This window comes from Pantoea sp. Cy-640 (assembly GCF_011752635.1).
GTDB classification, from domain to species: domain Bacteria; phylum Pseudomonadota; class Gammaproteobacteria; order Enterobacterales; family Enterobacteriaceae; genus Pantoea; species Pantoea dispersa.
Map to the genome: position 1 here is coordinate 1 of NZ_VWXB01000006.1, position 110,526 is coordinate 110,526.

The window sequence follows — 110,526 nt, forward strand, 5'->3', positions numbered from 1 at the left end:
CTGTGAATTAAACTTCGTAATGAATTACGTGTTCACTCAGCAAAGACTTGATATTTTTTACGTCCGGAGACGCTGATATCAATCCTGCGAGTGCCCACACAGATTGTCTGATAAATTGTTAAAGAGCGGTGCGACGCGGCGCTCGGCCTGCTGTCGCGAGGTGGCGTATATTACGCTTTCCTCCTTCAGAGTCAAACACTTTTTTCAGCGCTTTTCTCCGGCGGGGTGAATCACTTCACGCCCTGCTGAGCCGCCTGCGTTGCCGCTTTGCCGTCTCAGTGGTGGCGCATTATAGGGATCCGGATTTTTTGCACAACCCCTTTTTTCGATCTTTTTTATCGACTGGCGAGTTTTCACTCTTTTCGCTGCGATCGCGAGCGATCCGCGCAAAAATCAGCTTGTTTACCCGCACCGGAAGCCGCAGGCTAGCGGGAAACATCAGAAAAGGAGAAATAGAATGTCTGTAGCCCTGCGCCCTTATAAGCAACATATTCCCCACACCGGCGAGCGCGTGATGGTGGATAGCAGCAGCGTGGTCGTTGGCGAAGTCGAGCTGGCTGATGATGTCAGCATCTGGCCACTGGTAGCAATTCGCGGTGACGTGAATAAAGTGGTGATTGGTAAACGCAGCAATATCCAGGATGGCAGCGTGCTGCACGTTACGCATAAATCCAGCAGTAATCCCGATGGCTTTCCATTGATCATCGGTGAAGACGTAACAGTAGGACACAAAGCAATGCTGCACGGCTGCACCATTGGCAACCGCGTACTGGTGGGTATGGGCTCGATCCTGCTGGATGGCGCGATCGTCGAAGATGAGGTGATGATTGGCGCCGGCAGCCTGGTGCCACCCGGTAAACGCCTGCAAAGCGGCTATCTCTATTTAGGCAGCCCGGTGAAGCAGATCCGACCGCTAAGCGAAGCGGAAATAGCCGGACTGCTTTATTCGGCCAGCAATTATGTCGGCTGGAAAGATGAATATCTGGCTCAGGGCAGCCACAGCCAGCCCTGATCGTCGGCCTGTTCCGCCCGGAGCAACTGCTCGGCCTCTTCCTCCAGATCCCAGCGATGCGCGCTAAACAGCGCCATCGCCTCTCCGGCACCAAAACGTTGCTGCAGCGCCGGCAGCGATATTGCGCAGGTCAGTCCCATACCATTAACTAAGACCGGGAACAGCACCGCCTGCCGGACTGCGTCCCAGCTTTCCCGATCGGGAAACTGGATAGCCTGATTCATGCCTGCATCGCCTGTTTAAGTTGATCGATGACCGGCGCGATCTCCGGCATAACACCATGCCACAGCTGAAACGCATGCGCCGCCTGGCCCACCAGCATGCCGAGTCCATCCGCCAGCTGCTGTGTGCCGTGCTGCTGGCACCACGCCAGAAATGGCGTCAGCCCCTGCTGATAAAACATGTCGTAACAGCGCACCTGCGCATCAATCAGCGTAACCGGCAGCGGCGGCACGTCGCCCGCTACGCCGCTGGAGGTGGCATTGATGATCAGATCAAAACGTTCGCCGGCCAGTTGATCAAAACTCATCGCCTGGATCGCCCCACTGTGCTGGAAAAGCTCAGCCAGCTGTTGCGCGCGTTCTGCCGTGCGGTTAACCACCACCAGCGCGCAGCCCGTCGAGAGCAGCGGCAGGATCACCCCACGCGCCGCGCCGCCCGCACCCACCAGCAGAATGCGATCGCCCGGCCGGATCAGCTGCAGCCGTTGCAGATCGCTCAGCAGGCCGATGCCGTCCGTGTTATCACCCAGAATCGAACCATCGGCTCGCTTCTTTAAGGTATTTACCGCGCCGGATAATGCCGCGCGTTCGCTGAGCTCATCCGCGAATTCCCATGCCTGCTGTTTAAACGGCAGCGTAACATTGGCGCCTTTGCCACCAGCCGCAAAAAACGCCTCTATCGCCTGCGGGAACCCTTCCAGCGGTGCGCAGATGCGTCCGTAAGGATGTTCAATACCGGTCTGCTCAGCAAAAGCGGCGTGAATAAACGGAGATTTGCTGTGGGCGATGGGATGACCAAAAACGGCAAACTTTTCCATAATCAGCCCTGACGAATGAGTTCACCGCTGATGGCATCGCGGATTTCAGAAGGATTCAGGCGACCGCCGGTGGCCGCCTGCAACACCGGGAACTGCGAGCCAAACTGCTCTGCCACTTCGGCGGCGCTGCGGCACGGCGGCTGACCGGTTAAATTCGCGCTGGTTGAGACCAGCGGCTTGCCAAACCCGCGACACAGCGCCTGAACCTGCGGATGATCGCTGACGCGAATCGCCAGCGAATCAAAGCGGCCGGTTAACCAGCGCGGCGTATGCGGCGAAGCAGGCACCACATAGGTGACCGGACCCGGCCAGCTGGCAAACATACGTTCGCGCTGCAGCACGGTGAGTTCGCGATCGGCAATATAAGGCTCAAGCTGCGTATAATCAGCGGCGATCAGAATCAGACCCTTTTCTACCGGGCGCTGTTTCAGTGCCAGCAGGGCCATCACCGCGCTTTCGCTGTCCGGATCGCAGCCAAGGCCGAATACGGCTTCGGTAGGGTAAGCAATCACTTGCTGTTGCTGAAGTTGTTCGATGCAGAAGTCGAGGCTTCCGGGTGCATGCTGGCTCTGGTTCATGATCACTCTTCATCCTGGGCGATGGGCTTGCCGCAGCGTTTGCTGGCGCAGAAGCGCTTCATGCCCTGTGCGGTTTTCTTTTCTATTAATAACGGGAACTGGCAATGGGGGCAGACACCTTCCAGCGGCGTGGCGTTGATCGCGAACTGGCAGTCAGGATAACGATCGCAAGCGTGGAAGGTTTTGCCATAGCGTGAACGGCGCTGCACCAGCTTGCCGCTGGCGCACTGCGGGCAGGCAATTGCGGTTTCGTCCGGCTTATCGATGGTTTCCGTGTAATCACACTCCGGATAGTGGCTACAGCCGACAAACATGCCGAATCGCCCCTGGCGCAGCACTTTGTCCGCACCACACTGCGGGCAGGCATGGCCTTCCAGCACTTTGACAATATGGCCATCACCCTGACTTTTCAGCGGGCGGATATAGTCGCAGGTTGGATAATTAACACAGCCGAGAAAAGGCCCGTGTTTGCCGGCACGTATCACTAATTCTGCCCCGCAGGCGGGGCAGGGATCGTGTTTACGCACGGTAAATAGTGCTGGTTTACTCATATTACCGAATGCATTAATCGCAAATTAATGCAGCATACCTTCATTGACGTCGAATAACAGTTCTTCCATCTGCTGATAGGCATTTTCACACCCGGGGATGTTAAACAGCACCATCAGCACCACCCATTTGAGATCTTCCAGATCGAATTCCAGCGTATCAAGCGCCATAACCCGTTCGATGACCATTTCGCGCGTTTCCATATTCAGCACCTGGATTTGCTCCAGGAACAGAATAAAACCACGACACTCGGCATCTAAACGCTGGCTCTCTTCTTCCGTGTAGATTCGCATGGAGAGCGGATCGTTAGCCAGCAACACTGGCGCAACCAGACCATCCTGATAATCCGCTAACCGCTCAAGCCAATTCAACGCATTGTAGATATCTTCGCGATGAAAACCGGCATCGGTTAAGTCATCGGTCAATTTATCCTGGTCAACGCGCATTTCAGCCTCGTTGTGGATATACGTCTCAAACAAGTACATAAGTACGTCGAACATGGCATGCCCTCCTCAATCGGACATAGCCGCCGGGTACAGCTGCGATCCATCCTGCTAACTCCAGCTCCAGCAATTGCGCTGCGATGACTGGCACAGGTTGGCCGGCACGTTCAGCGACGACGTCAACAGGTGTAACCTCATCACCTACGTTAGCCAACACGCTGGGAAATGGCAATGGCACATCATCACTGAGTTGTGAATATATTGTTTCAGAGATGCTGGCCGGCAACCATTGCAGGGCAGAATGCAAATCCTCAAGGATATTGTTGGGATGCGCCACCAGCAGCGCCCCCTGCTGAATCAGCCAGTGCGTGCCTTCACAGCCAGGGTTACCCAGTGCGCCAGGCAGCGCATACACGTTACGGTTTTGTTCCAGCGCATACCGCGCCGTTACCAGCGAGCCACTCTTCAGTGACGCTTCAACCACCAGCACGCCATGGCTCAGGCCGCTGATAATACGATTACGCCGCGGGAAATTTACCGCATGGGGCGCCATCGACAGCGGCAGTTCTGAAACCAGCGCGCCGCCGCTGGCGATGATCTCCTGTGCCAGCGGCTGATGGCTTTTCGGATAGAGATGATTCAGCCCGCTGCCCAGCACGGCCAGAGTTTTGCCCTGCACTTCCAGCGCGGCACGATGCGCCACGCCATCAATACCGCGCGCCAGCCCGCTGGTGATGGTCAAACCGCTTAGCGCCAGCTGCTGGGTAAACCAGCTGCCCCATTCTCTGCCATACGGCGAACAGTGACGACTGCCGACCACCGCCAGTTGCGGTGTCGCGAGTGCAGTGAGGTCGCCCGCTATATAAAGGGCAGCCGGATAGCGGCTGATTTCCCGCAGCCGGGCGGGATATTGTGCATCGGTGCAGGTAATCAGATGATGTTGCGCCTGTTGCAGCCAGCGCTGCGTTTTTTCCAGCTGGCGTGGACAGAGGGCGAGAAACTGCTGCCGCTGCGTGTCGTCCAGCCCGTGCTGCTGCAGCCATGCGTCGTCAACGTGGCTGGCGGCCAGAAGCGCCATGATGAACTGACGGGCGCGCTCACCGCTTAAACCCCAGACGTAAGTCAGCCTGATAATCCTTTCACTGCGTTCCATGCTGCGCTCCCTGTCAGCCGTGCTCCGATGCGGCACAATGCTGTCAATCAGGCCCTAAAAAGTCTACAATATGAGGCAGTAATCTTTTCTTTAACGCATACAGATCTGGATATTTATGTCAGTTTTGCAGGTATTACATTTCCCTGACGATCGCCTTCGCAAAATTGCTGCACCCGTTGCGGCTGTGAATGCTGACGTTCAGCGTATTGTCGACGATATGTTTGAGACCATGTACGCCGAAGAAGGCATTGGTCTGGCGGCGACGCAGGTGGATATTCACCAGCGCATCATCGTGATTGATGTTTCTGAAAGCCGCGAAGAGCGCCTGGTGCTGATTAACCCGGAGCTGCTGGAAAAAAGCGGCGAAACCGGTATCGAAGAGGGTTGCCTGTCGATCCCGGAACAGCGGGCGTTTGTGCCGCGTGCCGAGCGGGTCAAAGTGCGCGCGCTGGATCGCGACGGTAACAGTTTCGAGCTGGAAACCGACGGTCTGCTGGCGATCTGCATCCAGCATGAGATCGACCATCTCGACGGTAAACTGTTTATTGATTATCTGTCGCCGCTGAAGCGTCAGCGTATTAAACAGAAACTGGAAAAACTGGCCCGCCAGAATGCGCGAGCATCCTGAGAGCGAACAGAAGGTTGAACTGTGTCTGCACCGTTAAAAATCATTTTTGCCGGTACTCCTGACTTCGCAGCGCGTCATCTCGACGCGCTGCTTGCTTCTGAGCATCAGGTAGTTGGCGTCTTTACTCAGCCCGACCGCCCAGCCGGACGTGGCAACAAACTCACGCCGGGCCCGGTAAAAGTGCTGGCTCAGGCGCATGATATTCCCGTGTTTCAGCCAAAGTCCCTGAAGCCGGAAGAGAATCAGCAGCTGGTTGCCGGGCTACAGGCCGATGTGATGGTGGTCGTCGCTTATGGTCTGATCCTGCCTCAGGCGGTGCTGACAATGCCGCGCCTTGGCTGCATCAACGTACACGGCTCGCTGCTGCCGCGCTGGCGCGGTGCGGCACCGATTCAGCGCTCACTGTGGGCCGGCGATAACGAAACCGGTGTGACCATCATGCAGATGGACGTGGGTCTGGATACCGGCGATATGCTGCACAAAATAACCTGCCCGATTAATGCCGACGATACCAGCGCATCGCTGTACGACAAGCTGGCGCAGCTGGGCCCGCAGGGGATGCTGACCACGCTCAGTCTGCTGGCCGCCGGCAGCGCGCAGCCCGAAGTGCAGGATGAGGCCCTGGTAACTTACGCGGAAAAGCTCAGCAAAGAAGAGGCACGTCTTGACTGGTCGCTCTCTGCTGTTCAGCTGGAACGGTGCATTCGCGCCTTCAATCCATGGCCGGTGAGTTATTTCCTCATCGACGATCAGCCGGTCAAAGTCTGGCAGGCCAGCGTATTACCGCACCGCAGCGCCCAGCCGGGAGAAATTCTGCAGGCTGACAAACACGGCATCCAGATCGCGACTGCTGACGGCGTGCTGAATCTGCTCTCACTGCAGCCTGCCGGCAAAAAAGCCATGGCGGCGCAGGATCTGCTCAATTCGCGTCGTGAATGGTTTACACCTGGCACCGTTCTGGCCTGATTCTCCAGCCCGGTCTCAGCCGGGCTTTTTGTTTGATGAATGAATATGAAAAAAGCGACCAACCTGCGCAGCCTTGCCGCGCAACTGATTGAACGCGTGGTGGATAAAGGGGAATCGCTGAGCGCGATTCTGCCCGCTGCGCAAAAAACGCTGGCAAACAACGATGGCGCGCTGCTGCAGGAGTTGTGTTTTGGCGTGACGCGCACGCTGCCGCAGCTGGAAGCGTTGATTAATAAGCTGATGGCGCGGCCGTTAACCGGCAAACAGCGCGTGCTGCACTATCTGATCATGGTGGGCCTGTATCAGCTGCTGTATACCCGCGTTCCGCCGCATGCCGCGCTGGCCGAAACCGTGGCCGGGGCTGAAGCACTGAAGCGGGCAAATCTGAAAGGCTTGCTTAACGGCGTGCTGCGTCAGTTCCAGCGTCAGCAGGACGCACTGCTGGCAGAGGTCAATCAGGGCCCGCAGCGCTACTGGCATCCGGGCTGGCTGCTGAAACGGTTGCAGACCGCGTGGCCGGAGCAGTGGCAGCAGATTGTGGAAGCAAACAATCAGCGACCGCCAATGTGGCTGCGCGTGAATCGTCAGCATCACAGCCGTGACGCCTGGCTGGCGTTATTAACCCAGCAGAATCAAAATGCGTTTAGTGCTGACGCGCCGGATGCGCTGCGTCTTGAAGCACCGGCTCCGGTCAGTCAGCTGCCAGGCTTTGAGCAGGGCTGGGTGACGGTGCAGGATCTCTCTGCTCAGCGTTGTGCCCTGCTGCTGGCGCCGGAAAACGGCGAAACCATTCTCGACCTGTGCGCTGCGCCCGGCGGCAAAACCACCCATATTCTCGAAATTGCGCCGCAGGCCCGCGTAATGGCGGTGGATATCGATGCGCAGCGCCTGTCGCGCGTGACGGAAAACCTGCAGCGTCTGGGGATGCAGGCTGACGTGCGTCAGGGCGATGGCCGCACGCCAGCAGCCTGGTGCGGCGAGCAGCAATTTGACCGCATCCTGCTGGATGCGCCCTGCTCGGCCACCGGCGTTATTCGACGCCATCCGGATATCAAATGGCTACGCCGCGATCGCGATATCGACGAACTCGCCGCGCTACAGCGTGAGATTCTGGCGGCCATCTGGCCACGCCTGAAATCGGGCGGTACGCTGCTTTATGCCACCTGCTCAGTGCTGCCGCAGGAGAACCAGCAGCAGATCGAGGCTTTCCTCGCGACGCATGACGATGCGGTGCCGCAGGCACTGCCACAGGGGCAACTTAACGGCTGGCAGGTTTTCCCTGCCATCGATGGCGGCGACGGTTTCTTCTACGCTAAGCTGATGAAAAAATAGTGCAGCGCACAGTGACAAGAGCAACGTATCCATGAAAATTATTATCCTCGGCGCCGGCCAGGTGGGCGGCACGCTCGCCGAAAACCTGGTGGGCGAAAACAATGACATCACCGTGGTTGATAGCGATCCCTCACGCTTACGCGTGCTGCAGGATAAGTTTGACCTGCGCGTGGTGCAGGGCCATGGTTCGCACCCGCGCGTGTTGCGTGAAGCCGGCGCCGAAGATGCGGATATGCTGGTGGCGGTCACCAGCTCTGACGAAACCAACATGATTGCCTGTCAGATTGCTTACTCGCTGTTTAACACGCCAAATCGCATTGCCCGTATCCGCGCCGCCGATTATCTGCGCGATGCGGAAAAGCTGTTTGTGCCGGAAGCGGTGCCCATCGACCATTTGATCTCGCCCGAGCAGCTGGTGATCGACAACATCTATCGGCTGATTCAGTACCCTGGCGCGTTACAGGTGGTGAATTTTGCCGAGGGCAAAGTCAGCCTGGCAGTGGTCAAAGCCTATTACGGCGGACCACTGGTGGGCAATCCGCTGTCGATCCTGCGTGAACACATGCCGCATATCGATACCCGCGTGGCCGCGATTTTCCGTCAGGATCGCCCGATCCGCCCGCAGGGATCGACGATCGTCGAAGCTGGCGATGAAGTATTTTTTATTGCCGCCAGTCAGCATATTCGTGCGGTGATGAGCGAGATGCAGCGCCTCGAAAAGCCCTATAAACGCATTATGCTGGTCGGCGGCGGTAATATCGGCTTTGGCCTGGCGCAACGGCTGGAGAAGCAGTACAGCGTTAAGCTGATTGAACGTAATCAGCAGCGCGCGGCTGAACTGGCTGAACATCTGCAGGATACCATCGTGTTCTATGGCGATGCCTCGGATCAGGAACTGCTGGCAGAAGAGCATGTCGATCAGGTCGATCTGTTTATCGCCGTCACTAACGACGATGAAGCCAATATCATGTCAGCGATGCTGGCCAAAAAGATGGGCGCGAAAAAGGTGATGGTGCTGATCCAGCGTCGCGCCTATGTCGATCTGGTGCAGGGCAGCGTGATCGATATTGCGATCTCACCGCAGCAGGCCACGATTTCTGCGCTGCTTGGCCACGTGCGCAAAGCCGATATTGTCGGCGTCTCTTCACTGCGCCGCGGTATTGCAGAAGCCATCGAGGCCATCGCCCACGGTGATGAAACCACTTCGCGCGTGGTCGGCCGCCTGATTGAAGATATTAAACTGCCGCCGGGCACCATTATCGGCGCAGTGGTGCGTGGTGACGACGTGATCATCGCCAATGATAATGTGCGTATTGAGCAAGGCGACCACGTGATCATGTTCCTCACCGACAAAAAGTTTGTGCCGGACGTGGAGCGTCTGTTCCAGCCGAGCCCGTTCTTCCTGTAACGGGTTGTGATTGGGCTGCAGTGAGAGTGGTGTTTAATCCATTGTTATAATGGCAATTACACGAAGGTTTGTTAGACTTTAGCCATTGGCCAAGGCAAGGAGATAACAATGAGTTTATTCAAAGAGTTTCGTGATTTCGCGATGCGCGGCAACGTAGTGGACCTGGCGGTCGGTGTGATCATCGGTGCTGCGTTCGGTAAGATCGTATCGTCACTGGTTGCGAACATCATTATGCCACCGCTCGGTTTACTGATTGGCGGCGTCGACTTTAAGCAGTTTAAATGGGTACTCAAGCCAGCAGAAGGCGATATCCCCGCGGTGGTGATGGAATACGGTAACTTTATTCAGACGGTATTTGATTTCATCATCGTGGCGTTTGCTATCTTCATTGCCATCAAAGTAATGAATAAACTGTATAAAAAGAAAGAAGTGGAAAAACCAGCGCCTAAACCGACTAATGAAGAAGTGCTGCTGACCGAGATTCGCGACCTGCTTAAGCAACAAAATAATAAAGTGTGATGAATAAAAGCCGCCTGTTCAGGCGGCTTTTTTGTCACTAAAGCAGAAGGCCAGAGGTAAACACTGTTGCTTACCGCTGGCCTCCTGATTCGCTCCTTTCGCGTGTTTATCTTTACGCCGGTAGCTGCCTTTCCCCTTCTGATTGCGCTCAACTCGCTGGCGATACAGCGGATCGTGTAACAGGGCTTCCAGGGCGTTATCGTTAATTTTGCCTTTTCGATGCTGATAGTGACTCATATCGTCCTCCGGTTAGTGATGGCGCAACTATAGTCCCTGCGCGCCAGAATTCAATCCTTGCTACAACAAATTTCAGGATGCGGATCTTCACCGGTTTCAAGTGCCTCGAGGATCGAACAGCAGGCGCTACTGTGGCGGTCGCCACAACAGGTTTCCGCCAGCCGTTGCAGTGAGCGCTGAATGGTTTGCAGTTCGCCAATCATACTGTTCACCTCATCCAGCCGTTTCGCCACGATCGCTTTTGACTCTTCACAGGTGTGATGCTCTGGATCGATGCGGATCGACAGCAGGTCGCGGATCGATTCCAGGCTGAAACCAAGCTGCCGGCCGTAACGGATAAAACGCAGGCGCTGCAGATCGTGATCGCTGTACAGGCGGAAGCCGCCCTCGGTGCGTACCTCATGATCCATCATCTGCTGCTTTTCATAAAAGCGGATGGTGTCCGGCGTCACGTCCGCCAGTTTTGCCAGCTGGCCAATGCGATACATACTATTTCTCCTGCCGTAGCCGCTGACCGATCGCCGGACGGTATTCGCCACGCAGAAAATCGGTGCTCATGCCGGCCTGCTGCAGCTTCATTTCCAGCAATGTCAGCCGTTTGGCCAGTTCACGCGCCTCGCTGTCATCAGGATCGAGTTCGCGAAGCAGATCGCTCAGTGCCAGTGCGTCGCGGCGCATCTCCAGTTCCGGTGGGAGATAACCGGCGTTTTTCAGCAGTCGCCAGGCACTGCGCAATTCCGCCGGCACACCACTGTCATCGTCCAGCGTGAGCGGCGCACCTTCACCAGGCAGATTGCTCAGCTCGCCCTTTTCCTGAGCGGCGCGGATGTGTTGCTCAGCCAGCTGATCGATAAGCCACATAGAAACCTCCTGCAGGCATGTCTGCCAACAGCATAGCGAATGGAGGGGAAATGGGAAGAAATGACAGGCAATAAAAAACCCGCCGAAGCGGGTTTTTTACGTTACTGCAAATTACTCTGCAGCAGCTTCTGCTTGAGCTTCTGGACGATCAACCAGCTCGATGTATGCCATCGGAGCGTTGTCACCAGCACGGAAGCCACACTTCAGAATGCGAGTGTAACCACCGGCACGGCTCGCGAAACGCGGGCCCAGCTCGTTAAACAGTTTTGCCACGATCTCGTTATCACGAGTACGGGCGAATGCCAGACGACGATTAGCTACGCTGTCGGTCTTGGCAAGAGTAATCAGCGGCTCAACTACGCGACGCAGCTCTTTGGCTTTCGGCAGAGTCGTCTTAATGATCTCATGACGAACCAGAGAACCAGCCATGTTGCGGAACATAGCCTGACGATGGCTGCTGTTGCGGTTCAGTTGACGACCACTCTTACGATGGCGCATGACCTTATCCTTCTCAGTGAAACCTTAACCTGCGATCCGGTTATTCATCAGCAATGCTTGCCGGTGGCCAGTTTTCCAGGCGCATGCCCAGAGACAGACCACGTGATGCGAGCACGTCTTTAATCTCGGTAAGAGATTTTTTACCCAGGTTAGGCGTTTTAAGCAGCTCAACCTCGGTACGCTGTACCAGATCACCGATGTAGTGGATAGCTTCTGCCTTGAGGCAGTTAGCAGAGCGGACAGTCAATTCCAGATCGTCAACAGGGCGCAGCAGGATCGGATCGAATTCTGGTTTCTCTTCTTTGACTTCCGGCTGACGTACATCACGTAAGTCAACGAAAGCTTCCAGTTGTTCTGCCAGGATGGTTGCCGCACGACGAATCGCCTCTTCAGGATCGATTGTGCCGTTGGTTTCCATTTCGATGACCAGCTTGTCCAGGTCGGTGCGCTGTTCTACACGCGCTGCTTCAACATTGTAGGCGATACGGTCTACAGGGCTGTAGCAAGCGTCAACCAACAGACGGCCGATTGGGCGCTCATCTTCTTCCGAATGAATTCGGGCAGAAGCCGGCACATAACCACGACCACGCTGAACTTTGATACGCATGCTAATAGACGCGTTTTCATCGGTCAGATGGCAGATCACATGCTGCGGCTTGACGATTTCGACATCACCGTCGTGGGTAATGTCGGCTGCAGTCACAGGGCCAATGCCAGATTTATTCAGCGTAAGGATGACTTCATCTTTACCCTGAACTCTTACCGCCAGCCCTTTCAGATTGAGCAGGATTTCCAGGATATCTTCCTGTACGCCCTCTTTGGTGGAGTACTCGTGCAGCACGCCATCAATCTCAACCTCGGTCACCGCGCAACCCGGCATGGAAGAAAGCAGAATACGGCGCAGTGCGTTACCAAGAGTATGGCCAAAGCCACGCTCTAACGGCTCAAGGGTCACCTTGGCGTGCGTCGAACTCACTTGCTCGATATCTACCAGGCGCGGTTTTAGAAACTCTGTCACAGAACCCTGCATTGTGTCCTCTCTTTGGTACTAAGCTTTACTTAGAGTAAAGCTCGACGATCAGGTGTTCGTTAATGTCCGCAGACAGATCGGTACGCTCAGGAATACGCTTGAACACACCTTCCATCTTAGTCGCATCAACTTCCAGCCAGGTTGGCTTTTCACGCTGCTCAGCCAGCTCCAGAGCGGCCTTCACGCGAGATTGCTTTTTGGCTTTCTCACGGATGCTTACGACATCATTCGGAGATACCTGATAAGAAGCGATGTTAACAACGCGACCGTTTACCATTACAGATTTGTGGCTAACCAGCTGACGTGCTTCTGCACGAGTGGCACCAAAGCCCATACGATAAACTACGTTATCCAGACGACCTTCCAGCAGAGCTAACAGGTTTTCACCGGTGTTGCCTTTCAGACGCGCTGCTTCTTTATAGTAGTTACGGAACTGACGCTCCAGCACGCCGTAGATACGACGAACTTTTTGCTTTTCACGTAACTGGCCGCCGTAATCAGACAGACGCGGTTTACGCGCACCATGCTGACCAGGGGCTTGTTCAATTTTGCACTTGGAATCAATCGCGCGAACGCCAGACTTAAGGAATAAGTCGGTGCCCTCACGACGGCTCAGCTTGAGCTTAGGACCCAAATATCTTGCCATTTTCTTTCTCCAACTAACCTAAAAAACGGAACGTTAAACGCGACGTTTTTTCGGCGGACGACAACCGTTGTGAGGGATCGGAGTCACATCAGTAATATTAGTGATGCGGAAACCAGCGGCGTTCAGAGCACGAATAGTAGATTCGCGGCCTGGACCCGGACCCTTAACCATAACTTCCAGGTTCTTAATACCGTAATCTTTCACGGCTTCTGCACAGCGCTCTGCAGCGACCTGAGCAGCAAACGGAGTAGACTTACGTGAACCGCGGAAACCGGAACCACCGGCGGTTGCCCAACCCAGTGCGTTACCCTGACGATCAGTAATAGTAACGATGGTGTTGTTAAAAGACGCATGGACATGAGCCACGCCATCTGAGACTTGTTTTCTTACACGCTTACGTGCACGAACTGGTGCCTTTGCCATTATTTACTCACCCCGATTATTTCTTGATCGGTTTACGCGGACCCTTACGGGTACGTGCGTTGGTCTTAGTACGCTGACCGCGCACCGGCAGACCACGACGATGGCGTAAACCACGGTAGCAACCAAGGTCCATCAGACGCTTGATGCTCAGGGTGATTTCACGGCGCAGATCACCTTCAACAACGAATTTACCAACTGCTTCACGCAGCTGATCAATTTGTTCTTCAGACAGCTCACTGATCTTAACATTTTCAGCGATGCCCGTTTCAGCACAGATGGCTTTAGAACGGGTTTTGCCGATACCGAAGATCGAAGTTAATGCGATAACGGTATGTTTTTGATCAGGAATGTTAATGCCTGCTATACGGGCCACTATGCACTCCTATAATTAAATAAATGCGTACCATGCTGAAAAGCCCGTTTTCAGGATACTCAAATGGAAACGCATCGACATACAAAAGATTGGCTGGCTAATCTAGCCAGCTCAACCCGACTTTGCAAGAAAAATATGTGACTTAATCAGCCCTGGCGCTGTTTATGCTTAGGCTCGGAGCTGCAGATCACACGTACGACACCGTCGCGACGAATGATTTTGCAGTTACGACATAATTTCTTGACGGAAGCACGAACTTTCATTTTTACTCTCCGTAACTTCTCAAGCTACTGAATTAACGGCCATAGCCTTTCAGGTTAGCTTTCTTCAATGCAGACTCGTACTGACTGGACATCATCAGAGTTTGCACTTGAGCCATAAAGTCCATGATGACAACCACTACAATCAGCAGCGAGGTGCCGCCAAAGTAGAAGGGAACCTTCATGGCATCACGCATGAACTCCGGGATCAGGCAGATAAAAGTAATATACAGTGCGCCGATTAAGGTCAGACGTGTCATTACTTTATCGATGTACTTCGCCGTTTGCTCTCCCGGACGAATTCCCGGTACGAATGCACCAGACTTCTTCAGGTTATCTGCTGTTTCACGCGGGTTGAAAACCAACGCCGTGTAGAAGAAACAGAAGAAGATGATTGCAGTCGCATAGAGTAGCACATAAAGCGGCTGTCCTGGCTGCAAATACAGCGAAATTGTTGTCAGCCAGTTCCAACCGGTACCGCCCCCGAACCAGGATGCTATCGTCGCCGGGAACAGGATAATGCTGGAAGCAAAGATGGCTGGGATTACGCCCGCCATGTTCACTTTCAACGGTAAATGTGTGCTCTGTGCAGCATATACACGACGACCTTGCTGACGTTTAGCGTAGTTGACCACAATGCGGCGCTGGCCACGCTCAACGAAAATAACAAAGAACGTCACTGCAAATACAAGAACTGCAACCAACAGCAACAGAAGGAAGTGCAGGTCGCCTTGCCGCGCTTGCTCGATGGTATGGCCAATGGCCGGCGGTAAACCCGCAACAATACCCGCGAAGATAATGATCGAAATACCGTTACCGATACCTCGTTCAGTAATCTGTTCGCCCAGCCACATCAGGAACATGGTTCCGGTAACCAGACTTACAACAGCGGTAAAGTAGAAAGCAAAGCCTGGATTTAATACCAGGCCCTGCATTCCAGGCATATTCGGCAGACCGGTAGCAATACCGATCGACTGGAATATAGCCAGAACCAGTGTGCCGTAGCGAGTGTACTGGCTGATCTTACGACGACCAGCTTCACCCTCTTTCTTAATCTCGGCCAACGCGGGATGAACCACCGTCAGCAGCTGGATAATAATAGAGGCCGAAATATACGGCATAATACCCAGCGCGAAGATTGAGGCACGACTGAGAGCACCACCAGAGAACATGTTAAACATTTCAATGATGGTGCCACGCTGTTGCTCAAGCAGTTTGGCAAGTACAGTGGCATCGATACCGGGGATTGGAATAAAAGAGCCAATACGGAAGACAATCAGTGCACCGATTACAAACAACAGTCTGCGCTTCAGTTCACCAAAGCCACCTTTGGCACTTTGAAAATCTAATCCCGGTTGCTTTGCCATCTGCTACTTATTCCTCGATTTTACCGCCAGCAGCTTCGATTGCAGCACGAGCACCTTTGGTGACACGCAGACCACGAATCGTAACAGGTGCAGATACTTCACCAGACAGGATCACTTTCGCGAACTCAATCTGTACACCGATGATGTTAGCTGCTTTCAGCGTGTTCAGGTCGACGATACCGCCTTCCACTTTCGCCAGATCAGACAGACGCACTTCTGCAGTCACGAATGATTTGCGCGAGGTGAAGCCGAACTTCGGCAGACGACGGTACAGAGGCATCTGACCACCCTCGAAACCACGACGTACGCCACCGCCAGAACGAGACTTCTGACCTTTGTGACCACGACCGCCGGTTTTACCGAGGCCAGAACCGATACCACGGCCCAGACGCTTGGAAGCGTGTTTAGACCCTTCGGCCGGAGACAGAGTGTTTAAACGCATCTCTTACTCCTCCACTTTCAGCATGTAAGAAATCGCGTTGATCATACCGCGTACAGCTGGCGTGTCTTCACGCTCAACGGTGTGACCAATACGACGCAGACCCAGACCAACCAGAGTGGCTTTGTGCTTAGGCAGGCGGCCGATTGAGCTACGGGTTTGTGTAATTTTGATTGTCTTAGCCATCGTGATTACCCCAGAATTTCTTCAACGGATTTACCACGCTTGGCAGCAACCATATCCGGAGACTTCATATTGCCCAGGCCGTCGATAGTTGCACGAACCACGTTGATCGGGTTGGTGGAACCATAGGCTTTAGCCAGAACGTTATGAACTCCAGCGACTTCCAGAACGGCGCGCATTGCACCGCCGGCGATGATACCGGTACCTTCAGAAGCCGGCTGCATGAACACACGAGAACCCGTGTGCGCACCTTTAACCGGGTGCTGCAGGGTGCCGTGAGTCAGCGCGACATTAACCATATTGCGACGAGCTTTTTCCATCGCTTTCTGGATCGCTGCTGGAACTTCACGCGCTTTACCGTAACCAAAACCAACGCGGCCGTTACCATCACCCACTACAGTCAGAGCGGTGAAGGAGAAAATACGACCACCTTTCACAGTTTTAGAGACACGGTTTACCGCGATCAGTTTTTCCTGCAGGTCGCCAGCTTGTTTCTCGATGTGTGCCATCTTAGACCTCTACCTTAGAACTGAAGGCCAGCTTCACGAGCAGCATCTGCAAGTGCCTGGACGCGACCATGATATTGGAAACCGGAACGGTCGAAAGAAACATCTTTGATGCCTTTTTCGATAGCGCGCTCAGCCAGAGCTTTACCTACAGCTGCAGCGGCGTCTTTGTTACCGGTATACTTCAGTTGTTCAGCGATAGCTTTTTCTACAGTAGAAGCAGCAACCAGAACTTCGGAACCGTTCGGGGCGATTACCTGTGCGTAAATGTGACGCGGGGTACGATGTACCACCAGGCGAGTAGCACCCAGCTCTTTGAGCTTGCGACGTGCACGGGTCGCACGACGGATACGAGCAGATTTCTTATCCATAGTGTTACCTTACTTCTTCTTAGCCTCTTTGGTACGCACGACTTCGTCGGCGTAACGAACACCCTTGCCTTTGTAAGGCTCAGGACGACGGTAGGCGCGCAGATCAGCTGCAACCTGACCAATCAGCTGTTTATCAGCGCCTTTCAGCACGATCTCAGTCTGAGTTGGACATTCAGCAGTGATGCCGGCCGGCAGTGCATGGTCAACCGGGTGAGAGAAGCCCAGGGCCAGACTCACAGAGTTGCCTTTAACAGCTGCACGATAACCAACACCAACCAGTTGCAGCTTCTTGGTGAAGCCTTCGGTAACACCGATAACCATGCCGTTCAGCAGCGCACGGGCAGTACCTGCCTGTGCCCAACCATCCGCATAACCTTCGCGTGGAGCGAAAGTCAGGGCGTTGTCTGCATGCTTAACTTCTACAGCACTGTTGATAGTACGAGTCAGCTCGCCGTTTTTGCCTTTGATCGAAACTTCCTGACCGTTGAGTTTTACCTCTACGCCGGCAGGAACAACGACAGGTGCTTTTGCAACACGAGACATTTTATCCTCCGATTACGCTACGTAGCAGATAATTTCGCCACCAAGACCAGCCTGGCGCGCTGCACGATCAGTCATGACACCTTTAGAGGTAGAAATTACAGCAATGCCCAGACCGGCCATAACTTTTGGCAGCTCATCTTTTTTCTTATAGATGCGCAGACCTGGACGGCTAACACGCTGAATGCTTTCTACAACAGCTTTACCCTGGAAGTACTTAAGAGTCAGTTCCAGTTCCGGCTTGATGTCGCCTTCGATTTTAAAATCTTGAATATAGCCTTCTTCCTTCAGCACGTTGGCAATTGCCACTTTCAGCTTGGAGGAAGGCATAGAGACCGCAACTTTGTTCGCGGCCTGACCGTTACGGATACGGGTCAGCATATCCGCGATCGGATCTTGCATGCTCATCTGTGTTACTCCCGTGATTCAAATGGTGACAATTACCAGCTAGCCTTTTTCAGACCCGGGATTTCACCGCGCATTGCGGCTTCACGGACCTTGATACGGCTCAACCCAAACTTCCGCAGGAAACCGTGCGGACGACCTGTCTGACGGCAGCGGTTACGCTGACGTGAAGGGCTGGAATCACGCGGCAGACTCTGCAGCTTGAGAACGGCGTTCCAACGGTCTTCGTCGGATGCGTTCACATCAGAAATGATCGCTTTCAGTTCAGCGCGTTTTGCGAAGAACTTGTCTGCTAATTTCACACGCTTAACTTCGCGTGCTTTCATAGATTGCTTAGCCATTAAGTAACCCTACCTTACTTGCGGAACGGGAAGTCAAAGGCAGCCAGCAGAGCACGGCCTTCATCATCAGATTTCGCAGTAGTGGTAATGGTGATATCCAAACCACGAACGCGATCGACTTTGTCGTAGTCGATTTCTGGGAAGATGATCTGCTCACGAACGCCCATGCTGTAGTTACCACGACCGTCGAAAGACTTCGCGGACAGACCACGGAAGTCACGGATACGCGGTACAGCAATAGTGATCAGACGCTCAAAGAACTCCCACATGCGCTCGCCACGCAGAGTTACTTTACAGCCGATCGGATAGCCCTGACGGATTTTGAAGCCTGCAACTGATTTGCGTGCTTTGGTGATCAGCGGTTTTTGACCGGAGATTGCTGCCAGGTCAGCTGCTGCGTTATCCAGCAGTTTCTTGTCAGCGATCGCTTCACCAACACCCATGTTCAGGGTGATCTTCTCGACCCGAGGGACTTGCATGACAGAATTGTAGCCAAACTCTGTCATGAGTTTCTGGACTACTTCGTCTTTGTAGTAATCATGCAGTTTCGCCATCGTACTACTCCAAATTACTTGATAGTTTCGCTGTTAGACTTGAAGAAACGGACTTTTTTACCGTCTTCGAATCTAAAGCCTACACGGTCAGCCTTGCCGGTTGCCGCATTGAAGATTGCAACGTTAGAAACCTGAATAGCAGCTTCTTTTTCAACGATGCCGCCTGGTTGGTTCAGAGCCGGAACCGGCTTCTGGTGTTTCTTAACCAGGTTGATACCTTCAACGATGACCTTACCAGAAGTCAGGACATTCTTTACTTTACCGCGTTTACCTTTGTCTTTACCGGTAAGCACGATAACTTCGTCGTTACGACGGATTTTCGCTGCCATTGTTCGCTCCTTAGAGTACTTCTGGTGCCAGAGAGATAATTTTCATGAACTTTTCAGTACGAAGTTCACGAGTTACCGGCCCAAAAATACGCGTTCCGATAGGCTGCTCGCTGTTATTGTTCAGAATAACGCATGCATTACCATCGAAGCGAATGACAGAACCGTCCGGGCGACGAACACCCTTCCTGGTGCGCACCACTACCGCTTTCAGGACATCACCTTTTTTCACCTTGCCACGCGGAATTGCTTCCTTGATGGTCACTTTGATGATATCGCCGACGCCTGCGTAGCGACGGTGCGAGCCACCCAGAACCTTGATACACATTACGCGACGTGCACCGGAGTTGTCGGCGACGTTCAGCATAGTCTGTTCTTGGATCATTTTAGTGCTCCGCTAATGTCAACTACTACTTCGGGACCCAAACCTCAGGTCGTTAAAAAGCCCCATAATTGAGGGCGCGGCATTATAACACCGGTTCTCGCAGATGGGTAGAAAAAATGAACGGCTCCATAGAGCCGTTCATTTTGTTTTTAGAGGAAGCGGATTCTATTACAGAATCGCTTTCTCTACAACGCGAACCAGAGTCCAGGACTTAGTCTTGGACAGTGGACGGGTTTCGCGGATTTCAACCACGTCACCAATTCCACACTCGTTGTTCTCGTCATGGATGTGCAGCTTAGTCGTACGCTTAATGAATTTACCGTAGATCGGGTGCTTCACGAAACGCTCGATAGCAACAACAGCAGATTTCTGCATTTTGTCACTAACAACACGACCCTGCAGAGTACGGATTTTATCGGTCATTACGCCGCCTTCTCAGTCAGTAAAGTCTTAACGCGTGCAACATCACGGCGAACTTGCTTCAGCAGATGGGTCTGCTGCAGCTGGCCAGATGCTGCCTGCATGCGCAGGTTAAACTGCTCGCGCAGGAGGTTAAGCAGCTCAGTGTTCAGCTCTTCAACGCTTTTTTCACGCAGCTCAGTTGCTTTCATTACATCACCGTCTTAGTTACAAAGGTGGTTTTGATAGGCAGTTTTGCTGCTGCCAGCTTGAATGCTTCACGGGCCAGCTCTTCCGGTACACCGTCCATTTCATACAGGACTTTACCAGGCTGGATCAGGGCAACCCAATACTCCACGTTACCCTTACCTTTACCCATACGCACTTCCAGCGGCTTCTCGGTGATTGGTTTGTCCGGGAATACACGGATCCAAATCTTACCTTGACGCTTAACTGCACGGGTCATAGCACGACGTGCTGCTTCGATCTGACGAGCAGTCAGACGACCACGGCCAACAGCTTTCAGACCGAAAGTACCGAAGCTAACATCCGTACCCTGCGCCAGACCGCGGTTACGGCCTTTGTGCACTTTACGGAATTTCGTACGCTTTGGTTGTAACATCAGCGACTCTCCTTACTTACGGCCTTTACGCTGCTGCTTTTTAGGTTGAGCAGCCGGTTCCGGTTGTTCAACAGCAGCCATACCACCCAGGATCTCACCTTTGAAGATCCATACCTTAACGCCGATTACACCATAAGTGGTGTGCGCTTCAGAGGTGTTGTAGTCAATGTCAGCACGCAGAGTGTGCAGCGGTACACGACCTTCACGGTACCATTCGGTACGTGCGATCTCAGCACCGCCCAGACGGCCGCTAACTTCAACTTTGATACCTTTAGCGCCCAGACGCATTGCGTTCTGTACAGCACGCTTCATCGCACGACGGAACATCACACGACGCTCCAGCTGTGAAGTGATGCTGTCAGCAACCAGTTTTGCGTCCAGTTCCGGTTTACGGACTTCGGCGATATTGATCTGTGCAGGAACGCCAGCGATGTTCGCTACGACCGTGCGCAGTTTTTCAACGTCTTCACCTTTTTTACCGATAACGATACCCGGGCGAGCGGTGTGAATGGTCACACGGATGCTCTTAGCCGGACGCTCGATAACGATGCGAGATACAGACGCTTTTGCCAGTTCTTTGTTCAGGAACTGACGTACTTTAAAGTCGCTGTCCAGGTTGTCAGCGAATTCTTTGGTGTTCGCAAACCAGGTAGAGTTCCATGGTTTTACAATACCCAGGCGAATACCATTAGGATGTACTTTCTGACCCATTGCTAGTCTCCAGAGTCTCAGCGATCGGACACAACCACAGTAATGTGGCTGGTGCGCTTCAGGATGCGATCTGCACGACCTTTAGCACGCGGCATAATGCGCTTCATGCTAGGGCCTTCATCTACGAAAATTTTCGCAACTTTCAGATCGTCGATATCAGCGCCATCGTTGTGTTCGGCGTTAGCAATGGCAGATTCCAGGACTTTCTTAACCAGTACAGCCGCTTTCTTATTGGTGTAAGTCAGAATATCCAGAGCCTGCGACACTTTCTTACCGCGAATCAGGTCAGCAACAAGGCGAACCTTCTGAGCAGAAGAACGAGCATGGCGATGTTGAGCAATAGTTTCCATCTCTTCCTCCTACTTATTTCTTCTTGGCTTTCTTATCAGCAGCGTGGCCGCGATAAGTACGTGTCGGTGCAAATTCACCCAGCTTGTGGCCGACCATTTCGTCGGAAACAAAGACAGGAACGTGCTGACGACCATTATGGACAGCGATGGTCAAACCGATCATGTTAGGGAAGATCGTTGAACGACGGGACCAAGTGCGCAGGGGCTTCTTGTCACCGCTTTCCACCGCTTTCTCTACCTTCTTCAGCAAGTGCAGGTCAATAAAAGGACCTTTCTTGAGAGAACGTGGCATGGCTTATCCTCTAAAATTATTTGCTACGGCGACGTACGATAAATTTATCAGTACGCTTGTTGCTACGGGTCTTCTTACCTTTGGTCTGAACGCCCCACGGAGTTACCGGGTGCTTACCAAAGTTACGACCTTCACCACCACCGTGCGGGTGATCGACTGGGTTCATCGCAGTACCGCGAACGGTAGGACGAACACCACGCCAACGGGTTGCACCGGCTTTACCCAGAACGCGCAGCATGTGCTCAGCGTTACCGACTTCGCCCAGGGTTGCGCGGCAGTCAGCTTCGACTTTACGCATTTCGCCTGAACGCAGACGCAGGGTAACGTAGGAACCTTCACGCGCAACGATCTGCACGTAAGCACCAGCAGAACGGGCAATCTGACCGCCTTTACCTGGTTTCATTTCTACGTTGTGCACGGTTGAACCAACCGGGATGTTACGCATCGGCAGGGTGTTACCTGCTTTGATCGCAGCATCAACGCCAGACTGAATCTGGTCGCCAGCTTTCAGGCCTTTAGGGGCCAGGATGTAACGGCGCTCGCCATCTTTGTACAGAACCAGTGCGATGTTCGCAGAACGGTTCGGATCGTACTCAAGACGCTCAACAACTGCCGGGATACCATCTTTGTTGCGTTTGAAGTCAACAATACGGTAAGCCTGCTTGTGACCACCACCGATATGACGGGTAGTGATACGACCATTGTTGTTACGACCACCGGATTTGCTGTTTTTTTCAACCAGCGCGGCAAAAGGCTTGCCTTTGTGCAGCTCAGGGTTCACCACTTTAACAACGTGACGACGACCCGGAGATGTCGGTTTACATTTAACAACTGCCATTGTCTTTCTCCTCCGACTTACTCAGCGCCGCCGACGAAGTCCAGGTTCTGGCCTTCTTTCAGGGTGACGTAAGCTTTTTTCCAGTCGCTACGACGACCGATACGCTGTCCGTGACGCTTAACTTTACCCTTAACAACCAGGGTGTTTACGTCTTTCACTTCTACTTCGAACAGTTTCTCAACAGCAGCAACGATCTCTGCTTTGGTCGCGTCTTTGGCAACTTTGAGAACGATGGTATTGGTTTTTTCCATCGCGGTTGATGCTTTTTCAGATACGTGCGGCGCGCGCAGTACTTTCAGCAGACGTTCTTCACGGATCATGCCAGCATCTCCTCAACTTGCTTAACTGCTTCTGCAGTCATAACGACTTTGTCGAAGGCGATCAGGCTAACTGGGTCGATACCCGCTGCATCACGCACGTCAACCTTGTACAGGTTACGCGCAGCCAGGAACAGATTCTCATCCAGTTCACCGGTGATGATCAGCACGTCTTCCAGCGCCATGTCTTTCAGTTTCTGTACCAGCAGCTTAGTTTTAGGCGCTTCAACAGAGAACGACTCGACAACGATCAGACGGTCCTGACGTACCAGCTCGGACAGGATGCTTTTCAGCGCGCCGCGGTACATCTTTTTGTTAACTTTTTGACTGTGGTCCTGTGGACGCGCAGCGAAGGTCACGCCACCTGAACGCCAGATCGGGCTCTTGATAGAACCTGAACGCGCACGGCCGGTGCCTTTCTGACGCCATGGCTTTTTGCCTGAACCAGTTACTTCAGCACGAGTTTTCTGCGCGCGAGTACCCTGACGAGCACCTGCAGCGTAAGCAACAACAACCTGGTGAACCAGCGCTTCGTTGAAATCACGACCGAAGGTAGTTTCGGAAACAGTCAGCGCGCTCTGCGCGTCTTTCAGTACTAATTCCATTGCTATCCCCTTACGCCTTCACAGCTGGTTTAACAATCAGGTCGCTGCCGGTTGCACCCGGGACAGCACCTTTGACCAGCAGCAGGTTGCGCTCAGCGTCAACACGTACTACTTCCAGGCTCTGAACGGTTACGCGCTCATTACCCAGCTGACCAGCCATTTTCTTGCCTTTGAACACTTTGCCCGGAGTCTGGTTCTGACCGATAGAACCCGGAACGCGGTGAGACAAGGAGTTACCGTGTGTAGCGTCCTGGGTACGGAAGTTCCAGCGCTTAACGGTACCTGCGAAACCTTTACCTTTAGAGGTACCGGTAACGTCTACTTTTTTAACGTCAGCGAAAATTTCAACACTGATGCTCTGGCCAACAGAGTATTCTTCACCTTCGGTGCGGAATTCCCACAGACCACGGCCAGCTTCAACGCCAGCTTTAGCAAAATGACCTGCTTCCGGCTTACCAACACGGTTTGCTTTTTTCGCACCGGTGGTAACCTGGATCGCCTGGTAACCATCGTTTTCCAGACCTTTGACCTGGGTAACGCGGTTTGCTTCAACTTCGATTACGGTTACTGGGATTGAAACGCCTTCTTCAGTGAAGATGCGCGTCATGCCCACTTTTTTACCGACTAAACCAATCATTGTATCAACCTCTCAATCGCTCGATGACCTGATTAACCCAGGCTGATCTGCACGTCAACACCGGCAGCCAGATCCAGACGCATCAGAGCATCAACGGTTTTTTCAGTTGGCTCAACGATGTCTACCAGACGCTTGTGAGTGCGGATTTCGTACTGATCACGCGCATCTTTGTTAACGTGCGGAGAGATCAGAACGGTGAAGCGCTCTTTGCGAGTCGGCAGCGGGATCGGACCACGTACCTGCGCACCAGTGCGCTTGGCAGTCTCGACGATTTCCGCGGTTGATTGATCGATCAGGCGATGATCAAACGCTTTAAGACGGATACGGATTCTTTGGTTCGACATGAGACCAAGGCTCCAAACATTTTATAAACGAAAAAAATTACTACCCGCACCCATTACGATTGATGGGGGAGTGTAATCGTTCAGCATATAACTCCCCAATCGGGAGTATTGTCAGGCGATACACTAATCGCTATCGCCTGCGATTCTGCTCGAATCGCGCCACACCAATATCGGCAGGCCCGCGCATTATACGCAAATCTGTTCAGGAAGCAACCCATGCTGCGTTTTTAACCGCAAAAGCGCGCGCCGGTAAAAAAGCCCGCACGGGGCGGGCTGCAATCAACAGGTGGAACGGCACGGCAAACGCTACTTATCGCCCTCTTCTTTCAGCTGGGCCTGCAGATAGTTTTGCAGACCCAGTTTCTGAATCAGGTCGAGCTCAGTTTCCAGCCAGTCGATATGGTGCTCTTCATCCGCCAGAATCTCGATCATCATGTCGCGGCTGACGTAATCATGAACTTTATCGGCGTACGCAATCGCCTCGCGTAAGTCTTTCGCCCCTTCCAGTTCGAGCGTCAGGTCCGATTGCAGCATTTCCGGTACGTCTTCACCAATGCGCAGCCGGCCGAGATCTTGCAGATTAGGAATGCCTTCGAGAAACAAAATGCGTTCGATGTACTTATCCGCATGTTTCATTTCATCAATGGATTCATGGTATTCGACATCGTTGAGGCGTATCAGGCCCCAGTTTTTAAACATGCGCGCATGTAGAAAGTACTGGTTGATTGCAACCAGTTCATTTCCCAGCAATTTATTGAGGTGAGTAATGATTTTGCCGTCGCCCTTCATTGTGCTTCCTCCGCTTGCAGATAAATAGAGCGTAGATGCGGATAAAAAGAAGTCAAAAAAACGCGACAGTTTTTGGGGTTATTCAGGGGAAGCGGATGCGTAGTTACGCTATCTCTTTGTAAAGCGGCACGTTTTGCATTTCATCATCCATAATCTCGCGCGCCACGCGAATACACTTGCCGCACTGCTTGCCGATAGGCACCAGCTGACGCAGTTGCTGAATCGATTTGGGTTGATAACGGCGGACAACTTCACGCAGGGTTCGGTCACTTACGGCATTACACAGACAGACGTACATTTACAGCCCACTCCAGTACAATTTCTGATCAAAGTGTAAATGAGAATGGTTTTTATTTCAACGTAGCTTTTGTGTGGATTAGGCGTGCCGGTCAATGCAAAGCAAAAAAAGAGCACCGAAGTGCTCTTTTTCATGCTGCGGTGGCAACCGGAGTTACCACCGTTATTAACGCACTTAAGCGATAACTTCAGCAACAACGCCCGCGCCAACGGTACGGCCGCCTTCGCGGATTGCGAAACGCAGACCCTGGTCCATCGCGATTGGGTGGATCAGCTCAACGGTCATTTTGATGTTGTCGCCTGGCATTACCATCTCAACGCCTTCTGGCAGTTCGATGTTGCCGGTCACATCAGTAGTACGGAAGTAGAACTGTGGACGGTAGCCTTTGAAGAACGGAGTATGACGGCCGCCTTCTTCTTTAGACAGTACGTACACTTCTGATACGAACTTGGTGTGTGGCTTGATGGTGCCTGGCTTAGCCAGAACCTGACCACGCTGGATCTCTTCACGCTTGATACCGCGCAGCAGAACACCACAGTTCTCGCCTGCCTGACCCTGGTCCAGCAGTTTGCGGAACATTTCAACACCGGTACAGGTAGACTTGGCAGTCGCTTTGATACCAACGATTTCTACTTCGTCGCCCACTTTCACGATGCCGCGCTCAACACGACCGGTAACAACGGTACCACGGCCAGAGATTGAGAATACGTCTTCGATTGGCAGCAGGAACGGCAGATCGATAGCACGTACTGGATCTGGAATGTAAGTATCCAGGTGACCAGCCAGCTCAACGACTTTCGCTTCCCACTCAGCGTCGCCTTCCAGCGCTTTCAGCGCAGAACCGCGTACGATTGGGGTATCGTCGCCTGGGAAGTCGTACTGAGACAGCAGATCGCGAACTTCCATCTCAACCAGTTCCAGCAGCTCTTCGTCATCAACCATGTCGCACTTGTTCAGGAACACGATGATGTAAGGAACGCCAACCTGACGACCCAGCAGGATGTGCTCACGGGTCTGAGGCATTGGGCCATCAGTCGCAGCAACAACCAGGATCGCGCCGTCCATCTGCGCAGCACCGGTGATCATGTTTTTCACATAGTCGGCGTGGCCTGGGCAGTCAACGTGTGCGTAGTGACGGGCCGGGGTTTCATATTCAACGTGAGAGGTGTTGATGGTGATACCACGAGCCTTCTCTTCTGGCGCGTTATCGATCTGATCGAATGCACGAGCCTGGCCGCCGTAGGTTTTAGCCAGAACGGTGGTGATGGCTGCAGTCAGGGTGGTTTTACCGTGGTCGACGTGACCGATGGTGCCCACGTTTACGTGCAGTTTGTTACGTTGAAATTGCTCTTTCGCCATGGCGATAATCCTTACGTTATGCCTTCATCAGTGATGAAGGCATCAGTTCACAATTTTTAAACCGTAGCCTTATTTGCTACGAGCTTCAATAACGGCCTGAGCGACGTTGTTCGGCGCATCATCGTACTTCAGGAACTCCATGGAGTAAGAAGCACGGCCTTTGGTCAGAGAACGCAACTGAGTCGCGTATCCGAACATTTCAGACAGCGGAACTTCAGCGTGAATCTGAACGCCAGTCGCGTTAGATTCCTGACCTTTCAGCATACCACGACGGCGGCTCAGGTCACCGATAACGTCACCGGTGTTCTCTTCTGGGGTTTCTACTTCAACCTTCATGATTGGCTCAAGCAGAACCGGCTGTGCTTTCTTAAAGCCATCTTTGAAGGCGATAGAAGCGGCCAGTTTAAACGCCAGCTCAGAGGAGTCAACGTCATGGTAAGAACCGAAGTGCAGGCGCACGCCCAGGTCAACTACCGGGTAACCGGCCAGTGGACCAGACTTCAGCTGCTCCTGGATACCTTTATCAACCGCAGGGATGTATTCACCAGGAATCACACCACCTTTGATATCGTTGACAAATTCGTAGCCTTTCGGATTCGAACCCGGCTCCAGTGGGTACATGTCGATAACAACATGACCGTACTGACCACGACCACCAGACTGCTTGGCGTGTTTACCTTCGATATCGGTAACTTTAGAGCGAATCGCTTCGCGGTAAGCAACCTGAGGTTTACCGACGTTCGCTTCAACGTTGAATTCACGCTTCATGCGGTCAACGATGATGTCGAGGTGCAGCTCACCCATACCAGCGATGATGGTCTGGTTAGACTCTTCGTCAGTCCATACGCGGAATGACGGGTCTTCTTTCGCCAGACGACCCAGAGCCAGACCCATTTTTTCCTGGTCAGCTTTGGTTTTCGGCTCAACGGCGATAGAAATTACCGGCTCAGGGAATTCCATACGCTCCAGAATGATCGGGTTAGATGGATCACACAGGGTATCACCGGTGATCACGTCTTTCAGACCGATTGCTGCAGCGATGTCGCCTGCGCGAACTTCGCTGATCTCTTCACGTTTGTTGGCGTGCATCTGAACGATACGACCGAAACGCTCACGTGCAGATTTCACGGAGTTCAGTACGGTATCGCCCGAGTTAACCACACCCGAGTAAACGCGGAAGAAGGTCAGGTTACCTACGAACGGGTCGTTGGCAATTTTGAACGCCAGCGCAGAGAACGGCTCGTCGTCAGTTGCGTGACGCTCAGCCGGGGTATCTTTACCGTCGTCCAGGATACCGTTGATCGCCGGAACGTCAGTTGGTGCTGGCAGATATTCAACCACCGCATCCAGCATCGCCTGAACACCTTTGTTCTTAAATGCAGAACCACAGGTCACGAGGATGATCTCGTTGTTCAGTACGCGCTTACGCAGAGCAGATTTGATCTCTTCTTCAGACAGTTCTTCACCGCTAAAGAATTTCTCCATCAGCTCTTCAGAAGCTTCAGCAGCTGCTTCAATCAGCTTGCCACGCCACTCTTCAGCCAGTTCCTGCAACTCAGCACGGATATCTTCGTAAACGAAGGTAGTACCCTGATCGGCGTCGTTCCAGTTGATCTCTTTCATCTTGATCAGGTCAACAACACCGGTGAAGTTCTCTTCTGCGCCGATAGCCAGCTGCAGTGGAACCGGAGTTGCGCCCAGACGTGATTCGATCTGACCAACAACTTTCAGGAAGTTCGCACCCATACGGTCCATTTTGTTAACGAACGCGATACGTGGAACTTTATATTTGTTTGCCTGACGCCATACGGTTTCAGACTGCGGCTGCACGCCACCTACTGCACAGTAAACCATTACTGCGCCGTCGAGCACACGCATAGAACGTTCTACTTCGATGGTGAAGTCAACGTGTCCCGGGGTGTCGATGATGTTGATGCGGTGCGGCTCAAACTGCTTCGCCATACCTGACCAGAACGCAGTGGTCGCTGCAGAGGTGATGGTAATACCACGCTCCTGCTCCTGCGCCATCCAGTCCATGGTTGCAGCGCCATCGTGCACTTCACCGATTTTGTGGTTAACACCGGTGTAGAACAGGATACGCTCGGTGGTAGTGGTTTTACCGGCGTCAATGTGTGCGCTGATACCGATGTTACGGTAGCGCGCAATGGGTGTTGTACGAGCCATTTGATTCCTCTGATTCTCGGACGTTCAATGTAAGTCGACCCCAGCGGGTTGGCTGAATGAGCGCCCGCTGGTTTAACAACAACTACGTGGCGATTACCAGCGGTAGTGTGCGAACGCCTTGTTGGCTTCAGCCATACGGTGAACGTCTTCACGTTTCTTCACTGCAGTACCTTTGTTTTCTGCAGCGTCAGAAAGTTCGTTCGCCAGGCGGAGAGCCATCGATTTATCACCGCGTTTACGAGCAGCTTCTACGATCCAACGCATTGCCAGGGCATTACGACGAACCGGACGGACTTCAACTGGAACCTGGTAGGTTGAACCACCAACGCGACGTGACTTAACTTCGACAGTCGGACGTACGTTTTCGAGTGCAACTTCGAAAGCTTCCAGACCATCTTTACCAGCACGTTGAGCCAGGGTATCAAGTGCGGTATAGACGATTGATTCAGCAGTAGATTTTTTACCATCTACCATCAGGATATTTACAAATTTAGCCAGCAGTTCTGATCCGAACTTAGGATCCGGCAGAATTTTACGCTGACCAATGACGCGACGACGTGGCATGGAAATACTCCGTTGTTAATTCAGGATTGTCCAAAACTCTACGAGTTTATTTTGACATTAAAGTTAAAACGTTTGGCCTTACTTAACGGAGAACCATTAAGCCTTTGGCTTCTTCACGCCGTACTTGGAGCGAGCCTGCTTACGGTCTTTAACACCTGAGCAGTCCAGCGCGCCACGAACGGTGTGGTAACGCACACCTGGCAGGTCTTTTACACGACCGCCACGGATCAGGATCACGGAGTGCTCCTGCAGGTTATGACCTTCACCGCCGATGTAGGAGGTGACTTCAAAACCGTTAGTCAAACGCACACGGCAGACTTTACGCAGTGCGGAGTTTGGTTTTTTCGGGGTAGTGGTGTAAACACGAGTACAAACACCACGTTTTTGCGGGCAAGCTTCCAGCGCCGGCACGTTGCTTTTAGCAACCTGACGAACGCGTGGTTTGCGAACCAGCTGGTTAACTGTTGCCATTAAATAGCTCCTGGATTTAGCTTTTGCTTCGTAAACACGTAATAAATCGCCTCGTATTACTACGAGGAGGCAGAATTTTAGGGCTGTGCCCATAGGGTGTCAAGAAATAACCAGGTTTTACCCTTCACCAGGCCACTTGTTGTGGATGCTTCGTCGTCAGCGTAACGAAACCAGTATAGTTCAGACGCGACACATTGGTCGAAATTTGCGCAGTCAGCCCGCGCGCCATCACGTCTTCTTCTAATACCCACAGCGTGGCGGGCGACGCCAGCAGCTGCTGCAGCTTCTCACTGCCTGCCAGCGCGGCCGTCACACCATCCTGTAACAGCAGCACATCATCGCCCTCCTGTAACAGCAGCAGCAGGCTATCGAAATCGCATTGCCAGGGAGAGTGCAGCAGGGTGTAGAGCATGGTCAGTTCTCAGAAACGGAGGATACGGTCATAAGTTGCCAGCGTCTGGCGCAGCGCGGCAGGTTCCAGCAGCTGCGCATCCAGCACGCGCGCTGCCGTGAGACTCTGGCCACGTGCCAGCAGAGACGCCTGACAGATATAGCAGCGATCGATGTCGTATAGCGCCAGCACGCCAAAGGTCGCAATATAGTCACGCGCCAGAATCTGCGCCGGCTGCTGATCGCGGTTGAGCTGCAGCACGCCGTCGCCAATAAAGAACAGGCCGATATCCTCGCTCAGCGCGCCGGTCGCCAGCACGGCATCCAGCCCTTCCCGGCCAGCACTGCTGCCGTGCGGAGCCTGCGTAAACAGAAACGCCACGCGGTTCATCAGAACTGCACCAGGCGATCGCAGCTCAGCGCGGCTTCCGCCAGCGCGCCCAAGCCGCTAAGGGTAAATCCGGGCTGCAGATTGCTGCCCGCCAGCTGCAGGCGCGCCGCCTCCTGCGCATCGGTCACGCCGCGCCGCAACGCGGCTGCCACACAGATATTCAGCGCCGCGCCACTGTCGTCGCGCAGCTGCTGCCAGGCGCGCACCATATCCACTTCATCGCTGGCCGGCGCGCTGAGCTGGTTAGCATTCAGCACTCCCTCGCGGTAAAAGAACACGCTTCCCAGCTGATGTCCCTGTGCCAGCAGCGCACGGGCAAACAGCAGCGCGCTACTGGCGTGCTGTGTGCCGTAAGCCGGCCCGGTCACCAGCAGCGTGTAGCGCATTAGCGATCCTGCCCCTGCAGATCGCCACTCTTAAACTGGCGGATATACAGATACACGGTGTGCTTAGAAATATTGAGGCGATCGGCCACCTGGTTAATGGCGTCCTTGATATCGAAAATGCCCTTCTCGTACAGATTGAGGACGATCTGGCGATTCTTGACGTTATTCGACACGTTGCGGTCGGCGCTCACCTCTTCAATAGTGAACTCCAGCGTCTGGGTGACCAGATCCTCTACCGAGCTGGCAAAGTTGACGTTGGAATCCACCTGCTGCGTCTCCGGCGGCATGAAAGTCGACATAATCTGCGAAAACGGTACGTCCAGGTTCATATTGATGCACAGCAGGCCAATCACCCGCTGCTGCCGGTTACGAATCGCAATGGTTACCGACTTCATCAGCACGCCACTTTTGGCCCGCGTGAAGTAGGCGCGCGACACATTGCTCTCCGCGCCGTGCATATCATGCAGCATGCGCAGCGCCAGATCGGTAATCGGGGAACCCACTTTGCGGCCGGTATGTTCGCCGTTGGCGATACGCACGGCGGAGCATTTAAGATCTTCCAGAGAGTGCAGCACGATTTCGCAGTGCGAGCCAATCAGCATCGCCAGACCGTCGACCACCGCTTCGTAGGATTTAAGAATATCGTAGTCTGCTTGTTCGAACGGACGCTGCTCCAGTAAATCGAAGTCAGTCAGTTCGCCGGGATTGAATGGATTAGACATCGAAGACATTACCCTAAATGGCTGGAGCCTGTCTCGACAGCATTGGGGCAGACTCATCTTATGATCATTGTGCAGGCGCTAGTCTGGCAAATGTCGCCGTTTTTAGCCAGAGCTTTACTCATCGCGCCGCAAATTCAGGATGAGCGAAAACAAAACCGCCGCCCGAAGGCGGCGGTGCAAGTCAGCTTACTGCGCTTTCTTGTCAGCAGCGGCCGGAGCCTGCGCTTTCTCATCGGCTTTCGGCGCCGGCTTGATGTCGAGCAGCTCAACATCGAACACCAGCGTTGAGTTGGCCGGAATACCCGGTACGCCGTTTTTGCCGTAAGCCAGGTTCGGTGGGATCACCAGCTTGATCTTACCGCCTTTCTTCACGTGCTTCAGACCTTCGGTCCAGCCCGGGATTACGCCGTCCAGACGGAACGACAGCGGCTCGCCGCGCGTGTAAGAGTTGTCGAACTCAGTGCCGTCAATCAGCGTGCCTTTGTAGTTAACCACTACGGTATCGCTGTCTTTCGGGGTCTCACCGCTGCCCTCTTTCTCTACCTGATACAGCAGGCCAGATTCGGTTTTCTTCACGCCCTTCTCTTTGGCGAACTTGTCCGCGTAAGCGGTGCCTTTGTCGGCATTCTCTTTCGCGTCTTTTTCCATCTTCGCCTGAGCGGCCCCTTTCACGCGGCCTTCAAACGCCTGCAGCGTCTGCTCGATCTCTTCGTCAGACAGCTTGCTCTTGCCACCAAACGCATCCTGAACACCGGCAATCAGCTGGTCTTTGTCCAGTTTGATACCCAGTTTCTCCTGCTCCTTCAGAGAGTTGTCCATGTAGCGACCCAGGGAAGCGCCCAGCGCATAGGCTGACTGCTGGTCTTCGTTTTTGAAGGCAGCATTTTTCGGCGCCTGTGGCGCAGCCTGCGCTGCGTCAGCCGGTGCCGCAGTGGTTTCTGCTGCCATTGCCAGCGGTGCATTCAGCGCGACGGCCATGGTGGTAGCTAACAATGTGACTTTAAACAGTGATTTCATCCTTTCTCCAAAACCGAAGCTTCAAACCTCGGGAATCATTGCGGACAGTGGCCCACACTATAACTTTACGTGGCAGTGGCGAACACTCCCACAGTGTAATTACCCGGTCAACCTCCGACCTTTTTTGCTTCAGGAAGTTTCATCAGAGATATAGGCGCAACGCGGGAATTCAATGCATACGCCAGACCGAAGGTGAAATATCAGGTGATTCTGACACGAAAGACCGTAGAATCACGCCCGACAAGATCAACGCGCAGCACCGTGACAGGAGGAGTGATGATGCAACAACCAGAATGGGATCAACGCCTTGAGGCGCTGGAGAGCAAGCTGGCTTTCCAGGAACATACCATTGAGCAGCTCAATCAGACGGTGGTTCAGCACGAGCTGGAAATGAGTAAACTGCGTGAGCAGGTGCGTCTGCTGGTGGATAAAGTGAAGGCCGCCGCCCCGTCCATGGTCGCTTCGCAAGCGGAAGAGACCCCGCCGCCGCACTATTAATATCGCGCGCTTTGCTGCCCAATAAAAAGGCCACCCGCAGGTGGCCTTTTTACGCTTAGTGGTTGCAGCCGCAACCACCGTGGCCGCCGCAGCCGCCGTGACCGTGCTCATGATCGTGACCATGGTCGTGGTCATGATCGTGATGATGGCCGTCAGCGCCATGAACGTGGCCGTGAGCGATCTCTTCTTCCGTGGCTTCACGGATAGCAACCACTTCCACATTGAAGTTCAGGTTCTGACCCGCCAGCATGTGGTTACCGTCAACCACCACGTGCTCATCTTCCACTTCGGTGATCTCGACCGGCACCGGGCCCTGGTCGGTTTCTGCCAGGAAGCGCATGCCAACCTGCAGCTCGTCAACGCCCATGAACACGTCTTTCGGTACACGCTGCACCAGGTTGTCATCGTACTGGCCGTACGCATCGTTTGCCGGGATATGCACGTCAAACTTGTCGCCGACCGCGTGATTTTCCAGCGCTTTTTCCAGACCAGAAATCAGGGAACCATGACCGTGCAGATAATCCAACGGCGCACTCACCGGTGACTCGTCAACCAACACACCGTCTTCGGTACGAACCTGATACGCCAGGCTCACCACCAGGTCTTTTGCTACTTTCATGATATCTCCTAACCGTTGAGAACAAAGAATCCCGTCTCATTGGTCTATTCTCGCGTGCAATAACCAACCAGAAAGGTTCAGTACTGAGGATGCCAACAGTGCTGTTGGACCATACTGCTCAGCGTTAATGGCGCCGATTGTAGCGGAATTCAATACCGCTGTAAGGCTAAGCTTAAAAAAAGCTGCGCCATCGCGCTACTCCGGATGAAAAATGCCAATCACTTGCTCAGTGCTGCGAACCTGATCGCGCGCCTGCTTGTCCGCCTCACGCATCTGGTGGCCGCACTTCACGCACTCCACCACATCGACATTGTTTTCACGCCACATCGCCAGCGTGTCTTTCTCCTGACAGTGCGGACAGACCGCACCGGCAATAAAACGTTTACGCATAGTCTTTCCTGCCCGTTATCAGAACGGATACGTTAAGTGTAGCCTTACTCATCATCCCAGCCGTCAAACTGCCGTTTTTCATGCTGCATTTCACGCTGGAAAATGTCCTCCAGCTCGCGTCGCGCCTCACGCACGCGTGAAACCTGCACGCTGTCGTCGTGGCTCGGCACCAGTTCACGCAGCATGCGCATATCCAGCCGGCGGAAGTGCTGCTGCGCGCGCTGCGCCTGATGCGGATGCATGCCCAGCGATATCAGCGCTTTGCGGCCTAACTCCAGCGCGCTGGAGAAGGTTTCACGCGAGAACAGCGTGACGCCCGCCTGCAGCAGCTCATGCGCCTCGACACGACCGCGCGCCCGCGCCAGGATCTCCAGTTGCGGGAAGTGCTGCTGGCACAAGTGCACGATAGTCATCGAATCTTCCGGATCGTTACAGGTGATGACGATCGACTGCGCATTCTCCGCCCCGGCGGCACGCAGCAGCTCGAGCTCGGTGGCATCGCCATAGTAAACCTTGTAGCCATATTTGCGCATCAGGCTGACCGCCGAGATATCGCGCTCCAGCACGGTGATGCGCTTGTTGTTGGCCATCAGCAAACGCCCGACCACCTGACCAAAACGGCCAAAGCCCACCACAATCACCTGGGGCTGATCGTCCTCGACAAACGGCTTTTCGCCGTCCTCTTCCGGTTCGTTGAAGCGGCGCGCCAGAATCTTATCCACGCCCTGCATCAGCAGCGGCGTGGTCATCATCGACAGCGTCACCGTGACCAGCAGCAGCGGCAGCTGATCGCCGCTGAACAGTTTTGCCGACGACGCCGCCGAAAACAGCACGAAGGCGAATTCACCGCCCTGACTCAGCACGCCGGCAAACTGCAGACGCTCCGAACTGCGCAGACCATAAATCCGCGCCAGCACGTAGAGCACCAGCGTTTTCACCGCCACCAGCAGCACCACGCCGATCAGAATTTCAAGGATGTGGGTATAAAGCACGCCGAGGTTGAGCGCCATGCCCACCGAAATAAAGAACAGCCCGAGCAGCAGCCCTTTAAACGGTTCAATGGCGACTTCCAGTTCGTGGCGATACTCACTCTCTGCCAGCAGAATACCGGCGATGAACGTCCCCAGCGCCATCGACAGGCCCAGCGCATCCATAAACAGCGCGGAACCGAGCACCAGCAGCAGCGAGGCGGCGGTAAACACTTCCCGCACGCCGGACGCGGCGATGAAACGGAAAATCGGCCGCAGCAAATAGCGTCCGCCCACCAGCATACCGGCGAATGCCAGCACCTTCATGCCCACCTTGAGCCAGTCGACGTGGCCACTGTCGCTGCCGGCCAGCAGCGGCACCAGCGCCAGCGCAGGGATCACCGTCAGGTCCTGGAACAGCAGCACCGAGAAGCCCAGCTGGCCCGCTTCGCTGCGGTTCATGCCTTTGTCGCGCATCAGCTGCAGCGCCATGGCGGTCGAGGACATCGCCAGGCCGATACCGCCAATCACCGCGGCCTGCCAGCTGAAGTCGGTCAGCCACAGCAGCACGCCGAGGATCGCTGCCGAAACCAGCACCTGCGCGGCACCGACGCCAAAAATAGAGCGCCGCAGCGCCCACAGCTTGGCCGGGTTCAGCTCCAGCCCGATGATGAACATCAGGAACACCACGCCAAGCTCCGAGAAGTGCAGAATCTCGTCCACATCGCTGATGAAGCCCAGCCCCCACGGGCCGATGGCGATACCGGCCAGCAGATAGCCCAGCACCGCACCAATGCCGAGCCGGGCGGCAACCGGCACCACCAGCACCGCCGCCACCAGATAAATCACGCCGGCGGTGAGTAACGTTTCGCCTTGCATCACACTCCTCCGTTCGGCAGCGGTGACGCCAGCCAGTCGCCATAGGCGCGCGCAAAATTGCGCAGCACCTCGGGTGTCTGACGACGCGCCCAGTAAATCACCATCGGCGTCAGCCAGTGCATGCGACACATCTGCGCCGTCAGCTCAAACGGTCGCATAATGTCGCTCATCGGGTAGCGATTGAGGCCGCTGTGGTGATACGCCGTCTCCGGCTCACCGGTGGTTACCACGCTGCGCCAGTATTTACCTTCCAGCGCATTACCGTCCTGGCCGCTGGCAAAGCCGCGCGACAGCACGCGATCCAGCCACTCTTTCAGCAGTGCCGGACAGCTATAGGTATAAAGTGGATGCTGAAACACCACGATTTGATGGTCGCGCAGCAGTTGCTGCTCGTAATGAATATCAATAAAGAAATCCGGATAGTGGGCGTATAAATCGTGCACCGTGACGTGGTCCAGTTCCATAGCCGACTGCAGCAAAACCCGATTAGCAATCGAATCCTGTGATTCCGGATGGGCGTAAAGCAGCAATATTTTGGGCGGCTGCGACATCGTTCCCCTCCAAAGCGTCGTCACCGCGGCGGAATTCCGCTACCATGCTCGACGCAACAAACATTATCGAATTATGTTGCCGATAAATTAACATATTCTGACGATACGGCGCTTATGATTGTCTTTTCCGCATTACAAATCCGTCGCGGCACTAATGTGCTGCTGGATAACGCAACGGCCACCATTAACCCGGGGCAAAAAGTCGGCCTGGTGGGTAAAAACGGCTGCGGTAAATCCACGCTGCTGTCACTGCTGAAGGGTGAAATCAGCAGCGATGCCGGCAACGTCACCTTTCCCGGCAACTGGGCGCTGGCGTGGGTGAATCAGGAAACCCCGGCGCTGAGTAAAGCCGCGCTGGAATATGTTATCGACGGCGACCGCGAATATCGTCAGCTCGAATCCGAATTAGCGGCAGCCAATGCGCGCGACGATGGCAACGCCATTGCGCTGCTGCACGGCAAGCTGGACGCTATCCAGGCGTGGAGCATACACGCACGCGCCGCCAGTCTGCTGCACGGATTGGGCTTCAGCCAGGAACAATTAATGCGGCCGGTGAGCGATTTCTCCGGCGGCTGGCGTATGCGTCTCAACCTTGCTCAGGCGCTGGTATGCCGTTCCGACCTGCTGCTGCTCGATGAACCGACCAACCACCTCGATCTCGACGCGGTGATCTGGCTGGAGCGCTGGCTGAAGAGTTATACCGGCACGCTGATCCTGATCTCGCACGACCGCGACTTCCTCGACCCGGTGGTGGACAAAATCATCCATATCGAACAGCAGACGATGTTCGAATACACCGGCAACTACAGCTCGTTCGAGCGTCAGCGCGTAGCCAAACTGGCGCAGCAGCAGGCGCTGTACCAGAGCCAGCAGGAAAAAGTCACCCACCTGCAAAAGTACATCGATCGCTTCCGCGCGCAGGCCACCAAAGCCAAACAGGCGCAGAGCCGCATCAAGATGCTGGAGCGCATGGAGCTGATTGCCCCGGCGCACGTCGATAACCCGTTCAGCTTCAGCTTCCGCGAGCCAGAAAGCCTGCCTAACCCGATTCTGAAAATGGAGCAGGTTTCGGCGGGGTACGGTGAGCGGGTGATTCTGGATGCCATCAAACTCAACCTGGTGCCGGGTTCGCGCATCGGCCTGCTGGGGCGTAACGGCGCCGGTAAATCCACGCTGATCAAACTGCTGGCGGGCGAGCTGGAGCCGCTGGCGGGCAAAGTGGGTCTGGCGAAAGGGATCAAGCTGGGTTACTTCGCGCAGCATCAGCTTGAGTATCTGCGCGCCGATGAGTCGCCGCTGCGGCATCTGGCGCGCATCGCCCCGAAAACGCTGGAGCAGCAGCTGCGTGACTACCTGGGCGGCTTTGGTTTCCAGGGCGATAAAGTCAGCGAAGCCACCGAGCGTTTCTCCGGCGGCGAGAAAGCGCGGCTGGTGCTGGCGCTGATCGTCTGGCAGCGGCCGAATCTGCTGCTGCTCGACGAACCGACCAACCACCTTGATTTGGATATGCGCCAGGCGCTGACCGAAGCGCTGATCGACTTTGAAGGCGCACTGGTGGTGGTGTCGCACGATCGTCACCTTCTGCGTTCGACCACCGACGATCTTTACCTGGTGCACGACCACAAAGTGGATGTGTTCGAGGGCGATCTGGATGATTATCAGCAGTGGCTGAGCGACCTGCAGAAGCAGGAAACGCAGCAGGATGCCGCGCCGAAGCAGGACAACGCCAACAGCGCGCAGTCCCGCAAAGATCAGAAGCGCCGCGACGCCGAGCTGCGCGCGCAGACGCAGCCGCTGCGCAAAGAGATCGAAAAGCTGGAGAAGCAGATGGCCAAATGGCAGACGCAGCTCAGCGAAGCCGAAGCACAGCTGGCCGACAGCGCCATTTACGAGCAAAACCGTAAGGCCGATTTAACCGCCGCCCTGCAGCGCCAGGCGGAGAGCAAATCGGCGCTGGAAGAGGTCGAAATGGCGTGGCTGGAGGCGCAGGAGCAGCTGGAGCAGATGCTCGCGGGGTAAAGGTGCGCGATGATGCCCTCACCCTGACCCTCTCCCATAGGGAGAGGGAATAAACCTTACTCCCACGCTGGAACAACCTCCTCCCACAGGAGAGGGAACAAACCTTAATCCGTCTTACCTGCTACGCACCGTCGGCCCCCTCTCCCGCTGGCGGGAGAGGGAACAAACCTTAATCCGCCTTACCTGCTACGCACGGTCGGCCCCCTCTCCCGCTGGCGGGAGAGGGTTGGGGTGAGGGCAATCAACGCTCCGAAATCACACCGGCACATCCCCTAACACCGTCGCGCGATGCATCACGCGCCGCGCCGGATAATAATCCGCGTTGGCATAATGCTGCGTCACGCGGTTATCCCAGATTGCCACATCGTTCGGCTGCCAGCGCCAGCGCACCTGAAACTCCGGTTTGGTGGCGTGCGCAAACAGATAGCCTAGCAGCGCCTCGCTCTCCTTCTCGCTTACACCCAGCAGCCTGGTGGTAAAACCTTCATTAACAAACAGCGCCTTGCGTCCGCTCACCGGATGGGTGCGGATCACCGGATGCTGCACCGGCGGATGCTTCGCCACGGCCTGCTGCCAGCGCTGATGCTCCTCTTCCGTCTTACGGTACTTATACTCCTGGAACGATTTCTTAAAGTCGTGCTCCGCCTGCAGGCCACTCAGCAGCTGTTTGAACGGCTCTGACAGCGCCTCGTAAGCGGCAATTCCGCTGCTCCACAGCGTATCGCCACCGCTCTCCGGCAGCAGCTTTGAGGCCAGAATGGCGATCGCCGGCGGCGTCTGAATAAAGGTGACGTCGGTATGCCAGTTATCGTTGTCCGGCGGATTGTCCTGATGCGTATCCAGCACGATAATCTCTTCCACGCCTTCGGCATGCGGATAAACCGGATGAATGTGCAGATCGCCGAAGCGGATCGCCAGCGCGCGCTGCTGCTCCGGCGTAATGCGCTGATCGCGCAGAAACAGCACCTGGTGACGCAACAGACCGTGATAAAGCTGCTCAAACTGCGCGTCACTCAGCGGACGGCTGAGGTCGACATCGCTGACCTGCGCCCCGATATGCGGACCCAGCGCGGTAAAATTCACTCGTTCGTTCATTGCTGTTCTCCATTCCAGGGCGTCAGTCGGCGCTGTAGCGCACGTAAACCCAGTTCTAAACTAAAGGCAATCAGGGCGATCACCGCGATGCCCGCCAGCACCACATCGGTGGCGAGAAACTCCCCAGCCGACTGCACCATAAAGCCCAGCCCGCGCGTCGCGGCAATCAGTTCGGCCGCCACCAGCGTGGACCAGCCCACGCCAAGACCGATGCGCAGACCCGTGAGAATCTCCGGCAACGCTCCGGGCAGAATGACAAAACGCAGCAGCTGCCCGCGCGTCGCCCCCAGCGCCTGAGCGGCACGGATCCGCACCTGCTGCGTATTCTTCACACCGGCCAGGGTGGATAAAGTCACCGGCGCGAAAATTGCCAGATAAATCAGTAAAATCTTTGAGGTTTCGCCAATGCCAAACCAAATCACCATCAGCGGCAAATAGGCCAGCGGCGGTACCGGTCGATAGAGTTCAATCAGCGGATCGAGCAGCCCGCGCACCGCCGGGCTAAGCCCCATGGCAATGCCCACCGGAATGCCGATCAGTGCGGCAAAGAACAGCGCCACCAGCATGCGCGTCAGGCTGGCACCAAGGTGCTGCCATAGCGTGGCATCCATAAAGCCCTGCGGACCGGCAATAACCAGCAGCTTATGCAGCACCTGCTGTGGTGGCGGCAGGAACAAGGGCGCAATCAGCCCCAGCGCGGTCACGCCCCACCACAGCAGCAGCAGCACGGCTACGCTCAGCAGGCTCAGCGACAGCTGGCGGGAAAAGGGCCAGCGCAGGCGACGAACGCGGGACGTCCGGCGCTTGTCATCAATAACGGCACTCATACAAACGCCTCCCGCTGCGCGAACACCTGGTTCAGGACATACTCACGTCGTTCGATAAATGCCGGATCGGATTTGATGCTGCGGCACGGCTCGCCTGCGGCGAAGCGCTGGCCAAAGTCGAGCTTCAGCCGCTCCACCACACGACCCGGACCCGGCGACAGCAGCACCAGTTCGCTGGCGAGAAAGACGGCTTCTTCGATGTCATGGGTGATCAGCAGAATCTGCTTGCCGGTATCGCGCCATAACGTCAGCAGCAGCGTCTGCATCTGTTCGCGCGTGAAAGCATCCAGCGCACCGAACGGCTCATCTAACAGCAGCAGCTGCGGATCAGCGGCCAGCGCACGGGCAATCCCCACGCGCTGACGCTGACCCCCAGAGAGCTGCCAGATAAAACGCTTTTCTGCGCCCTCGAGCCCGACCTTACGGATCAGACGGCGGGCGATCGCGTGCCGTTCAGCTTTTGCCATACCCGCCAGCTGCAGGCCAAACGCCACGTTATCGATGACGTTACGCCACGGCAGTAGCCCTTCGTTCTGAAAGACCACGCCGCGCTCTGCGCCCGGTCCGCGTACCGGCTTGCCATCCAGCGTGATACTGCCGGACTCCAGCGGCAGAAAGCCGGCGATCAAGTTCAGCAGCGTGGTTTTGCCACAGCCGGACGGCCCCAGCACCACCAGTAATTCGCGGCTGGCCAGCTGCAGATTGATATCCTGCAGCGCCGGTTGCCCGGCGTAACGTGCGTTGAGATGGGTGATGCTGAGCATAAGGCCTCCGTTATTTGGCTAAGGGGGCAACAAAGCGCGTGGTGACAAAGCTGCTGTAGTCACTGGCGGCATCCGGTACTTTGCCCTGCTCTTTCAGAAACTGTGCGGTGTCGACAATCGCCTTGTTGACCGGTTTGCCCAGCTGTTCCACCTGCTGCTGCGCCGTCAGGTAGGTATTGCCTTTCACCAGTCCGGGGACGTCACTTTCCGGCACGCCGCTCAGGCGCGACAGCTTGCTGAGGTTATCCGGCTGCTGCAGCCACTGTTCCGGGTTGGCGATATAGGCCTGCTGCGCGGCAATCGCGCTACGGGCGAAAGCGGTGACCACTTCAGGATGCTGCCGGGCAAAATCCTTGCGCACCACCCAGACGTCGAGGGTCGGTGAGCCCCACTGCCCGACCTGCGACGAGTCGGTCAGCACCTTGCCGTCTTTCTCCAGTTCATTAACGGCGGGTGCCCAGACGTAAGCGCCGTCGATATCACCACGCTGCCAGGCAGCAATGATCGCCGGCGGCTGCAGATTAACCAGTTGCACCTGGGTGGGTTTGATGCCCCAGTGTTTCAGCGCGGCCAGCAGGCTGTAATGGGTGGTGGAGATGAAGGGAACGGCAATGCGTTTGCCGATCAAATCTTTGGGTGAGCTGATGCCTTTTTTCACCACCAGCGCTTCAGAATTGCCCAGCTGTGAAGCCAGCAGGAAAGCTTCAATCGGCAGCTGCTGCGTGGCGGCCACCGCCAGCGGGCTGGAACCAATGTTGCCAATTTGCACATCGCCCGAGGCTAACGCACGCAGGACGCTGGCGCCGCTGTCGAATTTGCGCCAGTCAACCGTGGCACCGCTCTCTTTGGCAAAGGTATTGTCAGCCTGCGCCACTTTGGCCGGTTCCGCCGACGTCTGATAAGCCACGGTCACATTGACCGCCTGCGCCTGAAAGGTCATCAGCGCTAACGCAGCTGCTACCGCGCTTATTGTTTTGGTTACTGCCATCATCATGCACCCCAATGTTGAGTCGTGACGGCAGTGTCGCCAGCAGCAATGATTTCATAAAGGAATTAAAAATTATCCCTAATAAAAATCGGTTCTTAGATCAACATCGGGTAACGCTATGCAAAAAGTGCAAATACAAAACCGCTGGTGCGGAACAAATATGTCAGGCGCTCACATGCCGACTGTGGTATTGATCTCGTCTTGATTTTTTCCCCCTTTACAGCGGTACTGGCCTCCATGTCGATTGAGAAAGTTGCGCGCCTCGCGGGCGTGTCGAAAGCCACGGTTTCACGGGTGTTAAACCAGCATCCTGGCGTCCGGCCAGATACGCGTAAACGGGTGCTGGCCGCCATTAATGTGTGCGAATACCAGCCCAACCTGCTGGCGCGCCAGCTGCGTACCGCGCAAAGCAACATGTTGCTGGTGCTGATTTCCGATATCACCAATCCGTTCTGTTCACGGGTGGTGCAGGGCATTGAGGCGGAGGCCGAAGCGCACGGCTATCACATCCTGTTATGTAATTCCGCGTCACAGCTGCGGCGCGAAACCGCCTATCTGGCACTGCTGGCCGGCAAAGTGGTGGATGGGGTGATCACCATGGACGCCGCGGCCTGCCTGCAGGGACTGAAAGAGTTGATTGGTGATGCGCCGTGGGTGCAGTGTGCGGAGTACGATCCCTCGGTGAACGCCTCCAGCGTCACCATTGATAACCGTCAGGCAGCCTATGACACGGTGCATTATCTGGCCGGCAAAGGGCGTCAGCGCATTGCGCTGGTCAACTGTGATATGCGCTATCTCTATTCGCACCAGCGCGAAAGCGGCTATCGCGACGCCATCACGCAGCTGGGGCTTGACTGGCACGGCGTCGCTTACGCCAGCGACATCTCCTGCGAAGCGGGCAGCGCGGCGCTGCGCGAACTGCTAACGCAGCCAGAGCGGCCGGATGCGGTGTTTGCGGTGTCAGACGTGCTGGCGGTTGGCGTGATTCACGCTGCTCTGGAGGCCGGACTACGCGTGCCGGAGGATTTGGCGGTGGTCGGCTTTGACGGCATTCCGTTTACCAGCAGCATCAACCCTCCGCTGACTACCATTGCCCAGCCGATGAACCAGATGGGTGCCCGCAGCGTGCAGCTGCTGCTGGCGCGCATCCGCCAGCGTCAGGCGGCCGTGGTGCATGAAGTGCTGCCGTGGACGCGCATTGAGCGCGCCTCCAGCTGACTCAGTGCCAGATCAACAGCACGCAGGCTGCGGTCAGCGCACCCATGGCGAGGTTGAAGATTTTCCACGCGCGCGGGCTGCGCAGCAGGCGGCCAATCAGCGAGCCAAAACCCATCCAGATCACGCCGGAAACCACGTTCACCAGCGCCATGCCGAGGCTGATCGCCACCACGGAATGCAGATAGGCGCTGCCGGCAAGGCTGAAGCTGGCGACCGCGCCCAGCGCCATCAGCCATGCTTTCGGGTTGATCAGTTGCAGTAACCCGCCCTGCCAGAAAGGCATCTGCTTCACGCTGGCATCGTCGGTCTCCAGCGTTTCGTATTCGGCGGTGGCAATTTTCCACGCCAGCCACAGCAGATAGAGGCTACCGGCCACTTTCAGTACCAGATGCAGTGAGGGATAGAGCAGAATCAGGCTGCCGATGCCAAACGCCACCATCAGCAACATCACCTGCATGCCAATCATGATACCAATCAGCAGTGGAAAGGTGCGCAGGAAGCCAAAATTAGCACCTGAGGCGGTAAGTAACATATTATTGGGCCCTGGCGTGATGGCCGCGACCCAGAGAAAGCCCAGCATTGATAAAAAAAGACTCAGTTCCATGTATATTCGGGTGCTCCTCACCCAGAAAAGCGAACAACCCATCGAAGCTATCAGCGAGTTATGCATCAGACAAGTACTATCCCAGGCTATTTTGATCGCCCGAGCGGCGAGCGCTTTACCCCGCTGCGCGGCTTCGGCAATGCGCATCTGCAAACGCTGCTGCCGCGCCTGCTGCGCCGGCGCGTCACGCTGCGCCCGCACTGGCAGCGCCTCGATCTGCCGGACGGCGACTTCGTCGATCTGGCGTGGAGCGAAGATCCGGCACAGGCACGTCACAAGCCGCGCATGGTGCTGTTCCACGGGCTGGAAGGCAGTTTCCGCAGCCCCTATGCCCATGGGCTGATGCAGGCGTGTCAGGCGCGCGGCTGGCTGGCGGTGATCATGCACTTCCGCGGCTGCAGCGGCGAGCCTAACCGTCTGCAGCGCATCTATCACTCCGGTGAAACTGAAGATGCCACCTATTTTCTGCACTGGCTGCAGCGCGAATGGGGCACGGTGCCGACGGCGGCGGTCGGCGTTTCGCTTGGCGGCAATATGCTGGCCTGTCTGCTGGGGCTGCAGGGCACGTCGGCCCCGCTGGATGCCGCGGTCGCCATCTCCGCGCCGCTGGCGCTGGAGCCGTGCAGCCAGAAGCTGGACGTGGGCTTTTCACGCTTTTATCAGCACTACCTGCTGACCCAGCTGAAGAAAAACGCCACGCGCAAACTGCGCGCCTGGCCGGGCACGCTGCCGGTCGATCTGACGCAGCTGCGCGCCTTCCGCCGGCTGCGTGAGTTTGATGATGCGATTACCGCCCGCGCCCACGGGTTTATTGATGCGCGCGACTATTATCAGCGCGCCAGCGCCATGCCATTGCTGACCGGCGTGCGCAAGCCGCTGCTGATCATCCATGCTAAAGACGATCCCTTCATGACCGATGCGGTGATCCCGCAGCCGCAGCAGTTGTCTGCCACAATTGAGTATCAGCTGACGCAGCAAGGCGGTCACGTCGGCTTCGTGGGCGGCAGCCTGCTGCGACCCAAAATGTGGCTGGAGCAGCGCGTGCCGGACTGGCTCTCAACTTATCTGGATATGTAACTGTGATTATTCCCTGGCAAGAACTCGACCCGACAACGCTGGAAAACCTGATAGAAAGTTTTGTGCTGCGTGAAGGCACCGATTATGGCGAGCAGGAGCGCAGCCTGACGCAGAAAGTGGCCGACGTGCGCCGCCAGCTTGAGCAGGGCGAAGTGGTACTGGTGTGGTCAGAATTGCATGAATCGGTCAATATTATGCCGCGGCGTGAATTTCGCGGCTGATGCGTCAGGCGGCAATTCGTGGTAACAATGCTCATCGCCGGACTTCACAGGGAGCGCTGTTATGTCAGCCAGGCATCCAGTCATAGCCGTTACCGGTTCCAGCGGCGCCGGAACCACCACCACCAGTCTCGCCTTCCGTAAAATTTTCCAGCAGCTGGATCTGCACGCGGCGGAAGTAGAAGGCGACAGTTTCCATCGCTATACCCGTCCGGAAATGGACATGGCGATTCGTAAGGCGCGCGACCTCGGGCGTCACATCAGCTACTTTGGCCCGGAAGCCAACGACTTCGGCCTGCTGGAGCAGACTTTCCGCGACTATGGCCAGAGCGGACTCGGCCAGTCGCGCAAATATCTGCACACCTACGATGAAGCGGTGCCGTGGAATCAGGTGCCGGGCACCTTTACGCCATGGCAGCCGCTGCCGGAAAACACCGATGTACTGTTCTATGAAGGCCTGCACGGCGGCGTGGTGACGCAGCAACATAACGTGGCGGAACATGTCGATCTGCTGGTTGGCGTGGTACCGATTGTTAATCTGGAGTGGATTCAGAAACTGGTGCGCGACACCAGCGAGCGCGGCCATTCGCGCGAAGCGGTGATGGATTCGGTGGTGCGTTCGATGGAAGACTACATCAACTACATCACGCCGCAGTTTTCCCGCACGCACCTCAACTTCCAGCGTGTGCCGACCGTGGATACCTCGAACCCGTTTGCCGCGCGTGAAATCCCGTCGCTGGATGAGAGCTTTGTGGTGATCCATTTTCGCGGCCTGGAGGGCATCGCTTTTCCTTATTTACTGGCGATGATCCAGGGCTCGTTTATTTCCCACATGAATACGCTGGTGGTGCCGGGCGGCAAGATGGGACTGGCGATGGAGTTGATCATGACGCCGCTGGTGCAGCGGTTGATTGAGGGAAAACGCATTGAATAGCGCAGGCTAACGCGCCAGTTTCGCCGGGAGGAGCTGAGATCGGGAGCGCAGGGCCGCGCTCCCGGCTGGATTACAGCTCCACCACTTCGTAGCTGTGCGTTATCTCGACGCCCTTGCCCAGCATGATCGCCACCGAGCAGTACTTCTCCGCGGACAGATCCACCGCGCGCGCCACCGCTTTATCGCTCAGCGCTTTGCCGCTGACAATAAAATGCAGATTGATATGCGTAAAAATGCGTGGCGCTTCTTCGCGGCGTTCCGAGGTCAGTTTGACTTCACAATCGGCGACATCGTTGCGCCCCTTTTGCAGAATCGACACCACGTCAATCGCGCTGCAGCCGCCCGCAGCCATCAACACCATCTCCATCGGGCTGGGCGCTTTATCACCGGAATTGCCGTCCATTAATACCTGATGACCGGATGAGGATTCTCCGAGAAAGGTCAGCCCTTCCACCCATTTCACTCGTGCCTGCATTATTCTTTCTCCTGAAGCGGCGGTTTTGCCGCCAGAGTACGCTTTCACCTGACAAACAGCAATGCAGACGCATCCCCCACCTGCTGAAGCGAGACAACAGGAGACAGGTTGCAAAAGCTATGCTACAAACAGTGCTGAAAATATTTTCGTCACGAAAGACGAAAGCGGGACGAATCAAAAGCATCGCTTACGAATCCACCCCCGAATAACTGTCCCTCACGGGAAACGCTGGACGATTTCACCGCCTGACAGGGAAAACTGCCCCCTGTATTTTGGGCACGATTACAACAGAGGATAATAGCGAATGGTTCTCGGCAAACCGCAAACAGACCCTACACTCGAATGGTTCCTGTCCCATTGCCATATTCACAAATATCCATCCAAAAGCACCCTCATCCATCAGGGTGAGAAAGCGGAAACGCTGTACTACATCGTGAAAGGTTCCGTCGCGGTACTGATTAAAGATGAAGAAGGCAAAGAGATGATTCTCTCCTACCTCAATCAGGGGGATTTCATCGGTGAGCTCGGCCTGTTTGAAGAGGGCCAGGAGCGTAGCGCCTGGGTACGTGCGAAAACCGCCTGCGAAGTGGCTGAAATTTCCTACAAAAAATTCCGTCAGCTGATTCAGGTCAATCCGGATATTTTAATGCGCCTGTCGGCGCAGATGGCGCGTCGCCTGCAGGTAACATCTGAAAAAGTCGGCAACCTTGCCTTCCTCGATGTGACCGGCCGTATCGCGCAGACGCTGCTCAACCTGGCGAAACAGCCTGATGCCATGACGCACCCGGACGGTATGCAGATTAAAATCACCCGTCAGGAGATTGGTCAGATCGTGGGCTGCTCACGCGAAACCGTGGGTCGTATCCTGAAAATGCTGGAAGATCAGAATCTGATCTCCGCACACGGCAAAACCATCGTCGTTTACGGCACCCGCTGATTTCTTCTCACCCACGGCGTGATGGCAACATCGCGCCGTTTCTGTTTACGATGAGCTGATGTGGCGTCGAATCATCTATCATCCGGAAGTTAACTATGCGCTGCGGCAAACGCTGGTGCTGTGCCTGCCTGTGGCGCTCGGCTGGCTGTTTGGCGATCTGCAAAAAGGGCTGCTGTTCTCCCTGGTGCCGGCCTGCTGCAACATCGCCGGTCTGGATACGCCACACAAGCGGTTCTTCAAACGGCTGATTGTCGGCGGCGCACTGTTCGCCAGCGGCAGTTTTCTGATTCAGTACCTCACGGCTTACGCTGTGCCGCTGCCGCTGATTCTGCTGATGTTACCGCTGCTGGTGGGCGTGACCGGTGAAATCAGCCCGCTGCATGGTCGTTTGCTGCCCGGCACGCTGATCGCCGCCATCTTTACCTTAAGCCTCGTCGGCCGTATGCCGATGTGGGTCCCGCCGCTGCTGTATATCGGCGGGACGTTGTGGTACGGGCTGTTTAACTGGTTCTGGTTCTGGCTGTGGAAAGAGCAGCCGATGCGCGAGACCCTCAGCCTGCTGTACCGCGAGCTGGCCGATTACTGCGACGCCAAATACACCCTGCTGACGCAGCTGACCGATCCGGAAAAAGCGCTGCCGCCGCTACTGGCGCGTCAGCAGAAAGCGGTCGATCTGATCACCACCTGCTACCAGCAGATGCATATGCTGTCCGCCAGCCGTGATAACAGCCATAAACGCCTGACGCGCGCTTTCCAGGTTGCGCTCGATCTGCAGGAGCACATCTCGGTCAGCCTGCACCAGCCGGAAGAGGTGCAAAAGCTGGTGGAGCAGAGCCACGCCGAGGCGGTGATCCGCTGGAACGCGAAAATCATTTCGGCACGGCTGCGCGTGCTGGCCGATGCCATTCTCTATCACCAGCTGCCGGAACGCTTTCACATGGAGAAGCCGCTCGGCGCGCTGGAGAAAATTGCCCGGCAGCACCCGGATAATCCGGTCGGTAATTTCTGCCTCTACCATTTCAGCCGCATCGCCCGCGTGCTGCGCACGCAGAAGCCACTGTACACCCGCGACCTGATGGCCGATCGCCAGCGCCGCCTGCCGCTGTTGCCGGCGCTGCGCAGCTACCTGTCGCTGAAATCTGCCGCGCTGCGGACGGCGGCGCGCTTCGCGGTGATGCTGATGTTCGGCAGCGCGCTGGCGCTGTTCTTCAATATTCCCAAGCCTTACTGGATTCTGATGACCATCATGTTTGTCAGCCAGAACGGCTACAGCGCCACGCGCGTGCGCATTCAGCACCGGGCGCTCGGCACCTTCGCCGGCTTGCTGATCGCCGCGGCGTCGCTGCGCTTTGCTGTTCCGGAGTCGATTGCCCTGCTGACCATGCTGGTCATCACGCTCGCCAGCTATCTGATCACGCGTAAATATTATGGCTGGTCGATGATTGGCTTTACGGTGACGGCGGTGTATTCGCTGCAGCTGCTGTCACTGAATGGCGCGCAGTTCCTGCTGCCGCGCATGATGGATACGCTGATGGGCTGCCTGATTGCCTTCGCCGGCATGATCTGGCTATGGCCGCAATGGCAGAGCGGGCTGCTGCGCAATAACGCGCACGATGCGCTGGAGGCGTATCAGGAGGCGCTGCGCCTGCTGCTCGGTCCGGAGCAGGCGCCGGAGAAGCTGGCGTATCAGCGCGTCAAGGTTAACCAGGCGCACAACGCGCTGTTTAACTCGCTCAACCAGGCGTCCACCGAACCGGGCTTTAACTTCCAGTATCTGAAAGATATGCGACTGTGGGTGACTCACAGCCAGTTTATCGTCGAGCACATCAACGCCATGACCATTCTGGCGCGCGAGCACACCATGCTGACGCCAAAACTGGCGGAGCGCTATTTGCAGTCCTGTGAAATCGCGCTGCAGCGCTGTCAGCAGCGGCTGGCTTACGACGGGCCGGGCAACGACAGCAATATTCTGGAAGCGCCGGAGAATCTGAATGAGGGGCCGGTGACGATTGTCGAACAGCATGTGAAGCGCATTCTGCAGCACCTCAATGTGATGCACACCATTTCTTCACTGGCGTGGAGCCAGCGCCCGCATCACGGCCGCTGGCTCAGCGTGCTGAAGCCGAAAGGTTAGTTCAGGACTTTCGCGATCGCCCGGGCGAAGCGCGCCATGCCTTCTGCGATATCGGTTGGCTCAATCACCAGCGACGGCACAAAGCGAATCACATCGCTGCCGGCGGTCAGTACCATCAGGCCTTCAGCGGCGGAAGCGTTGAGGATATCGCGCGCTTTGCTGGCGTGCTGCGCGTTGAGTACGGCACCCAGCAGCAGGCCTTTGCCCCGAATTTCACTGAAGATATCGAACTGCTCATTGATCTTCTGCAGCGCCGAGACAAACTGCTCACGACGCGCGTCAACACCATTCAGTACCTCGGGCGTATTGATGATATCCAGCGCGGTTTCGGCAATCGCACAGGCCAGCGGGTTGCCGCCGTAGGTGGTGCCGTGCACGCCTGGCGCCATCACCGAGGCGATTTCATGAGTGGTCAGCATCGCGCTCACCGGGAAACCGCCGCCCAGCGCTTTAGCGGTGGTGATGATATCTGGCTTGATACCATAGTGTTCGTAGGCAAACAGCTTACCGCTGCGGCCCATGCCGCTCTGCACTTCATCCAGCACCAGCAGCGCGTTATGCTGATCGCACAGTTCACGCAATCCCTGCATGAATTCCTGCGTTGCCGGCATCACGCCGCCTTCCCCCTGAATCGGCTCCACCACAATCGCGCAGGTGTGGTCGTCAATTACCGCTTTCACCGCGGCCAGATCGTTAAACGGCACATGGACGATATCCGCCGGCTTCGGGCCGAAGCCATCGGAGTATTTCGGCTGGCCGCCCACCGAGACGGTGAACAGCGTGCGGCCGTGGAAGGCGTTGTGGAAAGCGATAATTTTGCTTTTGAACGGGCTGTGCTTTTTGCAGGCGTAGTAGCGCGCCAGTTTGAACGCCGCTTCGTTCGCTTCGGCACCGGAGTTGCCGAAGAATACCCGCTCGGCGAAGGTCGCCGCGATCAGTTTACTGGCGAGGCGCAGCGCCGGCTCATTGGTGAACACGTTACTGGTGTGCCACAGGGTTTCGCCCTGGCTTTTCAGCGTTTCCACCAGCGCCGGATGACAATGGCCCAGCGCGGTGACCGCGATACCACCGGAGAAGTCGATATACTCTTTGCCCTGCTGATCCCACACGCGGCTGCCTTTGCCTTTGACCGGCACAAACTGCGCAGGTGCATAAACAGGCAAAATAACGTTATCGAACGTTTCCCGGCTTACCGCTAGATTTTCCGCTGCCATTGATGACCTCATCGGGTTATTTGTTGAGTTGATGTGAAATTATAATCACAAAATATGCATAAAAAATCATGCAATGGCAAACGGAAGTTACGTATTGAGGAAATTCGCCAGCAGCTGATGCCCCTGCTCGCTGAGAATGCTCTCCGGATGGAACTGCACGCCCTCCAGTGGCAGCGTACGATGGCGGAAGCCCATGATCTCATCGGCAACGCCATCGCGCAGACTCCAGGCGGTGACTTCAAACTCCGGCGGCAGCGTGTCGCGCGCCACAATCAGCGAGTGATAGCGCGTGACGGTCAGCGGATTATTCAGGTTGCGGAACACGCCCTGGCCGGTGTGCTGCACCGCAGAGGTTTTGCCGTGCATCACCTGGCGCGCACGCACCACCTGCGCGCCGTAGGCCTGGGCGATGGCCTGATGGCCCAGGCATACCCCGAGAACCGGCAGCCGTCCGGCAAAGTGGCGAATGGCTTCGAGCGAAATGCCGGATTGATCCGGCGTACAGGGGCCCGGCGAGATCACCAGATGACTCAGCGGCAGCGCTGTCATCTCTTCCAGCGTCATCGCATCGTTGCGCACCACGCGCACCTGCGCGCCCAGTTCACAAAAGTACTGGTAGAGATTCCAGGTAAAGGAGTCGTAGTTATCAATTAGCAGCAGCATAATGCCCTCAGGCCAGTAAAACCGCCGCTATTCTACGCATTTTAACGCGCCGGACTCACCACTTTCGCAAACTGCGCGTTGAGCGGCGCGAGATCGCCGCTGACGCCGGCGATGATGGCCTGGTGCCAGCTTTCAGGCTCCAGCGTATCCCAGTTCAGCAGATAGCCCGCGTGCAGCGCCAGCTGTTCGAAAAAGATGCGCTGTGCCCGCCCGTTTCCGGCCCGGAACGGATGCAGGACATAGATTTCACAGTAGTAGTGCGCGATGCGTGCCACGAAGGTCTGCGGGTCGAGGTCGCACAGGCCCTCTTCCTCCTCCAGTGCGCTCATCAGCGCATTGCCCTCATTCTCGATGTACTCGCAGTGGCAATAGGGCGTGTCGTCGCGCCAGATGTCGATGGTACGCAGTTCACCGGCCCAGCTGTAGATATCCTGAAACAGCGTGCGGTGAATGTGGCGCAGGTGCGGCAGGCCAGGCGTGGCCGGTCCGAGCGCCAGCGTGGCCAGCCGCGCCGCGCTGAATGCCAGCTCGGCTTTACGCAGCTGCGCCACGTCGTGAATTTCCAGCAGGTTTTTCAGCACGTCATCGTTGTGCCACAAATAGGGATCGCGCACCGCCAGGCTGTTATCCGCCATATTGCCTCCTCAGCGATGCCAGACGATCGTCCGCCTGGGCGCTCTCGACGGCAGGTTCATTCAGCGTATAACCGGCCAGTTTGCAGCTGGCCTGATAATTGGCCGCACGGGTTTGCTGCCACAACGTGATTTTCTGTTTTTCGGTGAGTTTGCTGCTCATAGCGCCTCCGGCAAGCAGGATGTGCCCTAAGTATAAGAGCAAATTTCAGCTTTGCCGGAGCGCGGCAGACGGCGCCACCCAGGGGTGGCGCGCAGAGGGATTACGGCAGGACTTTCGCGGAAGTGATAACAATCGGTTTTGACGGCACATTCTGGTATGGCCCGACATCTTTGGTCGGCACCTGAGCGATCTTGTCGATCACATCCATGCCTTTCACTACTTTACCAAACACCGCATAGCCGAAGTCGCGCTGGCCATGGTCAAGAAAAGCGTTGTCCGCCACGTTCAGGAAGAACTGGCTGGTGGCACTGTCTTTCTCAGCGGTACGCGCCATGGAAATGGTGCCACGCAGGTTGCGCAGGCCGTTATCCGCTTCGTTTTTGATCGGCGCGTTGGTCTGCTTCTGCTGCATATCCGCCGTGAAGCCGCCGCCCTGAATCATGAAACCCGGGATCACACGATGGAAAATGGTGTTGTTGTAGAAGCCGTTATTCACGTAATCCACAAAGTTTTTTACTGAAACCGGGGCTTTCTGATTATCCAGTTCAAGTTCGATATTGCCCGCAGAGGTGGTGAGCAGCACGTGCGTATCCCCTTTCGCCGCCAGAGCCGAAGCAGATACAGAAGAGAGCGCTAACAGGGCAACCGCCGCTGTCAAAGTACGTTTAAGCATGAAAGATTCCTTACCTTGGAGAGCAAGCTCAAAAACGAGATTGATTGTAAAGAGCATGTAATACAAGAGCCAGCGTTTTACCTATATTTACGCTGATGTTGCTATCGTCATACTTTTCCCGTCGCGCAATCATTTGCGTGACGAAAATCACACTATTAATGAAATATTTCTCGCACGTTTCACTGCTTGTTTATTACGATCACAGATCCATTTACAATTCATGACACTTTTTGCCACGTCGGCGCATCACAGGTTCAGAACATGACAAACCGTAATCGCATTGGCCTTACCTGGATCAGCTTTTTCTCCTATGCGCTCACCGGCGCACTGGTGATCGTTACCGGTATGGTGCTGGATAATATTGCCCAGTATTTCCAGCTGCCCATCTCCGAGATGAGCAACACCTTCACTTTCCTTAACGCCGGTATTCTGGCGGCGGTGTTCCTGAACGCCTGGCTGATGGTGATTGTGCCACTCAAGCGCCAGCTGATCTTTGGCTTTGTGCTGATGATCCTCGCCGTGGCCGGGCTGATGACCAGCCATAACCTCACGGTGTTCTCGCTGTGCATGTTCGTGCTCGGCGTGGTCAGCGGTATCACCATGTCGATCGGCACCTTCCTGATTACCCATCTGTACGATGGTCGCCAGCGCGGTTCCCGTCTGCTGTTTACCGACTCGTTCTTTAGCATGGCCGGCACCATCTTCCCGATTATCGCGGGCATTCTGCTGGCGCGCGCGCTGCCGTGGTACTGGGTTTACGCCTGCATTGGCGTGATCTACGTGGCGATCTTCATCCTGACGCTGATGGTCGAGTTCCCGGTGCTGAAGAGCGAAGCCGCGGTGCAGGGCGGCGAAAAAGAGAAGTGGGGCATCGGCGTGCTGTTCCTGTCGATCGCGGCACTGTGCTACATCCTCGGCCAGCTCGGCTTCATCTCCTGGGTACCGGAATACGCCACCAAATCAATGGGCATGGATATCGCCGCCGCCGGTCAGCTGGTCGGTAACTTCTGGACCGCCTACATGGTCGGCATGTGGGCGTTCAGCTTCCTGCTGCGCTTCTTCGACCTGCAACGCATTCTGGTGGTGCTGGCGCTGCTGGCCACCGGCCTGATGTTCTGGTTCGTGAAAACCACCGATGCCAGCATGCTGCACTGGATCATTATGTCGCTTGGCTTCTTCTCCAGCGCCATTTACACCACCATCATCACGCTGGGCTCGCTGCAGACCAAAGCGTCATCGCCGAAGCTGGTGAACTTTATCCTCACCTGCGGCACCGTCGGCACCATGCTGACCTTTGTGGTCACCGGCCCGATCGTGGCCAAAGGCGGTGCGCACGCGGCGCTGTCCACCGCGAACGCGCTGTACGCGGTGGTGTTCGTGATGTGTGTGCTGCTCGGCTTTGTCACTAAACATCGCCAGCACGCTCACCAGACTGCCTGATCCCCGAGCGGCGCGAAGCCTCGCGCCGCTATTCCCCTTCCCGCTCCCTTAACGCCGGAACGTCACCGCTTCGCTAGCACCGAGATAAATTTCACTGCTTGCCGGCTTTGTGGCCGCCACCAGCACGCCCTTACGCAGCGAATAGCGCACCGGCACCTGACGGCGCAGCGCATCGAACCCGTTATCAGCAGGCAAAATAATCAGGCTGGCCGCGTTGCCCACCTGCACGCCATAATCCGCCAGCTGCATGGTTTTGGCACTGTTGTGCGTGATGAGTTGCAGACCGCTGTCGATCTGCTCATAGCCCATCAGCTGACAAACGTGCAGCCCCATATGTAGCACCTGCAGCATGCTGGCGGTGCCGAGCGGATACCAGGGATCGAACACATCATCATGGCCGAAGCAGACGTTGATACCCGCCTCCAGCAGCTCTTTCACCCGCGTCACGCCGCGCCGTTTCGGGTAGCTGTCAAAGCGTCCCTGCAGATGAATATTCACCAGCGGGTTGGCGACAAAGTTAATCTGCGAAAGCTTCAGCAGGCGGAACAGCCGCGAGGTATACGCGTTATTGTACGAATGCATCGCCGTGGTGTGGCTGGCGGTGACGCGGGCGCCCATGCCCTCGCGGTGCGCCAGCGCCGCCACGGTCTCGACAAAGCGTGACTGCTCATCATCAATCTCGTCACAGTGCACGTCCACCAGCCGGTCATAGCGCTGCGCCAGCGCAAACGCTTTGTGCAGCGATTCGACGCCGTATTCGCGGGTAAATTCATAATGCGGGATCGCGCCCACCACGTCAGCACCGAGGCGCAGCGCCTCTTCCAGCAGCGCTCCGCCGTTGGGATAAGAGAGAATACCTTCCTGTGGAAAGGCCACGATCTGGATATCGATCCACGGTGCCATCTCCGCTTTCACCTCCAGCATCGCGGTTAAGGCGGTCAGCGTGGGATCGGACACATCCACGTGGGTGCGCACGTGCTGAATGCCGTTGGCAATTTGCCACTTCAGCGTCTGCCGCGCGCGCTGCTTCACATCCTCATGGCTGAGCAGCGCCTTGCGTTCAGCCCAGCGCTCAATGCCTTCAAACAGCGTGCCGGACTGATTCCACGCCGGTTCGCCAGCGGTTTGCGTAGTGTCGAGATGAATATGCGGCTCGATAAACGGCGCGCTCGCCAGGCCACCGGCGGCATCCAGCGCATCCGGCTGGGCGGCCGCGTGCGGCGGCTGCGGAATGATGGCGCTGATGTTGCCGTGGCGAATTTCGATCTGCCATAAACCCGGTTGGCCTGCCAGGCGCAGGTTGTTTATCCACTTAAACGCTTGCTGGGTCATATCCTTCTCCGCTGAAAATGCAACATCTTAAGCTAGCACGAAAAACGGCCGCGCCGCTGGCAACTTTTCTGCCGCCATTGGGTAATTTTCAACCAAATAAAAGACTTAGATAAAAACGCGTAAAATCAGCAACATACCTCTAAATGGGTATATAAAGCCGCAGTTGATGTACGTCAATAAGCGCCAGAAACAGCGCGCTAAGGTAGGCGCAGATCCCGCAAATTTTGAGGCAAGCATGAGCAAGCACAGTGTCGTTATTATTGGCAACGGCATGGTTGGCCACCGCTTTATCGAAGAACTGATCGACAAAGCCGCCCCTGAGCAGTTCGCGATAACCGTTTTCTGTGAAGAGCCCCGCGTCGCCTATGACCGCGTCCATCTCTCCGCCTATTTTTCCCACCACACCGCCGAAGAACTCTCACTGGTGCGCGAAGGCTACTACGAAAAGCATCAGGTCAATCTGCTGCTCGGCGAGCGCGCCATTACCCTCAACCGTGAGGAAAAGCTGATTCACTCCAACACCGGTCGTGCGGTGCATTACGACACGCTGATCCTGGCCACCGGTTCTTATCCGTGGATCCCGCCGATCGCCGGCGCGGAGGGCAGCGACTGCTTTGTCTATCGCACCATCGAAGATCTCAACGCGATAGAAGCCTGCGCGCGCCGCAGCAAACGCGGTGCGGTGATTGGCGGCGGTCTGCTCGGACTGGAAGCGGCGGGCGCGCTGAAAAATCTCGGCATTGAAACGCACGTGATTGAGTTTGCGCCGGTGCTGATGGCGGAACAGCTGGATACACAGGGCGGCGAACAGCTGCGGCGTAAGATCGAACAGATGGGCGTGCAGGTCCATACCGGCAAAAATACCCGGCAGATTGTGCATCACGCTAAGGGCGGTAAAACGCTGGAGTTCGCCGATGGCAGCGCGCTGGACGTCGACTTCATCGTGTTCTCCACCGGCATTCGTCCGCAGGACAAGCTGGCGCAACAGTGCGGCCTGGCGCTCGGTCAGCGCGGTGGCGTTGCCATCAACGATCGTTGCCAGACCAGCGATGCGGCGATCTACGCGATTGGGGAATGCGCCGCCTGGCAGGATCGGATTTACGGTCTGGTGGCGCCGGGCTACAAAATGGCGCAGGTCGCCAGCGATGCGCTGGTTGGGCGTGACAGCGTCTTTGCCGGTGCCGATATGAGCGCCAAACTCAAGCTGCTGGGCGTGGACGTCGGTGGCATTGGCGATGCGCATGGCCGCACGCCGGGCGCGCGCAGTTACATCTGGCTCGATGAACAGCAGCACGTATATAAGCGCCTGATCGTCAGCGAAGACAACAAAACTCTGCTCGGCGCGGTGCTGGTGGGCGACACCAGCGACTACGGCAATCTGCTGCAGCTGGCACTCAATCACATCGCCTTACCGGAAAACCCGGCGCTGCTGATTCTGCCGGCAGGCAGCGGCGAAAAACCGGCGCTGGGCGTCGATTCGCTGCCGGACAGCGCGCAAATCTGCTCCTGCTTTGACGTCAGCAAAGGCGATATCGTTAACGCGGTGCAGGCGGGCTGCCACACCGTGGCGGCGCTGAAAGCCGAAACCCGCGCCGGTACCGGCTGCGGCGGCTGTATTCCGTTGATTACGCAGGTGCTGAACGCTGAGCTGAGCCGTCAGGGCATCGAAGTCAATCATCACCTGTGCGAGCATTTCGCCTATTCGCGCCAGGAGCTGTATCACCTGATCCGCGTGGAGGAGATCAAGTCGTTTGACGCGCTGCTGGCGAAGTATGGCCAGGGTTACGGCTGTGAAGTGTGTAAACCGACCGTCGGATCGCTGCTGGCCTCCTGCTGGAACGAATACATCCTCAAGCCGCAGCACACGCCGCTGCAGGACAGCAACGATCTCTATCTCGGCAACATCCAGAAAGATGGCACCTACTCGGTGATTCCGCGCACCGCCGGCGGTGAAATCACGCCGCAGGGGCTAATGACGCTGGGCGAAGTGGCGCGGCAGTACAACCTTTACACCAAAATCACCGGCTCACAGCGCATCGGCCTGTTTGGGGCGCAGCGCGACGACCTGCCGGCCATCTGGTCACAACTTATTGCCGCCGGCTTTGAAACCGGACAGGCTTATGCCAAAGCGCTGCGCATGGCGAAAACCTGCGTCGGCAGCAGCTGGTGCCGCTATGGCGTTGGCGACAGCCTCGGCTTCGGCATTGAGCTGGAAAACCGCTACAAAGGCATCCGCACGCCACACAAGATGAAGTTTGGCGTCTCTGGCTGTACCCGTGAATGCGCCGAAGCGCAGGGCAAAGATGTCGGCGTCATCGCCACCGAAAAAGGCTGGAACCTGTACGTGTGCGGCAACGGCGGCATGAAACCGCGCCACGCCGATCTGCTGGCGGCTGACCTCGACCGCGACACCCTGCTGCAATATCTCGACCGCTTCATGATGTTTTACATCCGCACCGGCGACCGCCTGCAGCGCACTTCGCTGTGGCTGGAGAGCATGGACGGCGGCATCGACTATCTGCGCAGCGTGATTATCGACGACCGGCTCGGCCTTAACGCGCAGCTGGAGCAGGAGCTGACGCGTCTGCGCGCTGACGTCCGCTGTGAATGGACCACCACGGTTAACGACCCGCAGCAGCAGGCGCACTTCGCCACGTTTATTAACAGCCCGCAGCGCGACCCGCTGGTGCAGCACGTCAGTGAACGCGAGCAGCATCGCCCGGCGCGTCCGGCGGAGCGCATCGCTATTACCCTGATCGAGGAGGCTGACGCATGAGCCAGTGGTACACCGTGTGTGAACTCACACAAATCCTGCCCGCTACCGGCGTGTGTGCACTGGTTAACGGCCAGCAGATCGCCATCTTTCGCCCGCGCGACGATGCGCAGCTGTACGCTCTGAGCAACATCGATCCGTTTGCTGAAGCCAGCGTGTTGTCGCGCGGCCTGATCGCCGAACATCAGCATACGCTGTGGGTCGCCAGCCCGCTGAAAAAACAGCGTTTTCGCCTGAGCGATGGCGTTTGTCTGGAAGATGAAAGCCGCTCGGTGGCGAGCTATGCGGTGCGCGTCAGCAACGGCCAGGTCGAAGTCTGCGCCTGACAGAATTCCTTCACTTTATGAGACGTCACTATGTTTTCTGACACCCTGAACACCTGCGCCGCCAATGCGGCGCGCATTGTACGCACTGCGCAGCACAGCCCGCTGGCCTTCTGGATTGGATCGGCGATGGCCGGCGCTTACGTTGGCCTGGCGATCATCCTGATCTTCACCCTCGGCAACCTGGCGGACCCGGCGTATCGTCCACTGCTGATGGGCGCCACCTTCGGTATTGCCCTGACGCTGGTGATCATCGCCGGTTCCGAGCTGTTTACCGGCCACACCATGTTCCTCACCGTGGGCGTCAAAGCCGGCACCATCAGCCACGGTCAGATGTGGTGTGTGCTGCCGCAAACCTGGCTGGGTAACCTGATCGGCTCGGTGTTTGTCGCCCTGCTCTACTACTACGCCGCTGGTGCGCTGCTGCCGAACGCCGGTTCGCTGATCCACAGCGTGGCGCTGGCGAAAACCACGCAGACGGCGATGGCGCTGTTCTTTAAAGGCGCGCTGTGCAACTGGCTGGTGTGTCTGGCGATCTGGATGGCGGTGCGCAGCGAAGGGGCCGCGAAGTTCATCGCTATCTGGTGGTGTCTGCTGGCGTTTATCGCCTCCGGCTACGAGCACTCCATCGCCAACATGACGGTATTTGCGCTGTCGTGGTTTGGCCAGCACAGCGCCGACCTGACGCTGAGCGGCATCGGCCACAACCTGCTGTGGGTAACGCTCGGCAATATGTTCTCCGGCATGGTGCTGATGGGCCTCGGCTACTGGTATGCCACGCCGCAGGCGCAGCGCCCGCAGACGCAAGCCCAGGCTTCGCCGCTGAAATCGGTATAATCCCTTCCACAGCCCGCACCGTGCGGGCTTTTTTTCAGGATTCGCTATGGATTACTTTCCGCTGTTTTGTCGGCTGCAAGGCAAGCGTTGTTTACTGGTTGGCGCAGGCGACGTGGCTGAACGCAAAGCGCGTTTGCTGCTGGAGGCCGGCGCAGAGCTGTACGTTGGCGCGCGGGATTTTTCCCCGGCATTTCAGCTGTGGGCTCAACAGGGAAAAGTGACGTTACTGCACGGCGCCTTTGCCGATGACTGGCTGGATGAATGCTGGCTGGCGATTGCGGCCACCAACGATGATGCCGTCAATCAGCAGGTGGCTGACGCCGCCGAACAGCGCCGCCTCTTCTGTAACCTGGTGGATGCGCCGCAGCAGGCCAGCGCCATTATGCCGTCGATCGTCGACCGCTCGCCGCTGATGATCGCCGTCTCTTCCGGTGGCCGCGCGCCGGTGCTGGCGCGTCTGCTGCGCGAGAAGCTGGAGGCGATGCTGCCCCAGCATCTCGGCGAACTGGCTGCGCTGGCGGGCTCACTGCGCGAGCGCGTGAAGCAGCATTTTAGCGCCATGGCGCCACGCCGCGCCTTCTGGGAGCGCTTCTTTGCCAGCGATCGGCTGGCCCAGACGCTGGCCAACGGCGATCGGGCACGCGCTGCCGCGCAGGTCGATGCCTTGTTTGCGGCGCCGCTGACGCAGCAGGGCGAAGTCGTGCTGGTCGGCGCCGGGCCGGGCGATGCCGGTCTGCTGACGCTGAAAGGGTTGCAGGCTATCCAGCAGGCTGATGTGGTGGTGTATGACCGGCTGGTATCGGAGCCGATTCTTAATCTGGTGCGGCGCGATGCCGAACGCCTCTTCGTGGGTAAACAGGCGGGCCATCACTGCGTGCCGCAGGAACAAATCAACCAGCTGCTGCTGGAGCAGGCGCAGCGCGGCAGGCGTGTAGTGCGTCTCAAAGGCGGCGATCCCTTTATTTTTGGCCGCGGCGGCGAAGAGCTGGAGGTGCTGGCGCAGCATAACATCCCGTTCAGCGTGGTGCCGGGCATCACCGCCGCCTCCGGCTGTGCCGCCTACAGCGGTATTCCCCTCACCCACCGCGACCATGCCCAGAGCGTGCGCTTCGTCACCGGCCATCTGCAGCAGCACGGCGAAATGGAGTGGGGCAAACTGGCGGCGGAGCAGCAGACGCTGGTGTTTTATATGGGCCTCAGCCAGGCGGCCGACATTCAGCAGCAGCTGTTACGGCACGGGATGGACGCAGCGATGCCGGTGGCTATCGTGCAGCACGGCACCACGCCGCAGCAGCGCGTCGCCTGCGCCACGCTGCAGGAGCTGGCGACGCTGGCCCGGCAGTTTTCCAGTCCGGCGCTGATCATTGTGGGCCGCGTGGTCAGCCTGCGCACGCAGCTGCGCTGGTTCTGATGCGGTAAAACACTGTACAGCGCTGCGCTTTGCCGCCAGACTGAGCAGCCAAATCAATCACAAGGAGTTTCCATGCGCATTATTTCTCTGGCCGCGGCGCTGCTGATGCCGCTGAGCGTGGCGGTGAGTGCCGCCCCGGTGACGTGGTCAACGGTCACGGGCGAATGGCAGGTGGTTGCCGTGACGCCGAAAAAGGAGAACGGCCAGATTTACATCAAAAACGATCCGCAGTTTATGGGCGCGCGCGTGGCGTTTAAACCCAATGCGATTAGCTGGACGCGCGGTACTGCCGAACGTGGCATCAATCCGGCGACCGACAATTGCCAGGGCAAACCGCGCCTGAGCGCCGCCAGCGGGGCCGGACAGGATCGTGATTTCAGCTTTCGCTATGGCTTCAACGTGCACTGTAGCAATCAGGCGTGGGGACCGGCACCGGGCGCGGTACTGAGCGTGCTGGCCGACGGCAATGCGCGGCTATTCTGGGATGGCGCAGAGCTGACGCTGCATCGGGTGAAGTAAAGCCTGCGGGGCGCGTTGTGCTGCGCCCCGGCAAACCGGCTTATGGCTGCGCCACGAAGCCTACGGCGTCATACACTTTCTTCAGCGTTTCCTGGGCATGCGCACGGGCTTTCGCTGCGCCATCGCGCATTACCTGGTTGAGGAACGCTTCGTCATTGCGGAAACGATGATAACGCTCCTGCAGCTCAGTCAGCATCTCAGACACAGCATCTGCCACCGCGCCTTTCAGGTGACCATACATTTTGCCTTCGAACTCCTGCTCCAGCTGCGCAATCGACTTACCGGTCACGCCTGACAGGATATCCAGCAGGTTAGACACGCCCGCTTTCTCTTTGATGTCGTAGCGCACCACCGGCGGCTCTTCCGAGTCGGTCACTGCGCGCTTAATCTTCTTCACCACCGATTTGGTGTCTTCCAGCAGACCAATCACGTTGTTGCGGTTGTCATCAGACTTCGACATCTTCTTCGTCGGCTCCAGCAGTGACATCACGCGCGCACCGGACTTCGGAATAAACGGCTCAGGAATTTTAAACACGTCGCCGTACAGCGCATTGAAGCGCGCGGCGATATCGCGGCTCAGCTCAAGGTGCTGCTTCTGGTCTTCGCCGACCGGCACCTGGTTAGTCTGATACAGCAGAATATCGGCCGCCATCAGCACCGGATAATCGAACAGACCGGCGTTGATGTTCTCTTCGTAACGTGCCGATTTATCCTTGAACTGCGTCATGCGGCTCAGCTCGCCGAAGTAGGTGTAGCAGTTCAGTACCCAGCTTAGCTGGGCGTGCTCCGGTACGTGCGACTGCACGAAGATGGTGCTTTTTTCCGGATCGATACCGCAGGCAAGGTACAGCGCCAGCGTATCCAGCGTGGCTTTGCGCAGCGCGGCCGGGTCCTGACGAACGGTGATGGCGTGCAGATCGACGATGCAGTAAATGCAGTGGAAATCATCCTGCATCTGCACCCACTGACGCAGCGCACCCATGTAGTTGCCAATGGTCAGTTCACCGGAAGGCTGGGCGCCGCTGAAAACGATGGGTTTGCTCATGTTATGTCCTGATAATCACAGCCCGAGAACGGGCAAAAGTTCGCTAAAAGTATCGAGAGTTAAATCGGGCTGGCTGGTGGCAATCGGCTCACCGTAGTTGTAGCCGAAGGTCATCGCAACGTTTGGCACGCCCGCCGCCTGGGCAGCGAGAATATCATTGCGCGAATCACCGACAAACAGCAATTGTCCTGGAAGCACGCCGAAACGGCCGAGAACGAGGAAAATCGCCGCCGGATGTGGTTTTTTCACCACCACATCGTCGCCGCCGATGATCAGAGAAAAATAGTCGGCAATGCCGAGCGACTGCAGCAGCGGAGCAACAAACGGTGTAGGTTTGTTGGTGACGATGGCCAGCGGCAGACCGCTGGCGTGCAGCGCAGCCAGCGTCTCCTGCACCTGTGGAAACAGCGTACTGCCGGCTTCCACCGTCGCGGCGTAATGTTTGTCGAACAGCGCACGCGCGTCGCGCTGCTCGTCGGCCTGCGGCTCACGGCCCAGCGCCCAGCTGAGCGCCCGCGCCATCATGATGTCCGCACCGTTGCCAATCCAGGTCGAGACGCGCTCAACGCCCGCGGGCGGCAGCTGCAAATCGGCCAGCGCCAGATCGATCGCCTGTGCCAGGCCTGGCGCGCTGTGCACCAGCGTGCCATCGAGATCGAACGCCAGCGCGCGGATATCAGTGAAATGAGCCATTAACTTTCTCCAGTTCGCTGCGCATCTCATCGATCACCTTCTTGTAATCCGGATGACCGAAGATCGCCGAGCCGGCAACAAACATATCAGCCCCGGCCGCCGCGATCTGACCGATGTTATCGATTTTCACGCCGCCATCCACTTCCAGACGGATTTGGTAACCGCTCTGGTCAATGCGACGACGCGCTTCGCGCAGTTTATCCAGCGTGCCCGGAATAAAGGACTGGCCGCCGAAGCCGGGATTCACCGACATCAGCAGAATGATGTCGAGCTTATCCATCACGTAATCGAGATAGCTGAGCGGCGTTGCCGGATTGAACACCAGACCGGCCTTACAGCCGTGCTCTTTGATCAGCTGCAGCGTACGGTCAACGTGCTCGCTGGCTTCGGGATGGAAAGTAATGAAGCTGGCACCCGCTTTGGCGAATTCCGGGATCAGCGCATCGACCGGTTTGACCATCAGATGCACATCAATGGGCGCGGTGATGCCGTAATCGCGCAGCGCTTTCAGCACCATTGGCCCCATGGTCAGATTGGGAACATAGTGGTTGTCCATCACATCGAAATGCACCACGTCGCCACCGGCTTCCAGCGCTTTAGCGGTATCTTCGCCCAGGCGGGCAAAATCAGCGGCAAGGATTGATGGGGCCAGTAAAAATTGTTTCATCCGAATCTCCCAATTTTGTGCGCCAGCCGGAGCTGGCGTGATGCGTTGGTCGCGGACGAAACAGGCTAGCGGAAAAGCGCCAGCAGTTCGTCAACCTGAGTGCGACCACTTATGCTTCGGCTGATGGAACGCCGGGCTTTAACTACATGTAAATCCGCATGCTGATACCACTCGCGCGTCAGCAGGGTATCGTGGTTTGAAATCAGTACCGGGATGCGGCTCTCCTGCGCCAGCTTACTGGCCAGTTCCGCCAGATGCTGCTGCTCGCGCAGGCTAAAGCTGTTGGTGTGGTAAGCGGTAAAATTAGCCGTCGCCGACAGCGGCGCGTACGGCGGATCGCAATAAACCACTGAGCCTGCAGGGGCGTTGCCCAGAGTAACATCGTACGATTCACAGACAAAGGTGGCTTTTTGCGCACGCTCGGCGAACCATAACAGTTCGGCTTCCGGAAAGTACGGCTTACGATAGCGACCAAAGGGCACATTAAATTCACCGCGCAGATTGTAACGGCACAGGCCGTTGTAACCGTGGCGGTTGAGATAAAGAAACAGCACGGCGCGCTGATAGGTATCCGTGCTGGCGTTGAACGCCGTACGCTGGGCGTAATAGGTTTCCGCCGTATTGCCGCTGGCGCTGAACAGCTGGCGCGCGTCTTCAATAAACGAGGCGGTGCGCGTTTTAACGATATTGTAGAGATTGATCAGATCACCGTTGATGTCCGCCAGGTGATAACGGTCATAATCGGTGTTGAGGAATACGGAACCGGCGCCGACAAAAGGTTCGATTAAACAATCACCTTGTGGCAGATGACGACGGATATCGTCAAGCAGCGGGTATTTCCCTCCGGCCCATTTCAGGAAAGCGCGATTTTTCTTCATGCTGTCGTGGCTATTACATCTTAATTATTGGCTGTGGCGAAACCGACAGCAGATCTGCGCTTAGAACGGGGCCGCAGCAACGCGGCCCCACATCACTTACTGGCTCTCTTTCTTCACCTGGCTGAGCGGTTTAACCCACGGGTTCGCCGCACGCACTTCCGCCGGCAGTGAAGCTACTGCACGTTTGGCTTCGGCCGGTGTGGCATAAGCGCCGCTCACCAGCACGTACCACGGCTGGCCGTTACGCGTGGTTTTATACACGTGATAACCGCTCAGATTCTGTTTCTTCGCCCAGGCGTTCAGGCTCGCTTCTTTCGACGCCCCGCTCAGCTGCAGCGTGTAGTTGCCGCCCGATGGCAGCGACTTGCTGGCACCGCCACTGCTGGCCGGTGCGCTGTTGTGCGCGGTGGTGGTGTGCGTTTTGTTCTCTTTTACTGCGGCCGGTTTGCTGGCAGCCGGGGTTTTGTGGCTGCTGCCGCTGCTGGCACCGAGGCTGCGCGGTGGCGTCTCAGCGCGTACCGCCGGCGGCGTGACCGCTTTGCCGGCGCTGCCGCTGACCGTTGCCGGTGCGGTAGGCAGCGAACTGTTGCCCTGTGCGCCCTGCGCCGCGGCATCAACGGAACCCTGCTGATTATTCAGCGCGGTATTGAGATCGCCCGGCAGCGTTACGCGCTGCTGGTTGGCCGGTGTGTCAACCGGTGCTGCCTGAGTCGGCGTGGAGGAGACAGACGGCATGGAGATTGACTGACCGTCACTGCCGGCAGGTGCGGCGTTACCGGCGGTATTCTGCGGCGCACTGCCCTCAGCCGACGGCGTGGCATTCTGCTGGCCGCTCATGGCGGTTGAACCTGACAGGTCGATATTCTTTTCACTGCCGCCGCCAGCTGGTGCCGCGCTACCGGTGCTGGCGCTGTTGCTGGCCGGTTTTTTCTCGTCCGGGCCGGTCAGCGCGGAGCCAATGCCCAGCACCAGAATCAGCAGCACCAGAATGCCGATACCCATCATCATATGCTGACGGGAAACCGGTACTTTCGCTTTCGGCGCAGAAGACGATTTGCGAGGCCGCGTGGGACGGCGGTCACTGGCGTCAGGTTTTAACTCGTCTTCCGGTTTGAACTCATCCATTTAGCCTCCTCCGTAAAACGGCACGCTTCCCACGTGCCGCATCACTGCTCACTGTTCCCCCGCCGGACAGCAGCCCGACGTAGTCCGGGGATAATCAAGATACTTTGCAATCGTTAATCGCAGCCAGCACCATATCATGCGCCACGCCGCCACGCACTTCGGAGCGGCCAATAGCGAGAGGCAGCACCAGACGCAGCTCGCCGCCGAGCACTTTTTTATCGCGCATCATGTGCGGCAGATAGGCTTCTGCCGTCATGCTGGCCGGGCCGTTAACCGGCAGGCCAGCACGCTGCAGCAGCGCAATAATGCGGTCAGTATCGGCAGCGCTGAACTGACCCAGACGCTCAGCGGTGCGCGCCGCCATCACCATGCCCGCCGCAACCGCTTCACCGTGCAACCAGTTGCCGTAACCCATATGCGCTTCAATCGCATGACCAAAGGTATGACCGAGATTGAGCAGCGCTCGCAGGCCGGTTTCACGCTCATCGGCCGCCACCACGTCGGCTTTCAGCTCGCAGCAGCGGCGAATGCAGTAAGCCATGGCGGTGTTATCCAGCGCCAGCAGCGCATCAAGATTCTGCTCCAGCCACTGGAAAAATTCACCGTCGAGAATGATGCCGTATTTGATCACTTCCGCCAGACCGGAGGCCAGCTCGCGCGGCGGCAGCGTAGTGAGGCAGTCGGTATCGACCACCACCGAAGCCGGCTGGTAGAAAGCACCGATCATGTTTTTACCGAGGGGATGGTTCACCGCAGTTTTGCCCCCGACCGAGGAGTCAACCTGCGACAGCAAGGTGGTCGGCACCTGAATAAAGCGTACGCCGCGCTGGTAGCTGGCGGCCGCAAAACCGGTCAGATCGCCAATCACGCCACCGCCCAGCGCAATCAGCGTGGTGTCACGGCCGTGCGGCTTCTGCAGTAGCGCGGTGAAAACCTCGTCCATCACCGCCAGCGTTTTGTACTGCTCACCGTCGGGCAGAATCACCTGATCCACTTTCACCCCGGCGTTGCTCAGCAGCGTCGCGAGTTTGTCCAGATAGATCGGTGCCAGCGTCTGATTCGTCACCAGCATGGCATTGTCGCCGGCTTTCAGCGGCCAAAAAGAAGCCGGATCGTTAAACAGTCCGGCAGCGATGGTGATGGGGTAACTGCGATCCCCCAGTGAGACAGTGATCTTCTCCATGATGACCGATACCTATTGCTGAGCCCTCAGGGTGCTGGATTAATTTTTTTCCAGCATGTTGATGATCTGATTGGCGACAACTTTTGCACTTTGATCGTCAGTGCGAATGGTGACGTCAGCGATCTCTTCATAAAGCGGATTACGTTCGCCAGCCAGCGCTTCCAGTACTTCGCGCGGCGGTTCGTCAACCTGCAGCAGCGGACGCTTTTTATCACGCTGAGTGCGGGCAAGCTGCTTTTCGATGGTGGTTTCGAGGTAGACGACCACACCGCGGGCGGAGAGACGATTACGGGTTTCACGGGATTTGACGGAGCCGCCACCGGTCGCCAGGACAATGCCCTGTTTCTCGGTCAGCTCGTTGATGATTTTCTCTTCACGATCGCGAAAACCGGCTTCGCCTTCCACATCAAATACCCAGCCTACATCCGCTCCGGTACGTCGCTCAATTTCCTGATCGGAATCGAAAAATTCCATATTGAGTTGCTGAGCTAACTGACGACCAATAGTGCTTTTGCCGGCACCCATCGGCCCAACCAGAAAGATATTGCGTTTCTCTGCCATTTTGTCGGTATTACTAAGAATTCGTTGATGATACCCCGCGTTCAGCACATTGCTGGCGGGACAGGAACTGAGACCTCATGAGCGTTAGCAAGAGTCAGACGGAAAATTATCTCAACACTCATGGCCGTTTGGCAACCGAATAAATTGCCCCCGGCGACCTTCAAACAGGACCGGTCTGTGGTTCGCGAGACGGTAACGCTCTTCCTTTTTTGCCATCCTTGTGCGCGCTACAGGTGCGCTGGCTGGGCCTGTCGCTCCCGACAGCTTACCTGCGTAAACTGTGGAATAGGTGCCGTTGCTGACGTCCTGTACCACCCAAAATTCGGGCATATTTCTTTCGATGTCAGTATCGCTTGTCACTGACACCCGCCGGAAGGTTATCCTGCCGCGTTCCGTTACACCGTTTTAAAATCGCTAAACCTTGTATGCTAATTCCTGCCCTGCGTCAACGCAGTTGGTCATATGGAGCGAATTTTCCGCTTTATCCGGCGGTAAGCGCTGCTTCCCTGACCAGTCGCGGCGTGATGAAGATCACCAGCTCACGTTTTTTGCGCTCGTCGGTCTGCTGACGAAACAGACTGCCGAGCAGCGGCACCTCGCCCAGCCACGGCACGCGCTTTTCGCCCTGGGTGCGCTGCTGCTGGAAAATACCGCCCAGCGCCAGCGTTTCACCGTCGCGCAGCGTCACCTGAGTGGCGATTTCCTGCTTATCGATGCTCAGCACCTGGCTTTCCCCCATCGTCAGGCTGCGACCCGGCATGTTCTGGCTCAGCCGCAGCGTGAGCTGAATACGCCCGTTGCCCAATACTACTGGCGTCACCTCCATGCCCAGCACCGCCTCTTTGAACTCAATCGCCGTCGCGCCGCTGTTACCGGATTTCACCTCATAGGGAATTTCGGTGCCCTGCTTAATGGTGGCGGTCTGCTGGTGCGAGGTAAACAGCCGCGGGCTGGCGATGATTTCAATCTGGTTCTCCTGCTCCAGCGCGCTCAGCTCCAGGTTAAGCAGTTCGCCGCTCATCGGTCCGAGCGTGACGCCGGCGCGTATCGCCGGATTGCTCACCGCCAGCGGCACCAGCAGCTGCGGATTGCGCAGCGCCCCGGTGACCACATCACCGGGTGCGGTGCTCCAGCTGACGCCGAGCTCGCGCAGATGCTCTTCATTGATGGTAACAATGTGCGCTGACAGCTCCACCTGCTCCAGCGGCAGATCCAGCGCCTGCAGCCAGCGCTCGGTGTCGCGCAGCGCCTGCGCGCTGTCCCGCAGCAACAGGCTGTTGGTACGGCTATCCACCGTCACGCTGCCGCGCGGCGTCATCAGCGAGCGTTCCGCCTGCAGGCTGCGGTAAACATCGCTGGCGCTGGCGTAGTGCAGCGTGACGGTGCGCTGCTCAAGCGGCGCCTGCAGCTGCTTATCTTCACGCTCCGCCTGTGCCTGCTGTGCCTGTCGCTGCTGCCAGCTCTCCGGATAGACCAGCAGCACGCCCTCCTCCTGGATCACGGTGAGTTTCGCCAGCCGCGTGACCAGCGCCAGTGCGCGCTCCCAGCCGACGTCATCGAGTCGCAGCGACAGCCGCCCCTCCACGCCCGGCGCGATCAGCAGATTAGTTTGCTGATAGTCAGCCAGCGCCTGCAGAATACGCTCGACCGGCGCATCATCAAATACCAGGCTCAGGGGCTGATCAGCGGCGTGCAGCGGACTGCTCAGCGCCAGCCACAGCAGCAGCGTCATCCTTTTCATAAAATCCTCCTTTTATTACCCATGTGATGTGCTGCGGCGGACAGCTCTGCGTGGCGCTCAGTACCAGCGTATGTGCGCTGAGCTGGGTCACCTGCCACGGTGCCAGCGGAAAAGCAGCCGGTGCGCTCAGCCGCTGACGTTTGCCCTGCGGTGAAACCAGCCAGGCCACAAAGTGCGGCGCGCGACCAATGATGCCCTGTAATCGCCAGCCCTGCGGTACGGCAGCGGGCGCCTGACACTGGCTGGCAGCCTGCGGCTGGAACGGATCGCGCGCCAGCGCCCAGCTGCTGCACAGCAGTAACACCAGTGCGCTACTCCGCATCGTCACTCTCCAGCCAGAACTCGCTGTGTAACACGCCCTGATCCGCCTGCAGCTGAAAACGCTGTGGCACCGCTAACGCCGTCGCAGCCAGCCCGCTGAACAGCGGCAGAAACTGCGGCCAGCTCAGGCGCAGCGCCAGCTGCTGTGGCTGACTGTCCGGATGCCAGGCCTCGAGCTGATTGCCGCGCGCTGCCACCAGTTGCTCTAACGATACGGATGCTGCCGTTGCCGCTGGCTGCAACGTTGCGATCTCCGCCTGAAGCTGTTCGATGGCCGGTCGCGCGTCCAGCTGCTGCTGACGTTGCTGGTGCTGCTGCGCCAGTTGTGACAGCTGCTGTTGCAGCGTGCTGAATTGCTGCTGTTGCGGACGCAGCAGCAGTAGCCACGCCAGCCCGAGTAGCAGCAGCGTCAGAAGTTGCAGGCTGGCTATTCGCCACGTCAGTGCCAACTGCAACCAGCGCTGGATGAGTTCATTCATCGGTCGCCTCCTGCAGCCGGGCACGCAGCGCGAAGCGGTAATCTCCCTGCGCCTGACGCTGTACGCTGCCCTGCTTCACCGCCGCAAACAGCGGCTGCGTCTGCAGTTGCTGGCGGAACGCGCTGACATCAGCCAGGCTCTGCGCCAGACCGTCCAGCACCAGTCGCCCCTGTCGCCGCTCCACACGACTCAGCCACAGCGTCTCCGGCATCAGCGCGGGCAGTTGCTGCCAGAACTGCTGCCAGCGTTGATGCTGCAGCAGCCGCTGTTGCTGCGCCTGCTGCCTGCGTAACAGATCATCCCGCTGCGCCATCAGCGTTTGCTGTTGCGCCAGCCGCTGCTGTATCTGCTGGAGCTGAATGGTCATAGCGGCCTGCTGCCGGGCTGCCTGCTGGAGCCGCTGTTCAGCGCGCCACCACAGCAGCAGCGTGAGTAACAGCGTTACCAGCAGCACGACAACCAGCAACGCCACACTGTGCTGGCGGCGTAGCAGCAACTGCTGTGCCCGCCACGGGAGCAAATTGACCGCCAGCATCAGTAATCCTCCGGACGCAGCGCCAGGCCTAGCGCAATCGCCAGCGCGCCCGCCTCTGCCGGTAGTGGCGGTTGCAGATAGTGCAGCAGCGCCAGCGGCTTGCAGCGCTGCACTTCCGCCTCCGGCAACGCCTGCGGTGAGGTGCAGAACACCGTTTGTGCCTGGGGAAAGGTGTCACGCAGATGGGCGAGCGTCAGGGGTTCGGTCCCCGCGCCGCAGGCGCTATTTTCGCCGGCCAGCGTCCACAGCCAGTGGTCGCAGAGCGGATGGATCAGCAGCTGATGCGGGCGCAGCGGAACGCGCATGGCGATCTGCGTCAGTGCCAGACTGCTCAGCTCAAACACGTCGGGGCGCAGTCCGGCCTGCTGCAGCGGCGCCAGCCACTGGGCGATGACATCGCGGCGCGCGGCGGTGACGTGCAGCTGGCTGGCGCTGCCGCCCAGCCGGTAATCCAGCGACAGCGAGGCGGCTTCGACCGGGAACAGGCGTGATGCAGACGCGTTAACGTAGCGGCTGAGCGCCGGCTCGCGTAATGAGGTCTCTGGCAACGGCAGCGTACGCTGCAGCACCAGCTGCGGCGGCAGGCCAACGCGCAGTGAGTAGCGCCTGGGTAAATGACGCTGCCAGCGCACCAACATCTCCTGTAACACTGGCGAGGTTTGCAACACGCCGTTGCGTAACGTATCGTGCGGCAGCGGCTGCTGCTGCCAGTGTCGCAGCTGCCATCCGTGACGGCGTCGTTCAATGCCAAGGGCGCAGAGTTGCCCGTTCTGGATGTCCAGTCCAATTTGCCAGCGCTGAAAAGCCATGCGCGCGATCTCCTTATCGTTACAGGAAAAAGGATGATTACCCGCATTGCATGAAGAATGACGGGTATATCAAAGCGTCAGGCTTGCCTTTATACTACCGCGCGATTGTTTATAAACTGCCCAAACGCCAACAGATGGGAATTCTCAGGTGAAGTTCGTAAAGTATTTATTGATCCTTGCAGTGTGTTGCATTTTGCTGGGAGCCGGCACGGTTTATGGTTTGTACAAATACATAGAGCCGCAGCTGCCTGATGTGAACACATTGAAAGATGTGCGCCTGCAAACCCCGATGCAGGTTTACAGCGCGGATGGCGAGCTGATCGCCCAGTACGGTGAAAAGCGCCGTATCCCGCTCACCCTGCAACAGATGCCGCCTGAGCTAATCAAAGCGTTTATCGCCACCGAAGACAGCCGCTTTTATGAGCATCACGGCGTCGATCCGGTGGGGATTTTCCGCGCCGCCAGCATCGCGCTGGTCTCCGGCCACGCCTCGCAGGGCGCCAGTACCATTACGCAGCAGCTGGCGCGTAACTTCTTCCTCAGCCCTGAACGCACGCTGATGCGTAAAATCAAGGAAGCCTTCCTGGCGATTCGCATCGAGCAGTTGCTGAGTAAGGATGAAATCCTTGAGCTGTATCTGAATAAAATCTATCTCGGCTATCGCGCTTACGGCGTCGGTGCGGCGGCGCAGGTTTACTTCGGTAAACCGGTCGATCAGCTGTCGCTGAGTGAGATGGCGATGATCGCCGGCCTGCCGAAAGCGCCGTCGACCTTTAACCCGCTCTATTCACATGCCCGTGCGCTGGCGCGCCGTAATGTGGTGCTGGCTCGCATGCTGGATCAGAACTACATCACGCAGCAGCAGTATAACGACGCGCGCAACACGCCGCTAACCGCCAGCTATCACGGCCCGGAAATTGCCTTCTCTGCACCGTATCTCACCGAGCTGGTGCGTCAGGAGATGGTGAAACGCTACGGCGACAGCGCCTACGATGATGGCTACAAAGTGTATACCACCGTGACCCGTCATCTGCAGGAAGCCGCACAGCAGGCGGTGCGCAACAACGTGATGGCCTACGATATGCGTCACGGCTACCGCGGCCCGACCAACGTGCTGTGGAAAGTGGGCGAAGCCAGCTGGGATCACACCCGCATCGTCAACGCGCTGAAAGATCTGCCGGTCTACGGTCCGCTGAACGCCGCCGTGGTCACCAGCGCCAGCGCCGACGAAGCCACCGCCATGCTGAAAGATGGCAGCAGCGTTTCGCTGACCTTAGCCGGCGTGCGCTGGGCGCGTCCGTATAAATCCGACACCCTGCAGGGCCCGACGCCGCGCAGCGTCACTCAGGTGCTGCAGGCTGGCCAGCAGATTTGGGTACGTAAAGTCGGGGATGCATGGTGGCTGGGACAGGTGCCGCTGGTGAACTCGGCGCTGGTGTCGCTTAATCCGGAAGACGGTGCGGTACGCGCGCTGGTGGGCGGTTTTGACTTCAACCAGAGTATGTTCAACCGCGCCACCCAGGCGCTGCGTCAGGTCGGCTCGAACATCAAGCCGTTCCTGTATACCGCCGCCATGGACCGCGGCCTGACGCTGGCCTCCATCCTCAACGACGTGCCGATTTCACGCTGGGATGCCGGTGCCGGCGCAGACTGGCGACCAAAGAACTCGCCGCCGACTTATGCGGGTCCGATTCGTTTACGCCAGGGGCTGGGTGAGTCGAAAAACGTGGTGATGGTGCGCGCGATGCGTGCCATGGGCGTTGATTACGCCGCTGAGTATCTGCAGCGCTTTGGCTTCCCGGCGCAGAACATTATCCATACCGAGTCGCTGGCACTGGGCGCCGCATCCTTCACGCCAATGCAGGTGGCGCGCGGCTATGCGGTGATGGCCAACGGCGGCTTCCTGGTCGATCCTTACTTCATCGCCAAGATTGAGAACGAACAGGGCGGCGTGATTTTCCAGGCGCAGCCGAAGATCGCCTGCCCGCAGTGCAATCTGCCGGTGATCTATGGCGACACCAAAAAGTCGGTGGCGCTGAATGAAGAGAGCGTGGAAAACGTCGCCACCTCGAATCAGCAGCAGAATCAGACCGTGCCGCAGCCCGAGCTCGAACAGGTACCGGCTCAGCCGCAGCCGGCCGGCGATCAGCAGTATGCGCCGCACGTGATCAACACGCCGCTGGCGTTCCTGATCAAGAGCGCGCTGAACTCTAACATCTTCGGTGAACCGGGCTGGATGGGAACCGGCTGGCGTGCCGGTCGCGATCTGAAGCGCAACGATATCGGCGGCAAAACCGGTACCACTAACAGTTCCAAAGACGCCTGGTTCTCCGGTTATGGTCCGGGCGTGGTGACGTCGGTGTGGATTGGCTTTGATGATTCGCGCGCGCTGGGTCGCACCACGGTATCGGGTGCAATTCCGGATCAGATCTCCGGCTACGAAGGCGGCGCGAAGAGTGCGCAGCCGGCATGGGATGATTACATGAAAGTGTCGCTGGATGGTGTGCCGGTGCAGCCGCTGACACCGCCGGACGGCGTGGTGACGGTGACCATTGACCGCAGCACCGGCAAGCTGGCCAACGGTGGCGGCAACACCCGTCAGGAGTACTTCATCAACGGCACCCAGCCGACCGAGTATTCGGTGCATGATGTGGGCACCACCATCATGGACAACGGTGAAAGCCACGAACTGTTTTGATCAAAAAAGCCGGGAAAATCCCCGGCTTTTTGTTTTTACCCCGTGCGACTGTCCGCGCCTTTTATTGCGCCGCCAGGTGTCCTCAATAACTCAACCGCCCCTGCTTCACCAGCCACTCACGCACCATGAACAGCGCGCTGACGTTACGCGCCTCGCGAAAATCCGGCTCTTCCAGCAGCGCCAGCAGATTGCTGAGCGGCCAGCGGCGTACAATCAGCGGCTCCGGCTCATCCCCTTCCAGCTTCTCTTCGTACAACCCTTCAGCTACCACGATATTCATCTTGCTGGAGAAATAGGACGGCGCCATGGTGAGTTTGCCCAGCGCTTCCAGCTGATGCGCGCCAAAGCCCACTTCTTCTTTCAGCTCACGGTTGGCGGCTTCAAAAACGCTTTCACCAGGATCGATTAAACCTTTCGGGAAGCCCAGCTCATAGGTTTCCAGTCCGACGGCGTACTCCTGGATCAGGATCACGTCATCGCCAATGATCGGCACAATCATCACCGCTTCACGATCGGAGGGCTTCATGCGCTCATAGACGCGACGCGCACCGTTGCTGAAGGCGAGATCAACCGCTTCGATGGTAAACAGGCGGGAGCGGGCCACCGCTTCCACGTTGAGGATGTCAGGTTTTTTCAGGGGAGTGGTCATATCAGCCTCAAACTTAGCACAGCCTTGTGAAACGCGATGACGTCAGCATACCGAAGCCCGCGGCATTGTGCGACACGCAGCGCGGGTCAATCATGGTGACATACATTTGTCCGCTGCCGCTAACAACTTCTTGTTATCTGCACAGTAAGATTTTCACAATAAGTCAACGGGGTAGCAGCAAATTCGGATAATACCGATGTTTAATTGAGGGGCTTGTGAGTACCATCCCGTTAAGGAATAATCTAACAAATTTATAATACAATGATTTTGCGCGGTATTTTGTTTCATTTGCCTCTTGTCAGAATGACTTCTGCTCGCCAAAATTGACTCGTATTGCAGGTTTTACCGGGAGCACATCGTAAACGTGACGGCAGTTTTTTGGCTGGATTGAGCAAAGCATGAGCACTCTTATCGTCATTCTGGCTGTCATGCTGGCCTGTTCGTTAGTGGCCGGAATCGGCTACTGGTACGCTATGCGGCATCGTCCGCCGTTGGCGAAACCACTGCCGTTTATCAGTCCGCCCTGCCGTAAACTCACCGATGAAGAACGCGCTGCCGTTGAGAAGTATATTGCGTCGCTGGGTAAAGCGCGTCAGCACAGCAGCGGGCGATCGACCCGATCGTCACGGGAACCCGAAGCGCTGGCGCTGACCGCACAGAGCAATAATGTTTATCCCGTTACCCGCTCCATCACCCGTTACGGCCTCTCCACTGACGATCCCCACAAATGGCGCTACTACCTGGATGAAGTCGAGGTGCATCTGCCGCCGCTGTGGGAGCAGTACATCGCTGAAGAAAACTACGTCGAGCTGATCCGCACCCAGACCCTGCCGCTGGTGATCTCGCTCAACGGCCACTCGCTGGTGAACTATGCGGTGGAACAACCGGCGCTGCCGCCGCTGGTGCGGCCGATGTCGACCAACGCTTCGATTCGTAAAGAGGAGAGCGAAAACGTCGAGCTGCTGCAGGTGCGCAAAGAGTCGCCGGAAGAGTATCAGCTGTCGCGCGCCGACGGCACACGTGAAGCAAGCGCCATTTGCTGCGCCTTCCTGCTGTTTTTCCTCAGCCTGGTGCTGCCCGGCAGCCTGATGCTGTGGATTGCGCTGCCCGCTGGCGCGATCGTCGCTGTCAGCCTGTGGTTTATGTACCGATTCCCCGGAGAAAAAGGGCTGCGCGATGTGCACTGTCTGCGCGGCGCACCGAAGCGCTGGGGCCTGTTTGGCGAATCCAATCAGGAGCAGAGCAACATTTCGCTCGGTATCATCGACTTAATCTATCCGGCACACTGGCAGCCTTATGTGGCGCACGACCTGGGCCAGGTGACGGATGTGGACATCTACCTGAATCGTCAGGTGGTACGCCAGGGGCGCTTCCTGTCGCTGCAGGATGAAGTCCGCAACTTCCCGGTACAGCGCTGGCGTAAAAACCTGGTGCTGGCGTGCGGTTCGCTGCTGGTGCTGGTGATGCTGGTGAGCTGGATTCCGCTCAGCATGCCGATCAAACTCAGCCTCGCCTGGCTGAAAGGCACCGAAAGTGTGGAAGTGAACAGCGTCGATAAACTCACTGCCCTGCCGCTGCACATTGGCGATAGCCTGAAAGTGAGCGGCACCGGCATGTGCTCGGTTCCGGGCAATTACCAGAGCAACCGCAGCTACGGCTACATGCCGTTCGACTGCTCGGCGATTTACTGGAACAACGCTGCGCCGCTGCCGCTGCCGCAGTCCGACATCATCGACAAAGCCGCCGCGCTGCTGGAGACCACCACGCAGCAGCTGCATCCGGAAACCAACACCGACCCGAAACTTAACCCGCAGCTGGCGTCGGCGATTCAGAAATCAGGCATGATCCTGCTGGATGATTTCTCCGATCTGGTGTTGAAAACCCAGCAGCTGTGCAGCCAGCAGCAGGACTGCGTGCGCCTGAAAAATGCGCTGGTTAACCTCGGTAACGCCAAAGACTGGGATACGCTGATTCACCGTGCGGATTCCGGCAAGCTCAACGGCATGAACGTGCTGCTGCGCCCGGTTAGCGCCGAAGCGCTGGAGAATCTGGTGAACACCGCCACCTCGACCTTCTTCTCGCGGGAGACGCGTCGCGCGGCGGAAACCCTGAACAGCCCGCCGCCGGGCGGATTCCTGATCATTAGCGATGAAGGCCGGCAGATGGTGAACCAGCCGCAGCCGTCGGTAGCGCTGTTCGATCTCGACGCCCCTTCACAATGGCACGAACTGCAGCGCCTGTCCGGCATGCTGCTGCACACACCGTTTGCCGCCAGCGGTATCATTACCAGCATTACCACCGATGCCAACGGCACGCGCCACATCGCCCTGCACAACGAGCCCGACGCCATGGCGCAGTGGCGCTATCTGGGCACCGCGCTGCTAATGCTGGTGCTGATTGTCAGCGCCGTCAGCAACGGCCTGCTGGCGCTGCGCCGCATCCACCGCAACCGCCTGCGTATGGCGCAGATTCAGCAGTATTACGACAAGTGCTTTAACCACAACCTCAGCACTATGCAGAGCGTGCGCTCGCTGTTCTGACCCTCCGCCTTCTGTGCTACCCTGTCGCCCTGTTTTTCAGGGCGGAAAACAAAATGCCGATTACGCTTAAGGGATTGGCGATGGATCGGCAGCCCGCAACGGCACCTCGCCCTTGATTTATCACGTTGTACCCATACCTTTGGGTATCCGGCACCGGCCCGATCCATTTTTCCGGCGTCATGCGACCGTGTGCGACCGATCGCCACACGGCGCGACGCAGCGTAACAGCAGGAGCCGCAATGAAAGAGAAAACCAGTGAAGGCGTCCGCCTTGATAAATGGCTGTGGGCCGCGCGCTTCTATAAAACCCGCGCGCTGGCTCGCGACATGATTGAAGGCGGCAAAGTGCATTACAACGGCCAGCGCAGCAAACCGGGCAAAGTGGTCGAACTGCAGGCCGAGCTGACGCTGCGTCAGGGCAACGATGAGCGCACGGTGATTATCACCGCCATCGGCGACCAGCGGCGTCCGGCCAGCGAAGCGCAGCAGATGTACGCGGAGACGGCCGCCAGCATCGAAAAGCGCGAAAAGAACGCGCTGGCGCGCAAAATGAATGCCCTGACCATGCCGCATCCCGATCGCCGCCCGGATAAAAAAGAGCGCCGCGATCTGCTGAAATTTAAATTGTCGGGCGATGAATAACTCGCGCCCCCACGAGAGAAACCTTATGTCTGTTCAAGATCAACTGCATCGCTACCTGTTTGAAAACGTCGCCGTGCGCGGCGAGCTGGTCAACGCATCTCAAACCTGGCGCGACATCGTGCAGAACCACGACTACGCCGAGCCGGTCAAAACGCTGCTGGGCGAACTGCTGGTTGCCACCAGCCTGCTCACCGCTACGCTGAAATTTGACGGCGACATCACCGTGCAGCTGCAGGGCGATGGCCCGCTGAGCATGGCGGTGATCAACGGAAATAACCGCCAGGAGCTGCGCGGCGTGGCGCGGCTGAAAGAGGATGCGGAGATTGCCGCCGGCAGCAGCCTGAAGCAGATGGTGGGTAACGGCTATCTGGTGATCACCATTTCGCCTGAGAAAGGCGAGCGCTATCAGGGCGTGGTCGGCCTGGAAGCCGATACGCTGGCGGGCTGTCTGGAAGATTACTTCATGCGTTCCGAGCAGCTGCCAACCCGCCTGTTCATTCGCACCAGCGAGAAAGGCGCAGCCGGTATTCTGCTGCAGGTGCTGCCCGCGCAGGAGCCCAACCTGGATGACTTCAACCATCTGGCCACGTTAACCGAAACCGTGAAGAGCGAAGAGCTGATTGAGCTGCCCGCTACTGACGTACTGTGGCGTCTCTATCATCAGGAAGAAGCCACGGTTTACGATCCGGCGCCGGTCAGTTTCAAATGCACCTGCTCGCGCGAACGCTGCGGTGAAGTGCTGAAAACGCTGCCGCCAGAGGAAGTGGATGAGATTCTGGTCGAAGACGGCAAAATTGATATGCACTGCGACTATTGCGGCACGCACTATGTGTACGATGCAGTGGATATTGCTGCTATTCGTAACGCTCCCTCCGGCAATAGCGATCAACTGCATTAATCAGCAAACGGGCGGTGACGCCGCCCGTATTTTTCGCCGGCGTAGCGCTATGATTTTTCACGGAAATTAACTAATTTACGCTAACTTTAGTTTCATAAGTGGCAGATTTCTCTACTTGTCACGTTCCAGCTCGCATTTTTAACTCTCTTCACTTTTCCACCTCGCTCAGACGTGTACACTGCGCGCGATCTGCCCTGTGCGGCTATGCGCAGCAGGACGCAGAAACCCTCATAAAAAATGCCATGAAGTACCGATTTAAGGAGCAGTCACATGCGCGTTAACGGCCTGACATCGCAAGACCTCGAAACGCTCGGAATTAGCGGCACCACCGAGGTGGTGTACAACCCTGATTACGCCACGTTATTTCAGGAAGAAACCCGCCCGGAGCTGGAAGGTTACGCGCGCGGCACCCTGACGCAGAGCGGTGCCATTGCCGTGGATACCGGCATCTTCACCGGACGTTCGCCGAAAGATAAATACATCGTGCGGGATGACACCACGCGTGACACGCTGTGGTGGAACGACGTTGGCAACGGCAAGAACGACAACCAGCCGCTGTCACAGGAAACCTGGCAGGCGCTGAAAGATCGCTGCACGCAACAGCTTTCCGGCAAGCGTCTGTTTGTGATTGACGCCTTCTGCGGCGCCAACCCGGACACCCGCCTCAGCGTACGTTTCGTGATGGAAGTGGCGTGGCAGGCGCATTTCGTCAAAAACATGTTTATCCGTCCGACTGAAGCCGAACTGGCTGAGTTTACGCCGGATTTCGTGGTGATGAACGCGGCGCAGTGCACCAATCCGGACTGGCAGGCGCAGGGGCTGCATTCAGAGAATTTTGTCGCCTTTAACCTGACCGAACGCATGCAGCTGATCGGCGGCACCTGGTACGGCGGCGAGATGAAAAAAGGCCTGTTCGCTATCATGAACTATCTGCTGCCGCTGAAGGGTATCGCCTCGATGCACTGCTCGGCCAACGTCGGCAAAGCGGGCGACGTGGCGGTGTTCTTTGGCCTGTCCGGTACCGGTAAAACCACGCTCTCTACCGATCCGGATCGTCAGCTGATCGGCGACGATGAGCACGGCTGGGACGACGACGGCGTCTTTAACTTCGAAGGCGGCTGCTACGCCAAAACCATCAATCTGTCAGAGCAGGCCGAGCCGGAGATTTACCGCGCGATTCGCCGCGATGCGCTGCTGGAGAACGTGATGGTGCGCGCCGACGGCACGGTCGATTACGCCGACGCCAGCAAGACGGAAAACACCCGCGTGTCTTACCCGATCGAGCACATCGAAAACATCGTGCAGCCGGTGTCGAAAGCCGGCCACGCGAAGAAGGTCATCTTCCTGACCGCCGATGCCTTTGGCGTACTGCCACCGGTTTCGCGTCTGACGCCGGAGCAAACCCAGTACCACTTCCTGTCCGGCTTTACCGCCAAGCTGGCCGGCACCGAGCGCGGTGTGACGCAGCCCACTCCAACCTTCTCCGCCTGTTTTGGCGCGGCGTTCCTGACGCTGCATCCAACGCAGTACTCGGATGTGCTGGTGAAACGTATGCAGGCGTCCGGCGCGCAGGCCTATCTGGTGAATACCGGCTGGAATGGCAGCGGCAAGCGCATTTCGCTGAAAGACACACGCGCTATCATCAACGCGATTCTGGCCGGTGAGCTGGATGAAGCGGAGACCGTGACGCTGCCGGTGTTTAATCTGCAGGTGCCCACCACGCTGGCACAGGTGGACGATGCCATTCTCGATCCGCGCCGCAGCTGGTCTGACGCCGCCGCCTGGCAGCAGGCTGCCGAAGCGCTGGCGCAGCGCTTTATCACCAATTTCGAGAAGTACACCGACAACGATGCCGGCAAAGCGCTGGTGCAGGCCGGCCCGCAGCTGTGAAGTAGCCCAGCCGCCACAACGGCGGCTTAGCTAAGGCACATTTCGTCGCGGCGCAATCTATTGCGCATGCCTGCAGCGGCAATATCGCTGATGGATGCGCAATAGATTGCGCCGCGACGGTTGGTGCGGAAATTTAACTAACGTTACTGCTAACTGCCGTCGTGGCGCTATTTTCCGGAATCGGTAACCACGCACGGATACGTAATCCGCCGCGTTCACTGTCGCCAATCTCCAGCGATCCGTCATGCGCATCGATAATACGCTGCACAATCGCCAGGCCCAGACCGGTGCCGCTGGTGCTGCGCGCGCTGTCGCCACGCACAAACGGCTGGAACAGATGCTGTAACTGATCCGGCTTAATGCCCGGACCATCATCCTCCACCTGGAACCACGCGCGATTCAATTCCTGACCGCTGCTGACCTTGATCCAGCCGTTCCCGTAGCGCGCCGCGTTAACCACCAGATTCGCCACCGCGCGTTTAATCGACAGCGGGTTAATATCCAGCATCAGCTCCGCGTCCATCACCGCATTCTCAATCTCGCGCTCGTAGCCGCTCTCCGCCGCCACCACTTCGCCCAGCACGCTATTCAGATCGGCGCGCTCGGTTTGCATCTCCTGCCCGGTGCGCAGGTAATCGATGAACTGCTCGATGATGGCGTTGCACTCTTCGATATCTTTGTTGATCGACTCGGCCAGGTAGCCATCTTCCTCGCTCATCATCTCGGTGGCGAGACGGATGCGCGTCAGTGGCGTGCGTAGATCATGGCTGACGCCGGCCATCAGCAGCGTACGGTCATCGGCCAGCTGCTTCACGCCCGCCGCCATCTGGTTGAAGGCGCGCGTCACCGAACGCACTTCCGAAGCACCGTATTCGCGCAGCGGTGGCGGAATAATGCCTTTCCCCACCTGCAACGCAGCGTGTTCGAGATCGACTAAGGGTCGGTTTTGTATACGGATAAACAGCCAGGCGCCGCCAATCGCCAGCAGCATAATCGCCAGGGTATAGCGGAACAGCGGCGAGAAGTCGCCCTGATGGATTTCGGTCAGCGGTACGCGCACCCAGATATCCGGCGACAGCCAGGTTTTCAGCCAGACCACCGGCGAGTTTTTGTTAACCTCAACCCGCACGTCGGTCGGCCCGCCCAGCTGCTGCGCCATCTGTTCACTGAGGAATTCATAATGCTGCGCCCAGCGCAGCCCGCTCTCTTCCGCCGCCGCGTTGGTGTACAACGAGATGCCCAGCTCACGATAAATTTCGCGCCGGAAGGCCGGCGGCACTTCCAGCTGCGTACCATCCTCCAGCTGCAGCCGATCGGTCATCAGCATACGCACTTCGTAGGCGAGGACTTTGTTGAACTGCTGCAGGCTGGGAAGAATGGCGAAATTGAGCACCACCAGGTAGGTCGTTACCAGGCTGACGAACAGCAAGGTAACGATCAACAACAAGGTGCGGGCAAACGAACTGCGGGGTGAGAAGCGCAATCGCCTCATGCTTTACTGCCGTCCGGAACGAACACGTAGCCAAGGCCCCAGACGGTCTGGATGTAGCGCGGATGCGCCGGATCTTCTTCGACCATGCGGCGCAGACGAGAGATCTGCACGTCGATAGAACGCTCCATCGCACTGTACTCACGCCCGCGCGCCAGGTTCATCAGCTTATCGCGCGACAGCGGCTCACGCGGATGGCTCACCAGCGCTTTCAGCACGGCAAACTCTCCGCTGGTCAGCGGCATCGGCTCATCTTCACGGAACATTTCGCGCGTGCCGAGGTTCAGTTTGAACTTACCGAAGGCGATGACCGCTTCTTCCTGCGACGGCGCGCCCGGCAGCTCATTGGCCTGACGACGCAGCACGGCACGAATTCGCGCCAGCAGCTCACGCGGGTTGAACGGTTTTGGAATGTAGTCATCGGCGCCGATTTCCAGCCCCACGATACGATCGACCTCTTCACCTTTCGCGGTGACCATAATGATCGGCATCGGGTTACTCTGGCTACGCAGACGACGGCAAATTGACAGGCCATCTTCGCCCGGCAGCATTAAATCGAGCACCATTAAATGGAATGATTCGCGGGTCAGCAGACGATCCATCTGCTCGGCGTTGGCGACGCTGCGCACCTGAAAGCCCTGTTCGGTGAGATAGCGTTCGAGCAGTGCGCGCAGACGCATATCATCATCGACGACCAGAATTTTGTAGTTCTCTTGCATGTTCAACTCCCAAAGGCGCCATTGCCTGAGCCGATATTGTGTAAAAAAGATGCCTGTCTGTGACAGTCATTAATGGTTTATATTCTAGCCGAAATTGTTACAAAGCATATTAAACAGCAGCTTATCTTTAATTTTAACCGCGAACTGCGGCTCCGCTCGCGCTTTTCTGACTGATTTTGACGCCGTTTAGCGCTTGTCTGAAAATCAGCGGCGTTTTCTGCCGGCGAGTGGTCCAGCCGGGCCGTCCCGCTTCCGCCATCAGGCGGGGCGCGCCATTTGGCTTAAGTTTCGCCTGCTTGATAAGCCAGCGGCCGCGCTCAGCAGCATAAAATATCGCGTTTTCGCCGCTGACTGCGTCTCCGCGCTCGGAACAGTGCTAGTGCGCGCGCAAAATAAGGCCAGTGTTAAATAAAGTGATTTAAATCAGTCAGTAAACTCCCCTTTCCTCTGCGCAAATGATCTCCGAAACTGCATCGGTACCTGCTTACTGAGTTCATGTGGAGAAGAAAGATGAAAAAAACCGTTGTTCTGCTGAGCGCTCTGGTACTCACCAGCCTCACACAGGTTCAGGCCGCTACGCCAGCGGGCGAAGCCGCCGGCGCGCAGGCGTCGACCACGGCCAAAGGTAATTCCGATGCTATCGGCATCGGTGCGGTGGGTGCCCTGCTCGGCGTCGCGCTGGCCACCATGGGCGGCGGCGATCACGGCGGCAGCAGCACCTCAACGACCACGGCGACCACGCCGGGCAAATAACGCTTATCTGGCGCGGCAAGGCTGCGGCGCTTCCCCCTCTTATACTGCCAGCCCTTTCGCCAGCGGAGAATAAGTTGCGCCCCGGCTTGTTTCACCAGGCCATTACTCTCCGCCTCTTTTTTCCTCACTTTCCGTGACGTACTCAATGCGGTTCACAAACCATACCTTCTGTCCTTCCGGCGTGTTTACCGTCACCTCGTCATCCACCTCTTTTTTGATCAGCGCGCGCGCCATCGGCGAGTCGATGGAGATGTACTCTTTCACCGTATCGCCATAGATCTCGTCCGGTCCGACGATGCGAAAACGCTTCACGTCGCCCTGCTCATTCTCTACTTCCACCCAGGCACCGAAGAACACTTTGCCCTCCTGCTGCGGCGCATAATCAACAATTTTCAGCTCGGCGAGGCATTTACGCAGATAGCGCACGCGCCGATCGATCTGGCGCAGCAGGCGCTTGTTATAGGTGTAATCGGCGTTTTCAGAGCGATCCCCCAGGCTGGCAGCCCAGGAGACAATGCGGGTGATTTCCGGCCGCTTCTCATTCCACAGATGGTCGTGCTCAGCACGCAGCTTGTTATAGCCTTCGCGGGTAATCAGTTGGGTTTTCATCGCTTCACTCGTGGTTACAGCCCTGTTCACTGCACAGAGGCTATCACAAAGCCTTACCTGCCCGGACAGGCACCCAGCGTCTTTTTCATCAGGCGCACATAATCGGCGACCAGGCCGGGCGTCCAGGTCATGATTTCTGCCCGTTCGCGCAGCACGCAGGCGCCCCAGAATGCCGGCTGCAGCAGCAGCGCAAACACCTGCTGCAGCCGCTGACCGTAATAGCCTTCAAACGCCACGTCCAGCGCATCCACCACGGTGGTCGAACAGTTTTTTGCCGTCAGATTATACAGGCTGTCACCACGGTTGGCCTGCCAGTAGCTGGCGAGCGCCTGCCCATTGTAGTGCTGAAAACTGAAGGTTAAATCCGGGCTGCGCCAGTCGGCAATCTCTGCCGCCAGCGAGGGGAGAAAACGGCCGGGGCGATCGTTAATCTGTCCGGCCAGCAGCAGACGCGGCAGCTCGTGCGGTTGCGGATCGATCTCCTGCTGCGGATAAAGGCTGATGTAGCCGCGCTCGCCAAAGCTCAGTGCCGCGTGGCCGGTACAAAAGTGCCCTTCACCGTTAATCACGCCGATGTAACGGTCAATCACATAGCGCTTCGGCTGTTGACTGGCTTCAGACTGCGCCTGCCAGACGTGGACACAGAGAGGAAATGCCGCGGCGACCGGCGGAAAGCGGGCCTGCTGCCACGGCCGGAGCCGCGCGATATGATGATGGCCGCGACAAAACCACGGCAGCAGCGTAACGGACTGACCCGCCGGCAGGCGCTGCCACTGGCGCCAGACGCGCCATACCGTCAGGCTGAACGACAGCAGCAACAGTACCAGCCAGCTGCCCAGCAACAGGCAGGTATGCAGGTTGTCATTGAAAAACAGCACCACGCTCAGCACCATCTCGCCGCAGCCCAGCATAAAATGTCGCACCCAGCGCTGGCGCTGAATCAGCGCCGCGCTCAGGCAGCGAAACAGGCCGTTAAACAACAGGCAGATTTCCATCACCGTCAGCAGCAGTTTCTTCAGCTGCCTTTCGTCACCGTGCCACAGCGCGCCGGCCAGCAGCGTACCGACAAAAATCAGGGAAAACAGCAAATTGAGCCAGCGCTGCAGCGACACCTCGCCGCTCAGCAGGTTAAACAGCAGCGACAGCGACAGTAAGAGCGCCAGCACCTGTAGCGACAGATTGATATGCCCATCGACCAGCACGTCCGCCACGATCATGCCTGCCAGCAGGACGCCGCACAGCGCCAGGCCATAAATCAGCAGACGATAACGCACCAGCAGCTCGCGTCCGGCCAGCAGCAGCAGTAATTTGATCATTGCTTCACCCTCCTTCCGTGGTTTGCCGCGGATTATAGGGCAGAGGCGGGGCGAGCCTGGCAGCAACCGGCACGCCATTGCGCTGGGGTTTAACACATAGGTGGCTAAGTTTCTCTGAGTTGCGCGCTGCATTCAGAAAAAGACGGATTCACCGGTCAGCGGCTGGCAATTTGCGGCCTCAGTCCGTATAACTGTCCCCTATTTCTAACCCTGTGTAAGCAAGACCGTTACTGATGATGAAAGATTCGCTGAGCCAGATTATCGCAGGTGAGCTGAAGGCACGCGCCGACCAGGTTGACGCCGCCATTCGCTTGCTGGATGAAGGGAACACCGTGCCGTTTATCGCACGTTACCGTAAGGAAGTGACCGGCGGGCTGGATGATACCCAGCTGCGTACGCTGGAGAGCCGTCTCGGCTATCTGCGTGAGCTGGAGGAACGCCGCCAGTCGATTCTGAAATCCATTGATGACCAGGGCAAACTGACGCCGGAATTAGCCACTGCCATCAACGGCACGCTGAACAAAACCGAGCTGGAAGATCTCTATCTGCCTTATAAGCAGAAGCGCCGCACGCGCGGGCAGATCGCTATCGAAGCCGGGCTGGAACCGCTGGCTGAGACGCTGTGGAACGATGCATCTCAGGATCCCGAGCAGCTGGCAGCGCGTTATGTCGACGCGGACAAAGGCGTCGCCGATGTGCGTGCCGCACTGGATGGCGCACGCTATATCCTGATGGAGCGCTTCGCCGAAGACGCCACGCTGCTGGCGAAAGTGCGTGAATACCTGTGGAAGAACGCCCATCTGGTTGCGCGCGTGGTGGAAGGCAAAGAGGAAGAAGGCGCTAAATTCCGCGACTACTTCGATCATCACGAAGCGCTGAGCAGCGTGCCGTCGCACCGCGCGCTGGCCATGTTCCGTGGCCGTAACGAAGGCATTTTACAGCTGTCGCTCAACGCCGATCCGCAGTTTGATGAAGCGCCGCGCGAAAGCTACGGTGAAACGCTGATCGCCGACCACCTTGGCCTGCGCCTGAACAACGCACCGGCCGACAGCTGGCGCAAAGCCGTGGTCAGCTGGACCTGGCGCATCAAGGTCCTGCTGCACCTCGAAACCGAACTGATGGGCACCATCCGCGAACGGGCGGAAGACGAAGCGATCAACGTGTTTGCCCGTAATCTGCACGATCTGCTGATGGCGGCTCCCGCCGGCATGCGCGCCACCATGGGTCTCGATCCTGGCCTGCGCACCGGGGTCAAAGTGGCGGTGGTCGATGCCACCGGCAAGCTGGTCGCGACCGATACCATCTATCCGCATACCGGCCAGGCGGCCAAAGCCGCAACCTCGGTGGCGGCACTGTGCGCGAAACATCAGGTTGAACTGGTGGCGATCGGCAACGGCACCGCTTCACGTGAAACCGAGCGTTTCTTCCTCGACGTACAGAAGCAGTTCCCGCAAATCAAAGCGCAAAAAGTGATTGTCAGTGAGGCCGGAGCATCGGTCTATTCCGCTTCCGAACTGGCGGCGCAGGAGTTCCCCGATCTCGACGTTTCGCTGCGCGGTGCGGTGTCTATCGCCCGTCGTCTGCAGGATCCGCTGGCAGAGCTGGTCAAAATTGACCCGAAATCGATTGGCGTTGGCCAGTATCAGCACGATGTCAGCCAGAGCCAGCTGGCGAAAAAACTCGATGCGGTGGTGGAAGATTGTGTGAACGCCGTGGGCGTCGATCTGAATACCGCTTCGGTGGCGCTGCTGACGCGCGTCGCCGGCCTGACGCGCATGATGGCGCAGAACATTGTCAGCTGGCGTGACGAAAACGGCCGTTTCCAGAACCGCCAGCAGCTGCTGAAGGTGAGCCGCCTTGGGCCGAAAGCCTTTGAACAGTGCGCCGGCTTCCTGCGCATCAACCACGGCGATAATCCGCTGGATGCCTCAACGGTGCATCCGGAGGCCTACCCGCTGGTGGAGCGCATTCTCGCCGCCACGGAACAGGCGCTGAATGAACTGATGGGCAATCCGGGTAGCCTGCGCGACCTGAATGCGCGCGACTTCACCGATGAGCGTTTCGGGCTGCCGACCGTCACCGATATCATCAAAGAGCTGGAGAAACCGGGCCGCGATCCGCGTCCGGAGTTCAAAACCGCGCAGTTTGCCGAAGGCGTGGAGACGCTCAACGACCTGCTGCCGGGCATGGTGCTGGAAGGTGCGGTGACCAACGTGACCAACTTCGGCGCGTTCGTCGATATCGGCGTGCATCAGGACGGCCTGGTGCACATCTCTTCGCTGTCGGACAAATTCGTAGACGATCCGCATCAGGTGGTGAAAGCCGGCGATATCGTCAAAGTGAAGGTGATGGAAGTCGATCTGCAGCGTAAGCGTATCGCATTGACCATGCGTCTGGATGAGCAGCCGGGTGAAAGCAACGCGCGCAGCGGCGGCAACCGCGGCGCAGGCAAAGAGGCCGCGCGGCCGGCCGCCGGTGCCAAAGGCCGCGGCAAACCTGCCAGCAGCAGCGTCGGTAACAGTGCGATGGGCGATGCGCTGGCGGCCGCGTTTGGGAAGAAACGCTAAGCGGCGCGCGAGTACAGGAGGTTGATAAATTGTCCTGGCGGACTACGCTGAAAAAACCGTGTGAAAAAATGACCTTCCGCGTAACCCGGCGATCCGATGGACATTATCAACTTCCTGCTCGATGAGATTTATGAAGGTAGCTTCCCCGTCGCGGCGCGCGAGCGCCTGCTTTCGCACATCCGCGCGGCGCGCGACACGGTAAAACTGCCGCGTAAAGCGCACTGGGATGAAAAAGATGTGGTGCTGATCAGTTACGCCGACCAGTTCCGCGAACCCGAGCAGCCCACGCTCGCCAGCTTTACGCGCTTTTATCAGCAGCATCTGCAGTCCACCTTCAGCCTGGTGCATCTGCTGCCATTTTTCCCCTATTCATCCGACGATGGCTTCTCGGTTATCGATTATCACCAGGTAAATCCGATCTGCGGTGACTGGCGGCACATCACGGCGCTGCACAGCGAAACCCGGCTGATGTTCGATTTCGTCTGTAACCACATGTCGGCGCACAGCGCATGGTTTCGCCACTTTCTGGCGCAGGATGCCGGCTGGGACGACTTCTTTATCAGCATGCCGCCTGCCACCGATCTTAGCGCCGTGACGCGCCCGCGCACCTCACCGCTGCTGACGCCGTTTACCCTCGCTAACGGCGACACGCACTTTATCTGGACCACCTTCAGCGCCGACCAAATCGATCTCAACTTCGCCAATCCGCAGGTGCTGATCCGCATGGTGGGCGTGCTGCTGGATTATCTCAACAAAGGCGCGGATTACGTGCGGCTGGACGCGGTGGGCTACATGTGGAAAACGCCGGGCACACGCTGTATCCATCTGACCAAAACCCATCAGCTGGTGAAGCTGTTTCGCGCCATCGCCAACGAAGTCGCGCCAGGTACGGTGATCGTGACCGAAACCAACGTGCCGCATCAGGATAACATCAGCTATTTCGGCAACGGCCACGACGAAGCGCAGATGGTTTACCAGTTTTCGCTGCCACCGCTGGTGCTGCACGCCATTCACTCCGGCTCGGCGCGCGCGCTGCGCCAGTGGGCCAGCACGCTTGAGCCCGGTGATGGCGGCACCACCTTCTTCAATTTTCTCGCCTCGCACGACGGCATTGGCCTCAATCCGGCACGCGGCATTTTGTCGGAAGTCGAGATTGTGGCGCTGGTGCGTGAACTGGCGCTGGAGGGCGCGCTGGTCTCCTATAAAAACAACCCGGACGGCAGCACCAGCCCGTATGAAATCAACGTAACGTATCTGGATGCGCTCAATCACCAGACCGACGATGACGACACGCGCCTGCGTCGCTTCCTGCTGGCGCACGCGATTCTGCTGGCCTTTCCCGGCGTGCCCGCCATCTATATTCAAAGTATTCTCGGCTCGCGCAATGACAACGAGGGCGTGCGCGCTGCCGGGCACAACCGCGCCATCAACCGTGAGAAGTACAGCCTGCGCGATATCGAACAGCAAATCAGCGGCGGCAACCCGCTGCGTCAGCAGGTGTTTGAGCGGCTTAGCGCGCTGATTCAGCTGCGCACCCGGCAGCCGGCGTTCCATCCGGACAATCCAATGACGCTGCTGGAGAGCGACAACGCGGTGCTGCTGCTGCGCCGTCACGCCGCGGACAGCGACGAAGGGTTACTGTGTGTGTTCAATCTCAGCAGCCGCGAGATCAGCACAGCGCTGCCGCAGGCGCGCCCTTTTCAGGATGTGATCAGCGGGCAGCGCGTGGATGGCAGCCAGCCGCTGGTGCTGGCCGCCTGGCAGTTTATGTGGCTGCGTGGATGAACTGCTGCACCTGCTGGCAGAACGCCTCCGGGTGCGAAATAAACGGCGCGTGCGCGGCCTTCGCGATGACAACCGACTGCGAATGCGGCCAGCGCGCATCCAGCTGCGGCGCAATGCGGCGCGGCACCAGGCCATCAAGCGCGCCATAGATACGCAGGAACGGCAGCGTCAGCCCATCCAGTGCGCTGCGCAAATCATCGTGGCGCAGAATGTTCAATCCCCCTTCCAGTACCGCCACTGACGGCATCGGCTGCGACAGCACTACCTCTTTCAGCTGGCGCGCATCCTGACGCGCATTTTCCGTCCCCATAGTTTGCAGCGCGAGAAAACGCTCCACGGTGCGCTGGAAATCGCTGCTCAGCTGCTGCTGGAACGTCGCCAGCGTCTCAGGCTGGATGCCGGGCCATTCATCCCGGGCGGTAAAGCACGGCGACGACGCCACGCTAATCAATGCCGCCACGCGATCGGGCTGGCTCAGCGCCAGCTGGCTGGCCACTAAACCGCCCAGCGACCAGCCGAGCAGCACGGCGCGCGCTGGCAACTGCGGTAATAGCTGCTGCGCCATCTGCGCCAGGCTCAGCGGCCCAAATCCCTGGCTGCGACCAAATCCCGGCAGGTCCACCAGGTGCAGACGAAAATGCGGGCTGAGTCGCGGAACAATGTGTTGCCACACTTCGGCGTTCAGTCCCCAGCCGTGCAGCAGCACAAGATCGCGATCGCCTGTGCCTGTGGTGTGCCAGTAAAGCGAACTCATCGGTTACACTCCCGAAAAGTGAAAAGGAGGTCGCTATGCTAGCAATCCCGGCCCTGTGTTGGCTATGCCGTCTGCCGCTGCGTATCGCCCGGCACGGCCTGTGCAGCGTATGTCTGCGTCAGCTACCGGCGCTGCCGGCGCTCTGCCCCTGCTGCGGACTGCCGGCCAGCGGCGATCAGCCGTGCGGACGCTGCCTGCGCCGGCCGCCGCCGTGGCAGGCGCTTACTTGTGTGAGTGATTATGTGCCGCCGCTGAGCGAATGGGTGCAGCAGCTCAAATTCTCGCGCGCAACCGCACTCAGGGTGATGCTGGCGCGGCTGCTTTTGTTAAAATTATTAACAAAGCGCCGCCAGCAGCCGTTGCCGCGTATCGATCTGGTGCTGAGCGTGCCGCTGCATCACCGCCGCGCGTGGCAGCGTGGTTATAATCAGGCCGCGCTGCTGGCTAAACCGCTGGCGCGCTGGCTTGGCTGTGAATACCGCGAAGGGCTGCGCCGGGTGCGTCACGGCGCGGTGCAGCATGCGCTCAGCGCCCGCGCCCGGAAAAGCAATCTGCGTGGAGCGTTTCGCCTTGAAATGGCGGTGCGCGGACGCCACATCCTGCTTATCGATGATGTGGTGACCACCGGCAGCACGGTGGGGGAAATCAGCCGCTTATTACTGGCGCAGGGCGCGGCCAGCGTACACATAGGATGCCTGTGCCGTACCTTGTAGAGCGTCGGCGTTGGGCGTATTATAACCAGGTATTTTAGTCAACTATTGAGCAATCGCCATGATCCGTATTACTGATACTGCGCAAGAGCACTTCGCAAAACTGCTGTCAAAACAGGAAGATGGCACCCAGATTCGCGTATTCGTTATTAACCCGGGTACGCCAACCGCCGAGTGCGGCGTCTCCTACTGCCCGCCGGATGCGGTCGAAGCCACCGATACCGAACTGAAGTTCGACAAGCTGTCTGCGTATGTCGATGAGCTGAGCGCGCCGTACCTCGAAGATGCGGAGATCGACTTCGTGACCGATAACCTCGGTTCACAGCTGACGCTGAAAGCGCCGAACGCCAAGATGCGTAAAGTGTCGGACGATGCACCGATGGTTGAGCGCGTGGAGTATCTGCTGCAGGCGCAGATCAACCCGCAGCTGGCCAGCCACGGCGGGCGCGTCTCGCTGATGGAAATCACCGACGAGGGCTATGCCATTCTGCAGTTCGGCGGCGGCTGTAACGGTTGCTCGATGATTGACGTGACGCTGAAAGACGGCATCGAGAAAGAGCTGCTGGCCGCCTTCCCGGAACTGAAAGGCGTGCGCGATCTCACCGAGCATCAGCGCGGCGAGCACTCCTACTACTGATAGAAGCTGCGGCAGCCACCCCGGCTGCCGCGTGTTTTACTGCTTCTTACGCCCTTCATTGACGATCGCCAGCAGCCGCTGCACTTTCCGGTAACTAAACAACTTCTCCAATGGTACGCGCAGTTTGCGCCGCCAGTTGGGGTATTCGGCTACCGTGCCCGGCACGTTGACCGGCGTCTCCATTCCCAGCCAGTCCTCCGGCTGCAGCCCCAGCAGGGCGCTGTCGGTAAATGCCAGAAAGAGGTGCACGCCCTGATTCAGCGCGGGCGTCAGCCGCTGACCCGCACTGTTTTTGCTGCGTGCGTGAATCGCCTGCGCCTCGCTCATCGCCTTCAGTAGCGCTTTTCTCTGCCCATCGCGTTCGGCGATGGCCGCGTTCAGCATGCTGCGTCTGGCGAGCAATCCCAGCTGATTGCGCAATTGCAGATCGGCGGCATGCCAGAATCCGCTCAGCGTCGGTAAATCATGGGTACTGGCACTGGCAATCGACTGGCGCGGATAGGCTGCCGGTGGCCGGAACTGCCCCTCCTCCCCGCACTCGAACATCAGCACTTTCCACGAAAAAATGCCGCGGTCGCGCAGCAGGCTGACGATCTCCTGCGGCACGGTGCCGAGATCTTCACCGATCACCATACAGCGCTGACGCTGACTCTCCAGCGCAAGGATCGCCAGCAGGTCGTGCACCGGATAGGCGACATACGCGCCTTTGTCGGCACCTTCGCCATAGGGAATCCACCACAAACGCAGTAGCGCCATAACGTGATCGATGCGCAGCGCCCCGCAGTCGCGCATATTGGCGCGCAGCAGATCGATAAACGGCTGATAGCCCCGCGCGCGCAGCACATGTGGATCGAGCGGCGGCAGCGCCCAGTTCTGCCCGAGCGGGCCAAGCGGATCCGGCGGCGCACCCACCGATGCGCCCAGCTTATACAGCTGCGGATCCTGCCAGGTTTCCGCGCTGTGCTGTGCCACGCCAACCGCCAAATCGCGATATAACCCGACCGCCATCCCCAGCTGCTGGCTACGCTGCCAGCAGGCGGCGAACTGCTGCTGCGCCAGCCACTGCAGCCAGCTCCAGAACAGAATGTCGTCCTCATGCTGCGCGCACCATTGCTGCACCTCCGGCTGCTGCGCCTGCTGCCAGCCTGACGGCCACTTTTCCCAGCCCCACTCATCGGGATGCTGCTGGCTGCGCGCCGCTACGATGGCGTCAAACGCCGCCTGATAGCGCAGCGCATCGCCGCCTTCAGCCAGAAACTGCTGAAACGCCGGCTGTCGGGTCAGCTGCGGCTGTGCGTGCTGCCAGGCAAAACGCAGCGCAGTCAGCTTGAGCGTCGTCACCGCGCGGTAATCAACAAACGCTGCGCTGCGCGCCTGTTTTAGCGCTTTGCGCGTTGGCGCGCTGTGCCACCAGCGCTGGGCGGCTTCACTGTGGGTGAATTCGTCGATTTGATTGATGTCGATGTACAGCACGTTGAGCCAGCGGCGCGAGCTCGGGCTGTACGGGCTGACGTGATCCGGCTGCGCCGGATAGAGCGCATGCAGCGGGTTGAGACCGATAAAATCGCCGCCGTGAGCGGCGACCTGCTCCAGCATCTGCATCAGATCGCCAAAGTCGCCGATGCCCCAGTTACGCGCCGAGCGCAGCGTATAGAGCTGCACCAGCGCGCCCCAGCGCTTCTCCCCCTGCGCCAGCGCTGGCGGCAGATAACAGCGCGCCGGTGCGATGATAATGCGCGTCTGCCACTGCTGGCGTGAAGTGCTCAGCGTGAGCTGATGGTAGCCCTCGGGCAGTTCTGCCGGCAGCGCCAGGCTTTCTCCCGCGCTCAGCGTGCCGTCATAGTGCTGCCCCTGCTCGCTCACCAGCTGCCAGCGGTAGTCGTCGCTACCCTGCGGCGTCAGTTCAGGCAGCCCGGGCGGCGTGAACACCAGTACCGGCGGCAGCGGTGGCGCGTTGCCCGTCGGGGCGTCCATCAGCGCCAGCAGCGCGCGTTTGGTGTCGTCGCTGATGGTCTGTGACTCACCTTTATTGTTGATAAAACTCAGTGCGATACCGGCATCCCGTGCAGCCTGATCCAGTTTCTTCATGGCCATGTCGTCTCCTTCGTTGCCGTGCGCACATTACGCATGCAGCGTCATTTTCCGGCGGCTCAGCGCGCCGCCTGCCAGATACGCTGTTGATAATCGCGAATCGAACGATCGGCACTGAAGCGGCCGGTATGCGCCGTGTTGAGAATCGCCGCTTTGGTCCACGCTTCCGGGTCGCGCCACAGCGCTTCGACGCGCTGCTGCGCCGCGATGTAAGCGGCGAAATCGGCCAGCACCAGCCACGGATCGCCCTGTTTGCTCAGGCTCTCCAGCAGCGGCGCAAATACCTGCCGGTCGCCGTCGCTGAATTTGCCCTTTTCCAGCTCCTTCAGCAAACCGTCGAGATAGCGATCGTGCTTACGCAGTTTCTTCGGACTGTAACCGTCGGCCTTCAGTGCTTTTACCTCATCCACCGTGTTGCCAAAGATAAAGATATTTTTCTCACCGACCGCCTCGGCAATCTCCACGTTAGCCCCGTCCAGCGTGCCAATCGTCAGCGCGCCGTTGAGCGCCAGCTTCATGTTGCCGGTACCGGAGGCTTCGTAGCCGGCCGTGGAGATCTGCTCCGAGAGATCGGCTGCCGGAATCATCAGCTCGGCGGCGGTAATCCGGTAATCCGGCACAAACACGACTTTCAGGCGATCGCCCACCAGCGGGTCGTTGTTGATCACCTCCGCGACTTTATTGATGGCACAGATGATGTTTTTTGCCAGCAAATAGCCGGGCGCCGCCTTGGCACCAAACAGAAAGACGCGCGGCACGAAGTCGGGATTGTCCGGGTTATCGCGCAGCTGGCGATAGCAGTGCAGGATGTGCAGCAGACTGAGATGCTGGCGTTTGTATTCGTGCAGGCGCTTGATCTGCACATCAAACAGCGCGTCAGGATTGATATCGATGCCAGTCACGCGTTTGATGTACACCGTCAGCCGCAGTTTGTTTTGCTGCTTGATGGTGCGGAACTGCTGGCGAAAGCTTTTCTTCTTCGCCAGCGGCGCCAGCCATTCCAGCGCGTCGAGATCGTTGGCCCACTCCACCTGCAGGCTGTCGTCAATCAGCGCGGACAGCAGGGGGTTGCACTGCTTCAGCCAGCGGCGCGGCGTAATGCCGTTGGTGACGTTATGAAACTTGTACGGCCACAGCTGGTGATATTCCGGGAACAGATCGTTAACCACCAGCTGCGAGTGCAGCGCTGCCACACCGTTGACGGCGAAACAGCTCACCACGCACAGATTGGCCATGCGCACTTCGCCGTCGCTCACCACCGCCAGCTTGTGCCAGAGGGCGCTATCATTCGGCCAGCGCTGTTTGACCTGCTGCTTCAGCTGGCGATTGATCTGTTTGATGATTTGCAGATGGCGCGGCAGCAGTTCGCGCAGCAGGCTCGCCGGCCAGCGCTCCAGCGCCTCCGGCATCAGCGTATGGTTGGTATAGGCAAAGGTGCGGCTGGTAATGTGCCAGGCGTCGTCCCAGCTCAGGCCACGCTCATCCAGCAGCAGGCGCAGCAACTCCGGAATAGCGATGGTGGGATGGGTATCGTTGAGCTGAATCACTTCGAAATCCGGCAGCGTATGCAGCGCACGGCCCGCCAGCCGGTGACGACGCAGTATGTCGCTCACCGCGCAGGCGCACTGGAAATACTGCTGCATCAGCCGCAGACGTTTACCTGCCGCATGGTTGTCATTGGGATAGAGCACTTTGGTCAGCTTGTCGGCTTCAATGCCCGGCTGCTCCGCCTGCAGGAACTTCCCGGCGTTAAACAGCGTCAGGTCAAAAGGCTGCGCGCTGGTGGCTTGCCACAGGCGCAGCGGCAGCGTGATGCCGTTGCGATAGCCGATTACCGGCAGATCCCAGGCCTGGCCGATCAGCTGCTGTGCCGGACGCCATTCGACGCTGCCGTCGTCGCGCTTTTTGACCTTACCGCCCAGCCCCACCGGCACGTCCAGCGCCGCGTTGTGGCGGAACCACGGATAGCGATCGCGCTGCCAGTCATCCGGCGCTTCGTGCTGCTGTCCGGCCACAAACGACTGACGAAACAGGCCGTACTGATAGTTGAGGCCGTGCCCCATCGCCGGCTGGCCGACCGTCGCCATCGCATCCATGTAGCAGGCCGCGAGCCGTCCCAGACCGCCGTTGCCCAGCGCCGGATCGACCTCCTCCTCCAGCAGTTCATTCAGCTCAACCTGGTGCTCTGCCAGCGCGGCGGCCACCTCGTTATACCAGCCGAGATTGAGCAGGTTGTTACCGGTCAACCGGCCGGGCAGAAACTCCATCGAGAGATAATTAACGTGGCGCTGAGCGCTTTTCGGCGGCACGGGCGGCTGTGCGGCGAGCAGTTCCATCAGCGCCCGGCTGAGCGCCTGCCACCACTGATGCGGCGTCATCTGCCGGGCGGAAGTCAGTCCGAGCTGCTGCCACTGGCGGGTCAGCGCGGCGTCAAAGCGGGTTTTATTGAATTTTAGCGGCGACATAGTGCATCCCTTTGCATCCGAAACGGTAAACACGGGCAAGCGCAAATCTGAAAGAGTAAGTTAAGCCGGGGACGCTGAAAAAAGCGACTGGGAAATGAAGATGCAGTGAAAAAAGGCGTGCCGCTGCGGCCTGGTCGCCATCAATGGCGACCCTACAATAAGCGCGATGACCTGGTGCCTCACAGGGTGCGCATTGATGCGCACCTGGGAAATCAGCACAGCTCCAGATGGACTTCGTGCTGTTCAATCACCTTCAGTACGCTTAACGGCGGGGTTTGATCGGTATACAGGTAATCAATCAAGCTCATGTTGCCAAGGTTAACCATGGCGTTACGGCCAAACTTCGAGTGATCCACCACCAGCATCACGCAGCGCGAGTTCTCGATAATGGCGCGTTTGGTGCGCACTTCGTGATAGTCGAACTCCAGCAGCGAACCGTCCATATCAATACCGCTGATGCCGAGAATGCCGTAATCGAGCCGGAACTGAGAGATAAAATCGAGCGTGGCTTCCCCCATGATACCGCCGTCGCGCGTGCGCACTTCACCGCCGGCGATGATCACGCGGAAATCCGGCTTGGCCATCAGCAAAATCGCCACGTTGAGGTTGTTGGTGACGATACGCAGATTGTTGTGGTTGAGCAGCGCATGCGCCACCGCTTCCGGCGTGGTGCCGATATCAATAAACAGCGTGGCGCCGTCCGGGATCTGGCTCGCCACGCGCTCGGCGATGCGTGCCTTTTCCGCCGACCACATCATTTTGCGATCCTGCCACGCGGTGTTTTCCGAGCTGGAAGGCAGCGCTGCGCCGCCGTGATGACGCTGAATTTTGTTTTGATCGGCCAGATCGTTCAGATCGCGCCGGATAGTCTGCGGGCTGACCTCAAAGTGATCCACCAGCTCTTCCGTACTGACATACCCCTGACGCCGGACCAGATCGATAATGGCGTCATGACGTTGCGTCTGCTTCACATCTCTCTCCTCGGCTCAAGGCCGTGTTCTTTTTATCCTGCTACTAGCGACGTGCGCGTTTGCGCGTATCAACGAACGCCATTGCCAGCCCCACCAGCAAACCGGTGACGTGCGCAGCGTTCGCGATCGACAGGCCAAAGGCGCCGTACCAGCCAATCACCAGCCATACAATAGCGAAGCCAATCAGGCCGCGCTCGAGATAAATGCCACTTTCGGGATCGCGCTCGCCGCGCAGCCAGCAGTAGCCCATCAGCGCATAGACCACGCCGGACAGCCCGCCAAACAGCACACCGCTGAATTTCGCCTGCATCCAGCCGCTCAGCAGCGCTGAAATCAGCATGATAACGAACAGTTTGCCGCTGCCGAGGCGCTTCTCTACCGCACCGCCGAGATACCACCACCACATCAGGTTGAACAGAATGTGCAGCAGCGAGAAGTGCAGCAGCGCGTGGCTGAACCAGCGCCACACCTGAAAATACTGGGAGGAATCCGCCGGCCAGGCCAGCCAGCTGAGTACCACATCGTCGCCGACAATCTGCATCAGGATAAACACTGCCACGCAGGCGATCATGATGGTCAGCGTGAGCGGGCCCGCGCGTTCGCGAATGTTTGCCCAGATATTGCCACGCTCATAACGCAGACCGCTGTCGGTGGTACCGCTGTGCCAGCTCGCCGCCTGATAGCGTGGATGGTTGGGATCGCGCACGAACTGCGCGAGTTCGTTTTCGACCATCTCCAGCTTGCTGTCGTCATCCAGCACAATGACACAGTGACTTTCGCGCTCAATGCGCAGCGTGACGCCACGCGTCGCCATGTAATCCACAAACGCCTGCGCCATACGCGGCTGGTTAAACTGGGTGATGCGCATCATGCGGTGCTCTCCTTCCTTTAATCGGTCAATCAGAGGCTGCCGGTGGCGACCTGCGTCGGAAACGCCGCGCGCCAGGCATCAAAACCGCCGTCGATGCTGTAGACGTCGCTAAAGCCCTGGCTTAACAGGAACTGCGCCGCGCCTTTACTGCTGTTACCGTGATAGCACATCACCAGCACCGGCTGGTCGTGCCGGGCGCCGGCGATAAACGTCGCCAGGTTGTCATTGGTCAGATGTTGCGCACCGGTGGCGTGGCCCATGGCGAAGCTTTGCGGATCGCGGATGTCTACCAGTTGCGCTCCCTGTGCCAGATGCTCGTTAGCCTGCAGGACATTAATACACTCGAAGGTTTCCATGGGTCTCTCATTACCTCGTCATCAATTGGCGTTAGTTTACCCTGATAAGCCGCCGCTATAACCTGACAAATCCTGTGGATATGTGATTTTTTTCCTGCCGAAATGTTAGCTATATCACGCAAGAATGTTTTTATTGAGTTAAGCGCTGGCGTCAATGTTGGTTTCCGATTATTATTACGCTCGAAAACGAACATTTTAGAACTATTCCGAACATCGGAGGAGATGACGTGGAAACCAAAGACCTGATCGTGATCGGCGGCGGCATCAACGGTGCCGGCATTGCAGTGGATGCTGCAGGACGCGGCCTGTCAGTGCTAATGCTGGAGGCGCGGGATTTGGCCTGTGCAACCTCCTCTGCCAGTTCCAAGCTGATTCACGGTGGCCTGCGCTATCTGGAACATTACGAATTCCGTCTGGTGGGCGAAGCGCTGGCCGAACGTGAAGTGCTGCTGAAAATGGCGCCGCACATCGCCTTCCCGATGCGTTTCCGTCTGCCACACCGCCCGCATCTGCGTCCGGCGTGGATGATCCGCATGGGCCTGTTTATGTACGATCGCCTCGGTAAGCGCACTACGCTGCCAGGCAGTAAAGGTCTGCGTTTTGGCGCGGAATCGGCCCTGAAGCCTGAAATTACGCGCGGTTTCGAATATTCCGACTGCTGGGTAGACGATGCGCGCATGGTGGTGCTTAACGCGCAGGAAGTGGTGAAACAGGGCGGCGAAGTGCGCACCCGCACCCGCGTAACCCGCGCCTGGCGTGAAGCCGGCCTGTGGATGGTGGAAGCGGAAGACGTCGATACCGGCAAAACCTACACCTGGCGCGCCAAAGGGCTGGTTAACGCCGCTGGTCCCTGGGTGAAGCAGTTCTTTGACGATGGCCTGAAGCTGAAATCGCCGTACGGTATTCGCCTGATCAAAGGCAGCCATATCGTGGTGCCGCGCGTGCACACCGAGAAGCAGGCTTACATTCTGCAAAACGAAGATAACCGTATCGTGTTTGTGATTCCGTGGATGGATGAGTTTTCGATCATCGGTACCACCGACGTCGAATACAAAGGCGATCCGAAAAATGTCAAAATCGATGACAATGAAATCAGCTACCTGCTGAAGGTGTATAACGCGCACTTTAAAAAGCAGCTGACCAGTGACGATATCGTCTGGACCTACTCCGGCGTGCGTCCGCTGTGCGATGATGAATCTGATTCACCGCAGGCGATCACCCGTGATTACACGCTGGACGTGCACGACGACAACGGCCAGGCACCACTGCTGTCTGTGTTCGGCGGCAAGCTGACCACCTATCGCAAGCTGGCGGAGCATGCGCTGGAGAAACTGGCGAAATACTACCCCGATGCCGGTCCGGCGTGGACCAAAAACGCCGTGCTGCCAGGCGGTGATTTCTCCGGTACGCGTGAAGATTACGCTGCCAGCCTGCGCCGTCGCTATCCGTTCATCAGCGAAGGCATGGCGCGTCACTTCGCCCGCACCTACGGCAGCCGTACTGAAGTGCTGCTGGAAGGCGCGAAGAGCCGTGAAGATCTGGGTGAAAACTTTGGCCACGAATTCTATGAAGCCGAACTGCGTTACCTGGTGAAACACGAGTGGGTGCGCGAACTGGACGACGCCATCTGGCGCCGTACCAAGCAAGGTATGTGGCTGAGCGAAGCCGAACAGGCGCGCATCCGCGACTGGCTGGCGGAAAACGGCCAGAAACCGGCGCTGTCGCTGGCTTCCTAATCGCCTTAAGCATTGTCCTCAACCCCGCCACCGCGCGGGGTTTTTGTTTTTTCTTTTAGAGCCTTTAATAAAAATGGACCCATCACCTACTATTTTTATGCATTAGGTAATGGATATCAGCGATTAGAAAAAGAGGGCCGTATTTGTTTCAAGCAAATGCAACCCCCTGCTAATTGCCTGGATAAAAATTTACTGATGAAAATTCAGCGGGCGCAGGATGGGGGCGTGATGTTCTCACTGGATACAGTTAATTACACAGTGAATAAAGACAAAGAAATGAGTCAATTGCAGAAGCGTAATTGATACATAGCGCGATAAATCGCGCCGCTACAGTGTGTACGGTTGATAAGAAAAAAGTCACTGCCGCATTTACCGTAGCGGCGCAATTCATTGCGCTAACTGACCGTCAATCTTACAACCCGGCATTGTCACGAATATATTTACGGGCTTTCACCGCATATTCGGAGGGATTAGCGATGGCCGGATCCTGTTCCGCTTCAACCTTAGACAGTCAATAAAGACAATGAAATGAGTCGATTGCAGAAGAGCAATTGATACATAGCGCGATAAATCGCGCCGCTACAGTGTGTGCGGTAGATAATGACGAAAGTCACTGCCGGATTTACCGTAGCGGCGCAATTCATTGCGCTAATTAACACGCAAACTTACAGCCCGGCATTGTCACGAATATATTTACGGGCTTTCACTGCATATTCGAATGGGTTAGCGATGGCCGGATCCTGCTCCGCTTCGACGACCATCCAGCCTTTATAGCCGTAATCATCGAGGATTTTGAATACCGGTTTGAAATCGATCACGCCATCGCCTGGTACGGTGAAGGTGCCTTTTTTCACTCCGTCGAGAAACGACAGCGAGTTTGCGCGCACCTCTGCCACCACGCTGTCACGCACATCCTTCAGATGCACGTGGAAAATACGCGGCAGATGTTGGGTCAGCACATCCAGCATCACCTGCTGTGATCCTTCGGAGTAGTAAATGTGGCCGGTGTCGTACAGCAGACCGACGTTATCGTTGGTCATTGCCATAAAACGGTCGATCTCGGCTGGCGTCTGAATGCCGGTGCCCATGTGATGATGCAGCGTCACGCGCATCCCTTTCTGCGCCGCGATCGCCGCCAGTTCGTTGTAACCTTCTGCCGTCAGGCGCCACTCTTCGTCAGTGAAAACCGGCTTCTGCTCCAGCACCGGCAGCGACGTGCCCTGAATGCTTTTGCTCTGTTCCGAGCAGCCAATCACGCGCGCGCCCATGGCGTGCAGGAAATTCATGTGGTTGATGAACTGATCGATGGTTTTCGCTTTGTCACCGTTGGCAAAAAAGGTACTAAACCAGGCGTTACAAATCTGCATACCGCGGATATCCAGCATCGGCTTCAGCACCGCCGGATCGCGCGGATACTTGCTGCCCACTTCGCTACCGGTGAAACCCGCCAGCGCCATCTCGCTGACCGTTTGCTGGAAAGTATTTTCGCTGCCGAGTTCCGGCATGTCGTCGTTGGTCCAGCCAATCGGCGCAATCGCCAGTTTGACGTTCTCTTGGTTCATTTTCAGCTCCCTGACACAGAGAGGCAGCGGTAATCCGCTGCCGTGGATAGGTTTAGCGCACGCGCCTGATTATTTCAGGTAAAACGCCGGACGCGGCGGCATGGCAACGGGCTCAATCGCGCCGCTGGTTTGCGCCTTCAGGCAGGCATCGGCCGCCACCGACGCGGCAAAGCCATCCCAGGCGGAAGGCCCGCTCAGCTGGCCCGCTTTCACATCATTGATAAACGCCTGCAGCTCAACGTCGTAGGCGTCGATAAAGCGATCTTTCCAGTCGGTCAGCAGCGCGTTGCCAAGGCGGGCATCTTTGCGCATCTGAATCGCCGACGGCTCCGGCAGTCTGGCGATGCCCTCTTCGCCCACCACTTCACACTGAATGTCATAGCCGTACGCGCAGTTCACAAAGATCTCCACATCGATGCGGATGCCCTTCTGCGTTTCAAACAGCACGATTTGCGGATCTTTCAGCTTCGCGTGTGACTTTGAGGTCGTGCGCGGGAACACCACCTGCACGCTTTTGTAATCGTCCTCGGTAAGCCAGCGCAGGACATCCAGCTCGTGAATCAGGGTGTTGGTGATGGCCATGTCGGTGGTGTAATTCTCGCCGACGCTCTGATTACGGTGCGCGCAGTGCAGCATCAGCGGCTCGCCGATGTCACCATCGGTGATCACCTTTTTCAGCGCGCGATAGCCGGCATCATACGGGCGCATAAAGCCCACCTGCACCAGACGTTTGCCGTGCGCGATCTCGGCGTCGACAATGCGACGGCAGCCCTCCGCGCTCAGTGCCAGCGGCTTCTCGCAGAACACCGGTTTCCCGGCGGCAATCGCGGCCAGCGTGAACTCTTCATGCGTCGGGTCCCACGAGGTCACCAGCACGGCATCCACTTCCGGCGAGTTAATCACCTGATGACCATCCTGATACACTTCGGCCTGGATATTCAGCCGCTGCAGCGCCGCGCGCGCCCCTTCCACATTGATGTCTGAAACCGCCACCACTTTTGCGCCCTGCAGCACGTTGTTGCAGCGACGAATATGTTCCTGACCAATTGCGCCGGTACCGATTACACCGAGTTTGAGCGTCATAATTACACCTGTAGAGTCGGATAAGTAGGGTAAAACGGGCCGGGCAGCGCCGGCCTGAAAAGGGTTAGTACTTACGCGCCTGTTGAATATGCTGATTGAGCTTGTCGGCCACCTGCTGCGTCCGCTCTGAGGTGGAAGCCTGCGCCACGCCGACGTGCCACCAGCTGAAGTATTTGTGCACCATGGTTTTCGGCAGCACTTTGATGTCAATCAGGGTCGAAACCGTCTGCTGCTGCGCATCTTCCAGCGCCGCTTTCAGCTGCTCCAGCGTGGTGACACGGTAGGTTTTACAGCCGTAGCCGGCGGCTATCGCCGCGAAATCAACTGGCACGAATCCGCCATCCAGCTTGCCGCCCTGCGGATTACGGAAGCGGAACTCGGTGTTGAAACTGTCCATGCCGTGTTCCATCTGCAGGTTGTTGATGCAGCCATTGGTCATGTTATCCAGCAGGATGACGTTGATTTTCGCCCCTTCCTGAATCGAAGTGACCAGCTCGGAGTGCAGCATCATGAACGAGCCGTCACCCACCATGGCGTAGACTTCGCGCTGCGGCTGTGCCAGCTTCACGCCCAGCGCGGCATTCACTTCGTAACCCATGCACGAATAGCCGTACTCAACGTGATACGCGTTGTAATCTTTGGTGCGCCATACGCGCTGCAGGTCACCCGGCAGACTGCCGGCGGCGGCGACAATCACCGCATCCTTTGGCAGCTGTTCGTTTAAGGTGCCCAGCACGCTGCTCTGCGTCAGCACCGACTTTGTCAAACGCTCAAACTCGGCGAACAGCGCGGTGCGATCGATGTGGTCAGCGATTTCCGGAATAAAGTCGTCGGTGTTGAAAGTGGCGGCGTACACGCGCTGCGTCTCTTTCAGCAGCTTGCTCTGCGCCTGTTCAATCTGACCACCCCAGTGATTCTCAAAGCCGTTCAGTCCGCCTTCCAGCGCGGTTAATCCCTCGCGTGCATCCGCCAGCAGCTGCACGCCATCCAGCTTGTAGCTGTCGAAGTTGTTGACGTTAATATTGAGGTAGCTGATTTCCGGATGCTGGAAAATCCATTTTGAAGCCGTGGTGAAATCGGTATAGCGCGTACCAATACCGATCACCAGATCGGCCTCTTTAGCCAGCAGGTTCGCCGCCAGACAGCCGGTTTCACCCACGCCGCCCACGTTCAGCGGATGGTCGGAAACGATGGTGCCTTTGCCGGCCTGCGTTTCGGCAAACGGAATATTGAAACGCTCGGCAAAGCTCAGCAGCGCCTGACCGGCATCGGAGTATTTCACGCCGCCACCCACTACAATCAGCGGCTTGTGCTTACGCGCAATCAATGCCAGCGCCGCGTCCAGCTGGGCCGCCGTCGGCAGACGCCGGTCAAGCAAATGCACGCGTTTCTGGAAGAAGTATTCCGGGAAATCCCAGGCTTCGCCCTGCACATCCTGCGGCAGCGCCAGCGTTACCGCCCCGGTTTCCGCCGGATCGGTCAGCACGCGCAGCGCATTGATACAGGCGGTCATCAGCTGTTCCGGACGGCTCACGCGGTCCCAGTATTTACTCACTGCGCGGAAGGCATCGTTGGTGCTGATGCTGAGATCGTGACTCTGCTCGATTTGCTGCAGCACCGGGTCCGGCTGGCGCGTGGCGAACACATCGCCCGGCAGCAGCAGCAGTGGAATCCGGTTGGCTGTTGCCGTGGCTGCCGCGGTAATCATGTTGGCGGCACCCGGTCCGACGGAAGAGGTACAGGCAATGATTTGACGGCGCAGCGACTGCCGGGCAAAACCGATGGCAGCGTGCGCCATACCCTGCTCGTTACGGCCCTGATACACCTGTAAATCGCCGCTGTCCTGCTCCAGCGCCTGGCCGAGGCCGAGCACATTGCCGTGGCCGAAAATAGCAAAGATGCCGTGCACGAATTTGGTTTCAACGCCGTCAACGTTCAGGTACTGGTTATCCAGAAATTTCACCAGCGCCTGTGCGGTAGTCAGTCTGATAGTGCCCATATGCTTCTTCCTTTACATGTGGTACCCGCTCAGGGGGTACGACGCGGTTCGGGTCGGCGGTGAAAACGCGCCCGACGCTAAGTGAAACGTGTGGCGATTATAAACAAATGTTTTTTCCATTAAACCTGATTACAGAAGAAACATTTCATTTTGCGATGAAGATCAAATTCGGCGCTGAAACGCGGGCGATGACGGGACGGGATAACAGCAAAGTGAAACAGCCTGCTGTGCCTCAGCCATCATAACGAAATTTCATTTCACGTCAGCAGCTTCCTCTCATCCGTCATCATTTCCTGCGAGCTGGCTCACAAGCCAGAGCACCCGCGAAACGCGCAAGCCGTAAAGGGCGGGAAAGGTAGCGGCACCAGAGTTTTACCTGGCTCACAAAATCGCGATGGATGTTTCATTTCATATTGTATTTGGAATTTTTATTCCTCATACTGCCCACATAGCCAGTCAGGCACCCTGAGACCCCGGAAGCATTGCGCTTGATAGTGGGCGGCAGCGCCCGCCGTGTCTGCTTATCACAGAAGGAAACCATCAGTATGAGTACACAACAGAAGCGGCTTGATGTGATTTGTATTGGACGCATCGCCGTCGATCTTTACGGCCAGCAAATTGGCTCGCGCCTGGAAGATATGACCAGCTTTAACAAATACCTCGGCGGCTCTTCCGGCAACGTAGCCTATGGCACCGCGATTCAGGGGCTGAAGTCGGCGATGCTGGCGCGCGTCGGTGACGAACATAATGGCCGCTTCCTGCGTGAAGAGCTGCAGCGCGTGGGCTGCAATACTGACGGGCTGATCACCGATAAGCAGCGCCTGACCGGGCTGGTGATTCTCGGCATCAAAGACGAAGAGACCTTTCCGCTGATTTTCTATCGCGACAACTGTGCGGATATGGGGCTGGTTCCCGAGGACATTCGCGAAGAGTTCATTACCTCGTCCCGCGCCGTGGCGGTAACCGGCACCCACCTGTCGCATCCGGACACGCGGGCGGCGGTGCTGAAAGCGCTGGATATCGCCCGGCGCAACGGTCTGCGCACCGCGCTGGATATCGATTATCGCCCGGTGCTATGGGGTCTGACCTCACTGGGTGACGGTGAAACACGTTTCATTGAATCCGGCCAGGTGACGCAGCAGCTACAGGAAGTGGTGCACTATTTCGATCTGATTGTTGGAACGGAAGAAGAGTTCCATATCGCCGGTGGCAGTACCGATACGCTGACCGCGCTGAAAAATGTGCGTAAGGCCAGCAGTGCCACGCTGGTCTGCAAACGCGGGCCGCTGGGTTGTGTGGTGTTTGAGGGCGAGATTCCTGATAGCTGGGAACAGACGCGCCTGCACAGCGGCGTGCGCGTTGAGGTGCTCAACGTGCTGGGCGCCGGCGATGCGTTTATGTCGGGCCTGCTGCGCGGCTGGCTCAACGATGAGAGCTGGGAGCAGGCGTGCCGCTACGCCAACGCCTGTGGCGCGCTGGTGGTATCCCGTCACGGCTGTGCGCCGGCGATGCCAACCAAAGAGGAACTGGACGATTTCCTCAGCCGCGATAACGCGGTGAAACGCCCGGATCTGGACGCGCGCCTCAATCATCTGCATCGCGTTACCACGCGTAGGCAGCAGTGGCCCGAGCTGAATGTGTTCGCCTTTGACCACCGTAAACAGCTGGCCGATATGGCGCGCGAAGCGGGTGTCAGTGAGGAGCGCATTCCGCAGCTGAAACTGCTGCTGTTGCAGGCGGCACAGGAGGCGGCTAACGAAGCCGGTCTCAATGAGAAGAGTGGCATCCTGGCGGATACCACATACGGCCAGAAAGCGCTCAACGCCATCACCGGCAAGCACTGGTGGATTGGGCGGCCCATCGAGCTGCCGAGCTCACGCCCGCTGCGTCTTGAGCACGGCAATATTGGCTCTCAGCTGGTGGACTGGCCGGCCGAGCACGTCGTCAAGTGCCTGGTGTTTTACCATCCCCATGACAGTGCTGAACTGCGTAAAGAGCAGGACGAGCTGGTTCTTGACGTGTGGCGCAGCTGTAATAAGAGCGGGCACGAGCTGCTGCTGGAAGTGATTCTGCCGGAGAGCAACCCGGACCGTAACGAGTCCTACTATTACGACATGCTGAGCCACTTCTATAGTCTGGGCGTGCAGCCGGACTGGTGGAAGCTACCACCGCTGACGGCGGAGAGCTGGCAGGCGATCGGCGAGCTGATTGAGCAGCAGGATCCGCACTGTCGCGGCATTCTGTTACTCGGCCTTGATGCGCCGGAAGAGAAGCTGAAAGCCGGCTTCGCCGCCGCTGCTCAGGCGACGTGGGTGAAAGGTTTTGCCGTGGGTCGCACCATTTTTGGCCAGCCGTCACGCCAGTGGCTGAACGGTGAGCTGGATGATAAGGCGCTGATTGAGACCGTGAAAGGCAATTATCTGCGCCTGATTGGCTACTGGCGCGCCGCGCGCGGCTGACGGATTTGAAGAGGATGTACTGAGAAGCGGCCTGACGGGCCGCTTTTTAGTGTGTTGCGCGCGGATGCCCTCACCCCAGCCCTCTCCCACCGGGAGAGGGAGCCGTTCAGGCAGGTCGTTAAGCATTGTGCCAGGCCTGGCAGACCGCTCCGGACTGTCCCCTCTCTCACTGAATGAAGAAGCAAAACCTTGCGACCTGTCTCATAAACCGCTCCGGACTGTTCCCTCTCCCGCCTGCGGGAGAGGGTTAGGGTGAGGGAGCCGTTCAGGCAGGTCGTTAAGCATTGTACCAGGCCTGGCAGACCGATCAGGCCGCTCCGGACTGTTCCCTCTCCCGCGTGCGGGAGAGGGTTAGGGTGAGGGAAAGCCTTCAACCCCCTGAGTTTTGTGAGGCAATTCATAAACCGATGAAATAGCCTTCACGATAGCGTCAAACAAATGAAATTTTCCATCCATCTGGTACTATAGCGCTCATTATCCAGCCATATTTCCTTTTCTGACGGGCCGAAGTAATGACCAATAACCCAACGCAATTAACCTTGTTACAGGACGATATCCGTCGTCGCTACGAGACGCTGAGTAAACGCCTGAAGCAGGTGGCTCGTTATATCCTTGATAACAGCAACAGCATCGCGTTTGATACCGTCGCCTCTATCGCCCAGCAGGCGGATGTTCCGCCCTCCACGCTGATCCGCTTCGCCAACGCGTTCGGCTTTAGCGGCTTCAACGAAATGAAACAGGTCTTTCGTCAGCACCTGATGGAAGAGACCGTGAACTATACCGAACGGGCGCGCCTGTTCCGCCAGACGGCCACCGACGACAGCGCCAGCTCACCGGAGAGCCCGGTGGAGATCCTCAACGTCTTTACCATGGTCAACAGCCAGGCGCTGCAGCAGCTGGCGATGCAGGTGAATCCCGACCAGCTGAACAAAGCGGTGAAGATGCTCAACGAGGCGGAGAACATCTACATCATCGGTCTGCGCCGCTCGTTCAGCGTGGCCTCGTATCTGGTGTATGCGCTGCGCCATCTGGAGCGTCGCGCTTTTCTGATTGATGGCCTGGGCGGCATGTTCACTGAACAGCTCAGCATGGTGAATCCGAAAGACGTGGTCATCGCCATCAGCTACTCGCCGTATGCGCGTGAAGCGGTGGAACTGGTGGAGCTGGGTGCTAAACGTGGCGCGCATCAAATCGCCATCACCGACAGCCAGGTCAGCCCGCTGGCGGCGTTCAGCGATGTCTGTTTTGTGGTGCGCGAAGCGCAGGTAGATGGCTTCCGCTCGCAGGTGGCCTCGCTGTGCCTGGCGCAAACCCTGGCGGTGTCGCTGGCGCTGAATAACAGCAGCAGCGAATAAACCCCGGGTACCGAATGGAACAAAGGCAGCCATCTGGCTGCCTTTTTTATCTGTGCGCATCAGTGATTGCGTGCGCCGTTTAACCTGGTGCGCATTTCCGGCGACCGCGCGGAGACCCGATTAACGGCGCGGATACTGTTCGCTGTTCACCCAGGCGTGATCCTTCTCCCAGGTAAATTTCCACAGCCGTACCGGCCCGGCCATCACGTTCAGATAATAATTATCGTAACCTGCCAAAGTCGCCACCGGATGATACCCGCGCGGCACCGTCACCACATCGCGGTTATACGGGGCCATACACTCGTCGAGCGAACGGTCGTCGGTGTAGACGCGCTGCATGGCGAAACCGGGCTCAGGATCGAAACGGTGATAATAGGTCTCTTCCAGATAGGTTTCGTCCGGGCTGTTCTTCTCATCATGCTTGTGGCTGGGATACGAACTGGTCGCGCCCTCGTCGGTATACACCTCGACCACCAGCAGGCTGTCGGCCGGTTGATTATCCGGCAGAATATTATGCACCAGGCGCTGGTTGCGCCCTTTGCCACGGTGCTCCACGCCAACATCCTGCGGTGCAATCAGCCGTGCCGGCAGATTGCCACTGCCCGGCGCACTGCATACCGCCAGTTCCAGATCGCTGTCGGCAGTGACTTCAA

At 57.6% G+C, this 110,526-nt stretch carries 125 protein-coding genes and 1 pseudogene (1 of these 126 only partly in view); 34 read left to right on the top strand and 92 right to left on the bottom strand.

Features of this window, described 5'->3' with window-relative positions; genetic code table 11:
* The first annotated feature begins 457 nt into the window (after positions 1–457).
* A complete protein-coding gene (locus tag F3J36_RS15795) occupies positions 458–1,012 on the top strand; it encodes a gamma carbonic anhydrase family protein (protein WP_058759903.1) in 555 nt (184 codons plus the stop codon).
* Here F3J36_RS15795 and F3J36_RS15800 read toward each other — a convergent pair.
* From F3J36_RS15800 to dprA, 6 genes are read right to left on the bottom strand one after another with little or no spacing between them, the layout of a single operon-like run.
* Positions 988–1,236: a DUF1488 domain-containing protein gene (locus F3J36_RS15800; protein WP_058759902.1), complete on the bottom strand. Its 249-nt coding sequence runs from the start codon at positions 1,234–1,236 to the stop codon at positions 988–990. The two genes, F3J36_RS15795 and F3J36_RS15800, sit on opposite strands and share 25 nt — an antisense overlap.
* Complete coding sequence (gene aroE / locus F3J36_RS15805; protein ID WP_058759901.1) at positions 1,233–2,051, bottom strand: shikimate dehydrogenase; 819 nt, start codon at positions 2,049–2,051, stop codon at positions 1,233–1,235. The genes F3J36_RS15800 and aroE overlap by 4 nt, the downstream gene beginning before the upstream one ends.
* Before the next feature lie 2 nt (positions 2,052–2,053).
* Entirely contained in the window at positions 2,054–2,629 is a 576-nt protein-coding gene (tsaC, locus tag F3J36_RS15810; protein WP_058776573.1) for an L-threonylcarbamoyladenylate synthase type 1 TsaC, read from the bottom strand.
* 2 nt (positions 2,630–2,631) lie between these two features.
* A complete protein-coding gene (locus tag F3J36_RS15815) occupies positions 2,632–3,180 on the bottom strand; it encodes a type I DNA topoisomerase (protein ID WP_031279837.1) in 549 nt (182 codons plus the stop codon).
* Positions 3,181–3,204: 24 nt separating this feature from the next.
* Positions 3,205–3,678: a DUF494 family protein Smg gene (smg, locus tag F3J36_RS15820; RefSeq protein WP_031279836.1), complete on the bottom strand. Its 474-nt coding sequence runs from the start codon at positions 3,676–3,678 to the stop codon at positions 3,205–3,207.
* Positions 3,650–4,774, bottom strand: a complete 1,125-nt coding sequence (gene dprA / locus F3J36_RS15825) for a DNA-protecting protein DprA (protein WP_166720004.1) — start codon at positions 4,772–4,774, stop codon at positions 3,650–3,652. Before dprA ends, smg begins: the two co-directional genes overlap by 29 nt.
* Positions 4,775–4,889: 115 nt before the next feature.
* On the opposite strand from dprA, the gene def reads away from it, so the two are divergent.
* From def to mscL, 5 genes are all read left to right on the top strand, one after another.
* A complete protein-coding gene (gene def, locus F3J36_RS15830; RefSeq protein WP_021508231.1) occupies positions 4,890–5,402 on the top strand; it encodes a peptide deformylase in 513 nt (170 codons plus the stop codon).
* Positions 5,403–5,423: 21 nt separating this feature from the next.
* Positions 5,424–6,368: a methionyl-tRNA formyltransferase gene (gene fmt, locus F3J36_RS15835; RefSeq protein WP_166720005.1), complete on the top strand. Its 945-nt coding sequence runs from the start codon at positions 5,424–5,426 to the stop codon at positions 6,366–6,368.
* A gap of 45 nt (positions 6,369–6,413) precedes the next feature.
* On the top strand, positions 6,414–7,700 hold the full coding sequence (rsmB, locus tag F3J36_RS15840; protein ID WP_166720006.1) for a 16S rRNA (cytosine(967)-C(5))-methyltransferase RsmB: 1,287 nt from the start codon (positions 6,414–6,416) through the stop codon (positions 7,698–7,700).
* A gap of 31 nt (positions 7,701–7,731) precedes the next feature.
* Positions 7,732–9,108, top strand: a complete 1,377-nt coding sequence (trkA, locus tag F3J36_RS15845) for a Trk system potassium transporter TrkA (protein WP_021508228.1) — start codon at positions 7,732–7,734, stop codon at positions 9,106–9,108.
* A gap of 108 nt (positions 9,109–9,216) precedes the next feature.
* Entirely contained in the window at positions 9,217–9,627 is a 411-nt protein-coding gene (gene mscL, locus F3J36_RS15850) for a large-conductance mechanosensitive channel protein MscL (protein WP_021508227.1), read from the top strand.
* Positions 9,628–9,645: 18 nt separating this feature from the next.
* Here the strand turns inward: mscL and F3J36_RS15855 are convergent, their stop codons facing one another.
* From F3J36_RS15855 to fkpA, 42 genes are all read right to left on the bottom strand, one after another.
* Positions 9,646–9,864, bottom strand: coding sequence for an alternative ribosome-rescue factor A (locus F3J36_RS15855; RefSeq protein WP_021508226.1), 219 nt, complete (start codon positions 9,862–9,864; stop codon positions 9,646–9,648).
* A 50-nt stretch (positions 9,865–9,914) separates the two neighbouring features.
* The gene (zntR, locus tag F3J36_RS15860; RefSeq protein WP_166720007.1) at positions 9,915–10,352 is read right to left on the bottom strand and encodes a Zn(2+)-responsive transcriptional regulator; all 438 of its coding nucleotides are present in this window, start codon (positions 10,350–10,352) and stop codon (positions 9,915–9,917) included.
* Between the two features lies 1 nt (position 10,353).
* Entirely contained in the window at positions 10,354–10,725 is a 372-nt protein-coding gene (locus tag F3J36_RS15865) for a DUF1992 domain-containing protein (protein WP_166720008.1), read from the bottom strand.
* Between the two features lie 111 nt (positions 10,726–10,836).
* Positions 10,837–11,223: a 50S ribosomal protein L17 gene (gene rplQ / locus F3J36_RS15870; RefSeq protein ID WP_003850180.1), complete on the bottom strand. Its 387-nt coding sequence runs from the start codon at positions 11,221–11,223 to the stop codon at positions 10,837–10,839.
* A gap of 40 nt (positions 11,224–11,263) precedes the next feature.
* The gene (rpoA, locus tag F3J36_RS15875; protein ID WP_007891688.1) at positions 11,264–12,253 is read right to left on the bottom strand and encodes a DNA-directed RNA polymerase subunit alpha; all 990 of its coding nucleotides are present in this window, start codon (positions 12,251–12,253) and stop codon (positions 11,264–11,266) included.
* Positions 12,254–12,278: 25 nt separating this feature from the next.
* Positions 12,279–12,899, bottom strand: a complete 621-nt coding sequence (rpsD, locus tag F3J36_RS15880; RefSeq protein WP_010618555.1) for a 30S ribosomal protein S4 — start codon at positions 12,897–12,899, stop codon at positions 12,279–12,281.
* A 33-nt stretch (positions 12,900–12,932) separates the two neighbouring features.
* Positions 12,933–13,322, bottom strand: a complete 390-nt coding sequence (rpsK, locus tag F3J36_RS15885; RefSeq protein ID WP_004160563.1) for a 30S ribosomal protein S11 — start codon at positions 13,320–13,322, stop codon at positions 12,933–12,935.
* Positions 13,323–13,338: 16 nt separating this feature from the next.
* A complete protein-coding gene (gene rpsM, locus F3J36_RS15890; RefSeq protein WP_021508223.1) occupies positions 13,339–13,695 on the bottom strand; it encodes a 30S ribosomal protein S13 in 357 nt (118 codons plus the stop codon).
* Positions 13,696–13,841: 146 nt separating this feature from the next.
* Positions 13,842–13,958: a 50S ribosomal protein L36 gene (rpmJ, locus tag F3J36_RS15895; RefSeq protein ID WP_071813610.1), complete on the bottom strand. Its 117-nt coding sequence runs from the start codon at positions 13,956–13,958 to the stop codon at positions 13,842–13,844.
* Positions 13,959–13,990: 32 nt separating this feature from the next.
* A complete protein-coding gene (gene secY, locus F3J36_RS15900) occupies positions 13,991–15,322 on the bottom strand; it encodes a preprotein translocase subunit SecY (protein WP_021508222.1) in 1,332 nt (443 codons plus the stop codon).
* 7 nt (positions 15,323–15,329) lie between these two features.
* Positions 15,330–15,764 carry a 50S ribosomal protein L15 gene (rplO, locus tag F3J36_RS15905; RefSeq protein WP_021508221.1) on the bottom strand — a complete coding sequence of 145 codons (435 nt, stop codon included), beginning with the start codon at positions 15,762–15,764 and terminating at the stop codon, positions 15,330–15,332.
* Positions 15,765–15,767: 3 nt separating this feature from the next.
* Complete coding sequence (rpmD, locus tag F3J36_RS15910) at positions 15,768–15,947, bottom strand: 50S ribosomal protein L30 (protein WP_013510758.1); 180 nt, start codon at positions 15,945–15,947, stop codon at positions 15,768–15,770.
* Positions 15,948–15,952: 5 nt separating this feature from the next.
* A complete protein-coding gene (gene rpsE / locus F3J36_RS15915) occupies positions 15,953–16,453 on the bottom strand; it encodes a 30S ribosomal protein S5 (protein ID WP_010618560.1) in 501 nt (166 codons plus the stop codon).
* A gap of 14 nt (positions 16,454–16,467) precedes the next feature.
* The gene (gene rplR, locus F3J36_RS15920) at positions 16,468–16,821 is read right to left on the bottom strand and encodes a 50S ribosomal protein L18 (protein WP_013510760.1); all 354 of its coding nucleotides are present in this window, start codon (positions 16,819–16,821) and stop codon (positions 16,468–16,470) included.
* Between the two features lie 9 nt (positions 16,822–16,830).
* Complete coding sequence (gene rplF, locus F3J36_RS15925; RefSeq protein WP_007891676.1) at positions 16,831–17,364, bottom strand: 50S ribosomal protein L6; 534 nt, start codon at positions 17,362–17,364, stop codon at positions 16,831–16,833.
* Between the two features lie 12 nt (positions 17,365–17,376).
* Positions 17,377–17,769 carry a 30S ribosomal protein S8 gene (gene rpsH, locus F3J36_RS15930; RefSeq protein WP_021508220.1) on the bottom strand — a complete coding sequence of 131 codons (393 nt, stop codon included), beginning with the start codon at positions 17,767–17,769 and terminating at the stop codon, positions 17,377–17,379.
* Positions 17,770–17,801: 32 nt separating this feature from the next.
* Positions 17,802–18,107, bottom strand: coding sequence for a 30S ribosomal protein S14 (gene rpsN / locus F3J36_RS15935; protein WP_010618564.1), 306 nt, complete (start codon positions 18,105–18,107; stop codon positions 17,802–17,804).
* Between the two features lie 14 nt (positions 18,108–18,121).
* Positions 18,122–18,661, bottom strand: coding sequence for a 50S ribosomal protein L5 (gene rplE, locus F3J36_RS15940; RefSeq protein ID WP_013510763.1), 540 nt, complete (start codon positions 18,659–18,661; stop codon positions 18,122–18,124).
* Positions 18,662–18,675: 14 nt separating this feature from the next.
* Complete coding sequence (gene rplX / locus F3J36_RS15945; RefSeq protein WP_021508218.1) at positions 18,676–18,990, bottom strand: 50S ribosomal protein L24; 315 nt, start codon at positions 18,988–18,990, stop codon at positions 18,676–18,678.
* 10 nt (positions 18,991–19,000) lie between these two features.
* A complete protein-coding gene (gene rplN, locus F3J36_RS15950) occupies positions 19,001–19,372 on the bottom strand; it encodes a 50S ribosomal protein L14 (protein ID WP_006120590.1) in 372 nt (123 codons plus the stop codon).
* 168 nt (positions 19,373–19,540) lie between these two features.
* A complete protein-coding gene (gene rpsQ, locus F3J36_RS15955; RefSeq protein ID WP_010618568.1) occupies positions 19,541–19,795 on the bottom strand; it encodes a 30S ribosomal protein S17 in 255 nt (84 codons plus the stop codon).
* Positions 19,795–19,983: a 50S ribosomal protein L29 gene (gene rpmC, locus F3J36_RS15960; protein ID WP_021508217.1), complete on the bottom strand. Its 189-nt coding sequence runs from the start codon at positions 19,981–19,983 to the stop codon at positions 19,795–19,797. Before rpmC ends, rpsQ begins: the two co-directional genes overlap by 1 nt.
* Complete coding sequence (rplP, locus tag F3J36_RS15965) at positions 19,983–20,393, bottom strand: 50S ribosomal protein L16 (protein WP_002438716.1); 411 nt, start codon at positions 20,391–20,393, stop codon at positions 19,983–19,985. The genes rpmC and rplP overlap by 1 nt, the downstream gene beginning before the upstream one ends.
* Positions 20,394–20,405: 12 nt before the next feature.
* A complete protein-coding gene (gene rpsC / locus F3J36_RS15970; protein ID WP_021508216.1) occupies positions 20,406–21,104 on the bottom strand; it encodes a 30S ribosomal protein S3 in 699 nt (232 codons plus the stop codon).
* A 17-nt stretch (positions 21,105–21,121) separates the two neighbouring features.
* Positions 21,122–21,454 carry a 50S ribosomal protein L22 gene (gene rplV / locus F3J36_RS15975; RefSeq protein ID WP_007891659.1) on the bottom strand — a complete coding sequence of 111 codons (333 nt, stop codon included), beginning with the start codon at positions 21,452–21,454 and terminating at the stop codon, positions 21,122–21,124.
* A 13-nt stretch (positions 21,455–21,467) separates the two neighbouring features.
* On the bottom strand, positions 21,468–21,746 hold the full coding sequence (rpsS, locus tag F3J36_RS15980) for a 30S ribosomal protein S19 (protein WP_001138115.1): 279 nt from the start codon (positions 21,744–21,746) through the stop codon (positions 21,468–21,470).
* Positions 21,747–21,762: 16 nt separating this feature from the next.
* Positions 21,763–22,584 (bottom strand): 50S ribosomal protein L2, encoded by an 822-nt coding sequence (rplB, locus tag F3J36_RS15985; RefSeq protein ID WP_010618573.1) that lies wholly within the window; start codon positions 22,582–22,584, stop codon positions 21,763–21,765.
* 17 nt (positions 22,585–22,601) lie between these two features.
* Positions 22,602–22,904 carry a 50S ribosomal protein L23 gene (gene rplW, locus F3J36_RS15990; RefSeq protein WP_010618574.1) on the bottom strand — a complete coding sequence of 101 codons (303 nt, stop codon included), beginning with the start codon at positions 22,902–22,904 and terminating at the stop codon, positions 22,602–22,604.
* Positions 22,901–23,506: a 50S ribosomal protein L4 gene (gene rplD / locus F3J36_RS15995; protein WP_021508215.1), complete on the bottom strand. Its 606-nt coding sequence runs from the start codon at positions 23,504–23,506 to the stop codon at positions 22,901–22,903. The genes rplW and rplD overlap by 4 nt, the downstream gene beginning before the upstream one ends.
* 10 nt (positions 23,507–23,516) lie before the next feature.
* Entirely contained in the window at positions 23,517–24,143 is a 627-nt protein-coding gene (gene rplC / locus F3J36_RS16000; protein WP_021508214.1) for a 50S ribosomal protein L3, read from the bottom strand.
* Between the two features lie 32 nt (positions 24,144–24,175).
* Positions 24,176–24,487 (bottom strand): 30S ribosomal protein S10, encoded by a 312-nt coding sequence (rpsJ, locus tag F3J36_RS16005; protein ID WP_006120582.1) that lies wholly within the window; start codon positions 24,485–24,487, stop codon positions 24,176–24,178.
* 306 nt (positions 24,488–24,793) lie between these two features.
* Entirely contained in the window at positions 24,794–25,276 is a 483-nt protein-coding gene (gene bfr / locus F3J36_RS16010) for a bacterioferritin (protein WP_021508213.1), read from the bottom strand.
* Between the two features lie 103 nt (positions 25,277–25,379).
* Complete coding sequence (bfd, locus tag F3J36_RS16015) at positions 25,380–25,574, bottom strand: bacterioferritin-associated ferredoxin (RefSeq protein WP_021508212.1); 195 nt, start codon at positions 25,572–25,574, stop codon at positions 25,380–25,382.
* A 174-nt stretch (positions 25,575–25,748) separates the two neighbouring features.
* Positions 25,749–26,933, bottom strand: coding sequence for an elongation factor Tu (tuf, locus tag F3J36_RS16020; RefSeq protein WP_166720009.1), 1,185 nt, complete (start codon positions 26,931–26,933; stop codon positions 25,749–25,751).
* A gap of 69 nt (positions 26,934–27,002) precedes the next feature.
* Positions 27,003–29,117 (bottom strand): elongation factor G, encoded by a 2,115-nt coding sequence (gene fusA, locus F3J36_RS16025; RefSeq protein ID WP_021507461.1) that lies wholly within the window; start codon positions 29,115–29,117, stop codon positions 27,003–27,005.
* A 93-nt stretch (positions 29,118–29,210) separates the two neighbouring features.
* Positions 29,211–29,681 carry a 30S ribosomal protein S7 gene (gene rpsG, locus F3J36_RS16030; RefSeq protein WP_007886246.1) on the bottom strand — a complete coding sequence of 157 codons (471 nt, stop codon included), beginning with the start codon at positions 29,679–29,681 and terminating at the stop codon, positions 29,211–29,213.
* Between the two features lie 96 nt (positions 29,682–29,777).
* The gene (rpsL, locus tag F3J36_RS16035; protein ID WP_010616440.1) at positions 29,778–30,152 is read right to left on the bottom strand and encodes a 30S ribosomal protein S12; all 375 of its coding nucleotides are present in this window, start codon (positions 30,150–30,152) and stop codon (positions 29,778–29,780) included.
* A 124-nt stretch (positions 30,153–30,276) separates the two neighbouring features.
* Positions 30,277–30,564: a sulfurtransferase complex subunit TusB gene (gene tusB, locus F3J36_RS16040; protein WP_058759912.1), complete on the bottom strand. Its 288-nt coding sequence runs from the start codon at positions 30,562–30,564 to the stop codon at positions 30,277–30,279.
* 9 nt (positions 30,565–30,573) lie between these two features.
* On the bottom strand, positions 30,574–30,933 hold the full coding sequence (gene tusC, locus F3J36_RS16045) for a sulfurtransferase complex subunit TusC (protein ID WP_021507459.1): 360 nt from the start codon (positions 30,931–30,933) through the stop codon (positions 30,574–30,576).
* On the bottom strand, positions 30,933–31,319 hold the full coding sequence (gene tusD / locus F3J36_RS16050) for a sulfurtransferase complex subunit TusD (RefSeq protein WP_166720010.1): 387 nt from the start codon (positions 31,317–31,319) through the stop codon (positions 30,933–30,935). The genes tusC and tusD overlap by 1 nt, the downstream gene beginning before the upstream one ends.
* Positions 31,319–32,041: a transcriptional regulator gene (locus tag F3J36_RS16055; RefSeq protein WP_166720011.1), complete on the bottom strand. Its 723-nt coding sequence runs from the start codon at positions 32,039–32,041 to the stop codon at positions 31,319–31,321. The genes tusD and F3J36_RS16055 overlap by 1 nt, the downstream gene beginning before the upstream one ends.
* A 186-nt stretch (positions 32,042–32,227) precedes the next feature.
* Positions 32,228–33,058 (bottom strand): FKBP-type peptidyl-prolyl cis-trans isomerase, encoded by an 831-nt coding sequence (gene fkpA, locus F3J36_RS16060; RefSeq protein ID WP_021507456.1) that lies wholly within the window; start codon positions 33,056–33,058, stop codon positions 32,228–32,230.
* A gap of 279 nt (positions 33,059–33,337) precedes the next feature.
* Between fkpA and F3J36_RS16065 the strand changes: the two genes are divergently transcribed.
* Positions 33,338–33,556 (top strand): SlyX family protein, encoded by a 219-nt coding sequence (locus tag F3J36_RS16065; protein WP_010616434.1) that lies wholly within the window; start codon positions 33,338–33,340, stop codon positions 33,554–33,556.
* A gap of 55 nt (positions 33,557–33,611) precedes the next feature.
* Here F3J36_RS16065 and slyD read toward each other — a convergent pair whose 3' ends face one another.
* From slyD to kefG, 4 genes are all read right to left on the bottom strand, one after another.
* Positions 33,612–34,175, bottom strand: coding sequence for a peptidylprolyl isomerase (gene slyD, locus F3J36_RS16070; RefSeq protein ID WP_021507454.1), 564 nt, complete (start codon positions 34,173–34,175; stop codon positions 33,612–33,614).
* Between the two features lie 195 nt (positions 34,176–34,370).
* Positions 34,371–34,565, bottom strand: a complete 195-nt coding sequence (locus F3J36_RS16075; protein ID WP_021507453.1) for a YheV family putative zinc ribbon protein — start codon at positions 34,563–34,565, stop codon at positions 34,371–34,373.
* 44 nt (positions 34,566–34,609) lie between these two features.
* On the bottom strand, positions 34,610–36,412 hold the full coding sequence (kefB, locus tag F3J36_RS16080; protein WP_166720012.1) for a glutathione-regulated potassium-efflux system protein KefB: 1,803 nt from the start codon (positions 36,410–36,412) through the stop codon (positions 34,610–34,612).
* Positions 36,412–36,963, bottom strand: a complete 552-nt coding sequence (kefG, locus tag F3J36_RS16085) for a glutathione-regulated potassium-efflux system ancillary protein KefG (RefSeq protein WP_021507451.1) — start codon at positions 36,961–36,963, stop codon at positions 36,412–36,414. Before kefG ends, kefB begins: the two co-directional genes overlap by 1 nt.
* Positions 36,964–37,077: 114 nt before the next feature.
* Between kefG and F3J36_RS16090 the strand changes: the two genes are divergently transcribed.
* Positions 37,078–38,982 carry an ABC transporter ATP-binding protein gene (locus F3J36_RS16090; protein WP_166720013.1) on the top strand — a complete coding sequence of 635 codons (1,905 nt, stop codon included), beginning with the start codon at positions 37,078–37,080 and terminating at the stop codon, positions 38,980–38,982.
* Between the two features lie 255 nt (positions 38,983–39,237).
* On the opposite strand, the gene tauD is transcribed toward F3J36_RS16090, so the two are convergent.
* The 4 genes from tauD to tauA are packed head-to-tail and all read right to left on the bottom strand — an operon-like array spanning position 39,238 to position 42,659.
* Complete coding sequence (gene tauD, locus F3J36_RS16095) at positions 39,238–40,077, bottom strand: taurine dioxygenase (protein WP_166720014.1); 840 nt, start codon at positions 40,075–40,077, stop codon at positions 39,238–39,240.
* Entirely contained in the window at positions 40,074–40,904 is an 831-nt protein-coding gene (gene tauC, locus F3J36_RS16100; protein ID WP_021507448.1) for a taurine ABC transporter permease TauC, read from the bottom strand. The genes tauD and tauC overlap by 4 nt, the downstream gene beginning before the upstream one ends.
* Complete coding sequence (gene tauB, locus F3J36_RS16105) at positions 40,901–41,668, bottom strand: taurine ABC transporter ATP-binding subunit (RefSeq protein ID WP_021507447.1); 768 nt, start codon at positions 41,666–41,668, stop codon at positions 40,901–40,903. The genes tauC and tauB overlap by 4 nt, the downstream gene beginning before the upstream one ends.
* A 10-nt stretch (positions 41,669–41,678) precedes the next feature.
* The gene (gene tauA, locus F3J36_RS16110; RefSeq protein WP_040679688.1) at positions 41,679–42,659 is read right to left on the bottom strand and encodes a taurine ABC transporter substrate-binding protein; all 981 of its coding nucleotides are present in this window, start codon (positions 42,657–42,659) and stop codon (positions 41,679–41,681) included.
* 234 nt (positions 42,660–42,893) lie between these two features.
* Between tauA and F3J36_RS16115 the strand changes: the two genes are divergently transcribed.
* On the top strand, positions 42,894–43,874 hold the full coding sequence (locus F3J36_RS16115) for a LacI family DNA-binding transcriptional regulator (RefSeq protein WP_021507445.1): 981 nt from the start codon (positions 42,894–42,896) through the stop codon (positions 43,872–43,874).
* 1 nt (position 43,875) lies between these two features.
* On the opposite strand, the gene F3J36_RS16120 is transcribed toward F3J36_RS16115, so the two are convergent.
* Entirely contained in the window at positions 43,876–44,478 is a 603-nt protein-coding gene (locus tag F3J36_RS16120; RefSeq protein WP_088517941.1) for a LysE family translocator, read from the bottom strand.
* A 60-nt stretch (positions 44,479–44,538) separates the two neighbouring features.
* On the opposite strand from F3J36_RS16120, the gene F3J36_RS16125 reads away from it, so the two are divergent.
* The 3 genes from F3J36_RS16125 (at position 44,539) to F3J36_RS16135 (ending at position 46,707) form a co-directional block, all read left to right on the top strand.
* The gene (locus F3J36_RS16125; RefSeq protein WP_058759291.1) at positions 44,539–45,555 is read left to right on the top strand and encodes a hydrolase; all 1,017 of its coding nucleotides are present in this window, start codon (positions 44,539–44,541) and stop codon (positions 45,553–45,555) included.
* Between the two features lie 2 nt (positions 45,556–45,557).
* A complete protein-coding gene (locus F3J36_RS16130) occupies positions 45,558–45,776 on the top strand; it encodes a YheU family protein (RefSeq protein WP_021507442.1) in 219 nt (72 codons plus the stop codon).
* 61 nt (positions 45,777–45,837) lie between these two features.
* Positions 45,838–46,707: a phosphoribulokinase gene (locus F3J36_RS16135; RefSeq protein WP_021507441.1), complete on the top strand. Its 870-nt coding sequence runs from the start codon at positions 45,838–45,840 to the stop codon at positions 46,705–46,707.
* Between the two features lie 70 nt (positions 46,708–46,777).
* Here the strand turns inward: F3J36_RS16135 and F3J36_RS16140 are convergent, their stop codons facing one another.
* The gene (locus tag F3J36_RS16140; protein ID WP_021507440.1) at positions 46,778–47,182 is read right to left on the bottom strand and encodes an OsmC family protein; all 405 of its coding nucleotides are present in this window, start codon (positions 47,180–47,182) and stop codon (positions 46,778–46,780) included.
* A 304-nt stretch (positions 47,183–47,486) separates the two neighbouring features.
* Here F3J36_RS16140 and crp point away from each other — a divergent pair, with 304 nt between their 5' ends.
* Together crp and F3J36_RS16150 are read left to right on the top strand one after the other, a co-directional pair.
* On the top strand, positions 47,487–48,119 hold the full coding sequence (gene crp, locus F3J36_RS16145; RefSeq protein ID WP_000242755.1) for a cAMP-activated global transcriptional regulator CRP: 633 nt from the start codon (positions 47,487–47,489) through the stop codon (positions 48,117–48,119).
* A 58-nt stretch (positions 48,120–48,177) separates the two neighbouring features.
* Positions 48,178–50,253 (top strand): YccS/YhfK family putative transporter, encoded by a 2,076-nt coding sequence (locus F3J36_RS16150; protein ID WP_166720015.1) that lies wholly within the window; start codon positions 48,178–48,180, stop codon positions 50,251–50,253.
* Here the strand turns inward: F3J36_RS16150 and F3J36_RS16155 are convergent.
* From F3J36_RS16155 to ppiA, 5 genes are all read right to left on the bottom strand, one after another.
* Positions 50,250–51,467, bottom strand: a complete 1,218-nt coding sequence (locus F3J36_RS16155) for an aspartate aminotransferase family protein (RefSeq protein ID WP_166720016.1) — start codon at positions 51,465–51,467, stop codon at positions 50,250–50,252. The two genes, F3J36_RS16150 and F3J36_RS16155, sit on opposite strands and share 4 nt — an antisense overlap.
* An 87-nt stretch (positions 51,468–51,554) precedes the next feature.
* Positions 51,555–52,130: an aminodeoxychorismate synthase component II gene (locus F3J36_RS16160; protein WP_088517938.1), complete on the bottom strand. Its 576-nt coding sequence runs from the start codon at positions 52,128–52,130 to the stop codon at positions 51,555–51,557.
* A 41-nt stretch (positions 52,131–52,171) separates the two neighbouring features.
* The gene (locus F3J36_RS16165) at positions 52,172–52,765 is read right to left on the bottom strand and encodes a putative adenosine monophosphate-protein transferase Fic (RefSeq protein WP_127834659.1); all 594 of its coding nucleotides are present in this window, start codon (positions 52,763–52,765) and stop codon (positions 52,172–52,174) included.
* Positions 52,755–52,925, bottom strand: coding sequence for a YhfG family protein (locus F3J36_RS16170; RefSeq protein WP_021507436.1), 171 nt, complete (start codon positions 52,923–52,925; stop codon positions 52,755–52,757). The genes F3J36_RS16165 and F3J36_RS16170 overlap by 11 nt, the downstream gene beginning before the upstream one ends.
* Before the next feature lie 100 nt (positions 52,926–53,025).
* Positions 53,026–53,598: a peptidylprolyl isomerase A gene (ppiA, locus tag F3J36_RS16175; RefSeq protein WP_021507435.1), complete on the bottom strand. Its 573-nt coding sequence runs from the start codon at positions 53,596–53,598 to the stop codon at positions 53,026–53,028.
* Positions 53,599–53,859: 261 nt separating this feature from the next.
* Between ppiA and tsgA the strand changes: the two genes are divergently transcribed.
* Positions 53,860–55,038, top strand: coding sequence for an MFS transporter TsgA (gene tsgA, locus F3J36_RS16180; RefSeq protein ID WP_021507434.1), 1,179 nt, complete (start codon positions 53,860–53,862; stop codon positions 55,036–55,038).
* Between the two features lie 48 nt (positions 55,039–55,086).
* Here tsgA and F3J36_RS16185 read toward each other — a convergent pair whose 3' ends face one another.
* The gene (locus F3J36_RS16185; RefSeq protein WP_166720017.1) at positions 55,087–56,370 is read right to left on the bottom strand and encodes a cytosine deaminase; all 1,284 of its coding nucleotides are present in this window, start codon (positions 56,368–56,370) and stop codon (positions 55,087–55,089) included.
* A gap of 235 nt (positions 56,371–56,605) precedes the next feature.
* Here F3J36_RS16185 and nirB point away from each other — a divergent pair, with 235 nt between their 5' ends.
* From nirB to F3J36_RS16210, 5 genes are all read left to right on the top strand, one after another.
* On the top strand, positions 56,606–59,146 hold the full coding sequence (gene nirB / locus F3J36_RS16190; RefSeq protein WP_166720018.1) for a nitrite reductase large subunit NirB: 2,541 nt from the start codon (positions 56,606–56,608) through the stop codon (positions 59,144–59,146).
* Entirely contained in the window at positions 59,143–59,469 is a 327-nt protein-coding gene (nirD, locus tag F3J36_RS16195) for a nitrite reductase small subunit NirD (protein ID WP_021507431.1), read from the top strand. Before nirB ends, nirD begins: the two co-directional genes overlap by 4 nt.
* 30 nt (positions 59,470–59,499) lie before the next feature.
* On the top strand, positions 59,500–60,303 hold the full coding sequence (gene nirC / locus F3J36_RS16200; RefSeq protein ID WP_058780172.1) for a nitrite transporter NirC: 804 nt from the start codon (positions 59,500–59,502) through the stop codon (positions 60,301–60,303).
* 46 nt (positions 60,304–60,349) lie between these two features.
* On the top strand, positions 60,350–61,714 hold the full coding sequence (cysG, locus tag F3J36_RS16205; protein ID WP_166720019.1) for a siroheme synthase CysG: 1,365 nt from the start codon (positions 60,350–60,352) through the stop codon (positions 61,712–61,714).
* Positions 61,715–61,786: 72 nt separating this feature from the next.
* Positions 61,787–62,233 carry a hypothetical protein gene (locus tag F3J36_RS16210; protein WP_166720020.1) on the top strand — a complete coding sequence of 149 codons (447 nt, stop codon included), beginning with the start codon at positions 61,787–61,789 and terminating at the stop codon, positions 62,231–62,233.
* A gap of 40 nt (positions 62,234–62,273) precedes the next feature.
* Here F3J36_RS16210 and trpS read toward each other — a convergent pair whose 3' ends face one another.
* From trpS to pilM, 12 genes are all read right to left on the bottom strand, one after another.
* Complete coding sequence (gene trpS / locus F3J36_RS16215) at positions 62,274–63,278, bottom strand: tryptophan--tRNA ligase (RefSeq protein ID WP_058759300.1); 1,005 nt, start codon at positions 63,276–63,278, stop codon at positions 62,274–62,276.
* A gap of 15 nt (positions 63,279–63,293) precedes the next feature.
* Positions 63,294–63,971: a phosphoglycolate phosphatase gene (locus F3J36_RS16220; RefSeq protein WP_021507426.1), complete on the bottom strand. Its 678-nt coding sequence runs from the start codon at positions 63,969–63,971 to the stop codon at positions 63,294–63,296.
* A complete protein-coding gene (gene rpe / locus F3J36_RS16225; protein WP_021507425.1) occupies positions 63,955–64,638 on the bottom strand; it encodes a ribulose-phosphate 3-epimerase in 684 nt (227 codons plus the stop codon). Before rpe ends, F3J36_RS16220 begins: the two co-directional genes overlap by 17 nt.
* Before the next feature lie 65 nt (positions 64,639–64,703).
* Positions 64,704–65,516, bottom strand: coding sequence for an adenine-specific DNA-methyltransferase (gene dam, locus F3J36_RS16230; RefSeq protein WP_021507424.1), 813 nt, complete (start codon positions 65,514–65,516; stop codon positions 64,704–64,706).
* A gap of 96 nt (positions 65,517–65,612) precedes the next feature.
* Positions 65,613–66,641, bottom strand: a complete 1,029-nt coding sequence (locus F3J36_RS16235; RefSeq protein ID WP_166720021.1) for an SPOR domain-containing protein — start codon at positions 66,639–66,641, stop codon at positions 65,613–65,615.
* 94 nt (positions 66,642–66,735) lie between these two features.
* On the bottom strand, positions 66,736–67,824 hold the full coding sequence (aroB, locus tag F3J36_RS16240; protein ID WP_058780177.1) for a 3-dehydroquinate synthase: 1,089 nt from the start codon (positions 67,822–67,824) through the stop codon (positions 66,736–66,738).
* Between the two features lie 39 nt (positions 67,825–67,863).
* Complete coding sequence (gene aroK / locus F3J36_RS16245; RefSeq protein WP_010617392.1) at positions 67,864–68,385, bottom strand: shikimate kinase AroK; 522 nt, start codon at positions 68,383–68,385, stop codon at positions 67,864–67,866.
* A gap of 481 nt (positions 68,386–68,866) precedes the next feature.
* Positions 68,867–70,126 (bottom strand): DNA uptake porin HofQ, encoded by a 1,260-nt coding sequence (gene hofQ / locus F3J36_RS16250; protein WP_166720022.1) that lies wholly within the window; start codon positions 70,124–70,126, stop codon positions 68,867–68,869.
* Positions 70,068–70,448, bottom strand: a complete 381-nt coding sequence (locus F3J36_RS16255) for a HofP DNA utilization family protein (protein WP_166720023.1) — start codon at positions 70,446–70,448, stop codon at positions 70,068–70,070. The genes hofQ and F3J36_RS16255 overlap by 59 nt, the downstream gene beginning before the upstream one ends.
* Positions 70,438–70,926: a hypothetical protein gene (locus F3J36_RS16260; protein WP_166720024.1), complete on the bottom strand. Its 489-nt coding sequence runs from the start codon at positions 70,924–70,926 to the stop codon at positions 70,438–70,440. The genes F3J36_RS16255 and F3J36_RS16260 overlap by 11 nt, the downstream gene beginning before the upstream one ends.
* The gene (locus tag F3J36_RS16265; RefSeq protein ID WP_166720025.1) at positions 70,919–71,461 is read right to left on the bottom strand and encodes a PilN domain-containing protein; all 543 of its coding nucleotides are present in this window, start codon (positions 71,459–71,461) and stop codon (positions 70,919–70,921) included. Before F3J36_RS16265 ends, F3J36_RS16260 begins: the two co-directional genes overlap by 8 nt.
* Positions 71,461–72,270, bottom strand: coding sequence for a type IV pilus biogenesis protein PilM (gene pilM / locus F3J36_RS16270; RefSeq protein WP_166720026.1), 810 nt, complete (start codon positions 72,268–72,270; stop codon positions 71,461–71,463). The genes F3J36_RS16265 and pilM overlap by 1 nt, the downstream gene beginning before the upstream one ends.
* A gap of 148 nt (positions 72,271–72,418) precedes the next feature.
* Here pilM and mrcA point away from each other — a divergent pair, with 148 nt between their 5' ends.
* Positions 72,419–74,968 (top strand): peptidoglycan glycosyltransferase/peptidoglycan DD-transpeptidase MrcA, encoded by a 2,550-nt coding sequence (gene mrcA, locus F3J36_RS16275; RefSeq protein WP_166720027.1) that lies wholly within the window; start codon positions 72,419–72,421, stop codon positions 74,966–74,968.
* 82 nt (positions 74,969–75,050) lie between these two features.
* On the opposite strand, the gene nudE is transcribed toward mrcA, so the two are convergent.
* A complete protein-coding gene (gene nudE / locus F3J36_RS16280) occupies positions 75,051–75,617 on the bottom strand; it encodes an ADP compounds hydrolase NudE (RefSeq protein WP_058780182.1) in 567 nt (188 codons plus the stop codon).
* Between the two features lie 398 nt (positions 75,618–76,015).
* On the opposite strand from nudE, the gene F3J36_RS16285 reads away from it, so the two are divergent.
* From F3J36_RS16285 to pckA, 4 genes are all read left to right on the top strand, one after another.
* Positions 76,016–78,157: an intracellular growth attenuator family protein gene (locus tag F3J36_RS16285; RefSeq protein ID WP_021507414.1), complete on the top strand. Its 2,142-nt coding sequence runs from the start codon at positions 76,016–76,018 to the stop codon at positions 78,155–78,157.
* Between the two features lie 239 nt (positions 78,158–78,396).
* The gene (gene hslR / locus F3J36_RS16290) at positions 78,397–78,798 is read left to right on the top strand and encodes a ribosome-associated heat shock protein Hsp15 (RefSeq protein ID WP_021507413.1); all 402 of its coding nucleotides are present in this window, start codon (positions 78,397–78,399) and stop codon (positions 78,796–78,798) included.
* A gap of 25 nt (positions 78,799–78,823) precedes the next feature.
* A complete protein-coding gene (gene hslO, locus F3J36_RS16295) occupies positions 78,824–79,696 on the top strand; it encodes an Hsp33 family molecular chaperone HslO (RefSeq protein ID WP_021507412.1) in 873 nt (290 codons plus the stop codon).
* Positions 79,697–79,966: 270 nt separating this feature from the next.
* The gene (gene pckA, locus F3J36_RS16300) at positions 79,967–81,586 is read left to right on the top strand and encodes a phosphoenolpyruvate carboxykinase (ATP) (protein ID WP_166720028.1); all 1,620 of its coding nucleotides are present in this window, start codon (positions 79,967–79,969) and stop codon (positions 81,584–81,586) included.
* Between the two features lie 133 nt (positions 81,587–81,719).
* Here the strand turns inward: pckA and envZ are convergent, their stop codons facing one another.
* On the bottom strand, positions 81,720–83,078 hold the full coding sequence (gene envZ, locus F3J36_RS16305; RefSeq protein WP_166720029.1) for a two-component system sensor histidine kinase EnvZ: 1,359 nt from the start codon (positions 83,076–83,078) through the stop codon (positions 81,720–81,722).
* Positions 83,075–83,794 carry a two-component system response regulator OmpR gene (ompR, locus tag F3J36_RS16310; RefSeq protein WP_001157751.1) on the bottom strand — a complete coding sequence of 240 codons (720 nt, stop codon included), beginning with the start codon at positions 83,792–83,794 and terminating at the stop codon, positions 83,075–83,077. Before ompR ends, envZ begins: the two co-directional genes overlap by 4 nt.
* 510 nt (positions 83,795–84,304) lie before the next feature.
* Between ompR and yjbE the strand changes: the two genes are divergently transcribed.
* Positions 84,305–84,547 (top strand): exopolysaccharide production protein YjbE, encoded by a 243-nt coding sequence (gene yjbE, locus F3J36_RS16315; RefSeq protein ID WP_021507409.1) that lies wholly within the window; start codon positions 84,305–84,307, stop codon positions 84,545–84,547.
* Between the two features lie 102 nt (positions 84,548–84,649).
* On the opposite strand, the gene greB is transcribed toward yjbE, so the two are convergent.
* Both greB and F3J36_RS16325 read right to left on the bottom strand, forming a co-directional pair.
* Entirely contained in the window at positions 84,650–85,156 is a 507-nt protein-coding gene (gene greB / locus F3J36_RS16320) for a transcription elongation factor GreB (protein WP_021507408.1), read from the bottom strand.
* A 53-nt stretch (positions 85,157–85,209) separates the two neighbouring features.
* Positions 85,210–86,472 (bottom strand): hypothetical protein, encoded by a 1,263-nt coding sequence (locus tag F3J36_RS16325; RefSeq protein ID WP_166720030.1) that lies wholly within the window; start codon positions 86,470–86,472, stop codon positions 85,210–85,212.
* A gap of 236 nt (positions 86,473–86,708) precedes the next feature.
* Here F3J36_RS16325 and F3J36_RS16330 point away from each other — a divergent pair, with 236 nt between their 5' ends.
* A complete protein-coding gene (locus F3J36_RS16330) occupies positions 86,709–89,039 on the top strand; it encodes a Tex family protein (protein WP_166720083.1) in 2,331 nt (776 codons plus the stop codon).
* 96 nt (positions 89,040–89,135) lie between these two features.
* Positions 89,136–90,824 (top strand): alpha-amylase family glycosyl hydrolase, encoded by a 1,689-nt coding sequence (locus tag F3J36_RS16335; protein WP_166720031.1) that lies wholly within the window; start codon positions 89,136–89,138, stop codon positions 90,822–90,824.
* On the opposite strand, the gene bioH is transcribed toward F3J36_RS16335, so the two are convergent.
* Positions 90,805–91,578: a pimeloyl-ACP methyl ester esterase BioH gene (gene bioH / locus F3J36_RS16340; RefSeq protein WP_021507404.1), complete on the bottom strand. Its 774-nt coding sequence runs from the start codon at positions 91,576–91,578 to the stop codon at positions 90,805–90,807. The genes F3J36_RS16335 and bioH overlap by 20 nt on opposite strands.
* Positions 91,579–91,613: 35 nt before the next feature.
* Here bioH and gntX point away from each other — a divergent pair, with 35 nt between their 5' ends.
* Complete coding sequence (gntX, locus tag F3J36_RS16345; RefSeq protein WP_166720032.1) at positions 91,614–92,291, top strand: DNA utilization protein GntX; 678 nt, start codon at positions 91,614–91,616, stop codon at positions 92,289–92,291.
* A gap of 58 nt (positions 92,292–92,349) precedes the next feature.
* Positions 92,350–92,925: a Fe-S biogenesis protein NfuA gene (gene nfuA / locus F3J36_RS16350; RefSeq protein ID WP_021507402.1), complete on the top strand. Its 576-nt coding sequence runs from the start codon at positions 92,350–92,352 to the stop codon at positions 92,923–92,925.
* A gap of 36 nt (positions 92,926–92,961) precedes the next feature.
* Here the strand turns inward: nfuA and malQ are convergent, their stop codons facing one another.
* The 5 genes from malQ to glpE form a co-directional block, all read right to left on the bottom strand.
* Positions 92,962–95,019 carry a 4-alpha-glucanotransferase gene (gene malQ / locus F3J36_RS16355; protein WP_166720033.1) on the bottom strand — a complete coding sequence of 686 codons (2,058 nt, stop codon included), beginning with the start codon at positions 95,017–95,019 and terminating at the stop codon, positions 92,962–92,964.
* A gap of 56 nt (positions 95,020–95,075) precedes the next feature.
* On the bottom strand, positions 95,076–97,481 hold the full coding sequence (gene malP / locus F3J36_RS16360; protein ID WP_166720034.1) for a maltodextrin phosphorylase: 2,406 nt from the start codon (positions 97,479–97,481) through the stop codon (positions 95,076–95,078).
* Between the two features lie 212 nt (positions 97,482–97,693).
* On the bottom strand, positions 97,694–98,452 hold the full coding sequence (locus F3J36_RS16365) for a DeoR/GlpR family transcriptional regulator (RefSeq protein WP_088517920.1): 759 nt from the start codon (positions 98,450–98,452) through the stop codon (positions 97,694–97,696).
* Between the two features lie 43 nt (positions 98,453–98,495).
* Positions 98,496–99,320 carry a rhomboid family intramembrane serine protease GlpG gene (gene glpG, locus F3J36_RS16370; RefSeq protein ID WP_088517946.1) on the bottom strand — a complete coding sequence of 275 codons (825 nt, stop codon included), beginning with the start codon at positions 99,318–99,320 and terminating at the stop codon, positions 98,496–98,498.
* 32 nt (positions 99,321–99,352) lie between these two features.
* The gene (gene glpE, locus F3J36_RS16375) at positions 99,353–99,679 is read right to left on the bottom strand and encodes a thiosulfate sulfurtransferase GlpE (RefSeq protein ID WP_021313438.1); all 327 of its coding nucleotides are present in this window, start codon (positions 99,677–99,679) and stop codon (positions 99,353–99,355) included.
* A 227-nt stretch (positions 99,680–99,906) separates the two neighbouring features.
* On the opposite strand from glpE, the gene glpD reads away from it, so the two are divergent.
* Positions 99,907–101,415, top strand: coding sequence for a glycerol-3-phosphate dehydrogenase (gene glpD / locus F3J36_RS16380; RefSeq protein ID WP_058759321.1), 1,509 nt, complete (start codon positions 99,907–99,909; stop codon positions 101,413–101,415).
* 12 nt (positions 101,416–101,427) lie between these two features.
* A complete protein-coding gene (locus F3J36_RS24385) occupies positions 101,428–101,718 on the top strand; it encodes a DUF943 family protein (RefSeq protein ID WP_166720035.1) in 291 nt (96 codons plus the stop codon).
* A 109-nt stretch (positions 101,719–101,827) separates the two neighbouring features.
* Here the strand turns inward: F3J36_RS24385 and F3J36_RS24235 are convergent.
* The 4 genes and pseudogenes from F3J36_RS24235 to iolD all read right to left on the bottom strand — a co-directional run.
* A pseudogene (locus F3J36_RS24235) lies at positions 101,828–101,917 on the bottom strand (hypothetical protein); the annotation flags it as partial.
* Positions 101,918–102,080: 163 nt separating this feature from the next.
* Entirely contained in the window at positions 102,081–102,977 is an 897-nt protein-coding gene (gene iolE / locus F3J36_RS16390; protein ID WP_058770955.1) for a myo-inosose-2 dehydratase, read from the bottom strand.
* A gap of 69 nt (positions 102,978–103,046) precedes the next feature.
* Positions 103,047–104,060 carry a Gfo/Idh/MocA family protein gene (locus F3J36_RS16395; RefSeq protein ID WP_088516546.1) on the bottom strand — a complete coding sequence of 338 codons (1,014 nt, stop codon included), beginning with the start codon at positions 104,058–104,060 and terminating at the stop codon, positions 103,047–103,049.
* A 64-nt stretch (positions 104,061–104,124) separates the two neighbouring features.
* Positions 104,125–106,059, bottom strand: a complete 1,935-nt coding sequence (gene iolD / locus F3J36_RS16400; RefSeq protein ID WP_166720036.1) for a 3D-(3,5/4)-trihydroxycyclohexane-1,2-dione acylhydrolase (decyclizing) — start codon at positions 106,057–106,059, stop codon at positions 104,125–104,127.
* A 545-nt stretch (positions 106,060–106,604) separates the two neighbouring features.
* On the opposite strand from iolD, the gene iolC reads away from it, so the two are divergent.
* Both iolC and F3J36_RS16410 read left to right on the top strand, forming a co-directional pair.
* Complete coding sequence (iolC, locus tag F3J36_RS16405) at positions 106,605–108,518, top strand: 5-dehydro-2-deoxygluconokinase (RefSeq protein WP_166720037.1); 1,914 nt, start codon at positions 106,605–106,607, stop codon at positions 108,516–108,518.
* A gap of 512 nt (positions 108,519–109,030) precedes the next feature.
* Positions 109,031–109,873 (top strand): MurR/RpiR family transcriptional regulator, encoded by an 843-nt coding sequence (locus F3J36_RS16410; protein WP_031279682.1) that lies wholly within the window; start codon positions 109,031–109,033, stop codon positions 109,871–109,873.
* Positions 109,874–109,993: 120 nt separating this feature from the next.
* Here the strand turns inward: F3J36_RS16410 and iolB are convergent, their stop codons facing one another.
* Positions 109,994–110,526, bottom strand: partial view of a 5-deoxy-glucuronate isomerase gene (iolB, locus tag F3J36_RS16415; RefSeq protein WP_166720038.1) — the 3' portion only. The gene runs 283 nt beyond the window's last position; the window shows 533 of its 816 coding nt (coding positions 284–816); its start codon lies beyond the right edge, outside the window — the gene reads right to left on this strand; the stop codon is at positions 109,994–109,996.

Excerpts from the sequence above, each read along its gene's own strand:
- F3J36_RS15795 (WP_058759903.1), top strand. The coding sequence starts at position 458 with ATGTCTGTAGCCCTGCGCCCTTATAAGCAACATATTCCCCACACCGGC.
- F3J36_RS15800 (WP_058759902.1), bottom strand. The coding sequence starts at position 1,236 with ATGAATCAGGCTATCCAGTTTCCCGATCGGGAAAGCTGGGACGCAGTC.
- aroE (WP_058759901.1), bottom strand. The coding sequence starts at position 2,051 with ATGGAAAAGTTTGCCGTTTTTGGTCATCCCATCGCCCACAGCAAATCT.
- tsaC (WP_058776573.1), bottom strand. The coding sequence starts at position 2,629 with ATGAACCAGAGCCAGCATGCACCCGGAAGCCTCGACTTCTGCATCGAA.
- F3J36_RS15815 (WP_031279837.1), bottom strand. The coding sequence starts at position 3,180 with ATGAGTAAACCAGCACTATTTACCGTGCGTAAACACGATCCCTGCCCC.
- smg (WP_031279836.1), bottom strand. The coding sequence starts at position 3,678 with ATGTTCGACGTACTTATGTACTTGTTTGAGACGTATATCCACAACGAG.
- dprA (WP_166720004.1), bottom strand. The coding sequence starts at position 4,774 with ATGGAACGCAGTGAAAGGATTATCAGGCTGACTTACGTCTGGGGTTTA.
- def (WP_021508231.1), top strand. The coding sequence starts at position 4,890 with ATGTCAGTTTTGCAGGTATTACATTTCCCTGACGATCGCCTTCGCAAA.
- rsmB (WP_166720006.1), top strand. The coding sequence starts at position 6,414 with ATGAAAAAAGCGACCAACCTGCGCAGCCTTGCCGCGCAACTGATTGAA.
- trkA (WP_021508228.1), top strand. The coding sequence starts at position 7,732 with ATGAAAATTATTATCCTCGGCGCCGGCCAGGTGGGCGGCACGCTCGCC.
- mscL (WP_021508227.1), top strand. The coding sequence starts at position 9,217 with ATGAGTTTATTCAAAGAGTTTCGTGATTTCGCGATGCGCGGCAACGTA.
- F3J36_RS15855 (WP_021508226.1), bottom strand. The coding sequence starts at position 9,864 with ATGAGTCACTATCAGCATCGAAAAGGCAAAATTAACGATAACGCCCTG.
- zntR (WP_166720007.1), bottom strand. The coding sequence starts at position 10,352 with ATGTATCGCATTGGCCAGCTGGCAAAACTGGCGGACGTGACGCCGGAC.
- F3J36_RS15865 (WP_166720008.1), bottom strand. The coding sequence starts at position 10,725 with ATGTGGCTTATCGATCAGCTGGCTGAGCAACACATCCGCGCCGCTCAG.
- rplQ (WP_003850180.1), bottom strand. The coding sequence starts at position 11,223 with ATGCGCCATCGTAAGAGTGGTCGTCAACTGAACCGCAACAGCAGCCAT.
- rpoA (WP_007891688.1), bottom strand. The coding sequence starts at position 12,253 with ATGCAGGGTTCTGTGACAGAGTTTCTAAAACCGCGCCTGGTAGATATC.
- rpsD (WP_010618555.1), bottom strand. The coding sequence starts at position 12,899 with ATGGCAAGATATTTGGGTCCTAAGCTCAAGCTGAGCCGTCGTGAGGGC.
- rpsK (WP_004160563.1), bottom strand. The coding sequence starts at position 13,322 with ATGGCAAAGGCACCAGTTCGTGCACGTAAGCGTGTAAGAAAACAAGTC.
- rpmJ (WP_071813610.1), bottom strand. The coding sequence starts at position 13,958 with ATGAAAGTTCGTGCTTCCGTCAAGAAATTATGTCGTAACTGCAAAATC.
- secY (WP_021508222.1), bottom strand. The coding sequence starts at position 15,322 with ATGGCAAAGCAACCGGGATTAGATTTTCAAAGTGCCAAAGGTGGCTTT.
- rplO (WP_021508221.1), bottom strand. The coding sequence starts at position 15,764 with ATGCGTTTAAACACTCTGTCTCCGGCCGAAGGGTCTAAACACGCTTCC.
- rpmD (WP_013510758.1), bottom strand. The coding sequence starts at position 15,947 with ATGGCTAAGACAATCAAAATTACACAAACCCGTAGCTCAATCGGCCGC.
- rpsE (WP_010618560.1), bottom strand. The coding sequence starts at position 16,453 with ATGGCACACATCGAGAAACAAGCTGGCGACCTGCAGGAAAAACTGATC.
- rplR (WP_013510760.1), bottom strand. The coding sequence starts at position 16,821 with ATGGATAAGAAATCTGCTCGTATCCGTCGTGCGACCCGTGCACGTCGC.
- rplF (WP_007891676.1), bottom strand. The coding sequence starts at position 17,364 with ATGTCTCGTGTTGCAAAAGCACCTGTCGTTGTTCCTGCCGGCGTAGAG.
- rpsH (WP_021508220.1), bottom strand. The coding sequence starts at position 17,769 with ATGAGCATGCAAGATCCGATCGCGGATATGCTGACCCGTATCCGTAAC.
- rpsN (WP_010618564.1), bottom strand. The coding sequence starts at position 18,107 with ATGGCTAAGCAATCTATGAAAGCACGCGAAGTTAAGCGTGTGAAATTA.
- rplE (WP_013510763.1), bottom strand. The coding sequence starts at position 18,661 with ATGGCGAAACTGCATGATTACTACAAAGACGAAGTAGTCCAGAAACTC.
- rplX (WP_021508218.1), bottom strand. The coding sequence starts at position 18,990 with ATGGCAGCGAAAATCCGTCGTAACGACGAAGTTATCGTGCTTACCGGT.
- rplN (WP_006120590.1), bottom strand. The coding sequence starts at position 19,372 with ATGATCCAAGAACAGACTATGCTGAACGTCGCCGACAACTCCGGTGCA.
- rpsQ (WP_010618568.1), bottom strand. The coding sequence starts at position 19,795 with ATGACCGATAAAATCCGTACTCTGCAGGGTCGTGTTGTTAGTGACAAA.
- rpmC (WP_021508217.1), bottom strand. The coding sequence starts at position 19,983 with ATGAAAGCAACTGAGCTGCGTGAAAAAAGCGTTGAAGAGCTGAACACT.
- rplP (WP_002438716.1), bottom strand. The coding sequence starts at position 20,393 with ATGTTACAACCAAAGCGTACGAAATTCCGTAAAGTGCACAAAGGCCGT.
- rpsC (WP_021508216.1), bottom strand. The coding sequence starts at position 21,104 with ATGGGTCAGAAAGTACATCCTAATGGTATTCGCCTGGGTATTGTAAAA.
- rplV (WP_007891659.1), bottom strand. The coding sequence starts at position 21,454 with ATGGAAACTATTGCTCAACATCGCCATGCTCGTTCTTCTGCTCAGAAG.
- rpsS (WP_001138115.1), bottom strand. The coding sequence starts at position 21,746 with ATGCCACGTTCTCTCAAGAAAGGTCCTTTTATTGACCTGCACTTGCTG.
- rplB (WP_010618573.1), bottom strand. The coding sequence starts at position 22,584 with ATGGCAGTTGTTAAATGTAAACCGACATCTCCGGGTCGTCGTCACGTT.
- rplW (WP_010618574.1), bottom strand. The coding sequence starts at position 22,904 with ATGATCCGTGAAGAACGTCTGCTGAAAGTACTGCGCGCGCCGCACGTA.
- rplD (WP_021508215.1), bottom strand. The coding sequence starts at position 23,506 with ATGGAATTAGTACTGAAAGACGCGCAGAGCGCGCTGACTGTTTCCGAA.
- rplC (WP_021508214.1), bottom strand. The coding sequence starts at position 24,143 with ATGATTGGTTTAGTCGGTAAAAAAGTGGGCATGACGCGCATCTTCACT.
- rpsJ (WP_006120582.1), bottom strand. The coding sequence starts at position 24,487 with ATGTCGAACCAAAGAATCCGTATCCGTCTTAAAGCGTTTGATCATCGC.
- bfr (WP_021508213.1), bottom strand. The coding sequence starts at position 25,276 with ATGAAGGGCGACGGCAAAATCATTACTCACCTCAATAAATTGCTGGGA.
- bfd (WP_021508212.1), bottom strand. The coding sequence starts at position 25,574 with ATGTACGTCTGTCTGTGTAATGCCGTAAGTGACCGAACCCTGCGTGAA.
- tuf (WP_166720009.1), bottom strand. The coding sequence starts at position 26,933 with ATGGCGAAAGAGCAATTTCAACGTAACAAACTGCACGTAAACGTGGGC.
- fusA (WP_021507461.1), bottom strand. The coding sequence starts at position 29,117 with ATGGCTCGTACAACACCCATTGCGCGCTACCGTAACATCGGTATCAGC.
- rpsG (WP_007886246.1), bottom strand. The coding sequence starts at position 29,681 with ATGCCACGTCGTCGCGTCATTGGTCAGCGTAAAATTCTGCCGGATCCT.
- rpsL (WP_010616440.1), bottom strand. The coding sequence starts at position 30,152 with ATGGCAACAGTTAACCAGCTGGTTCGCAAACCACGCGTTCGTCAGGTT.
- tusB (WP_058759912.1), bottom strand. The coding sequence starts at position 30,564 with ATGCTCTACACCCTGCTGCACTCTCCCTGGCAATGCGATTTCGATAGC.
- tusC (WP_021507459.1), bottom strand. The coding sequence starts at position 30,933 with ATGAACCGCGTGGCGTTTCTGTTTACGCAGGCTCCGCACGGCAGCAGT.
- tusD (WP_166720010.1), bottom strand. The coding sequence starts at position 31,319 with ATGCGCTACACGCTGCTGGTGACCGGGCCGGCTTACGGCACACAGCAC.
- F3J36_RS16055 (WP_166720011.1), bottom strand. The coding sequence starts at position 32,041 with ATGTCTAATCCATTCAATCCCGGCGAACTGACTGACTTCGATTTACTG.
- fkpA (WP_021507456.1), bottom strand. The coding sequence starts at position 33,058 with ATGAAATCACTGTTTAAAGTCACATTGTTAGCTACCACCATGGCCGTC.
- F3J36_RS16065 (WP_010616434.1), top strand. The coding sequence starts at position 33,338 with ATGCAACAACCAGAATGGGATCAACGCCTTGAGGCGCTGGAGAGCAAG.
- slyD (WP_021507454.1), bottom strand. The coding sequence starts at position 34,175 with ATGAAAGTAGCAAAAGACCTGGTGGTGAGCCTGGCGTATCAGGTTCGT.
- F3J36_RS16075 (WP_021507453.1), bottom strand. The coding sequence starts at position 34,565 with ATGCGTAAACGTTTTATTGCCGGTGCGGTCTGTCCGCACTGTCAGGAG.
- kefB (WP_166720012.1), bottom strand. The coding sequence starts at position 36,412 with ATGCAAGGCGAAACGTTACTCACCGCCGGCGTGATTTATCTGGTGGCG.
- kefG (WP_021507451.1), bottom strand. The coding sequence starts at position 36,963 with ATGTCGCAGCCGCCCAAAATATTGCTGCTTTACGCCCATCCGGAATCA.
- F3J36_RS16090 (WP_166720013.1), top strand. The coding sequence starts at position 37,078 with ATGATTGTCTTTTCCGCATTACAAATCCGTCGCGGCACTAATGTGCTG.
- tauD (WP_166720014.1), bottom strand. The coding sequence starts at position 40,077 with ATGAACGAACGAGTGAATTTTACCGCGCTGGGTCCGCATATCGGGGCG.
- tauC (WP_021507448.1), bottom strand. The coding sequence starts at position 40,904 with ATGAGTGCCGTTATTGATGACAAGCGCCGGACGTCCCGCGTTCGTCGC.
- tauB (WP_021507447.1), bottom strand. The coding sequence starts at position 41,668 with ATGCTCAGCATCACCCATCTCAACGCACGTTACGCCGGGCAACCGGCG.
- tauA (WP_040679688.1), bottom strand. The coding sequence starts at position 42,659 with ATGATGGCAGTAACCAAAACAATAAGCGCGGTAGCAGCTGCGTTAGCG.
- F3J36_RS16115 (WP_021507445.1), top strand. The coding sequence starts at position 42,894 with ATGTCGATTGAGAAAGTTGCGCGCCTCGCGGGCGTGTCGAAAGCCACG.
- F3J36_RS16120 (WP_088517941.1), bottom strand. The coding sequence starts at position 44,478 with ATGGAACTGAGTCTTTTTTTATCAATGCTGGGCTTTCTCTGGGTCGCG.
- F3J36_RS16125 (WP_058759291.1), top strand. The coding sequence starts at position 44,539 with ATGCATCAGACAAGTACTATCCCAGGCTATTTTGATCGCCCGAGCGGC.
- F3J36_RS16135 (WP_021507441.1), top strand. The coding sequence starts at position 45,838 with ATGTCAGCCAGGCATCCAGTCATAGCCGTTACCGGTTCCAGCGGCGCC.
- F3J36_RS16140 (WP_021507440.1), bottom strand. The coding sequence starts at position 47,182 with ATGCAGGCACGAGTGAAATGGGTGGAAGGGCTGACCTTTCTCGGAGAA.
- crp (WP_000242755.1), top strand. The coding sequence starts at position 47,487 with ATGGTTCTCGGCAAACCGCAAACAGACCCTACACTCGAATGGTTCCTG.
- F3J36_RS16150 (WP_166720015.1), top strand. The coding sequence starts at position 48,178 with ATGTGGCGTCGAATCATCTATCATCCGGAAGTTAACTATGCGCTGCGG.
- F3J36_RS16155 (WP_166720016.1), bottom strand. The coding sequence starts at position 51,467 with ATGGCAGCGGAAAATCTAGCGGTAAGCCGGGAAACGTTCGATAACGTT.
- F3J36_RS16160 (WP_088517938.1), bottom strand. The coding sequence starts at position 52,130 with ATGCTGCTGCTAATTGATAACTACGACTCCTTTACCTGGAATCTCTAC.
- F3J36_RS16165 (WP_127834659.1), bottom strand. The coding sequence starts at position 52,765 with ATGGCGGATAACAGCCTGGCGGTGCGCGATCCCTATTTGTGGCACAAC.
- F3J36_RS16170 (WP_021507436.1), bottom strand. The coding sequence starts at position 52,925 with ATGAGCAGCAAACTCACCGAAAAACAGAAAATCACGTTGTGGCAGCAA.
- ppiA (WP_021507435.1), bottom strand. The coding sequence starts at position 53,598 with ATGCTTAAACGTACTTTGACAGCGGCGGTTGCCCTGTTAGCGCTCTCT.
- tsgA (WP_021507434.1), top strand. The coding sequence starts at position 53,860 with ATGACAAACCGTAATCGCATTGGCCTTACCTGGATCAGCTTTTTCTCC.
- F3J36_RS16185 (WP_166720017.1), bottom strand. The coding sequence starts at position 56,370 with ATGACCCAGCAAGCGTTTAAGTGGATAAACAACCTGCGCCTGGCAGGC.
- nirB (WP_166720018.1), top strand. The coding sequence starts at position 56,606 with ATGAGCAAGCACAGTGTCGTTATTATTGGCAACGGCATGGTTGGCCAC.
- nirD (WP_021507431.1), top strand. The coding sequence starts at position 59,143 with ATGAGCCAGTGGTACACCGTGTGTGAACTCACACAAATCCTGCCCGCT.
- nirC (WP_058780172.1), top strand. The coding sequence starts at position 59,500 with ATGTTTTCTGACACCCTGAACACCTGCGCCGCCAATGCGGCGCGCATT.
- cysG (WP_166720019.1), top strand. The coding sequence starts at position 60,350 with ATGGATTACTTTCCGCTGTTTTGTCGGCTGCAAGGCAAGCGTTGTTTA.
- F3J36_RS16210 (WP_166720020.1), top strand. The coding sequence starts at position 61,787 with ATGCGCATTATTTCTCTGGCCGCGGCGCTGCTGATGCCGCTGAGCGTG.
- trpS (WP_058759300.1), bottom strand. The coding sequence starts at position 63,278 with ATGAGCAAACCCATCGTTTTCAGCGGCGCCCAGCCTTCCGGTGAACTG.
- F3J36_RS16220 (WP_021507426.1), bottom strand. The coding sequence starts at position 63,971 with ATGGCTCATTTCACTGATATCCGCGCGCTGGCGTTCGATCTCGATGGC.
- rpe (WP_021507425.1), bottom strand. The coding sequence starts at position 64,638 with ATGAAACAATTTTTACTGGCCCCATCAATCCTTGCCGCTGATTTTGCC.
- dam (WP_021507424.1), bottom strand. The coding sequence starts at position 65,516 with ATGAAGAAAAATCGCGCTTTCCTGAAATGGGCCGGAGGGAAATACCCG.
- F3J36_RS16235 (WP_166720021.1), bottom strand. The coding sequence starts at position 66,641 with ATGGATGAGTTCAAACCGGAAGACGAGTTAAAACCTGACGCCAGTGAC.
- aroB (WP_058780177.1), bottom strand. The coding sequence starts at position 67,824 with ATGGAGAAGATCACTGTCTCACTGGGGGATCGCAGTTACCCCATCACC.
- aroK (WP_010617392.1), bottom strand. The coding sequence starts at position 68,385 with ATGGCAGAGAAACGCAATATCTTTCTGGTTGGGCCGATGGGTGCCGGC.
- hofQ (WP_166720022.1), bottom strand. The coding sequence starts at position 70,126 with ATGAAAAGGATGACGCTGCTGCTGTGGCTGGCGCTGAGCAGTCCGCTG.
- F3J36_RS16255 (WP_166720023.1), bottom strand. The coding sequence starts at position 70,448 with ATGCGGAGTAGCGCACTGGTGTTACTGCTGTGCAGCAGCTGGGCGCTG.
- F3J36_RS16260 (WP_166720024.1), bottom strand. The coding sequence starts at position 70,926 with ATGAATGAACTCATCCAGCGCTGGTTGCAGTTGGCACTGACGTGGCGA.
- F3J36_RS16265 (WP_166720025.1), bottom strand. The coding sequence starts at position 71,461 with ATGCTGGCGGTCAATTTGCTCCCGTGGCGGGCACAGCAGTTGCTGCTA.
- pilM (WP_166720026.1), bottom strand. The coding sequence starts at position 72,270 with ATGGCTTTTCAGCGCTGGCAAATTGGACTGGACATCCAGAACGGGCAA.
- nudE (WP_058780182.1), bottom strand. The coding sequence starts at position 75,617 with ATGACCACTCCCCTGAAAAAACCTGACATCCTCAACGTGGAAGCGGTG.
- F3J36_RS16285 (WP_021507414.1), top strand. The coding sequence starts at position 76,016 with ATGAGCACTCTTATCGTCATTCTGGCTGTCATGCTGGCCTGTTCGTTA.
- hslR (WP_021507413.1), top strand. The coding sequence starts at position 78,397 with ATGAAAGAGAAAACCAGTGAAGGCGTCCGCCTTGATAAATGGCTGTGG.
- hslO (WP_021507412.1), top strand. The coding sequence starts at position 78,824 with ATGTCTGTTCAAGATCAACTGCATCGCTACCTGTTTGAAAACGTCGCC.
- pckA (WP_166720028.1), top strand. The coding sequence starts at position 79,967 with ATGCGCGTTAACGGCCTGACATCGCAAGACCTCGAAACGCTCGGAATT.
- envZ (WP_166720029.1), bottom strand. The coding sequence starts at position 83,078 with ATGAGGCGATTGCGCTTCTCACCCCGCAGTTCGTTTGCCCGCACCTTG.
- ompR (WP_001157751.1), bottom strand. The coding sequence starts at position 83,794 with ATGCAAGAGAACTACAAAATTCTGGTCGTCGATGATGATATGCGTCTG.
- yjbE (WP_021507409.1), top strand. The coding sequence starts at position 84,305 with ATGAAAAAAACCGTTGTTCTGCTGAGCGCTCTGGTACTCACCAGCCTC.
- greB (WP_021507408.1), bottom strand. The coding sequence starts at position 85,156 with ATGAAAACCCAACTGATTACCCGCGAAGGCTATAACAAGCTGCGTGCT.
- F3J36_RS16325 (WP_166720030.1), bottom strand. The coding sequence starts at position 86,472 with ATGATCAAATTACTGCTGCTGCTGGCCGGACGCGAGCTGCTGGTGCGT.
- F3J36_RS16330 (WP_166720083.1), top strand. The coding sequence starts at position 86,709 with ATGAAAGATTCGCTGAGCCAGATTATCGCAGGTGAGCTGAAGGCACGC.
- F3J36_RS16335 (WP_166720031.1), top strand. The coding sequence starts at position 89,136 with ATGGACATTATCAACTTCCTGCTCGATGAGATTTATGAAGGTAGCTTC.
- bioH (WP_021507404.1), bottom strand. The coding sequence starts at position 91,578 with ATGAGTTCGCTTTACTGGCACACCACAGGCACAGGCGATCGCGATCTT.
- gntX (WP_166720032.1), top strand. The coding sequence starts at position 91,614 with ATGCTAGCAATCCCGGCCCTGTGTTGGCTATGCCGTCTGCCGCTGCGT.
- nfuA (WP_021507402.1), top strand. The coding sequence starts at position 92,350 with ATGATCCGTATTACTGATACTGCGCAAGAGCACTTCGCAAAACTGCTG.
- malQ (WP_166720033.1), bottom strand. The coding sequence starts at position 95,019 with ATGGCCATGAAGAAACTGGATCAGGCTGCACGGGATGCCGGTATCGCA.
- malP (WP_166720034.1), bottom strand. The coding sequence starts at position 97,481 with ATGTCGCCGCTAAAATTCAATAAAACCCGCTTTGACGCCGCGCTGACC.
- glpG (WP_088517946.1), bottom strand. The coding sequence starts at position 99,320 with ATGCGCATCACCCAGTTTAACCAGCCGCGTATGGCGCAGGCGTTTGTG.
- glpE (WP_021313438.1), bottom strand. The coding sequence starts at position 99,679 with ATGGAAACCTTCGAGTGTATTAATGTCCTGCAGGCTAACGAGCATCTG.
- iolE (WP_058770955.1), bottom strand. The coding sequence starts at position 102,977 with ATGAACCAAGAGAACGTCAAACTGGCGATTGCGCCGATTGGCTGGACC.
- F3J36_RS16395 (WP_088516546.1), bottom strand. The coding sequence starts at position 104,060 with ATGACGCTCAAACTCGGTGTAATCGGTACCGGCGCAATTGGTCAGGAA.
- iolD (WP_166720036.1), bottom strand. The coding sequence starts at position 106,059 with ATGGGCACTATCAGACTGACTACCGCACAGGCGCTGGTGAAATTTCTG.
- iolC (WP_166720037.1), top strand. The coding sequence starts at position 106,605 with ATGAGTACACAACAGAAGCGGCTTGATGTGATTTGTATTGGACGCATC.
- F3J36_RS16410 (WP_031279682.1), top strand. The coding sequence starts at position 109,031 with ATGACCAATAACCCAACGCAATTAACCTTGTTACAGGACGATATCCGT.